Annotated in this window: 100 protein-coding genes and 1 pseudogene (2 of these 101 running past the window's edge); 41 read left to right on the forward strand and 60 right to left on the reverse strand. The window is 71.6% G+C overall.

What is annotated here, in order from left to right:
• A protein-coding gene (gene dapE, locus OG730_RS15255) for a succinyl-diaminopimelate desuccinylase (protein ID WP_327304756.1) crosses the window boundary here: on the reverse strand, positions 1-1,088 show its 5' portion. The gene continues 7 nt to the left of window position 1, outside the view; the window shows 1,088 of its 1,095 coding nt (coding positions 1-1,088); its start codon is at positions 1,086-1,088; the stop codon falls past the left edge of the window.
• Between the two features lie 87 nt (positions 1,089-1,175).
• Between dapE and OG730_RS15260 the strand changes: the two genes are divergently transcribed.
• Positions 1,176-2,150, forward strand: a complete 975-nt coding sequence (locus OG730_RS15260; protein ID WP_327304757.1) for a hypothetical protein — start codon at positions 1,176-1,178, stop codon at positions 2,148-2,150.
• A 323-nt stretch (positions 2,151-2,473) separates the two neighbouring features.
• The gene (locus tag OG730_RS15265) at positions 2,474-2,809 is read left to right on the forward strand and encodes an ATP-binding protein (protein ID WP_327304758.1); all 336 of its coding nucleotides are present in this window, start codon (positions 2,474-2,476) and stop codon (positions 2,807-2,809) included.
• A 69-nt stretch (positions 2,810-2,878) separates the two neighbouring features.
• On the opposite strand, the gene dapC is transcribed toward OG730_RS15265, so the two are convergent.
• Positions 2,879-3,979 carry a succinyldiaminopimelate transaminase gene (gene dapC, locus OG730_RS15270; RefSeq protein WP_327304759.1) on the reverse strand — a complete coding sequence of 367 codons (1,101 nt, stop codon included), beginning with the start codon at positions 3,977-3,979 and terminating at the stop codon, positions 2,879-2,881.
• Between the two features lie 131 nt (positions 3,980-4,110).
• A complete protein-coding gene (gene fdxA, locus OG730_RS15275) occupies positions 4,111-4,440 on the reverse strand; it encodes a ferredoxin (RefSeq protein WP_030011906.1) in 330 nt (109 codons plus the stop codon).
• A 117-nt stretch (positions 4,441-4,557) separates the two neighbouring features.
• On the opposite strand from fdxA, the gene OG730_RS15280 reads away from it, so the two are divergent.
• Both OG730_RS15280 and OG730_RS15285 read left to right on the forward strand, forming a co-directional pair.
• Complete coding sequence (locus tag OG730_RS15280) at positions 4,558-5,550, forward strand: GNAT family N-acetyltransferase (protein ID WP_327304760.1); 993 nt, start codon at positions 4,558-4,560, stop codon at positions 5,548-5,550.
• On the forward strand, positions 5,547-6,338 hold the full coding sequence (locus tag OG730_RS15285) for a transglutaminase family protein (RefSeq protein WP_327304761.1): 792 nt from the start codon (positions 5,547-5,549) through the stop codon (positions 6,336-6,338). The genes OG730_RS15280 and OG730_RS15285 overlap by 4 nt, the downstream gene beginning before the upstream one ends.
• A gap of 321 nt (positions 6,339-6,659) precedes the next feature.
• Here the strand turns inward: OG730_RS15285 and OG730_RS15290 are convergent, their stop codons facing one another.
• The 17 genes from OG730_RS15290 to OG730_RS15370 form a co-directional block, all read right to left on the reverse strand.
• Positions 6,660-8,717 carry a hypothetical protein gene (locus OG730_RS15290; RefSeq protein WP_442814926.1) on the reverse strand — a complete coding sequence of 686 codons (2,058 nt, stop codon included), beginning with the start codon at positions 8,715-8,717 and terminating at the stop codon, positions 6,660-6,662.
• Between the two features lie 237 nt (positions 8,718-8,954).
• A complete protein-coding gene (locus tag OG730_RS15295; RefSeq protein ID WP_327304763.1) occupies positions 8,955-9,347 on the reverse strand; it encodes a DUF6113 family protein in 393 nt (130 codons plus the stop codon).
• On the reverse strand, positions 9,344-10,252 hold the full coding sequence (gene mshB / locus OG730_RS15300; protein WP_327304764.1) for an N-acetyl-1-D-myo-inositol-2-amino-2-deoxy-alpha-D-glucopyranoside deacetylase: 909 nt from the start codon (positions 10,250-10,252) through the stop codon (positions 9,344-9,346). Before mshB ends, OG730_RS15295 begins: the two co-directional genes overlap by 4 nt.
• A gap of 51 nt (positions 10,253-10,303) precedes the next feature.
• A complete protein-coding gene (locus OG730_RS15305) occupies positions 10,304-10,498 on the reverse strand; it encodes a hypothetical protein (protein WP_250741735.1) in 195 nt (64 codons plus the stop codon).
• A 357-nt stretch (positions 10,499-10,855) separates the two neighbouring features.
• A complete protein-coding gene (locus tag OG730_RS15310) occupies positions 10,856-11,968 on the reverse strand; it encodes an ABC transporter ATP-binding protein (RefSeq protein WP_327304765.1) in 1,113 nt (370 codons plus the stop codon).
• Positions 11,961-12,935, reverse strand: coding sequence for an ABC transporter ATP-binding protein (locus OG730_RS15315; protein ID WP_327304766.1), 975 nt, complete (start codon positions 12,933-12,935; stop codon positions 11,961-11,963). The genes OG730_RS15310 and OG730_RS15315 overlap by 8 nt, the downstream gene beginning before the upstream one ends.
• A 12-nt stretch (positions 12,936-12,947) precedes the next feature.
• Positions 12,948-13,964, reverse strand: coding sequence for an ABC transporter permease (locus tag OG730_RS15320; RefSeq protein ID WP_442814927.1), 1,017 nt, complete (start codon positions 13,962-13,964; stop codon positions 12,948-12,950).
• A complete protein-coding gene (locus OG730_RS15325; RefSeq protein WP_327304767.1) occupies positions 13,957-14,880 on the reverse strand; it encodes an ABC transporter permease in 924 nt (307 codons plus the stop codon). Before OG730_RS15325 ends, OG730_RS15320 begins: the two co-directional genes overlap by 8 nt.
• Positions 14,881-14,910: 30 nt before the next feature.
• Positions 14,911-16,539: a peptide ABC transporter substrate-binding protein gene (locus OG730_RS15330; RefSeq protein ID WP_327304768.1), complete on the reverse strand. Its 1,629-nt coding sequence runs from the start codon at positions 16,537-16,539 to the stop codon at positions 14,911-14,913.
• Between the two features lie 108 nt (positions 16,540-16,647).
• On the reverse strand, positions 16,648-17,589 hold the full coding sequence (locus OG730_RS15335) for a GNAT family N-acetyltransferase (RefSeq protein WP_327304769.1): 942 nt from the start codon (positions 17,587-17,589) through the stop codon (positions 16,648-16,650).
• A gap of 147 nt (positions 17,590-17,736) precedes the next feature.
• Positions 17,737-18,786, reverse strand: coding sequence for an ABC transporter ATP-binding protein (locus tag OG730_RS15340; RefSeq protein WP_327304770.1), 1,050 nt, complete (start codon positions 18,784-18,786; stop codon positions 17,737-17,739).
• Positions 18,779-19,825, reverse strand: a complete 1,047-nt coding sequence (locus tag OG730_RS15345; RefSeq protein ID WP_442815194.1) for an ABC transporter ATP-binding protein — start codon at positions 19,823-19,825, stop codon at positions 18,779-18,781. Before OG730_RS15345 ends, OG730_RS15340 begins: the two co-directional genes overlap by 8 nt.
• A gap of 20 nt (positions 19,826-19,845) precedes the next feature.
• On the reverse strand, positions 19,846-20,793 hold the full coding sequence (locus tag OG730_RS15350; protein ID WP_327304772.1) for an ABC transporter permease: 948 nt from the start codon (positions 20,791-20,793) through the stop codon (positions 19,846-19,848).
• Positions 20,786-21,718, reverse strand: coding sequence for an ABC transporter permease (locus OG730_RS15355; RefSeq protein WP_327309274.1), 933 nt, complete (start codon positions 21,716-21,718; stop codon positions 20,786-20,788). The genes OG730_RS15350 and OG730_RS15355 overlap by 8 nt, the downstream gene beginning before the upstream one ends.
• A gap of 175 nt (positions 21,719-21,893) precedes the next feature.
• Positions 21,894-23,531, reverse strand: coding sequence for a peptide ABC transporter substrate-binding protein (locus OG730_RS15360; protein ID WP_327304773.1), 1,638 nt, complete (start codon positions 23,529-23,531; stop codon positions 21,894-21,896).
• A 440-nt stretch (positions 23,532-23,971) separates the two neighbouring features.
• Entirely contained in the window at positions 23,972-25,876 is a 1,905-nt protein-coding gene (gene typA, locus OG730_RS15365) for a translational GTPase TypA (RefSeq protein ID WP_327304774.1), read from the reverse strand.
• A 344-nt stretch (positions 25,877-26,220) separates the two neighbouring features.
• Positions 26,221-28,599, reverse strand: coding sequence for an ABC transporter family substrate-binding protein (locus OG730_RS15370; RefSeq protein WP_327304775.1), 2,379 nt, complete (start codon positions 28,597-28,599; stop codon positions 26,221-26,223).
• Positions 28,600-28,960: 361 nt separating this feature from the next.
• Between OG730_RS15370 and OG730_RS15375 the strand changes: the two genes are divergently transcribed.
• The 7 genes from OG730_RS15375 (at position 28,961) to OG730_RS15405 (ending at position 39,387) form a co-directional block, all read left to right on the forward strand.
• Positions 28,961-29,182, forward strand: coding sequence for an Rv0250c family protein (locus OG730_RS15375; protein ID WP_327304776.1), 222 nt, complete (start codon positions 28,961-28,963; stop codon positions 29,180-29,182).
• A 104-nt stretch (positions 29,183-29,286) separates the two neighbouring features.
• Positions 29,287-30,111: a succinate dehydrogenase subunit SdhC gene (locus OG730_RS15380; protein WP_327304777.1), complete on the forward strand. Its 825-nt coding sequence runs from the start codon at positions 29,287-29,289 to the stop codon at positions 30,109-30,111.
• Positions 30,111-32,063, forward strand: a complete 1,953-nt coding sequence (locus OG730_RS15385) for a fumarate reductase/succinate dehydrogenase flavoprotein subunit (protein ID WP_327304778.1) — start codon at positions 30,111-30,113, stop codon at positions 32,061-32,063. The genes OG730_RS15380 and OG730_RS15385 overlap by 1 nt, the downstream gene beginning before the upstream one ends.
• The gene (locus OG730_RS15390; protein WP_327304779.1) at positions 32,060-32,833 is read left to right on the forward strand and encodes a succinate dehydrogenase/fumarate reductase iron-sulfur subunit; all 774 of its coding nucleotides are present in this window, start codon (positions 32,060-32,062) and stop codon (positions 32,831-32,833) included. The genes OG730_RS15385 and OG730_RS15390 overlap by 4 nt, the downstream gene beginning before the upstream one ends.
• A 78-nt stretch (positions 32,834-32,911) precedes the next feature.
• Positions 32,912-36,337 (forward strand): protein kinase domain-containing protein, encoded by a 3,426-nt coding sequence (locus OG730_RS15395; protein ID WP_327304780.1) that lies wholly within the window; start codon positions 32,912-32,914, stop codon positions 36,335-36,337.
• A 69-nt stretch (positions 36,338-36,406) separates the two neighbouring features.
• A complete protein-coding gene (locus OG730_RS15400; protein WP_442814928.1) occupies positions 36,407-38,542 on the forward strand; it encodes a TPM domain-containing protein in 2,136 nt (711 codons plus the stop codon).
• Positions 38,543-38,667: 125 nt separating this feature from the next.
• Entirely contained in the window at positions 38,668-39,387 is a 720-nt protein-coding gene (locus tag OG730_RS15405) for a PspA/IM30 family protein (protein WP_327304781.1), read from the forward strand.
• 59 nt (positions 39,388-39,446) lie between these two features.
• Here the strand turns inward: OG730_RS15405 and OG730_RS15410 are convergent, their stop codons facing one another.
• The 8 genes from OG730_RS15410 to OG730_RS15445 form a co-directional block, all read right to left on the reverse strand.
• On the reverse strand, positions 39,447-42,008 hold the full coding sequence (locus OG730_RS15410) for a SpoIIE family protein phosphatase (protein ID WP_327309276.1): 2,562 nt from the start codon (positions 42,006-42,008) through the stop codon (positions 39,447-39,449).
• 224 nt (positions 42,009-42,232) lie between these two features.
• Positions 42,233-42,661 (reverse strand): ATP-binding protein, encoded by a 429-nt coding sequence (locus tag OG730_RS15415; RefSeq protein ID WP_327304782.1) that lies wholly within the window; start codon positions 42,659-42,661, stop codon positions 42,233-42,235.
• A 167-nt stretch (positions 42,662-42,828) separates the two neighbouring features.
• Complete coding sequence (locus tag OG730_RS15420) at positions 42,829-43,251, reverse strand: (deoxy)nucleoside triphosphate pyrophosphohydrolase (RefSeq protein ID WP_327304783.1); 423 nt, start codon at positions 43,249-43,251, stop codon at positions 42,829-42,831.
• Positions 43,252-43,292: 41 nt separating this feature from the next.
• The gene (locus OG730_RS15425) at positions 43,293-43,505 is read right to left on the reverse strand and encodes an SPOR domain-containing protein (protein WP_327304784.1); all 213 of its coding nucleotides are present in this window, start codon (positions 43,503-43,505) and stop codon (positions 43,293-43,295) included.
• Between the two features lie 160 nt (positions 43,506-43,665).
• Entirely contained in the window at positions 43,666-45,363 is a 1,698-nt protein-coding gene (locus tag OG730_RS15430; protein ID WP_327304785.1) for a purine-cytosine permease family protein, read from the reverse strand.
• Between the two features lie 372 nt (positions 45,364-45,735).
• Entirely contained in the window at positions 45,736-46,488 is a 753-nt protein-coding gene (locus tag OG730_RS15435; RefSeq protein WP_327304786.1) for a GntR family transcriptional regulator, read from the reverse strand.
• Positions 46,489-46,620: 132 nt separating this feature from the next.
• Positions 46,621-47,748 (reverse strand): DUF4190 domain-containing protein, encoded by a 1,128-nt coding sequence (locus OG730_RS15440; protein ID WP_327304787.1) that lies wholly within the window; start codon positions 47,746-47,748, stop codon positions 46,621-46,623.
• A gap of 118 nt (positions 47,749-47,866) precedes the next feature.
• Positions 47,867-49,441: a S8 family peptidase gene (locus OG730_RS15445; protein WP_327304788.1), complete on the reverse strand. Its 1,575-nt coding sequence runs from the start codon at positions 49,439-49,441 to the stop codon at positions 47,867-47,869.
• Positions 49,442-49,660: 219 nt separating this feature from the next.
• Here OG730_RS15445 and OG730_RS15450 point away from each other — a divergent pair, with 219 nt between their 5' ends.
• Both OG730_RS15450 and OG730_RS15455 read left to right on the forward strand, forming a co-directional pair.
• The gene (locus tag OG730_RS15450; RefSeq protein ID WP_327304789.1) at positions 49,661-50,782 is read left to right on the forward strand and encodes a threonine synthase; all 1,122 of its coding nucleotides are present in this window, start codon (positions 49,661-49,663) and stop codon (positions 50,780-50,782) included.
• A 104-nt stretch (positions 50,783-50,886) separates the two neighbouring features.
• The gene (locus OG730_RS15455) at positions 50,887-51,795 is read left to right on the forward strand and encodes an EamA family transporter (RefSeq protein WP_327304790.1); all 909 of its coding nucleotides are present in this window, start codon (positions 50,887-50,889) and stop codon (positions 51,793-51,795) included.
• A gap of 35 nt (positions 51,796-51,830) precedes the next feature.
• Here the strand turns inward: OG730_RS15455 and OG730_RS15460 are convergent, their stop codons facing one another.
• From OG730_RS15460 to OG730_RS15480, 5 genes are all read right to left on the reverse strand, one after another.
• Positions 51,831-52,235 (reverse strand): hypothetical protein, encoded by a 405-nt coding sequence (locus tag OG730_RS15460; RefSeq protein WP_327304791.1) that lies wholly within the window; start codon positions 52,233-52,235, stop codon positions 51,831-51,833.
• 39 nt (positions 52,236-52,274) lie between these two features.
• The gene (locus OG730_RS15465; protein WP_327304792.1) at positions 52,275-53,168 is read right to left on the reverse strand and encodes a trypsin-like serine peptidase; all 894 of its coding nucleotides are present in this window, start codon (positions 53,166-53,168) and stop codon (positions 52,275-52,277) included.
• Positions 53,081-54,136 carry an alpha/beta hydrolase gene (locus tag OG730_RS15470; protein WP_442815195.1) on the reverse strand — a complete coding sequence of 352 codons (1,056 nt, stop codon included), beginning with the start codon at positions 54,134-54,136 and terminating at the stop codon, positions 53,081-53,083. Before OG730_RS15470 ends, OG730_RS15465 begins: the two co-directional genes overlap by 88 nt.
• 281 nt (positions 54,137-54,417) lie before the next feature.
• Positions 54,418-55,734: an alpha/beta hydrolase gene (locus tag OG730_RS15475; protein ID WP_327304793.1), complete on the reverse strand. Its 1,317-nt coding sequence runs from the start codon at positions 55,732-55,734 to the stop codon at positions 54,418-54,420.
• Positions 55,735-55,864: 130 nt separating this feature from the next.
• Positions 55,865-56,302 carry a MarR family winged helix-turn-helix transcriptional regulator gene (locus OG730_RS15480; protein ID WP_327304794.1) on the reverse strand — a complete coding sequence of 146 codons (438 nt, stop codon included), beginning with the start codon at positions 56,300-56,302 and terminating at the stop codon, positions 55,865-55,867.
• Between the two features lie 77 nt (positions 56,303-56,379).
• On the opposite strand from OG730_RS15480, the gene OG730_RS15485 reads away from it, so the two are divergent.
• On the forward strand, positions 56,380-57,375 hold the full coding sequence (locus tag OG730_RS15485) for an SMP-30/gluconolactonase/LRE family protein (RefSeq protein WP_327304795.1): 996 nt from the start codon (positions 56,380-56,382) through the stop codon (positions 57,373-57,375).
• Positions 57,376-57,431: 56 nt separating this feature from the next.
• Here the strand turns inward: OG730_RS15485 and OG730_RS15490 are convergent.
• A pseudogene (locus OG730_RS15490) lies at positions 57,432-57,562 on the reverse strand (DNA-binding response regulator); the annotation flags it as partial.
• On the opposite strand from OG730_RS15490, the gene OG730_RS15495 reads away from it, so the two are divergent.
• From OG730_RS15495 to OG730_RS15505, 3 genes are all read left to right on the forward strand, one after another.
• Positions 57,519-58,145 (forward strand): hypothetical protein, encoded by a 627-nt coding sequence (locus OG730_RS15495; RefSeq protein ID WP_327309628.1) that lies wholly within the window; start codon positions 57,519-57,521, stop codon positions 58,143-58,145. The pseudogene OG730_RS15490 and the gene OG730_RS15495 overlap by 44 nt on opposite strands.
• Before the next feature lie 158 nt (positions 58,146-58,303).
• Complete coding sequence (locus OG730_RS15500) at positions 58,304-58,936, forward strand: PucR family transcriptional regulator (protein ID WP_327304796.1); 633 nt, start codon at positions 58,304-58,306, stop codon at positions 58,934-58,936.
• Positions 58,933-59,445: a Uma2 family endonuclease gene (locus OG730_RS15505; RefSeq protein WP_327304797.1), complete on the forward strand. Its 513-nt coding sequence runs from the start codon at positions 58,933-58,935 to the stop codon at positions 59,443-59,445. Before OG730_RS15500 ends, OG730_RS15505 begins: the two co-directional genes overlap by 4 nt.
• A 78-nt stretch (positions 59,446-59,523) precedes the next feature.
• Here the strand turns inward: OG730_RS15505 and OG730_RS15510 are convergent, their stop codons facing one another.
• From OG730_RS15510 to OG730_RS15530, 5 genes are all read right to left on the reverse strand, one after another.
• Positions 59,524-60,603, reverse strand: coding sequence for a C40 family peptidase (locus OG730_RS15510; protein ID WP_327304798.1), 1,080 nt, complete (start codon positions 60,601-60,603; stop codon positions 59,524-59,526).
• 67 nt (positions 60,604-60,670) lie between these two features.
• The gene (locus OG730_RS15515) at positions 60,671-61,153 is read right to left on the reverse strand and encodes a poly-gamma-glutamate biosynthesis protein PgsC/CapC (RefSeq protein ID WP_327304799.1); all 483 of its coding nucleotides are present in this window, start codon (positions 61,151-61,153) and stop codon (positions 60,671-60,673) included.
• The gene (gene pgsB / locus OG730_RS15520) at positions 61,150-62,826 is read right to left on the reverse strand and encodes a poly-gamma-glutamate synthase PgsB (RefSeq protein WP_327304800.1); all 1,677 of its coding nucleotides are present in this window, start codon (positions 62,824-62,826) and stop codon (positions 61,150-61,152) included. Before pgsB ends, OG730_RS15515 begins: the two co-directional genes overlap by 4 nt.
• A 3-nt stretch (positions 62,827-62,829) precedes the next feature.
• On the reverse strand, positions 62,830-65,148 hold the full coding sequence (locus OG730_RS15525) for a HAMP domain-containing protein (protein ID WP_327304801.1): 2,319 nt from the start codon (positions 65,146-65,148) through the stop codon (positions 62,830-62,832).
• 63 nt (positions 65,149-65,211) lie between these two features.
• Complete coding sequence (locus OG730_RS15530; protein ID WP_327304802.1) at positions 65,212-66,441, reverse strand: CapA family protein; 1,230 nt, start codon at positions 66,439-66,441, stop codon at positions 65,212-65,214.
• Positions 66,442-66,576: 135 nt separating this feature from the next.
• Here OG730_RS15530 and OG730_RS15535 point away from each other — a divergent pair, with 135 nt between their 5' ends.
• On the forward strand, positions 66,577-67,431 hold the full coding sequence (locus OG730_RS15535; RefSeq protein ID WP_327304803.1) for a hypothetical protein: 855 nt from the start codon (positions 66,577-66,579) through the stop codon (positions 67,429-67,431).
• Between the two features lie 98 nt (positions 67,432-67,529).
• Here the strand turns inward: OG730_RS15535 and ychF are convergent, their stop codons facing one another.
• A complete protein-coding gene (ychF, locus tag OG730_RS15540) occupies positions 67,530-68,618 on the reverse strand; it encodes a redox-regulated ATPase YchF (protein ID WP_327304804.1) in 1,089 nt (362 codons plus the stop codon).
• Positions 68,619-68,752: 134 nt separating this feature from the next.
• Here ychF and OG730_RS15545 point away from each other — a divergent pair, with 134 nt between their 5' ends.
• Positions 68,753-69,280, forward strand: a complete 528-nt coding sequence (locus OG730_RS15545) for a DUF6542 domain-containing protein (protein ID WP_442814931.1) — start codon at positions 68,753-68,755, stop codon at positions 69,278-69,280.
• A gap of 89 nt (positions 69,281-69,369) precedes the next feature.
• Here the strand turns inward: OG730_RS15545 and ppgK are convergent, their stop codons facing one another.
• Together ppgK and OG730_RS15555 are read right to left on the reverse strand one after the other, a co-directional pair.
• Entirely contained in the window at positions 69,370-70,122 is a 753-nt protein-coding gene (gene ppgK, locus OG730_RS15550) for a polyphosphate--glucose phosphotransferase (protein ID WP_327304805.1), read from the reverse strand.
• A 49-nt stretch (positions 70,123-70,171) separates the two neighbouring features.
• Positions 70,172-71,212, reverse strand: a complete 1,041-nt coding sequence (locus OG730_RS15555; protein WP_327304806.1) for a 4-hydroxy-3-methylbut-2-enyl diphosphate reductase — start codon at positions 71,210-71,212, stop codon at positions 70,172-70,174.
• Between the two features lie 87 nt (positions 71,213-71,299).
• Here OG730_RS15555 and OG730_RS15560 point away from each other — a divergent pair, with 87 nt between their 5' ends.
• The 4 genes from OG730_RS15560 (at position 71,300) to OG730_RS15575 (ending at position 75,007) form a co-directional block, all read left to right on the forward strand.
• Positions 71,300-72,748, forward strand: a complete 1,449-nt coding sequence (locus OG730_RS15560) for an APC family permease (protein WP_327304807.1) — start codon at positions 71,300-71,302, stop codon at positions 72,746-72,748.
• Positions 72,749-72,757: 9 nt separating this feature from the next.
• Positions 72,758-73,981: an exodeoxyribonuclease VII large subunit gene (gene xseA, locus OG730_RS15565; RefSeq protein WP_327304808.1), complete on the forward strand. Its 1,224-nt coding sequence runs from the start codon at positions 72,758-72,760 to the stop codon at positions 73,979-73,981.
• A 90-nt stretch (positions 73,982-74,071) separates the two neighbouring features.
• The gene (locus tag OG730_RS15570) at positions 74,072-74,317 is read left to right on the forward strand and encodes an exodeoxyribonuclease VII small subunit (RefSeq protein WP_327304809.1); all 246 of its coding nucleotides are present in this window, start codon (positions 74,072-74,074) and stop codon (positions 74,315-74,317) included.
• A 99-nt stretch (positions 74,318-74,416) separates the two neighbouring features.
• Positions 74,417-75,007 (forward strand): malonic semialdehyde reductase, encoded by a 591-nt coding sequence (locus OG730_RS15575; RefSeq protein WP_327304810.1) that lies wholly within the window; start codon positions 74,417-74,419, stop codon positions 75,005-75,007.
• Positions 75,008-75,099: 92 nt separating this feature from the next.
• Here the strand turns inward: OG730_RS15575 and OG730_RS15580 are convergent, their stop codons facing one another.
• On the reverse strand, positions 75,100-75,618 hold the full coding sequence (locus OG730_RS15580) for a DUF4245 domain-containing protein (RefSeq protein ID WP_327309279.1): 519 nt from the start codon (positions 75,616-75,618) through the stop codon (positions 75,100-75,102).
• Between the two features lie 211 nt (positions 75,619-75,829).
• Between OG730_RS15580 and glpX the strand changes: the two genes are divergently transcribed.
• The gene (gene glpX / locus OG730_RS15585) at positions 75,830-76,861 is read left to right on the forward strand and encodes a class II fructose-bisphosphatase (RefSeq protein ID WP_327304811.1); all 1,032 of its coding nucleotides are present in this window, start codon (positions 75,830-75,832) and stop codon (positions 76,859-76,861) included.
• A gap of 95 nt (positions 76,862-76,956) precedes the next feature.
• Here the strand turns inward: glpX and OG730_RS15590 are convergent, their stop codons facing one another.
• From OG730_RS15590 to OG730_RS15600, 3 genes are all read right to left on the reverse strand, one after another.
• Entirely contained in the window at positions 76,957-77,331 is a 375-nt protein-coding gene (locus OG730_RS15590) for a WhiB family transcriptional regulator (RefSeq protein WP_374213444.1), read from the reverse strand.
• A 148-nt stretch (positions 77,332-77,479) separates the two neighbouring features.
• Entirely contained in the window at positions 77,480-78,079 is a 600-nt protein-coding gene (locus OG730_RS15595) for a TIGR03086 family metal-binding protein (protein WP_327304812.1), read from the reverse strand.
• Positions 78,080-78,148: 69 nt separating this feature from the next.
• Positions 78,149-78,829: a DUF1707 SHOCT-like domain-containing protein gene (locus tag OG730_RS15600; RefSeq protein WP_327304813.1), complete on the reverse strand. Its 681-nt coding sequence runs from the start codon at positions 78,827-78,829 to the stop codon at positions 78,149-78,151.
• Between the two features lie 150 nt (positions 78,830-78,979).
• Between OG730_RS15600 and OG730_RS15605 the strand changes: the two genes are divergently transcribed.
• On the forward strand, positions 78,980-80,650 hold the full coding sequence (locus tag OG730_RS15605; RefSeq protein WP_327304814.1) for a fumarate hydratase: 1,671 nt from the start codon (positions 78,980-78,982) through the stop codon (positions 80,648-80,650).
• Between the two features lie 296 nt (positions 80,651-80,946).
• Here OG730_RS15605 and OG730_RS15610 read toward each other — a convergent pair whose 3' ends face one another.
• Positions 80,947-81,342, reverse strand: a complete 396-nt coding sequence (locus tag OG730_RS15610) for a hypothetical protein (protein WP_327304815.1) — start codon at positions 81,340-81,342, stop codon at positions 80,947-80,949.
• Positions 81,343-81,442: 100 nt separating this feature from the next.
• On the opposite strand from OG730_RS15610, the gene OG730_RS15615 reads away from it, so the two are divergent.
• On the forward strand, positions 81,443-82,213 hold the full coding sequence (locus OG730_RS15615; protein WP_327304816.1) for a glycerophosphodiester phosphodiesterase: 771 nt from the start codon (positions 81,443-81,445) through the stop codon (positions 82,211-82,213).
• A 90-nt stretch (positions 82,214-82,303) separates the two neighbouring features.
• On the opposite strand, the gene OG730_RS15620 is transcribed toward OG730_RS15615, so the two are convergent.
• On the reverse strand, positions 82,304-83,848 hold the full coding sequence (locus OG730_RS15620; RefSeq protein ID WP_327304817.1) for a ricin-type beta-trefoil lectin domain protein: 1,545 nt from the start codon (positions 83,846-83,848) through the stop codon (positions 82,304-82,306).
• A gap of 107 nt (positions 83,849-83,955) precedes the next feature.
• Between OG730_RS15620 and OG730_RS15625 the strand changes: the two genes are divergently transcribed.
• The 3 genes from OG730_RS15625 to OG730_RS15635 all read left to right on the forward strand — a co-directional run bounded on the left by OG730_RS15625 (position 83,956) and on the right by OG730_RS15635 (position 88,779).
• Positions 83,956-85,371, forward strand: a complete 1,416-nt coding sequence (locus OG730_RS15625) for a class II fumarate hydratase (protein WP_327304818.1) — start codon at positions 83,956-83,958, stop codon at positions 85,369-85,371.
• A gap of 154 nt (positions 85,372-85,525) precedes the next feature.
• On the forward strand, positions 85,526-86,269 hold the full coding sequence (fomD, locus tag OG730_RS15630; protein ID WP_327304819.1) for a cytidylyl-2-hydroxypropylphosphonate hydrolase: 744 nt from the start codon (positions 85,526-85,528) through the stop codon (positions 86,267-86,269).
• Between the two features lie 230 nt (positions 86,270-86,499).
• Complete coding sequence (locus tag OG730_RS15635; RefSeq protein WP_327304820.1) at positions 86,500-88,779, forward strand: SpoIIE family protein phosphatase; 2,280 nt, start codon at positions 86,500-86,502, stop codon at positions 88,777-88,779.
• A gap of 90 nt (positions 88,780-88,869) precedes the next feature.
• Here the strand turns inward: OG730_RS15635 and OG730_RS15640 are convergent, their stop codons facing one another.
• Positions 88,870-91,149: a transglycosylase domain-containing protein gene (locus OG730_RS15640; protein WP_327304821.1), complete on the reverse strand. Its 2,280-nt coding sequence runs from the start codon at positions 91,147-91,149 to the stop codon at positions 88,870-88,872.
• Between the two features lie 253 nt (positions 91,150-91,402).
• On the opposite strand from OG730_RS15640, the gene OG730_RS15645 reads away from it, so the two are divergent.
• The 3 genes from OG730_RS15645 to OG730_RS15655 are packed head-to-tail and all read left to right on the forward strand — an operon-like array spanning position 91,403 to position 93,582.
• A complete protein-coding gene (locus OG730_RS15645) occupies positions 91,403-92,314 on the forward strand; it encodes an SPFH domain-containing protein (protein WP_327304822.1) in 912 nt (303 codons plus the stop codon).
• A complete protein-coding gene (locus OG730_RS15650; protein ID WP_327304823.1) occupies positions 92,311-92,595 on the forward strand; it encodes a type II toxin-antitoxin system antitoxin in 285 nt (94 codons plus the stop codon). The genes OG730_RS15645 and OG730_RS15650 overlap by 4 nt, the downstream gene beginning before the upstream one ends.
• Before the next feature lie 60 nt (positions 92,596-92,655).
• Complete coding sequence (locus tag OG730_RS15655; protein WP_327304824.1) at positions 92,656-93,582, forward strand: peptidylprolyl isomerase; 927 nt, start codon at positions 92,656-92,658, stop codon at positions 93,580-93,582.
• Positions 93,583-93,677: 95 nt separating this feature from the next.
• On the opposite strand, the gene OG730_RS15660 is transcribed toward OG730_RS15655, so the two are convergent.
• Positions 93,678-95,189, reverse strand: coding sequence for a DUF2079 domain-containing protein (locus OG730_RS15660; RefSeq protein ID WP_327304825.1), 1,512 nt, complete (start codon positions 95,187-95,189; stop codon positions 93,678-93,680).
• A gap of 163 nt (positions 95,190-95,352) precedes the next feature.
• Here OG730_RS15660 and OG730_RS15665 point away from each other — a divergent pair, with 163 nt between their 5' ends.
• Genes OG730_RS15665 through OG730_RS15675 form a run of 3 tightly spaced genes read left to right on the forward strand, consistent with a single transcriptional unit; the run spans position 95,353 to position 99,010 of the window.
• The gene (locus OG730_RS15665) at positions 95,353-95,877 is read left to right on the forward strand and encodes a PadR family transcriptional regulator (RefSeq protein ID WP_327304826.1); all 525 of its coding nucleotides are present in this window, start codon (positions 95,353-95,355) and stop codon (positions 95,875-95,877) included.
• Positions 95,874-96,560 (forward strand): ABC transporter ATP-binding protein, encoded by a 687-nt coding sequence (locus tag OG730_RS15670; RefSeq protein WP_327304827.1) that lies wholly within the window; start codon positions 95,874-95,876, stop codon positions 96,558-96,560. The genes OG730_RS15665 and OG730_RS15670 overlap by 4 nt, the downstream gene beginning before the upstream one ends.
• Positions 96,557-99,010, forward strand: a complete 2,454-nt coding sequence (locus OG730_RS15675) for an ABC transporter permease (protein WP_327304828.1) — start codon at positions 96,557-96,559, stop codon at positions 99,008-99,010. The genes OG730_RS15670 and OG730_RS15675 overlap by 4 nt, the downstream gene beginning before the upstream one ends.
• Positions 99,011-99,043: 33 nt before the next feature.
• Here the strand turns inward: OG730_RS15675 and OG730_RS15680 are convergent, their stop codons facing one another.
• The gene (locus tag OG730_RS15680) at positions 99,044-100,003 is read right to left on the reverse strand and encodes a hydrogen peroxide-inducible genes activator (RefSeq protein WP_327304829.1); all 960 of its coding nucleotides are present in this window, start codon (positions 100,001-100,003) and stop codon (positions 99,044-99,046) included.
• Positions 100,004-100,137: 134 nt separating this feature from the next.
• Here OG730_RS15680 and OG730_RS15685 point away from each other — a divergent pair, with 134 nt between their 5' ends.
• Both OG730_RS15685 and OG730_RS15690 read left to right on the forward strand, forming a co-directional pair.
• The gene (locus OG730_RS15685) at positions 100,138-100,692 is read left to right on the forward strand and encodes a peroxiredoxin (protein WP_327304830.1); all 555 of its coding nucleotides are present in this window, start codon (positions 100,138-100,140) and stop codon (positions 100,690-100,692) included.
• Positions 100,693-100,696: 4 nt separating this feature from the next.
• A complete protein-coding gene (locus OG730_RS15690; protein ID WP_327304831.1) occupies positions 100,697-101,236 on the forward strand; it encodes an alkyl hydroperoxide reductase in 540 nt (179 codons plus the stop codon).
• Positions 101,237-101,327: 91 nt separating this feature from the next.
• Here the strand turns inward: OG730_RS15690 and OG730_RS15695 are convergent, their stop codons facing one another.
• The 6 genes from OG730_RS15695 to OG730_RS15720 all read right to left on the reverse strand — a co-directional run bounded on the left by OG730_RS15695 (position 101,328) and on the right by OG730_RS15720 (position 108,024).
• A complete protein-coding gene (locus OG730_RS15695) occupies positions 101,328-102,029 on the reverse strand; it encodes a hypothetical protein (protein ID WP_327304832.1) in 702 nt (233 codons plus the stop codon).
• Between the two features lie 39 nt (positions 102,030-102,068).
• The gene (locus OG730_RS15700) at positions 102,069-102,836 is read right to left on the reverse strand and encodes a hypothetical protein (protein ID WP_327304833.1); all 768 of its coding nucleotides are present in this window, start codon (positions 102,834-102,836) and stop codon (positions 102,069-102,071) included.
• A complete protein-coding gene (locus tag OG730_RS15705) occupies positions 102,820-104,238 on the reverse strand; it encodes an AI-2E family transporter (protein ID WP_327304834.1) in 1,419 nt (472 codons plus the stop codon). Before OG730_RS15705 ends, OG730_RS15700 begins: the two co-directional genes overlap by 17 nt.
• Before the next feature lie 144 nt (positions 104,239-104,382).
• Positions 104,383-105,096 (reverse strand): aggregation-promoting factor C-terminal-like domain-containing protein, encoded by a 714-nt coding sequence (locus OG730_RS15710; protein ID WP_442815196.1) that lies wholly within the window; start codon positions 105,094-105,096, stop codon positions 104,383-104,385.
• Positions 105,097-105,515: 419 nt separating this feature from the next.
• Positions 105,516-106,832, reverse strand: a complete 1,317-nt coding sequence (locus OG730_RS15715; protein ID WP_327304836.1) for an RNA 5'-3' helicase PhoH2 — start codon at positions 106,830-106,832, stop codon at positions 105,516-105,518.
• 418 nt (positions 106,833-107,250) lie between these two features.
• Positions 107,251-108,024, reverse strand: a complete 774-nt coding sequence (locus tag OG730_RS15720) for an isoprenyl transferase (RefSeq protein ID WP_327304837.1) — start codon at positions 108,022-108,024, stop codon at positions 107,251-107,253.
• Positions 108,025-108,162: 138 nt separating this feature from the next.
• Here OG730_RS15720 and mgrA point away from each other — a divergent pair, with 138 nt between their 5' ends.
• From mgrA to OG730_RS15740, 4 genes are all read left to right on the forward strand, one after another.
• Complete coding sequence (gene mgrA, locus OG730_RS15725; RefSeq protein ID WP_327304838.1) at positions 108,163-109,200, forward strand: L-glyceraldehyde 3-phosphate reductase; 1,038 nt, start codon at positions 108,163-108,165, stop codon at positions 109,198-109,200.
• A gap of 328 nt (positions 109,201-109,528) precedes the next feature.
• Positions 109,529-109,972 (forward strand): DUF192 domain-containing protein, encoded by a 444-nt coding sequence (locus tag OG730_RS15730; RefSeq protein ID WP_327304839.1) that lies wholly within the window; start codon positions 109,529-109,531, stop codon positions 109,970-109,972.
• Positions 109,973-110,031: 59 nt separating this feature from the next.
• Positions 110,032-110,649 carry an SMI1/KNR4 family protein gene (locus OG730_RS15735; protein ID WP_327304840.1) on the forward strand — a complete coding sequence of 206 codons (618 nt, stop codon included), beginning with the start codon at positions 110,032-110,034 and terminating at the stop codon, positions 110,647-110,649.
• 304 nt (positions 110,650-110,953) lie between these two features.
• Complete coding sequence (locus tag OG730_RS15740; RefSeq protein WP_327304841.1) at positions 110,954-112,267, forward strand: extracellular solute-binding protein; 1,314 nt, start codon at positions 110,954-110,956, stop codon at positions 112,265-112,267.
• A 251-nt stretch (positions 112,268-112,518) separates the two neighbouring features.
• Here OG730_RS15740 and OG730_RS15745 read toward each other — a convergent pair whose 3' ends face one another.
• The 3 genes from OG730_RS15745 to OG730_RS15755 form a co-directional block, all read right to left on the reverse strand.
• Positions 112,519-113,142, reverse strand: a complete 624-nt coding sequence (locus OG730_RS15745) for a hypothetical protein (protein WP_327304842.1) — start codon at positions 113,140-113,142, stop codon at positions 112,519-112,521.
• 92 nt (positions 113,143-113,234) lie between these two features.
• The gene (locus OG730_RS15750) at positions 113,235-114,065 is read right to left on the reverse strand and encodes a polysaccharide deacetylase family protein (protein ID WP_442815197.1); all 831 of its coding nucleotides are present in this window, start codon (positions 114,063-114,065) and stop codon (positions 113,235-113,237) included.
• 505 nt (positions 114,066-114,570) lie between these two features.
• A protein-coding gene (locus tag OG730_RS15755) for an MDR family MFS transporter (protein WP_327304843.1) crosses the window boundary here: on the reverse strand, positions 114,571-115,343 show its 3' portion. It continues 820 nt past the right edge of the window; the window shows 773 of its 1,593 coding nt (coding positions 821-1,593); its start codon lies beyond the right edge, outside the window; the stop codon is at positions 114,571-114,573.

Genomic DNA, 115,343 nt, shown 5'->3' on the forward strand with positions numbered 1-115,343 from the left:
CCGGCAGGTGACGAGGTCAGCCAGGCGCGGAGTCGTTCCTCGCAGTGGAGGATCGCCTTGGTTTCCACTCGCTCGTCGGCCTTGTGGGCCAGCAGGGCGTCGCCCGGGCCGTAGTTGACCGCCGGGACGCCCAGGGCGCTGAAGCGGGAGACGTCCGTCCAGCCGAACTTCGGCATGGCGTGTCCTCCGACGGCCTCCATGAAGGCCGCGGCCGCGGGGTGGGAGAGGCCGGGGAGGGCGCCGGGAGAGAGGTCGTCGATGACGAACTCGTCGATGTCGCAGTGCGCGAAGACCTCGCGGACGTGGGCGATCGCCTCGTCCGTGGTGCGGTCGGGGGCGAAGCGGAAGTTGACCGTCACCGTGCACTCGTGGGGGATGACGTTGTTGGCGACGCCGCCGTCGATGCGGACCGCGTTGAGGCCCTCGTGGTACTCCAGGCCGTCGATCACGGGCTTGCGGGGCTCGTACGCCGCCAGCGTGGCCAGGATCGGGCTCGCCGCGTGGATGGCGTTGGAGCCCATCCAGCTGCGCGCGGAGTGGGCGCGCTCGCCGGACGTGCGGAGCAGGACGCGCAGGGTGCCCTGGCAGCCGCCCTCGACCTCGGCGTTGGAGGGTTCGAGGAGGACGGCGAAGTCGCCGGTCAGCCAGTCGGGGTGGGCTTCGGCGACCTTGCCGAGGCCGTTGAGGTCGGCGGCGACCTCTTCCTGGTCGTAGAAGACGAAGGTGAGGTCGCGGTTGGGCTCGGGGACCGTGGCGGCGATGCGCAGCTGCACGGCCACGCCCGACTTCATGTCGGTGGTGCCGCATCCCCACAGGACGTCGTTCTCGTCGAGGCGGGAGGGCACGTTGTCGGCGATCGGCACGGTGTCGAGGTGCCCGGCGAGCACGACGCGTTCGGCGCGGCCCAGGTGGGTGCGCGCGACCACGTTGTTGCCGAAGCGGTCCACGGTCAGGTGCGGCAGGCCGCGCAAGGCGTGTTCCACGAGGTCGGCGAGTACCTTCTCGTCGCCGCTCACGGAGGGGATGTCGACGAGCCGGGCGGTCAGCTCGGCGGCGTCCAGGGTGAGGTCCAGCTCGGATTCGGACATGGAGCTGACCCTAACGCCCCGGACTGCGGCGAAGCCTTGTCCGTCCGGCCGATGGACGCGTCATATGGCTCAAGTACGGTGGGCGGCGTGCCGCAGACCGATCACGCCCGCCCTCGCCGCCGCCGTCGCCCGTTCCGCTGGGCCGCGGGGTTCCTGGTGCTGGTGGCGGTCGCCGGGTACTTCGTCGTGCAGCGCGCGTCGAACGACAACGCCGGGGTGCCCTACTGCACGGCTTCGGCCGACGGGAAGAGCGACGGGAAGAGCGGCGCGAAGGCCTCCGGCCGGTTCGACGAGATGTCCCCCGAGCAGGCGGCGAACGCGACGACGATAGCCGCCGTCGGGGTCTCCAAGGGGATGCCCGACCGGGCCGTGACCATCGCGCTGGCGACCGCGATGCAGGAGTCGGCCCTGCGCAACCTCGACCACGGCGACCGCGATTCGCTGGGCCTGTTCCAGCAGCGGCCCTCGCAGGGCTGGGGCACGCCGGACCAGATCATGGACCCGGTGTACTCGGCGGGGATCTTCTACGACCGGCTGGCCGAGATCAAGGGGTACTCGCGGCTCCCGCTGACGGTGGCGGCGCAGAAGGTCCAGCTGAGCGGCTTCCCGCAGGCCTACGCGAAGCACGAGCCGGACGCCACCGTGCTGACCGCGGCCTTCACCGGCGCCGGCCACCTGACGTGTACCGGGCCCGCGCCCGTCCGGGCCGGCGATCCGGCCAAGGTCCGGGCGGAGCTGACCCGGCTGCTCGGCAAGAACCCCCTGTACGCGCTGCCGCCCGCGGGCGGCCGGTCCGGGGAGGGCGCCGAGTCCGAGGTGACCCTGGTGGCGAAGCCCGGCGGCGGGGATCCGGCGGCGCGGATCGGCCGGGTGCTCGCGCAGTGGGCGGTGGCCGGCTCCCGCGAGCTGGGGATCACGCGGGTCTCGTACGACGGGAAGTCCTGGGTCGCGGGCAAGGACGGCGACCGCTGGCGGGAGCGGGGCGCCGCGGCGGGCACGAACGGCGCCGGGGATCCCGCCGCCGCGGGTCCGGGCCAGGTACGGATCTTCGTACGCGGCTGATTCGCCGTGCGCGGCCGATTCCCGTGCGCGGCCGACCCTCGCGCACGGCCGATCCCCCTGCGCGGCCGATCTCCGCGCGCGCCCGATGTCCGGGGTTGTCCCGGTGGACGGGCGTACGGGCCGTCGCCCGTTCGGGGGTGACCCGTACGGCGGACACGAGGGCTCCGGCGGGCACACAATCGCAGGTCGGCGCGTGTTCCGGGCGGTCGGACCGGAAGCCGATTAAACGATCCGTTACTGATCCTTTACCCACCGGCTCCGCAACTCGCGCCCCCCTGCGAGCGGTTGTCACGGCGTACTCAGCCGCTACCGCTAGGAGCAACATGTCCACCTCCCTGACCCGTCGGATCGCCCGTGCCGCGCTGCTGCTGGCAGCCGGGGCAGCGCCCGTGGTCGGTGCGGCCGGCGCGGCCAGTGCCGCGGGCCTGGAGTCCGTGCCGCAGCTGGGCGCGCTCACCTCGCCGGACGCGACGGTCGCCGCCGCGGGCGACACCGCCGCCTCCACCCTTCCGGCTCCCGCCCCCGCCCCCGCCGATGAGGTGACCGGCGCCGCGGGCAGCCTGCTGGCGGGGCTGCCGCTCGCCGGTGGCGGGCTGGCGGGCGGTCTCCCGGCCGGCGTCCCCGCGGGTCTCCCGGGCGGGCTGCCCGGCCTCGGCTAGCAGCCGCCGCCACGAACGCCGAGGGGCCCGGGAGCACGAACTCCCGGGCCCCTCGGGCTTGTCCCGCCGCTACGGCGCCAGCCGCTTGACCGCCGCCTCGACGCGTTCGTCCGTGGCCGTGAAGGCGACGCGGACGAAGTGCGCGCCCGCCTCGCCGTAGAAGTCGCCCGGTGCGACCAGGATCCCCAGGCCGGCCAGGTGGGCGACGGTGTCCCAGCAGGGCTCGTCGCGGGTCACCCACAGGTAGAGGCTGGCCTCGCTGTGCTCGACGCGGAAGCCGTGGGCCTCCAGGGCCGTGCGCAGCGCCGCGCGGCGGGCCGCGTAGCGCACCCGCTGCTCCTCGACGTGCGCGTCGTCGCCCAGGGCCGCGACCGTGGCCGCCTGCACGGGGGCCGGGGTCATCATGCCGCCGTGCTTGCGGATCTGGAGCAGCTCGCCCAGGACGTCGGCGTCACCGGCGACGAAGGCCGCCCGGTAGCCGGCCAGGTTGGACCGCTTGGAGAGCGAGTGGACGGCGACGATGCCCTCGTAGGAGCCCCCGCAGACCTCGTCGTGCAGGACGGAGACGGGCTCGGCCTCCCAGCCCAGTTCCAGGTAGCACTCGTCGCTGAAGATGAGGATCCCGTGCTCGCGCGCCCAGGCCACGATCGCTGCGAGCTCCTCCTTGGGGAGGACCCTGCCGGTGGGGTTGGACGGGGAGTTGAGCCACAGCAGCTTCACGCGGGCCGGGTCGAGATCGGTGGTGGGGTCGTCGTAGACCACCGGTTCGGCGCCGCACAGCCGCGCGCCGACCTCGTACGTCGGGTAGGCGAGCCGGGGGTACGCCACCTGGTCGCCGGCGCCGAGGCCCAGCTGGGTGGGCAGCCAGGCCACCAGTTCCTTGGAGCCGACGACCGGCAGGACGTTGCGGTGCCCGGCGTCGCTCGCGCCGAGGCGGCCGCGCACCCATCCGGTGATCGCGTCGCGCAGGGCGGGAGTGCCCCACACCGTCGGGTAGCCCGGGGAGTCCGCGGCCTCGATCAGGGCGCGCCGGATCAGTTCCGGCACCGGGTCGACGGGGGTGCCGACGGAGAGGTCGACGATGCCGTCCGGGTGGGCCGCCGCCGTCGCCTTGTACGGCTCCAGCTTGTCCCAGGGGAAGACGGGGAGACGGGCTGAGACTGCGGCCACGGTGCGCTCTCGCTTTCCGGGTGTCACGTGCTTTCCAGAAGGGCTTCGTTGTGCTGTCGGAACTGTCAAAACACCTCGGTCCCGTGCGGCTGAGAGCCGTACGGGACCGAGGGGCGCTACTGCCTGAGAGGTCAGTGCTCGCCGTTGATGCCGGCGGGCAGCGCCGCGACGAAGGGGTGGTCGCGCTCGATCAGGCCGAGCTTGGAGGCACCACCGGGCGAACCGAGCTCGTCGAAGAACTCGACGTTCGCCTTGTAGTAGTCCTTCCACTCCTCCGGAGTGTCGTCCTCGTAGAAGATGGCCTCGACCGGGCAGACCGGCTCACACGCACCACAGTCGACGCACTCGTCCGGGTGGATGTACAAGGACCGCTGGCCCTCGTAGATGCAGTCGACGGGGCACTCTTCGATGCATGCCTTGTCCTTGACGTCGACACAAGGCTCCGCGATGACGTAGGTCACGCTCTCGTTCCTCCTCATAAGGGCTTTCCATATCGCGCGGGAGCGCGGCGTCGTCGATGCCCGCCTCTAGTATCTCCGTTCCCGGGCACGATCCGAACAGGAGGGGCGGACAGAGCTGTGGAAATCACTGCCGGTGGACGGCTGGAGATCCGGATTACACCCGCTGACGTGGGTAAACGAGTCTCTGTGCGACGGGTGGAGCATGGCTCGACCGGGACCCCCCGCTTCACGGACACCGTAGGGGTTCTCACATCCTGGAACGACGGTGTGGTGACGATCACACGAAAGACCGGCGAGTCCGTCCGCATCGCGGAATCCGCGCTGGTGGCGGGCAAGGTCGTACCGGCCGCGCCGGCCCGCCGCAGGGGGCCCGCGGCCTCCTTCGAGGAGCTCTCGCGGGTCTGCGCACGGGCCTGGGTGCCGCTGGAGAGCGAGCCGCTGGGCGAGTGGACGCTGCGCGCGGCCGGCGGATTCACCCGCCGGGCCAACTCCGTACTGCCGCTCGGCGATCCCGGGGTTCCGCTGGACGATGCACTCGAGCGGGTGACGGCCTGGTACGCGCGGCGGGGTCTTCCGGCCTACCTCCAGACCTCCACGGGGGCCGCGGGGACGCAGGAGGCGCTGTGCGCGGGGCTGGAGGACCGGGGCTGGGTCCGCGAGGTGTCGGCGCAGGTCCAGGTCGGCGGGCTGGCGGCGGTGGCGGACCTGGACGTGGACGACGCCGTGGTCGCGGACGTACGGCTGACCCGTACTCCGGACGAGGACTGGCTCTCCCGCTACGGACGGGTCAAGGACCCGCAGACCGCACGCCGCGTCCTGACGGCCGGGCCCTCGGTGTGGTTCGCGACGGTACCCGGCCGGGCGATCGGGCGGCTCGTGGTGGACGGCCGGTGGGCCGGGTTCGCGGCCGTGGAGGTCGACCCCGAGCACCGGCGCCGCGGCCTCGCCTCGGCCGTGATGGCGGCGCTGGCGCGGCGCGCGCTGGAGGAGGGCGCGTCGGCCGCGTGGCTCCAGGTGGAGAGCGACAACGCCGGGGCCCAGGGGCTGTACGGGCGCATGGGCTTCGGGACGCACCACACGTACCACCACTACCGCCGGGCGGCCCTGTGACCTCGCCCTGGCGGGAGCGGTTCGCCGCCGAGGCGCGGGCGGAGCGGCCCGACCTGGCCACGCTGTGCCTGCTGCTGGCCGCGGAGGGGGATCCGGAGCTCGACGAACGGGCCATGGACTGGGCGCAGATCGAGCTGGACCGGCTGGCGGGCATGCTGCCGTACGGGCTGCGGGGCGCTCGCGCGTGGGCTTCGGCGGTGTCCGAACTGCTCGGCGGGCGGATGGGTTTCCACGGCACCCCTGCCGACTACGACCGGCTCTCGTCCTCGCTGCTGCACGAGGTGCTGCGGCGGCGCCGGGGGCTGCCGATCCTGCTGTCCGTGGTGTGGCTGGAGGTGGCCCGGCGGGCCGGGGCTCCGGTGTACGGGCTGGCCCTGCCGGGGCACTTCGTGGTGGGCTTCGGGGATCCGGAGGAGGGCGTGGTCGTCGACCCCTTCGCGGGGGGCGCCTCGCTGGGCGCGGGTCCGGCGGAGCTGGCGGCGGGGCCGCGGACCGCGGCGCGCACGATGGACATCGTCCTGCGGATCCTGAACAACATCCGGGCGTGGGCATCGACGCGGCCCGAGCACTCGGGGGTGGCGCTGTGGGCGCTGGACCTGGCGCTGCTGCTGCCCTCGCATCCGGCGGCGTTGCGGTACGAGCGGGCGAAGCTGCTGGTGGAGCGGGGGGAGTTCGCGGTGGGGGCGGCGGAGATGGAGTCCTACGCGGTGGTCGTGGACGTGATCGATCCGCCGTCCGCGGTGCGGATTCGGGCCGAGGCGATGGCTGCGCGGGCCCTGCTGAATTAGGCCGCCGGCCCGGCTTCCGCTGCGCGGGGCGGAGTCCCGCTGCGACCCTTTGCCGCTGCGCGGGGCCGAGAGTTCCTTGCCGCGGCCTTGCCGCTGGTGGGGCGGAGTTCCCCTACCCGCCCTTCCACCGTTCCCCGGGCGCTGCCCGGACCCCGGTCCTCAAACGCCGGACGGGCTGGGAGGGGAAAGGGTCCCGGGCTGCGCCCGGACCCCTCTGGGGCTCCGCCCCAGACCCCGCGCCTCAAACGCCGGCGAGGCTGGATATGCCGGAGCCCCTCCCCCAGGTTCGGGGAGGGGCTCCGGGGTGCGGGCTGCTGTGGGTCAGCTCGGGTTGGTTTCGATGACCGCGGTGCGTTCGGCGGTGGTTTTGCCGCGGAGGGCCTTGCCCAGGACTCCGACGACGTCCTGCGGGGTGACGGCGGTCTTCTGGCCGGTGCCGCGCATGATGAGGACTCCGTCGAAGGTGTTCCCGTAGGCCGTCTTGAGGGCTTCCAGGTCGTACTTCTCGACGAGGTGGCCGTCCACGGCCTGCATGCTCAGGATCTTCGGCAGGGACTTGGCGCCGAGCGGGATGGACTTGCCGCCGGCCTTGACGAGGACCGGGGCCGACATCGCGGGCTGGGCGAACTCCTTCATGGCCCGGTCCAGTTCGGCCTTGTCGACGACCGGGTCCTTGGTGGCGACCGGGAGGACGACGGGGTCGGACTTGCCGCTCTCGACCATGTCGTGGAAGGCCTTGGTCACCATGGTGACGGAGCCGTCCACATCGAGCGTGGAACCGGCCTTGCCGGGTACGGCGACGGCCTTGCCCGTGTCGAAGGTGATGGTGCCCTCGGCCACGGAACCGGCGGTGCCGGCCAGCTCCTGGAGGGCCACCCGCAGCTTCTCCTCGTCGGTGGGCATGACGGCCTCGGCCTCGCGCACGCTGCCGAACAGGGAGCCGATGACCGTGACGGGGTTGTAGTCGCTGCCCGCCGCGTTGCGGACGGTGGTCTGGCTGTCCAGGCTCAGGCCGGCCTTCTCCGGCTTCAGCTCGACCTGCTTGCCGCCGACGGTGAGCTTGAGCGGGGCCGCGGCGCGGTTGCCGAAGGACGTCTGGAGCTTGGCGACGGCCTCGTCGCGGGTGCCGCTGATCTCGACGCCGAGCACGGTGGTGCCCTTGGGGACGTCGGAGTGGTTCAGGAGCAGCCCGGCTCCGTAGGCCACGCCGATCAGCCCGAAGAGGGCTCCGCCGACGAGGACCAGCTTGTTGCGGCCCTTCTTGGCGGGCCGCGCCGGGGCGGGCGCGGGAGCCTGCGGCCTGGCCTTGTTCGCGGGCGCCGGCGCGGGCACGTGCGGAAGCTGTCCGGTGGAGTCCAGCTCGGGGCCGGGCCAGCTCGGCTCCTGCGCCCCTCCCCCGGGTACGGAGCCCAGCGCGGGCCCGCCCGTCGGCCCGTCCGGGACGCGGCCCGGGCCGGTGCCGGGCCAGGCGGGAGCCGGCGGCACGGGGGTGCCCAGGGCCTGGGCGACGGGACCGGAGCCGGGGCCGTACGCGGCTCCGGCGCCGGGCGGCGGCCCGGCGGGACCGGGACCGGGGCCGGGGCCCTGCGCACCCGTACGGGGACCACCGGGTCCGGCGGGCGGCGCGGGGTAACCGGCGCCCGGCCCTGTGCCGACGCCGGGGCCGCCGGGGCCGGGGCCCATCGGCGCGCCGGGGCGCGGACCGGCCGGGCCCTGGGCGAAGCCCTGCTGCGCGGGACCGTCGAAGCGCGGGCCGCCGGGCTGGGCCGGAGCGGGACCGGGACCGCCCGGGCGGGGGCCCATGGGCGCGCCCGGACCGGGGCCCATCGGCGCGCCGGGGCGCGGACCGGCCGGGCCCTGGGCGAAGCCCTGCTGCGCGGGACCGTCGAAGCGCGGGCCGCCGGGCTGGGCCGGAGCCGGGCCGCGCGCCGGGGCCGGAGCCTGCTGCGGGGCGGGCGCGGGGGCGGGCGCGGGGGCCGCCTTGCGCGGAGCGAACCAGTTGCTGGCCGTCTCCTCGCCCGCACTCGGTTCGGGGGCGGCCGGCGGGGCGGGTGCGGGCTCGGGCGCGGGCGCCTCGGCTTCGGGCATGGTCTGGCGTACGACCACGGGCGGAATCGGCCGCGAACCCGGGATGTTGATCCGGATCCGGGTCGTCAGCTGGGTCTCCGTCTTCGGCCCGTCGGAATCGGGTGTGGACGGCTTCGCGGGCGGTGCGGTCACTGAACTCTCCTCCGGGATGGTCGCCGTGCCCGGACCCGGACCGGGGGGCACTGTCGTGGTCGGATACTGGCCTGATCCGTACGGCGGCCCACCTGAGGGGTGGGCGGCTTCGCCGCGCCCGTTGGGCCCGGCGGGCGGACTGTCAGTTTCACGGCTCAAGGCAGGTTCTCCCGATCGGCTCCGCCGCCCGTCATAGCGTGCGCGGGCAGCTCGGCGGCCGGTCCACCATACTGGCCACCGCCCGCGTGCACCCGGCCGCCGGGAACGAAGGGTTCCCCTTGAGCTCCTGCGCGCCCCCTCCGTACCCCTCCTGAGCACCTGTCGCCCGGTTGCCGGGGGCGCGCGCACGCACCGGCCGAGCCGCTCGTCAAGGCGTCGGGCGGGGCCGACGCCGCGTCACTTGGCCTTCCCGGCGGCCGAAAGCGGCCGGTCCCCGGGGAGGTTCATCGTGGCGCACATCACAGCGAGTACGACTCCACCCAAAAGGTAGACGTACATGCCGATTCCGGACGAACCAAGCAGGAAGTCCCCCTCCGGCCGGGGCACACCGAGGAGCACGTAGGAGAGGAACCAGCCGACCGTGGCCGCTCCCACGCCGATGCCGGTGCCCAGTGCGAGCCGGGCGCCGAGGAACAGGCCGAAGAGCGCGAGGAGTGCGAGCGCCAGTCCGCCGTGGAACCACAGGTCGGCCACGAGCCAGCCGGCCACGCCGGTGAGCACCCCGGCCGCCAACAGGCCCAGCAGGACGGCGATCCGCGCCCCGTTCCCGATGGCCGCCGACCCGGTCACGCCCGCACCCCCGCGAAGAGGTCGCGCTCGCGCTCGCCCGCCGGGACGCCGGGCCGGCCGGCGGCCAACTCGTAGTACTCGTGGGTGAACAGCGGCTGCGCGAGGTCGTTGGAGAGCGCGAAGAAGGGCCCGTCCACCGCGATCTGGGTGGCGTGGGCGCGCATCGCCGCCGTCTTCGCGGCCACGAACGCCTGCTCGGCGGCCTCGTCCCCGCCGATCTCGGCGGTGATCCGCTCGTCGGCCACCACGCCCGGCACGTCGTCCGGCGCCGCGGGCGCCGGGAAGGGCACCTCGCTCCCGGCCTCGCGCAGCCGGGCGAAGCCCTCCTCGACGACCGTGCGCGGTACGCGGTTCCAGTAGAGCTTCTGGATGGCGTGCGCCGCCCCGAGGTCCCGGCGGTACGTGGGCTCCGCGGCCAGTTCGGCGGCGCGGGTGGCCACGCGGTGGGCCTGGATGTGGTCGGGGTGGCCGTACCCGCCGTCCGGGTCGTAGGTGACGAGGACCTGGGGGCGCAGTTCGCGGATCACCTCCACGAGGTACCCCGCCGCCTCGTCCACGTCGGCCGACCAGAAGGCGCCGGGACGGCGGTTCTGTTCGGCGCCCATCATCCCGGAGTCCCGGAAGCGGCCGGGGCCGCCGAGGAAGCGGTGGTCGGTGACGCCCAGTTCCTTCATGGCCTCGGCGAGTTCGCCGACGCGGTGGGCGCCGAGGGTGTCGTCGCGGTCGGCCGTCAGGTGGGCGAGGCCGGGCGGGATGACCTCACCCTCCTCGCCGAGGGTGCAGGTCACCAACGCGACATGGACGCCCTCGGCCGCGTACTTGGCCATGGTGACGCCGTTGTTGATCGACTCGTCGTCCGGGTGCGCGTGCACGAGCAGGAGCCGACGGGCGGGAAGACCGTTCATGGGGGTCACCCTACGAGAAACGGCGGCCCCGTCCCCCGAACCGGGACCCCGCTAGAACTTGAGGCCGCTGATCATGCTCGCCACGTTGTTGGTCAGCTGGGAGAGCGTCGGAGCCACGGTCGAGCTCGCCAGATAGAAGCCGAGCAGTACACAGACCACTGCGTGACCCGCCTTCAGGCCCGAACGCCGGACCAGCAGGAAGACGACGACTGCCAGCAGCACCACGGCCGAGATCGATAGTGCCACGGCGTTTCACCTCCACGTCGAGCGGACATCGGGTTCGCGTACTCGCAACTCGGTGCTCGGCAGAGTCATACCCACCGTGCGCTACGGATCATAACTATCCGTACCGCCACATCGATCGATTCCGGCAGCACGAGGGGCGCACGCCGCGCACGCCCGGGGTCACAGAAGTGCCGGCCGGGGAAGCTGTGAGCCTCCCCGGCCGGCTGTCGGCACCCGCACGGCCGCACGAATCCAGGCTGCCCGGCCCAGATCTCGGGACAGAAACGGTCAAGTTGCCTGCATGTAAACCGAGTTGCCGGAAAGCGGAGTGCCGTTCACAGCTGTGGCGAGAAATGAGCGGTCCCGGGGGCCCTTGGCTCACTCCTTGGTCAGCGGCCCCGAAGGCGGTTCCGAAGCCGGCCCCGAAGGCGGTTCCGAAGCCGGCCCCGAAGGCGGCTCCGAGGACGGCCCCGAAGGCGGCATGACGACCCGCTCGGATGCGAAATGGCACGCCGAGGGGTGGGCCGTCGGGCCGCCCGGGAGGAAGGCCGGGATCTCCAGGAGCGGGACCTCCGAAGCGCAGCGCGCCTCGGCCTTCCAGCAGCGGGTGCGGAAGCGGCAGCCCGAGGGCGGATTCGCCGGGGAGGGCACGTCGCCGGAGAGGATGATCCGCTCGCGGCCCGCGCGCGCCTCCGGGTCGGGGACCGGGACCGCGGAGAGCAGTGCCTGGGTGTACGGGTGGGTGGGGTGGTCGTAGATCTGGGTGTCGGTGCCGATCTCGACGATCCGGCCCAGGTACATGACGCCGACCCGGTCGGAGATGTGCCGGACGATCGAGAGGTCGTGCGCGATGAACACGTAGGAGAGGTTGAACTCGTCCTGGAGGCGCTCCAGGAGGTTGACCACCTGGGCCTGGACGGAGACGTCGAGGGCGGAGACGGGCTCGTCGGCGACGATGATCTCGGGCTGGAGCGCGAGGCCGCGGGCGATGCCGATGCGCTGGCGCTGGCCGCCGGAGAACTGGTGCGGGTACCGGTTGATGTACTCCGGGTTCAGGCCGACCACGTCCAGGAGTTCCTGGACCTTGCGGCGCCGGTCGCCCTTGGGGGCCACCTCGGGGTGGATCTCGTACGGCTCGCCGATGATGTCGCCGACCGTCATGCGCGGGTTCAGCGAGGTGTACGGGTCCTGGAACACCATCTGGATGTTGCGGCGCGCGGCCTTGAGGCCCTTGGCGGACAGCTTGGCGAGGTCCTCGCCCTTGTACGTGATCGAGCCAGCCGTCGGGCGTTCCAGGTTGACCAGCATCTTGGCGACGGTGGACTTGCCGCAGCCCGACTCCCCGACGATGCCGAGGGTTTCGCCGGCCCGCAGGTCGAAGGAGACCCCGTCGACGGCCTTGACGGCGCCGACCTGCTTCTTGAAGAGGATGCCCTGGGTCAGCGGGTAGTGCTTGACCAGGTCCTCCACCACGAGGATGGACTCAGCCACCGAGGCACTCCTTCCAGAAGAAGCACGCACTGGCGCGGTCGGGTCCGACCTCGGCCAGCGGCGGTACGTCGGTGCGGCAGACGGCCCGGGCCATCGGGCAGCGCGGGTTGAAGGCGCAACCGGGCGGGATGGCGAGCAGGTTGGGCGGCAGGCCCTTGATGGCGTACAGCTCCTGGCCCTTCTGGTCCAGGCGCGGGATGGAGTCCAGCAGGCCCCGGGTGTAGGGGTGGGCGGGATTCCGGTAGATCTCGTGGACCGGCGCGGCCTCGACGATCCGGCCGGCGTACATGACGGCGATCTTGTCGGCCACGTCGGCGACCACGCCGAGGTCGTGGGTGATCAGGATCAGGCCCATGTTGAGCTCGCGCTGGAGCTCGGCGAGCAGGTCCATGACCTGGGCCTGGACGGTGACGTCCAGGGCGGTGGTCGGCTCGTCCGCGATGATGAGCGAGGGTTCCAGGGCCATCGCCATCGCGATCATGATGCGCTGGCGCATGCCGCCGGAGAACTGGTGCGGGTAGTCCCCCACCCGCTCCCGGGCCGCCGGGATCTTCACCCGGTCCATCAGCTCGACGGCCTTGTTCCGGGCGTCCTTGCGGGACATCCCGCGGTGGACCTCGTACATCTCGCCGAGCTGCGCGCCGACGCTCAGGACCGGGTTGAGGGAGGACAGGGCGTCCTGGAAGATCATGGCCATCTCGTTGCCGCGGACCTTCCTGCGCTCCTCCTCCTTCATCTTCAGCAGGTCTTTGCCCTTGAAGAGGATCTCGCCGCCCGCGATGCGGCCCGGCGGCATGTCGAGGATGCCCATGACGGCCTGGGCGGTGACCGACTTGCCGGAGCCGGACTCGCCGAGAACGGCGAGGGTCTCGCCCTCGGCCACGGAGTAGTTGACCCCGTTGACGGCCTTGGCGACGCCGTCCCGCGTCTTGAATTCCACGTGCAGATCGCGCACTTCGAGCAGCATGTGCGGGGCTCCTCAGCGCAGCTTGGGGTCGAGGGCGTCGCGCACCGCGTCGCCGAGCATGATGAACGCGAGCACGGTGATGCTGAGCGCGCCCGCCGGGTAGAGCAGCATGTGCGGGGCGTTGCGGATCTGGGAGGCGGCGTTGGAGATGTCGATGCCCCAGGAGACCGTGGGCGGCCGCAGGCCGACGCCGAGGAAGGACAGGGTGGCTTCCAGGGCGATGTAGGTGCCGAGCGCGATGGTGGCGACGACGATGACGGGCGCGATGGCGTTGGGCGCCACGTGCCGCAGCAGCATCCGGCCGTTGCCGGCGCCGAGCGCCCGAGCGGCCTGGACGTAGTCGTTCTGTTTGGCGGTGATGACCGAGCCGCGGGCGATGCGGGCCAGCTGGGGCCAGCCGAGCAGCACGATGAAGCCGACGACGGGCCAGACGGTGGTGCTGGTGACCACGGACAGGAAGACCAGGCCGCCGAGGACCACCGGGATGCCGAAGAAGATGTCGGCGACCCGGGAGAGCAGCGCGTCGCCCCAGCCCCCGAAGAATCCGGCGAGCCCGCCGAGCGCGGAGCCGAGGAGGGCCGCGCCGAGGGTGGCGCAGATGCCGACGGTGATGGAGGCGCGGGCCCCGTAGACGGTACGGGTGTACACGTCGCAGCCCTGGGTGTCGTACCCGAAGGGGTGGCCCGGCGAGGAGCCCTGCTGCGATTTGGACAGGTCGCACTGGAGCGGGTCGCCGCTCGCGATGAGCTGGGGCCAGATGGAGATGACCACGAGGAAGAGGATCAGCAGCGTGGAGACGAGGAAGACGGGGTTGCGGCGCAGCTGGTGCCAGGCGTCGGACCACAGGGAGCGGGGCTTCTCCTGGGGTCCCGTGGGGCCCGCGGGGCCTCCCCCGAGCTCCTTCTCCAGGGACTCCCCCTCCTCCAGGGCGAGATCCATGGCGCCCCCCTGGCCGGTGGGGGCGATGGACTCGTGGGGGCCGGGTCCCAGCGGATCGTAGGCGGCGCGCTCGGGATCGGGCTCAGGCATAACGGATCCTCGGGTCCAGGACCGCGTAGAGCAGGTCGACGAGCAGGTTCGCCAGCAGGAAGACGATCACGAGGATGGTCACGAAGCCGACCACCGTCGGGGAGTTGTTGCGCAGGATGCCCTGGTAGAGCTGGTAGCCGACCCCGTGGATGTTGAAGATCCGCTCGGTGACGATCGCTCCGCCCATCAGGGCGCCGATGTCGGTGCCGATGAAGGTGACCACGGGGATCAGCGAGTTGCGCAGCAGGTGACGGGTGATGACCCGGCGGCGGGGCAGGCCCTTGGCCACGGCGGTGCGGACGTAGTCGGCCTTGACGTTCTCGGCGATGGAGGTCCGGGTCAGCCGGGTGACGTAGGCGAGGGAGACCAGCGCGAGCACGATGCCGGGCAGGATCAGTTCGCTGAAGGGGGCGTCCGGGGAGACGGTGGGGCGCACCCAGCCCCATTTGACGCCGAAGACGAACTGGAGGAGGTAGCCGGTCACGAAGGTGGGCACCGAGATGACGACGAGGGTGAGCACCAGCACGCCGCTGTCGATGGACTTGCCGCGCTTGAGGCCGCTGATCACGCCGAGGGTGATGCCGACGACGATCTCGATGGCGATCGCGACGATGGTCAGGCGCAGGGTCACCGGGAAGGCCGAGGCCATGAGTTCGGTGACCTTCTGGCCGTTGAAGGCGGTGCCGAAGTCGCCCTGGAAGATCTGCCCCATGTAGTGCAGGTACTGCTTCCACAGGGGCTGGTCGAGGTAGAGGTCCTTGCGGATGCGCGCGGCGGTGGCGGGGTCGGGGGCCTTGTCGCCGAAGAGGGCGGCGACCGGGTCACCGAGCGCGTACACCATGAAGAAGATCAGGAACGTGCTGCCGATGAACACGGGGATCATCTGGAGCAGTCGCCGGATCACATAACGTCCCATGGACTGCTCCAGGTTCGATCCGTTGGCGGGTCAGCTGACCTTGATCTGGTCGTACACCGGGACGCTGAACTGGTTGAGCTTCACGTCCGAGACGCGCTCCCCGTAGCCCGCGCTGCCGTTCTGGTACCAGAGCGGGATCGACGGCATCTGCTCGGCGAGGATCTTCTCGGCGTCCTTGAAGAGGCCGGTCGCCTTGGCGGCGTCGCTCTCGCGGTTCGCCGCGTCGACGAGCTTGTCGAATTCCGGGTTGCTGAACTTCCCGTAGTTGGAGGACGCGCCGGTGTAGTAGAGCGGCTCCAGGAAGTTCTGGATCAGGGGGTAGTCGGCCTGCCAGCCGGAGCGGAACGGGCCGGTCAGCTTGAAGCTGCTCTGCTGGTTGCGGAAGTCGGCGAAGGTGCCGATCGGGTTGACCGTGCAGACCGGGCCCTCGCCGAGGGCGTTGTTGATGCTGTTGCAGACGGCGTCCATCCACTCGCGGTGCGAGCCGGTGTCCACGTTGGAGGTCAGCGAGACCTTGCCGCCGGGCAGGCCGCCGGCCTCCTGGATGAGCTTCTTGGCCTCGGTGGGGTTGAAGGAGCAGGCCTCGCCGCAGGCGGTGGCGGAGAAACCGCCCTTGTCGCCGAGGGCCGGGGAGGTCCAGTCCTTGGCCGGGGTGCGGGTCTCGCGGAAGATCTGCTTGGTGATCTCGTCGCGGTTGATCGCCATCGAGATGCCCCGGCGGACCTTGTCCATGCCCTCCTTGCTCCACTGCGGGTCGTATAGCGGGAAGGTGAGGGTCTGGATGATGAGGGCCGGCTGGTTGATGTAGCGGTCGCCGAGGTCGTTCGCGACGTTCTTCAGCTGCTGCGCCGGGACGTCGTCGACCAGGTCGAGGTTGCCCGAGATCAGGTCGGTGTAGGCGGTGTTGTTGTCGGTGTAGACCTTCAGGTCCACTCCGCCGTTGACCGCCTTGTCCTCACCCGTGTAGGCGTCCCACTTGCGCAGCTTCATGCCGGTGCCCTTGGTGTACGAGTCCACCGTGTACGGGCCGTTGCCGACGGGCTTCTTCAGCCAGGCGTCGTGGTCCGTGAAGAAGGCCTTGGGCAGGGGCGAGAACGCCTGGTAGCCGAGGGTCTCGGGCCAGGTGGAGAACTTCTCCTTGAGGGCGACCGTGAAGGTCTTGGGGTCCTTGACGACCAGGCCTGACATGGTCTTGGACTTGGGGTCGCCCTTCTCGGGGTGGACGTCCGCGTAGCCGACGATGTCGGAGAAGAAGGGCGAGTTGTTCTGCTTCTTGGTGACGTCCGCGCCGTAGTTCCAGGCGTCCACGAAGGACTGCGCGGTGACGGGCTCGTCGTTGCTGAACTTCCAGCCGTCCTTCAGCGTGATCGTGAAGTTCTGGCTGTCGGTGGTCTCGATCTTCTCGGCGAGGAAGTTCTTCGCCTCACCGGTCTCGGGGTCGTACCGCTTGAGCCCCCGGAAGATCATGTCGAGGACCTTGCCGCCCTGGACCTCGTTGGTGTTGGCGGGCTCCAGCGGGTTCTGCGGGTCTCCCCACGAGGAGCTGACGATGCCGTCCGCGCCGCCCCCGCCGCTGTCGCTTCCGCCGCCGCAGGCGGTCGCCGCGAGGGCGACGGCCGCCGCACATGCGGCCCACTTGGCGTGGGTGGCTCCGCGCATGGAGTGCCTCCTCATGGATCCCAAGACTCACTTAGGGCCCAATGTCACCCTATGTGGGGTCTCGCACACTCCTGGTTGGACCGATTGCACCCTCGCGCCGCCCGCCTGTCACCCCTGCGAGTGCAAAGCGGACCGTCGAAGCGTCAGCTCCCAGGTGTCCACCGTGTGGTGCGTGCTCATGCCGTGCGCCTCGTACAGCCGCAGCGCTCCGCTCGCGTTGGCCGAGTCCACCTCCAGGCCCAGTGTCGCGCGGCCGCGAGCGGCGTAGGCGGCGAAGCAGTGGCGCAGCAGGAAGGCTCCGACGCCCCGGCCGCGGGCCTGCGCCCGTACGCCGAGGTGGCTGAGCCAGCCCATGCTGGTGCGGTCGTCGCGGGTGAGCAGTACCCCTACGTCGCCCAGTACGGGCAGGCTCGCGATCCACACCAGCGACCAGTCCAGGCCGCGGCCGTCGATCTGGTCCAGCCAGGGCTCGTACGGGCGCTCCACGTGCCCGAAGTGCTCCGCGAAGGTCTCCTCGATCAGTGCGTGGGCGCGCCGGCGCTCGCTCTCGTCGCCGTCGCAGGGGCGAAGGACGAGCCCTGCGGGCGGCTCCGGGGGCGTGTCGGCGGAGCCGAGCGCGCGGGTCAGCACCCGGAAGCTGCGCACCGTGCGGTAGCCGCGGCCGGGCAGCAGGTCGGGGTCGAGGGTGCGACCCCCGCTGGGCGCGAGCCACAGGTAGGCGTGCGGGGCTCCGGCGGTGAGTTCGCGGGCCCTGGCCTCCACCCGCTCCAGCAGCCGGACGGCGGCCGCGCTGCGCCCCGGCAGGACCCTGAAGTGGCAGTCGGCCCGGCCGGGGCCGGAGTCGGCCCACACCAGGGCGTAGCCGAGGAGACGGCCGCTCTCGAAGGCGAGGAAGGAGTCCGCCTCCAGGTCCACGTCGGGGTGGTGCAGATCGGCCTCCACCGCGCCCAGGTCGGTTTCCGGGCGGCCGATCTCGATGCGGTCGATGGTGTTGAGGAGCCCGCAGATGTCCCCGGCGTCGGAGGGCCCGGCGGGCCGTACGGTGAGCATGCGGGCCATCAGACCATGCGGGCCGTCGGGGCTCCGTCAGCGGGCCGGGGGCGCACGGCGCGCGAACGCCGGGGTGCGCCGACGCGGAGGCGCCCGCCGCCGGAAAGGATCCGGTGACGGGCGCCCGTGGGTACCCCTGTCGGGAGGTCAGACGGCCAGGACGGCCTTCTCCTCCGCGAAGTGGCAGGCCGACTCGTGCGCGGCCAGCGACTTGGAGCCCTTGAAGCGCTCCGGGATGGCGAGCAGCGGCTCCTCGACGGAGCACTTCTCCTCGGCCTTCCAGCAGCGGGTGCGGAAGCGGCAGCCCGACGGCGGGTTGGCCGGCGAGGGGACGTCACCGGTGAGGATGATCCGCTCGCGGCCCTCGCGGGCGGCCGGGTCCGGCACCGGCACCGCGGAGAGCAGCGCCTGGGTGTACGGGTGGGTCGGGTGCTCGTAGATCTGCTCGTCGGTGCCGATCTCGGCCATCTTGCCGAGGTACATGACACCGACGCGGTCCGAGATGTGCCGGACGATCGACAGGTCGTGCGCGATGAAGATGTAGGAGAGGTTGAACTCCTCCTGCAGCTTCTCCATCAGGTTGATGACCTGGGCCTGCACCGATACGTCGAGCGCGGAGACCGGCTCGTCGCAGATGATGATCTCCGGGTTGAGCGCGAGGCCGCGGGCGATGCCGATGCGCTGGCGCTGGCCGCCGGAGAACTGGTGCGGGTACCGGTTGATGTACTCCGGGTTGAGGCCGACGACGTCGAGGAGTTCCTGCACCTTGCGGCGCCGGTCGCCCTTGGGGGCCACCTCGGGGTGGATGTCGTAGGTCTCGCCGATGATGTCGCCGACCGTCATGCGCGGGTTCAGCGAGGTGTACGGGTCCTGGAACACCATCTGGATGTTGCGGCGGACGGCCTTCAGGGCGCGGCCGGACAGCTTGGTGATGTCCTGGCCCTTGTAGAAGACCTCGCCGGCGGTGGCGCGTTCCAGGTTCATCAGCAGCTTGGCGACGGTGGACTTGCCACAGCCGGACTCGCCGACGATGCCCAGGGTCTCACCCTGGTACAGGTCGAAGGAGATCCCGTCGACCGCCTTGACCGCGCCGACCTGCTTCTTGAACAGGATTCCCTGGGTCAGCGGGAAGTGCTTGACCAGGTTGCGGACCTGGAGGATCGGCTCCCGTGCGGGGGCGTTGGTGAGCTCAGCCATGGAGCTGCTCCTTCCAGAAGTGGCAGGCGCTCTGACGGCCGGCCAGCTCGCTGCCGTCCTGCTCGCTGACGGGCTGCAGGGCGGGGATCTCGGACCGGCAGATGTCCTGCGCCGCGGGGCAGCGCGGGCTGAACGAGCAGCCGGTGGGCAGGCGCAGCAGGTTCGGCGGCAGGCCCTTGATCGCGAAGAGCTCCTGGCCCTTCTGGTCCAGGCGCGGGATCGAGTCCAGCAGGCCCCGGGTGTACGGGTGCGCCGGGCGCTTGTAGATCTCGTGGACCGGAGCGGTCTCGACGATCCGGCCGGCGTACATGACGGCGATCTTGTCCGCGACGTCGGCGACCACGCCGAGGTCGTGGGTGATCAGGATCAGGCCCATGTTCAGCTCGCGCTGGAGCTCGGCGAGCAGGTCCATGACCTGGGCCTGGACGGTGACGTCCAGAGCGGTGGTCGGCTCGTCCGCGATGATCAGGTCGGGCTCCAGCGCGATCGCCATGGCGATCATGATGCGCTGGCGCATACCGCCGGAGAAGTGGTGCGGGTAGTCGTCGACCCGCTGCTTCGCCGCCGGGATCTTGACCTTCTCCATCAGCTCGATGGCCTTGAGCCGGGCGTCCTTCTTCGACATGCCCTCGTGGACGCGGAACATCTCGCCCAGCTGGTAGCCGACGGTGAGCACCGGGTTCAGGGAGGACAGGGCGTCCTGGAAGATCATGGCGATCTTCCGGCCGCGCAGCTGACGCCGCTCCTCGAAGCTCATCTTGAGCATGTCCTGGCCGCGGAAGAGGATCTCGCCCTGCGGGATCTTGCCGGGGGGCATGTCGAGGATGCCCATGATGGCCTGGGCCGTCACGGACTTGCCGGAGCCGGACTCGCCGAGGACGGCGAGGGTCTCGCCGGCGCTCACGGAGTAGTTGACGCCGTTGACTGCCTTGGCCACACCGTCGCGGGTGTGGAACTCGACGTGCAGGTCGCGCACTTCGAGGAGCGGCGTCTGCGGGGCCCCGTCACGCGGGGAGGGGAGGCTGGAGGTGTTGTCCATGGTGATCACTTACGCCCTCCTCAGCGCAGCTTGGGGTCGAGGGCGTTGCGGACCGCTTCGCCGAGCATGATGAAGGCGAGGACGGTGATGCTGAGCATGATCGACGGATAGATCAGGATGTGCTGGGCGACGCGGATCTGATCGGAACCGGCGGAGATGTCCACGCCCCACGAGATGGCCGGCGACGCGAGGCCCAGACCCAGGTAGGACAGGGTCGCCTCAGTGGCGATGTACCCGCCCAGCGCGATCGTGGCTACGACGATCACCGGTGCCATGGCGTTCGGCAGGATGTGCCGGAGCATGATCCGGGGGGTACCGGCGCCCAGGGCCTTGGCGGCGTGGACGTAGTCGGCCTGCTTGACGGTGATGACCGCGCCGCGCATGACGCGGGTGATCTGCGTCCAGCCCAGGAAGGCCAGGGCGAAGACGACGGTCCACACGGTGCGTTCGGTGAACGCCTGGAGGACGACCATCGAGCCGAGCAGGAAGGGGACGCCGAAGAAGACGTCGGTGAGCCGCGAGATGATCGCGTCCGTCAGACCGCCGAAGTAGCCGGAGATCATGCCCGTCAGACCGCCGACGAGGGTGACGAGCGCGGTGACGCAGACGGCGACGATCAGCGAGGCGCGGGTGCCGTAGATCAGACGCGCGTAGACGCTGCGGCCCTGGCCGTCCCAGCCGAGCCAGTCGGGCGAGCCGACCTTGCTGAGCTGGGGCTTCTGGAGGAAGTGGTTCACCAGGTCGCCCTTGGTGGGGTCGGCACTGGTGAACAGGCTCGGGAAGACGGCGATCAGCAGCAGGAAGAAGATCAGCACCGAGGAGACGAGGAAGTAGGGGTTACGCCGCAGGTCGGACCATGCGTCCCCCCACAGGCTGCGGGCCTTCTCGGGCTTCTGCGCTTCCACGGGGGCGACGGGCGCCGAAGCCTGCTCGGTCGTCGCGGTTTCGGTCTTGGTCATATCAGGCATACCGGATCCTCGGGTCCAGGACCGCGTAGAGGAGGTCGACGAGCAGGCTGGCGATCAGATAGACCACGACCAGGATGGTGACGACACCGACGAGGGTCGCGCCTTCACGCCGGGCGAGGGAGTCGTAGATCAGACCACCGACACCCTTGACGTTGAAGATCCGCTCGGTGACGACGGCGCCGCCCATGAGGGCGCCGATGTCGGTACCGAGGTAGGTCGCCACGGGGATCAGCGAGTTGCGCATCAGGTGAACACCGATGACGCGACGCTTCGGGAGACCCTTGGCCACGGCCGTACGCACGTAGTCGGCGCGCAGGTTCTCCGCGATCGACGTGCGGGTCAGGCGGGCCACGTAGGCGAGGGACAGCGAGCCCAGCACGACGGCCGGCGCCATCAGTTCGCCCCACGTCGGGTAGTTGCTGACGTTGGGCTTGATCCAGTTGAGCTCGAAGGCGAACACCGTCTTGATGACGTAGCCGAGGACGAACACCGGGACCGAGATGACCAGCAGCGTCAGGATCAGCACGAGGTTGTCCACGAACTTGCCGGCCTTGAGGCCGGCGGCGATGCCGAGGCTGAGGCCGAGCACGATCTCGATGGTGAACGCGAGCAGGGCGATCCGGCCGGTGACCGGGAACGCGTCGCCGAGTACTTCGGTGATCTCACGGCCACTTCGGATCTGCGTACCGAAGTCGAAGTGGAACAGGATGTTCGATATGTAGTTCCAGTACTGCTGGTACATCGGCAGGTCCAGGCCGTGTTCGTGCCTGAGCTTCGCCAGCGTGGCGGGGTCTACACCCTTGTCTCCGAAGAGTCCGGCCACGGGGTCGCCGGGCAGGCTGTAGACCATCAAAAAGATGAGCAGGGTCGTCCCGAAGAAGACCGGGATCATCTGGAGCAGTCGTCGTGCGACATAGCGCCCCATCATGCCTCCGTAGAAGATGCGGCAGGCGCAGCCGGATGGGCCCTTTCGCCACGCACGCGCGTGACGTTTCCGTCACTGCGTCGCGAAAGGGCCCCCCGGGCGCTGCATGTTAGGCCCGGATGTGGGCCGGCTCCCCGCCGGCCCACATCCGTCGAAAGGAATTACGCGGTAGGACTTACTTCTTGACCTCGACCTGGTCGAGGATCGGGTCGCCGTCCTGGGCGTACTTCACGTTCTGGACCTTCTCGGAGTAGCCCGCGTTGACCTTGTAGTACCAGAGCGGGATGGAAGGCATGTAGTTGACGAGTTCCTTCTCGATGGCCTGGTAGGCCTTCACGGACTCGTCGAGCGTCGCGGCGCTGTCGGCCGCGGCGATCTTGGCGTCGAGCTCGGGGCTGCTGAAGCCACCCTGGTTGCCGCCGGCGCCCGTACGGAACAGGTCGCTGATGAAGTTGGCGTTCACCGGGTAGTCGAGGACCCAGCCGGAGCGGTAGATCGACTTGACCTGCTTGGACTTGCGGGCCTGGAGGTCGGCCTGGAAGTCCGGCTTGGCGTCACCGGTGCACTTGACGCCGGTGGCCTGGGTGATGCTGCCGCAGACGGCCTCGACCCATTCCTTGTGACCGCCATCCGAGTTGAACTGGATGAAGATCTCGTTGTTCGGGACGCCGCCGCCCTCGGCGATGAGGGCCTTGGCCTTCGCCGGGTCGAACTTGGTGACGTCACCGGAGCCGGTCGGCGTGTAGCCGAGGACGCCCTTGGCGACCCAGCCGGTCGCCGGCTCGCGGGTGCCCTGGAGCACGGTCTTGGTGATGGTGTCGCGGTCGATCGCCATCGACAGGCCCTGGATGACCTTCGGGTCGACCTTCTTCGGGGTCTTCCACTGGTCGGCGTAGTACGCGATGGCCAGCGTCTGGACGGCGGAGTACGCCTGGTCCACGGCGCGGTCACCGAGGTCGGCACGGTAGACCGGGAGGTCCTTCGGGCTGATCTGACGCAGGACGTCGACGTTGCCCGACTTCAGGTCCTCGTAGGCGGTTTCGAGGGTGGTGTAGTTCTTGAGAATCACACCGCCGTTCTTCGCCTTGTCCGCGCCCTTGTAGTCGTCGAAGCGCGTGAGCTCGATCTGCTTCTTGTGCTCCCACGACTTGAACTTGTACGGGCCGTTGCCGACCGGCTTCTCACCGGCGGCCGCGGGGTCCGCGTAGAACGAGGCGGGCAGCGGGGAGAAGACCTCGTAGCCGAGCTTGTACGCGAAGTACGGCACCGCGTTGGCGAGCTCGATGGTGAAGGTGTTCTCGTCGACGATCTTCAGACCCTCGAGGGCGTCACCGGTGGGCTTGGCGCCCTCCGCCTCGGGGTGCAGGGCTTCGAAGCCCTTGATGTCGGCGAACCAGGACGCGTTGCCCTGCTTGTTGTTGATGTTCGCGGCCCAGTTCCACGCCTTGACGTAGGACTCGGCGGTCACCTTGGTGCCGTCGTGGAAGGTCCAGCCCGGCTTCAGCTTGACGGTCCACAGCTTGCTGTCCGTGCTCGTGACCGACTCGGCGTTGACGTTGACGATCTTGCCGTCAGCGTCGTAGTCGACGAGCTGGGCGAACAGGCCCGACATCGCGATCGAGCCGTTGGACTCCATCGTGTCGGCCGGCTGGAGAAGCTTCTCCGGCTCGCCGACCTCGATCGAGTAGATGCCGTTCGGGTCAACCTCACCCTTGGCGCCGGCGTTGTCGCCATCTCCGCCGCCACAGGCAGTCGCTGCCAGGGCGACGACAATCGCGCCCGCTACCCACTTGGCGCTCTTGGCACCGCGCATGGGTTTCCTCCTCATGAGTCCACTGTCTGATGTGAAGGACACAGGTGTGTTTCGCCGACACCCCTGACGGCGATAGGACCGGTGTCCCGAGTGTGCTCGTGAGTCGACGCTCCCCACAGCGTGTGACCCATTGACCCGAGCTCAATGGAGCCATCCTCGAGGACGTCCTGACCGTAAACCACACTTAAGTGGTCTCGTTTTCACAACATCGCACTACGGCTAAAACCCGAAATCCGGACAAACGGATAGGAGACAGACATGAACGAAACGGACTGTTAGCTCTTCTTCCGGAGTGTCACGGTCGGTATGCGGACACCGGACCGAAATAATCCGCTTGACAAAAGCGAACAGCCCCCTCCGTCACGGTGAACGTGACGGAGGGGGCTGTTCACTTGAGTCGACGCCGGGCAGGACCCAAGTGTGACCTAGGTCCCAGGCGACTACTTGCCGGACTTGGCGCGCGAAGCGGTGCGCGAGCGGTCCTTCTGGTCCAGGACGACCTTGCGGATGCGGACGGCCTCCGGGGTCACCTCGACGCATTCGTCGTCGCGGCAGAACTCCAGGGACTGCTCCAGGGAGAGCCTGCGCGGGGGCACCACGTTCTCGGTGTTGTCCGCCGAAGCCGCACGCATGTTGGTGAGCTTCTTCTCCTTGGTGATGTTCACGTCCATGTCGTCGGCGCGGGAGTTCTCGCCGACGATCATGCCCTCGTACACCTCGGTGCCGGGCTCGGTGAACAGGACGCCGCGCTCCTGCAGGTTGATCATCGCGAACGGCGTGACCGAACCGGAGCGGTCGGCGACCAGCGAACCGTTGTTACGGGTCACCAGCGGGCCGAACCACGGCTCGAGGCCCTCGTGGATCGAGTGGGCGATGCCCGTGCCGCGCGTACCGGTCAGGAACTCGGTACGGAAGCCGATGAGGCCGCGGGACGGGACGACGAACTCCATGCGGACCCAGCCGGAGCCGTGGTTCGACATGTTGTCCATGCGGCCCTTGCGGACGCCCATGAGCTGCGTGACCGCGCCCATGTGCTCCTCGGGGACGTCGACGGTCATGCGCTCGACCGGCTCGTGCACCTTGCCGTCGATGACCTGGGTGACCACCTGCGGCTTGCCGATGGTCAGCTCGAAGCCCTCGCGGCGCATCTGCTCGACCAGGATGGCGAGCGCGAGCTCACCACGGCCCTGGACCTCCCAGGCGTCGGGACGCTCGGTGTCGAGGACGCGGAGCGAGACGTTACCGACCAGCTCGCGGTCCAGACGGTCCTTGACCTGACGGGCGGTGACCTTGCGGTCCTTGACCGCGGACTTGGCGTCCGCGCCCTTGCCGCTGCCGCCGCGGCCGACCATCGGGGAGGTGTTCGTACCGATGGTCATGGAGATCGCCGGCTCGTCGACCGAGATCAGCGGGAGCGCGATCGGGTTCTCCGGGTCGGCCAGGGTCTCGCCGATCATGATGTCGGGGAAACCGGCGACCGCGCAGATGTCACCCGGGCCCGCCACCTCGGCCGGCTTGCGGGTGAGCGCCTCGGTCATCATCAGCTCGGTGATGCGGACGTTGGAGATGGTGCCGTCACGCTTGATCCACGCGACGGTCTGACCCTTGCGGAGCTCGCCCTGCTCGACGCGCACCAGCGCGATGCGGCCGAGGAAGTTGTCCGCGTCCAGGTTGGTGACGTGGGCCTGGAGGGGCGCCTCGTCGTCGTACACCGGGGCCGGGACGTGGGCCAGGATGGTGGAGAAGAAGGGCTCCAGGCTGTCGCTGTCCGCGGGGACGGTGCCGTCCTCCGGCTTGGTCAGCGAGGCCACGCCGTCACGGCCACAGGCGTAGACGATCGGGAATTCGATCTGGTCCTCGTCGGCGTCCAGGTCGAGGAAGAGGTCGTACGTCTCGTTGACGACCTCGTCGATCCGGGAGTCCGGGCGGTCCGTCTTGTTGATGCAGAGGATGACCGGCATCTTCGCCTGCAGGGCCTTGCGCAGGACGAAGCGGGTCTGGGGCAGGGGACCCTCGGAGGCGTCCACCAGCAGGACGACCGCGTCCACCATGGACAGACCGCGCTCGACCTCACCACCGAAGTCGGCGTGGCCGGGGGTGTCGATGATGTTGATCGTGATGGGCGCCCCGCCGTCCTTGGGGTGGTACTTCACCGCCGTGTTCTTGGCGAGGATCGTGATGCCCTTCTCACGCTCCAGGTCGTTCGAGTCCATCATGCGGTCGTCGAGGTGCTGGTGGGCGGCGAAGGCACCGGCCTGCTTGAGCATGGCATCGACGATGGTCGTCTTGCCATGGTCGACGTGGGCGACGATGGCGACGTTACGGATGTCGTGGCGCGTGGGCACTTCGGCGCTTCTCCCGGGATCGTGGATGGCGACGCGTACGGTCCGGCACGCGCGCCTCGACCGGGCGGAAAACCTGCCACGGCCTTACCCCATCGTACGTCGGCTGGCGGGAACCGCCTGCCGGGGGGTCTGTCAAGAGGCCGGACGACTGAGCACGGCCGGGTCCTGGGTGGGGGGACTCGGCAGTAGGTGGAACCTGTAAACACGCGGGTCAACGGGTACGTACGACCTTGCCCGCCGGGTGATCCGGCGGGCAAGGGACTTGAGTCACATCTGAGCTTGAGACCTTCGAATCAACCCCGGATGCACCCGTTCGTCATCACTTCTTCGCGTTGCTTCCCGCCCTAGTTCTTCGCGTTTTTGTCCTTGGCCGCCTGCGCCGGCTTCTTCCAGCCGATGTCCTGGTAGCGCGGAGCTCCGAGGCCGAAGGCGCCCGCGTTGGTGAGACCCGGCTTCACGGCCACCAGCTCGGGGCGCTGGTAGAGCGGGATGGACCCGGCCGTGGCCCAGATCCGGGCGTCGGCCTTGCGCATCAGGTCGCGGGAGGCCGCCTCGTCCAGCTCGCCGAGCGCCTGGTCGAAGAGCTGGTCGATGTGGTCGGTGCCGACCCGGGTGTAGTTCTGTTCGACCAGGAGCGAGCCGTCGGCGGCCGGCTCCGGCTTGGCGAAGATGGGCCGGGCGTCGGTCGCCGGGTAGGCGGTCGCGGGCCACGAGTAGAGCGCCAGGTCGTACTGGCCCGAGGCGATGTGGTCCTTGAAGAAGCTCTCGTCGGCCACCTTGACCAGCTCGGTCTGCACGCCGACCTTCTGGAGCACCTGCGCGATCCGCTCGCCGACCGTGCGCAGCGCCTCCGAGCCGGGGCCGGCCGGCAGGACGAAGCGCAGGGCGAGGGGCTTGCCGTCCTTGGCGAGCGTGTTCCCGGAGGTGCGCACGGCCTGCTTGGCGGGGGCCGGGGCGGGGCTGGCCTTGGCCGGGTCCGCCGGTTCGGCCGCGGTCTCGGCGTCGAGGGCCGGGCTGCGCTTGCCGTCGTCCACGGCGTTGGCGGCGTTGGCCTGGGCCTGGGCCTCGGCCTGGGCGCGCAGGTGCTGCTCCTGGAGGTCGGCGAAGGGGGCCGGGGCGAGCACCGGGGAGGGGTGGTTCTGTCCGCTCTGCCCGTCCGCCGCGAAGGCGTCGGCGTCGACGATCTCCCCGTCGGGCTGCCCGTCGGGCTGCCCCTCGGGCAGCCCGTCCGGCTGCCCGTCGCCGTTGCGTCCGTCGTCCTGGCCGACGATGTAGAGGCCGTCGTTCCCGGTGCCCGGGCCCGCGGCCGGGACGGAGGGGGTCTTGGAGTCGTCCGTCTCCTTGGAGGCCTCCGAACCCGCCTTCGCGCCGGCCGGCTCGGTGATCTTGCCGCCGCGGCGCCAGCCGGCGTCCGCGAGCAGGGCCTGCGAGGCCTGGGGGTCCTGGCCGCCGAGGGCGTCGCTGTTGTCGGCGTACGCCTGCTGCCCGGCCAGGGCGAGGTGGCTGCCCACCGGCTTCGCGGGCAGGCCGAGCGGCTTGAGCACGATGTCGGCGAGCGCCTGGCGGTCCAGGGCACGGGCCACGGCGCGGCGCACCCGCTCGTCCGCGAGGGGGCCGCTCGCCCCGTTCATGGCGAGCTGCGTGTAGGCGGGCTCCAGGGACTTGCGGACGGTGAAGCCGCGCAGGGCGCCCTGCTCCTCGGCGTACCGCTTCACCGACTCCGCGTGCTTCTGGCGGGTGGCCTGGGCCTCCTTGGCCTTGTCCTCGTCCAGGCCGAAGGCCAGCGCCCACGAGAGGGTGGCCTGCGCGGCCGTCACGGAGGCGGCCGGGCCGTGGGCCCCGTCGGCCTTGGCGGCGTCGCGGCGGGCCAGGGCGATCCGGTCGGCCCCGGTGCGGTCGATCTCCGCGAGGTCGAGCTTGCCGGCGGCCAGCGCGGCGGGGCGTTCGGAGCGGGGCACCGCGGTGAGGACGAGGGTGTCGAGCTTGGCGGGGCTGCCCCACCAGCGCGGGTTGCGGGTCAGCGAGGCCGTGCCCGTCTTCTTGTCGATGGCGCCCAGCCCGAAGGGCCCCGCGGTGACCTTCAGGGCGCCCCGGGCCCCCTCGTTGAAGCTCTCCGGGGTGCCGGTGACCTGCTTGGGGTAAAGGGGGCTGAAGAGGGAGCGCCAGTCGGCGTACGGCCGGACGAAGGTGACCTTGACCTCCAGATCCGTCTTGCCGCGCTCGATCTTCTCGATCCGGTCGTACCCGGCGTTGCGCGCCGTCCAGTACGCGGAGTCCTTGCCGTTCAGCGCCCGCCACTGGGAGACGAAGTCGGCGGCGCCGATCTCGCGGCCGTCGCTCCAGACCGCCTGCTGGTTGAGCTTGTACAGGACGACCTGCTTGGGCTCCCGCTCGACGACCTCGGCCTTCTCCAGGTAGTCGGGGTTGGCCACCGGCCGCCCCTTGCCGTCCAGCACGAACAGCTGGGGCAGGACCGCCCCGGCGATCCGGTTGGTGGTGGTGTCCGCGTCGGCCTGGAAGGCGTTGAGGGTGCCCGGCATGGAGTCCACCGCCCACCGCAGCACCCCGCCGTCCTTGACCTTGTCGCGGGTGGTGGCCGCGATGTCCTGCCCGGCGGCGGCCGGGCCGCCCTCGTCTTCACCCGCGCCGCAGCCCGCGAGCAGCGGCAGTGCAAGAACTCCCGAGGTCAGGAGCGCCAAGGACCTGCGCCTTCTCTGGGACATGGGTGGTACCTCCGGGACGGGGCGTGGGGGGAGCCGTGAAAGGGGATGTTTTGATCACGTTCGGCGGTATATGGAGCTGATCACACTGGTTGCCGAAACCCACTGAAATCGACACCCCGCCGCACCCACCGCAGCCGACCCTCGCCACGCCGCGAACCCCACCCGTGCGGACCAATCCGGCTTGCTTTCCGGGTCGGCGTTCGCCCGTAAGAGGGACGAGAACGGGGGCGGGAGGGGCGCACGGTTCGCGACCGCGCGCCCGCAATCGCTGCACGTCCCTTCACAACGGGGGATGTGAGGCGCGACACTCGCAGGCGCACATGAGCGTTGCCACCGCACCCAGCGGAAGTGAGGGCAAGTCATGTCCCTGCAAGATGATTTGACCGCCGTACGGCGCAACCTGAACGAGCTGGTCCGCTCCGTGGAACAGCTGGAACGGGATGTCGCCCGGCAGGCACCGGCCGCCTCCCGGCCTCCCGGGGAGGGCGCGATGATCAGCGTCCCGGACACCCCGTACGACAGCACGCTGTGGACGGACGCCGACGACGAAGGTCTCGGAGCCCGCGACCGCCGCGCCCCCTGACGCGCGCCTCCCGCACACCCCACCGCCCCACCGGACCCGGTCACCCGCAGCGACGGCGGCCGGGTCCCCCGGGGCACCCCTCATCACTCCACCCGGAGTCCCTCTTGGCCACAGGCACCCAACCATCGCCACAGCGGCCCGGCGGCGTCCACGACGCCTCGCGGGCCGCGATACCGGCCCGGCACCTGCGGACCGACCGGTGGTGGCTCTCGCCCGCCGGCACCGCGGCCGGGCTGCTCGCCTTCATCGTCTACTCGACCTGGCGGGCCTTCGCCAACGCCGACTACTACGCGGCGCCGTACGTCTCCCCGTTCTACTCCCCGTGCCTCGCGGAGAACTGCGCGGACATGCGCGGCGGCCCGAACCTCGACCTCTTCGGCAGCTGGTGGGGCCTGTCCCCCGCGCTGCTGATCCTGGTCTTCCCGCTCGGCTTCCGGCTGACCTGCTACTACTATCGCAAGGCCTACTACCGGGGCTTCTGGGCCTCGCCGCCCGCCTGCGCCGTCGCCGAGCCGCACGCCTCGTACAGCGGTGAGACGCGCTTCCCGCTGATCTTCCAGAACATGCACCGGTACTTCTTCTACGCGGCCCTGCCGGTGGCGGGCATCCTCACCTACGACACCGTGCTGACCTTCCGAAACGAGCAGTACGAGTGGGGCCACATGGGCCTCGGGACGCTGCTGTTCGTCGTCAACATCGGGCTGATCTGGGCGTACACCCTGTCCTGCCACTCCTGCCGGCACATCATGGGCGGCCGCCTGAAGCACTTCTCCAAGCACCCGGTGCGCTACCGCCTGTGGGGCTGGATCAGCCGTCTCAACACCCGTCACATGCAGCTGGCGTGGGCCTCGCTGATCAGCGTCGCCCTGTGCGACTTCTACGTGTACCTGCTGGCCAGCGGCGCCTTCACCGACCCGAGGATCTTCTAGTGACCCAAGTGGAACGGCAGCAGTGGGACGTGGTCGTCGTCGGGGCCGGCGGTGCCGGGCTGCGGGCCGCGATCGAGGCGCGCGAGCGGGGCGCCCGTACGGCCGTGATCTGCAAATCCCTCTTCGGCAAGGCCCACACCGTGATGGCGGAGGGCGGGATCGCCGCCTCCATGGGCAACGTCAACGAGGGCGACAACTGGCAGGTGCACTTCCGCGACACGATGCGCGGAGGCAAGTTCCTGAACCAGTGGCGGATGGCGGAGCTGCACGCCAAGGAGGCGCCGGACCGGGTCTGGGAGCTGGAGACCTGGGGCGCGCTCTTCGACCGCACGCCCGACGGGAAGATATCGCAGCGCAACTTCGGCGGGCACGAGTACCCGCGGCTCGCGCACGTCGGCGACCGGACCGGGCTGGAGCTGATCCGCACCCTCCAGCAGAAGATCGTCCAGCTCCAGCAGGAGGACTTCAAGGAGTACGGGGACTACGAGGCCCGGCTCAAGGTCTTCCAGGAGTGCACGGTCACGAGGATCTTGAAGACCGAGCCCGATAGCGGCTCCGCCGCGGACTCGAGGGTCTCCGGGACCTTCTGCTACGAGCGCGAGACCGGGCGGTTCTTCGTCCTGGAGGCCCCGGCGGTGGTGCTGGCCACGGGCGGGATCGGGAAGTCCTTCAAGACCACGTCCAACTCGTGGGAGTACACGGGCGACGGCCACGCGCTGGCGCTGCTCGCCGGAGCCCCGCTGCTGAACATGGAGTTCGTGCAGTTCCACCCGACCGGTATGGTCTGGCCGCCCTCGGTCAAGGGCATCCTCGTCACCGAGTCGGTGCGCGGCGACGGCGGGGTGCTGCGCAACAGCGAGGGCAAGCGGTTCATGTTCGATTACATCCCGGACGTGTTCAAGGAGAAGTACGCCCAGTCCGAGGAGGAGGGCGACCGCTGGTACGAGGACCCGGACCACAACCGGCGCCCGCCCGAGCTGCTCCCCCGCGACGAGGTGGCCCGGGCCATCAACTCCGAGGTCAAGGCCGGGCGCGGGTCCCCGCACGGCGGGGTGTTCCTGGACGTGTCCACCCGGATGCCGGCCGAGAAGATCAAGCGGCGGCTCCCGTCGATGTACCACCAGTTCAAGGAGCTGGCGGACGTGGACATCACCGCCGAGCCGATGGAGGTCGGCCCGACCTGCCACTACGTGATGGGCGGCATCGCGGTCGAGTCCGACACGGCCGCCACCCTCGGGGTACCGGGCCTGTTCGCCGCCGGTGAGGTCGCGGGCGGGATGCACGGCTCGAACCGGCTGGGCGGGAACTCCCTGTCCGACCTGCTGGTCTTCGGCCGCCGGGCCGGGCTGCACGCCGCCGAGTACGCGGCGCGGGACGCCCCGGCCGTCGGCGGGCGGCCCGAGGTGTCCCAGGCGCAGATCGACGCGGCGGCCTCGGAGGCGCTGGCCCCCTTCCACGCCGCCGAGGGCGCGGAGAACCCGTACACCCTCCACCAGGAGCTCCAGACGGCGATGAACGACCTCGTCGGGATCATCCGCCGGGAGGGCGAGATGGCCCAGGCGCTGGAGAAGCTCGCGGCCCTGCGCGTACGGGCCTCCCGGGCCGGGGTCGAGGGGCACCGGCAGTTCAACCCCGGCTGGCACCTGGCCCTGGACCTGCGCAACATGCTGCTCGTCAGCGAGTGCGTGGCCCGCGCCGCCCTGGAGCGCACCGAGAGCCGGGGCGGGCACACCCGCGAGGACTGCCCGGCGATGGAGCGGTCCTGGCGGCCGGTGAACCTGCTGTGCCGGCCGGTGACCGTGCCCGATGGAGACCTCGCTCCCGCCGACCCGGCCGCGGACCGGATCGAGCTGACCCGGGTGCGCACCGACCCCATCCGACCGGACCTGCTCGCGCTCTTCGAGAAGGAAGAGCTGGTCAAGTACCTCGCCGAAGAGGAGCTGTACGAGTGAGTAGCTACGATGCCGCGTTCCGGATCTGGCGGGGCGACGCGGAGGGCGGTGAGCTGCGCGACTTCACCGTGGAGGTGAACGACGGGGAAGTGGTCCTGGACATCGTCCACCGGCTCCAGGCCACCCAGGCGTCCGACCTCGCGGTGCGGTGGAACTGCAAGGCGGGCAAGTGCGGTTCGTGCAGCGCGGAGGTCAACGGGCGGCCGCGGCTGATGTGCATGACGCGGATGTCGACCTTCTCCCGCGAGGAGACGATCACCGTGACCCCGCTGCGGGCCTTTCCGGTCGTCCGCGACCTGGTGACGGACGTGTCCTTCAACTACCAGAAGGCGCGCGAGGTGCCCGCGTTCGTGCCGCCCGCCGGGGTGGCTCCCGGCGAGTACCGGATGCAGCAGATCGACGTGGAGCGCTCGCAGGAGTTCAGGAAGTGCATCGAGTGCTTCCTGTGCCAGGACACCTGTCACGTGGTGCGCGACCACGAGGAGAACAAGCCCGCCTTCGCCGGTCCGCGCTTCCTGATGCGGGTGGCGGAGCTGGACATGCACCCGCTGGACGCGGCGGCCGAAGCGGGCCTGGACCGCAAGCGCACGGCGCAGGAGGAGCACGGGCTCGGCCTCTGCAACATCACCAAGTGCTGCACGGAGGTCTGCCCCGAGGGGATCAAGATCACCGACAACGCCCTGATCCCGCTGAAGGAGCGGGCCGTGGACCGCAAGTACGACCCGCTCGTGTGGCTGGGGAGCAAGATCGGGCGTCGCTCCGGTCGATAGCCGCCCCCAATCGTTCACTTGGCACGACAGAATGCCCCCTGAGCAACGTCGTTGACGTGAAGTCAGGGGGCATTCGCGGTGCGGGTGGGGGATCAGCTGGCGGGCCGGTACCGCCTCGAACAGCGGCTCGGCAAGGGCGGCTTCGGCGAGGTGTGGCGGGCGTTCGACACGGCACTGGACCGGGCCGTGGCGGTGAAGGTGCTCCTGGAGACGGCCATGTCCGACGAGGCGGTCGCCCGCTTCCGGCGCGAGGCCACCATCGGGGCGCGGCTCCAGCATCCCGGCATCACCGTGGTGCACGACGTGGGGCAGGAGGACGAGCGGCTCTTCATCGTCATGGAGCTGCTCGCCGGTGAGGATCTGCGCGCGGCGCTGGTCCGGGCTCCGGGCGGGATGCCGGTGGCGGTCGCGCTGGATCTCGCCGCCCAGACCGCCGAGGCGCTGGCCGCCGCGCACGAACGCTCGGTGATCCACCGGGACTTGAAGCCGGCCAACCTCTTCCTGCTGCCCGGGGGCCGGCTGAAGATCTGCGATTTCGGCATCGCGCACTCCTCGGACGCCACGGCCGGCTGGACGGTCACCGGCCGGATCTTCGGCAGCCCGCCGTACATGGCCCCCGAGCAGTGGCGGGGCGAGCGGGTGGACGCCCGGTGCGATCTGTACGCGCTGGGGGGCGTGCTGTACGCGCTGCTGAGCGGGGAGCCGCCCTTCGGGGAGGCGGAGGTCCCCTACGTCCTGATGCGCCGGCACATCGAGGACCGGCCGCGCCCGCTGCGGGAGGCCGGCCTGCCGGTTCCGCCGGAGGTGGAGCGGCTGGTGGGGCAGCTGCTGGAGAAGAGCCCGGCGGACCGGCCGGAGTCGGCGGACGCGGTGGCCGCGGGGCTGCGGGCGCTGCTGCGGGCGGGGGCGGGCGCGGGTCCCGGGACGGGGTCGGTGGTGGGGTCCGCGGTGCCCGTCGGGCGTGCGGCCTCGGCGGCGCCGGGCGGTCCGGAGACCCCGGGCGGTACGGCTGCTCCGGGGGCCGTACCGGACGGGGCCGTACCGGACGGGGCTGCTCCGGACGGGGCTGCCGGGGGCGGGTTCGGGCCGGCCTCCCTGTACGCGCCGGACACTGGGGGCGGGTTCGGGCCCGTGTCCATCCCCGCGCCGGACACCTGGGGCCGGTTCGGGCCCGCATCCGCGTCCGCCCCCGGTGCCGGGGGTACGCCCGGTGCCGCCTCCGCGCCCGGTGCCGTGTCCGCTCCCGGTGCCGTGTCCGCTCCCGGCACCGGGGGCGGGCCCGCGGCGGCCGCCGTGCCGGACACCGGGGCCGTTCCCGTTCCCGTACGGGACTTCGTACGGGAGCTGCTGCTGGAAGCCGAGGAGTCGCTCCGGGCACTGCCCGCCGGCGCCCCGGCGCGGATCGAGGTGCTGGCCCTCGCCGCCGATGCCGCGGCCCGCTTCGACGGCGGGCTCGCCGGCCGGCTGCTGGCCGACGCCGAGGCCGCCGCGTGGGCCGGCGACGGGGGCGACGGGGCTCGGGCGGCCCGACTGCTGACCGGGCTGGCCAAGGACGTCTCCGCGCACGCCCCGGCCCGGGCCCGGCGGCTGCTGACCGACGCGCAGCAGGCGCTGTTCACCGTGTTCGGCTCCAACCGGTCGGGCCCGCTGCGCGCGGTGGCGGAGGAGCTGGCCCGGGTGGCGCCGGAGCAGGCCGCGCGGATCGCGGCGGACCACTTCGCCGACAGCCCGGCCGAGAAGCGGCTCGGCGCCCGCATCGCCACGGCCGTCGCGGCGGCCGACCCCGCCGAGGCCGAACTGCGCCTCGCGCTGATCCAGGACGCCGGGCTGCGCGGGGCCGCCACCTACGACACGGTGCTGGCCGTCGCCCCGAACGATCTGGCGGCGGCCCTGCGGCTGAGCGAGCGGATCGGCTCCGCCGGGGGCCGGCTGCTGGCGCTGTGCCAGGTGGCCCGAGACCGCGCGGCGGCCGGGGACGCGGCGGGCGGGTCCCGGGCGCTGGAGCAGGCCGAGGAGGAACTGCCCCGGTTCCTGGAGGAGCGGGCGGCCTGGCTGCGCGAGGAGGCCGCGCACCACACCGAGCAGGGACGGCTCGTACAGGCGGAGCGGCTGCGGAACCAGGCCTCCGGCCTGCTGCGCCGCCACCCGCAGGAGGCCGCCGACGAAAAGGCCCGCCACGCCCTGGACTCGCTGGCCTCGGCGCGGGCCGCCGTCGAGCGGGAGGGGCGGCCGCCGCTGGACCCGGCCGTGGCGCGGGAGCGCGCGGGCCGGGCCCGGAATCTGCCCGATGCGGCGGAACGGGCACGCTCGCTGGCCCGGATCGCCCGGGAGTGCGTGGCGACGGCCGGGGTGCCCTGGTTGCGGGAGGCCGCCGCCGATGCCGGGAGCCCCCTGCCGGCGGGTACGACGGTCACCGGTCGCGACGGGACGGTGCCGCGCGGCCGCGCGGCGGCCCCCGGCGCTCGGGCGTGGCACACGAGCGCCCGGCCGGCCGGCCTGTACGCGGCCGGTGCGCGCGTGGTGTGGCGCAAGGGGACCGAGGTGGGCTGCGTACGGGTGGACGCGGGCGCGACGCTCTGGACGGCGTACGCCGACGAGGGCGCGGCCGCTCCGCCGCTGCCGGGGACCGGGCCGCTGCTGGTGTCCTGCGAGGCGGACGCGGCCACGGTGTACGTCCAGGTCCGGCGGGACGACGCGGCGGGGGTGCGGCTGCTGGCGCGCGATCCGCGCGACGGGCGGGTGCGGTGGTGGCGGGACCTGCCCGTGGAGCGGCCGCTGCACAGCGCCGGGCCGGTGCTGGTGCTCGGTGCGCCCGGTGATCTGACGGCGCTGCGGGCCGAGACGGGCGAGGTCCTGTGGCAGCGGACGCTCCCGGACTCCGCCACCCGCTCCCCCGCGGCGGTGGGCGACTGCCTGGTGCTGGCGGACGACCGGCTGGTCCAGGCCCTGCACCTGCCGACCGGCCGCCCGGTGTGGTCCTTCCCCCGGGCCCGCCCGGAGGAGCGCGCGCTGCACGGGCAGCAGCTGTCCGGCGGCCCGGTGCACCTGCTGGACGGGGGCGCGCTCCTGGCCCTGGACCGGGCCACCGGCCGGGAGCTGTGGCGGTTCGCGCTGGGCACCCCGGCGGAGCGGCTGCTCATCGAACGGGGCACGGTGTACGCGGCGGCGCACCGCCCGGACCAGGGCGCGGACCTGGTCTTCGCGCTCGACGCCGGGACCGGTGCGCTGCGCTGGCAGCGGGCGCTGACCCGGCGCGAGGGCCGGGTGTGCACCCTCGACCTGCTGGGGCTGCGCCCGGGCGGCCTGTACGTCAAGGTTCCGCGGGGCGGCCGGCGCGGCCTCCTGAGCCGCTCCGCGGACCCCTTCGTCAGCGTCCTGGACCCGGCGACCGGCAAATCCCGCCGCCAGTGGGAAGAGCCGGCGCTCGCCCAGGGGGACACCCTCCTGGTCGGCGACCGCCTCGTCCTGTCCCGTCCCGAACTCACGGCGTACGCCCTGCCGTGAGTCCGCGGGCGGCGGCCGTGCGGCGATCTCCGGGTGCGGGTGTATGAAACGGCCCATACGCTCCCAAATGTGACGCCGCCAAAGAGACGCACCACCACCGCGATATCCCTCCGGGCCGCCCTCGCCCTGGCCGCCGCCGGCCTCGCGCTGGGCGGCTGGGCGACGGCCGCCGCTCCGGCCGCCCGGGCCGACGATCCGGTCACGCTGTCCCAGCAGGGGCAGATCACCGACCGCGTGGGCGCCCTGGGCGACCGCAAGCCCGAGGTCACCGCCGCGCTGGACAAGCTCTACGCCGACCGGAAGGTCCAGCTGTTCGTCACGTACGTGCGCGACTTCTCCGGCCGGTCCGCGCAGAGCTGGGCCGACGCCACCGCCCAGAAGAACGGCCTCGGCCAGAACGACGTGCTGCTGGCGATCGCCACCGGGGCCCGGCAGTACGCCTATTCGGCCGATGTCGACTCGGGATTCACCGAGGCGCAGCTCGCGGCGGTCGCGCAGACCGCCATCGAGCCGGCCCTCAAGCAGAACGACTGGGCGGGCGCCGCGATCGGCGCCGCCAACGGCTACGACGCGGTCCTGGGCGGGCTGCCCGTGCCGGCGCCGGCCATCGTCCCCGGCGAGGCGGATCCCGGAGGCGCCGCGGCGAGCGGCGAGAGCGGCGCCGGGGACTTCGTCCTCCCGGTGGTCGCGGTCGGCGCGGCCGGCGCTCTCGGGGCGTACGCGTACACCCGCCGCAAGCGCAAGCAGGCGGGCGGCGGCAGCGGCGGCGGCTCGAAGACCACCGGCTGGCCTGGGCAGGGGCCCGCCCCCGTTCCGCTGCCCGAGCTGGACGCCAAGGCCAAGGCCATGCTGGTGGAGACGGACGACGCGATCCGCACCAGCACCGAGGAACTCGGTTTCGCCACCGCCCAGTTCGGCGAGGATGCGGTGGCGGCCTTCACGCAGGCGGTGGAGTTCGGGAAGGGCGAGCTGACGGCCGCCTTCCGGCTGCGCCAGCAGCTCGACGACGCGTACCCGGAGGACGACGCCACCCGCCGCCGGATGCTCGACGAGATCGTGGCCCGCTGTACGGAGGCGAGCCGGCGGCTCGACGCCGAGACCGCGGACTTCGACCGGCTGCGGGACCTGGAGAAGAACGCCCCGCAGGCGCTGGCGACCGTGGAGGCCCACTTCCGGGCGCTGACGGGCCGTACGACCACGGCGGAGGCCACCCTGACGGCGCTCGGCCGCCAGTACGCGGACTCCGCGGCGGCGCCGGTGGCCGCCAACCCCGAACAGGCCAAGGACCGGCTGCTGTTCGCGACGACCAGCCTCGGCGAGGCCCGCGCCGCGATCGACTCCGGCGACAACGGCAAGGCCGCCGTGCACGTCCGGGCGGCCGAGGGCGCCGTGGACCAGGCGGCCACCCTGGTCGACGCGGTGGAGCGGCGCGCGCAGGAGCTGGCGGAGGCGGCCGGGAAGCTGCCGGGCGCACTGGGCGAGACGGACACGGACCTCGCCGACGCGCGCGGGCTGCTGACCGGCACCACCGAGGGCCCGACCGGCGATCTGCGCGGCCGGATCAGCCGGGCGGAGGCCGTGCTGGCCGACGTACGGCAGGAGCAGAGCGCCGGCCGGTACGACCCGATGGACGCGCTGCGCCGCGTGGAGGAGGCCGACGCGGCCCTCGACGAGGCGCTGGCCGGGGCCCGTGAGCGGGAGTCGGGCCGCCAGCGCGCCGCGGCCCTGCTCGACCAGGCCCTGCTGACGGCCCGCAGCGCGATCGGCGCGGCCACGGACTACATCACCACCAGCCGGGGCGCGATCGGCAGCCAGGCCCGCACCCGGCTGGCGGAGGCCCAGCGCCACCTGGAGCGGTCCACGTCCCTGGCGGACTCGGACCCGGCGGGCGCGCTCGCCGAGGCCCAGCAGGCGGACTCGCTGGCGCGCCAGGCGCAGCAGCTGGCCGAGCAGGACGTACGGGGCTACCAGAACCCGTACGGCGGTGGCGGCCGGCAGCAGGGCGGCGGCATGGGCGGCGCGGTGCTCGGCGGGATCATCCTCGGCGAGATCCTGGGCGGCGGCCGGGGCGGAGGCGGCTTCGGCGGCGGCGGGGGCGGAGGCGGAGGCTTCGGCGGCGGCTTCGGCGGGGGCGGCGGACGCGGCCCCGGCTCCTTCGGCGGCGGCGGCACCCGCGGCCGCATGGGCGGCGGCGGCCGCTTCTGACGCACACACCGCTTCCCGGGCCCTCGCGGGCACCCCCTTCCCAGGGAGCTTCCCCTCGTTCCCCCCGACACCTGTCCCCCGCTTCCCCGCTTCCCCGCTTCCCCGTCCGCAAGGAGACACCGCACATGAGCAAGCAGAGCATCCTCGGCCGCGTCACCCAGCTCGCCAAGGCCAACATCAACTCGCTGCTGGACCAGGCGGAGGACCCGCAGAAGATGCTGGACCAGCTCATCCGCGACTACACGAACAACATCTCCGAGGCGGAGCAGGCCGTCGCCACCACCATCGGCAATCTGCGGATGCTGGAGGCCGACCACAAGGAGGACGTGGACGCGGCCGCGGAATGGGGCGGCAAGGCCCTCGCGGCGAGCAAGAAGGCCGACGAGCTGCGGACGTCCGGGTCGGCGGCCGACGCCGACAAGTTCGACAACCTCGCGAAGGTCGCGCTCGGCCGCCAGATGCAGTCGGAGAAGGAGGCGAACACGGCCGCGCCGACGATCGCCGCGCAGACCGAGGTGGTCGACAAGCTGAAGTCGGGCCTGGACTCGATGAAGACCAAGCTGACGGAGCTGACGGCGAAGCGCGACGAGCTGGTCTCGCGGGCCAAGACCGCGCAGGCCCAGAACACGATGATGGACGCGGTCAAGAACATCGACGTGCTCGACCCGACCAGCGACATCGGCCGCTTCGAGGAGAAGGTCCGGCGCGAGGAGGCCATGGCCCTGGGCAAGCAGGAGCTGGCCGCCTCCTCCCTGGACGCGCAGTTCGAGTCCCTGGACGACCTCGGCAAGACCTCGGAGATCGAGGCCCGGCTGGCCGCCCTGAAGGCCGGCAGGGCCGCCTGACCGTCACCCCGTGCGGGCCGCTCCCACCGGGGCGGCCCGCACCCGTGTCCGGCCGGGCCTCACCCGTACATGCTCAGCAGTTGCTCCGCCGACAGTTCCGCCACCGATTCCGCCACCGCGCCCGGGAGCGGGAGTTCGAACCAGACCGTCTTGCCCCGGTGGGTGCGGCGGGTCCCCCACCCCGCGGACAGCAGCCCGACCAGCTGGAGGCCACGGCCGCCCTCGTCGGTGTCCCGCGCCCGGCGCCGGCGGGGCTGGACCAGGTTGGCGTCCCAGACCTCGCAAACCAGGGTCCGGTCCAGCAGGAGGCGCAGCCGGATCTCGCCCTCGCCGTACCGCAGGGCGTTCGTGACGAGCTCGCTCACCAGGAGTTCCGTGGTGTCGAGCAGTCCCTCCAGGCCCCACGCGGGCAGCTTCGCCCGGGCCAGCTCGCGGGCCCGGCCCACCGAGCGGGCCTCGCGCGGGAGCTGCCAGTCGCCGACCGCGTCCACGGGAAGGCCCTGGACCCGGGCCATCAGCAGCGCGATGTCGTCCTCGCCGTGCCGGGTGTGCAGGGTGTTCAGGACGTGGTCGCAGACCTCCTCCAGCGGGCGCGAGGGGTCGGCCAGCGCGTCGCGCAGGCCGCGCAGTCCCTCCTCCAGCGGGTGGGTCCGGGATTCGACCAGGCCGTCGGTGTAGAGCGCGAGCAGTGCGCCCTCCGGGAGTTCGACCTCGACCTCCTCGAAGGGTTCGCCGCCCACGCCCAGCGGCATCCCGGTCGGGATCTCCAGCAGCAGTCCGGGGCGGGGCGCGGTGCCCTCCTCGACCGGTTCCACCAGCACCGGCGGCATGTGGCCGGCGTTGGCGATGGTGCAGCGGCGGGTGACCGGGTCGTAGACGGCGTAGACGCAGGTCGCGAGGTACACCTCGGAGCGGTCGGCGTCGCGCGAGTGCAGTGCGGCCCGGGAGGCCTGCTGGGAGCCGCCGGGCGCGCCGAGGCCACGGGCGATCTCGTCGAGCGCGGTCAGCACCTCCGCCGGCTCCAGGTCCAGCAGCGCGAGGGTCCGTACGGCGGTGCGCAGTTCGCCCATGGCGACGGCGGCCCGCAGTCCGCGGCCCATGACGTCGCCGACGACCAGTGCCGTACGGTGCCCGGGCAGTTCGATGACGTCGAACCAGTCGCCGCCGACCTCGGTGGCGGCGTTGCCCGGCAGGTAGCGGCAGGCGATGTCGAGGCCGGCGGCCTCCGGGTCGCCGGGGGGCAGCAGGCTGCGCTGGAGTATCAGCGCGCGCTCGTGTTCGCGCCGGTAGAGCCGGGCGTTGTCGATGCACACGGCGGCGCGCGCGGCGAGCTCCACGGCGACCGCCCGGTCGCGTTCGCCGAAGGGCTCGCTGCCCTTGGTGCGGGAGAACTGCGCGAGCCCGACCACCGTGTCGTGCGCGACCAGCGGGACGACGAGCGTGGACTGTACGAGGTCCCCGGACTCGGGTCCGCCGCCCTCCACCAGCCGGGGCCGCGCCGTCCGCAGGGCGAAGGCCCCCGGCGAGCCGGCCGGGTAGCGGTGCACCTCCCCTACGGAGACCAGCGCGCCCGGACCCGACAGCGGCGCGTCCGACACGGCCGAGGAGAAGGCCACCCGGCGCAGCGGCGCCGAGGGGGCGCGTCCGGGGCCGTAGCCGGGCAGGCTGGGGACGCCCGGGCCCTGGGGGCGGGCCGGGCGGTCGTCGTCGCCGAGCAGCAGCCCCTGGTAGAGGTCTACCGCGGCCAGGTCGCAGAAGCCCGGGACGGTGACGTCGAGGAGTTCGCGGGCGGTGGTCTCCAGGTCGAGGGAGTTGCCGATGCGGTGTCCGGCCTCGTTCAGCAGGGCCAGGTTGCGCCGGACCCCGGCGGCCTCGCGGGCGGCGAGGTGGCGGCGGGTCACGTCGATGCCGATGCCGGCGACTCCGATGGGGCGGCCGGTACCGCCGTGGACCCGGTAGAGGTTGATGGACCAGTGGCGGTTGTCCCGGCTGCCGGGGGCGGCGCCGGTGATCTGGAGGTCGTTGACCGAGTCGCCGGTTTCCAGGACCCGGCGCAGCGCCTCGGCCATCCGGTCGGCCTCGTGCGCGGGCAGGTAGTCGTGGACGGTGCGGCCGCGGTGCTCCTCGGCGGCGCCGCCGAAGACGGTCGCGAAGCGGCGGTTGGCCCGCTGCACGGTGAGGTCCGTACCGAAGAGCAGGAACCCGAAGGGAGATTGACCGAAAATCGCCTGCGAGGCGGCCAGATCGGATTCGATCCGGCGCAGCGCGCGGACGTCGACCACGACGCAGAGCGCGGCCCGCTCGGCGGTTTCGGTCTGGGTCGGCATCACATAGATCTCGGCCACCCCGTGCGCACCATCGCCGCCGGGGATCCGGAAGGGGATCAGGCCGGTCCATTCCTTGCCGTCGAGGATCTCGGCCACCCGGCGGTGCGCGCCGGCGCGCAGCTCCGGGGGCATGAAGGCGTCGACGGGGTCACGGCCGACGGCCTCGGCCGCGGTCAGCCCGAAGAGTTCCTCGGCGCGCAGACTCCACTGGTCGATCAGCCCGTCGGGCCCGATCGAGAAGGAAGCGACCTTTATGTAGTCATATATCGAGCCAGGCGGGCTGCTGTGCCACAGGGAGTCGCGCCAGGTCTCCCCCGACGCTTCCCCGGGCACACGGGCCTGATGTGCCTGTACAGGTATCTCGCTCACGCGACCGTCCCCTCCAGCTCACCGCAACCGGACCGGCCATGAGCGAAGTATTCAGCACCACGGCGCTCTACGACACGGCCTTCGCGATCACAAAAGGATCCCGTTGTTTTCCGGCCAACCCTTGTGATCGTCGACGGGCCCTCACCTTGTTACTCACCAGGAAGAGCCAATTCGAACCACACGGTCTTGCCCGACTTCCCGTGACGGGTGCCCCAGCGCTGCGCGGAGACGGCCACGAGGTGGAGCCCGCGACCCCCCTCGTCGTCGGGCTCGGCCACGCGTTCGCGGGGTGGATCCGGAAGCGGATCCGAAACCTCCACGAGAAGTGCCGGACCCGAAGGAGCGTCGGCGACGGCCGGATTGCGCCGTACGAGGCGGACTCCGATGGGGCCGGAGGCGTACCGCAGGGAGTTGGTGACCAGCTCGCTGACCAGCAGTACGGTGACGTCGCCGACGGAGTCGAGACCCCAGTCGCGCAGCGTGCCGCGCACCGCGTGGCGGGCGGTGCGGACGGCACCCGGTTCGGCGGGAAAGGCCCATTCGGCGCATTCACCGTCTGTGTCGATCACGCCGATCACTTCCCGGGCCGGCTGGCGACCCCAGTCCGGTTCGACAGGGAGAACAGAGCCTCGCGTACACGTTCAAGATAGGGATTAATAGCGACATACCCGGTATTCGGGGCGTCGTACCACTCGGTCCCCCACGGACCGGCGCACTGTGGCGCAGACGGCCTAGCGCGTGCGCGTCACGCGCCCCCTCGGACGCGGTCCCGGGATTCGGCGCTCAGCCGGCGGCCCGCCTCGGCGACGGCCGGGCGGTCCTGGTCCAGCCAGTCCACCGAGTCCAGCTCCTCGGGCCCCAGCCAGCGCAGCTCGTCGTGGTCCTCCAGCGGGAGCGGATCGCCCGAGAGCAGCCGGGCCGTCCACACGTGCAGGACGAGGCCGGGCTTCAGCGGCCACTCCCCCGGGATCCGCTCCAGCGCCTCGGTCTCCACGCCGAGCTCCTCGCGCAGCTCGCGCACGAGCGCCTCGGGTACGGACTCACCCGGCTCGGCCTTGCCGCCGGGAAGCTCCCAGCGGCCGGCGAGCTCGGGGGGCGCGCTCCGGCGGGCGGCCAGCAGGCGCCCCTCATGACAAAGGGCTCCGCCCACGACCACTCGTACAGTCATGGGACGGAGCCTATGGCAGCGGCGACGGTGCGCCGCACCGCTCAGTTCCTCGTGCCGGTCCGGCCGGCGGTGGTGTCCTGACCGACCTGGCCGAGCCGCTCGATCCAGTAGAGCTGCTTGTGCCCTCTGCTTTCGAGGCTGTCGGCGACCTTCTGGGCCTCGGCCCGGGTGGCGTACCGGCCCACCCGGTAGCGGTTGCCGTTGTCGTCCTCACGTATGACCAGCCACGGGAGCAGGGCACCGCTGTCGTTCATCGCGTTTCACCCTCCGCCGACGTACCTGCCCGGGAAACCGCATTGCGCATATGCCCGAGCCTACGCCCGACCTTTACTCAGCGGATACGGTTTTTCACGAAGAGGTACCTCGCAGGCGTACGCATCCGGCCATGCGTACGAGTGGGCCGTGCGCGCCGGTTCAGACCCCGCGCACGGTCGGCGGCGGGAGGATCACGGCGCCGCCCGGGTTCCCCTTGCGGCAGACGTCCCCGCAGGTGGCGTCGAGAGAACAGCAAAGCGAGCAGATCGCGCCGGAGACGACGGGGCAGTCGGCGATGTCCGGGAGCTCGTACGCGGACTCGCAGACGGAACAGACGTGCGTGGCGGTGACGTCCTCGACGACCACGTCCGGGCCGTTGACCGTGTTCGGCCTGGCCAGGTAGTACTTCCCCTTCGTCGCCCAGGCGATCAACGGGCAGAGGACGAGCGCGAGTCCGGCCGCGATGAAGGTGGAGAAGGCCTCCGCGTATGTCCCGAAAAGGCCGAAGAAGGCGAGGATCGAAACGGTGGAGGCGATCACCATCGAGCCGAATCCGGCCGGATTGACCGAGTAGAGGTAGGCCCGCTTGAACTCGATGTACGGCGGGCTGAGCCCGAGCCGCTTGTTGATCACGAGGTCGGCGGCGACGGCGACGATCCAGGCGATGCCGACGTTGGAGTAGAAGCCCAGCAGCTTGCCGAGCATCGCGAACATGTTCAGCTCCATCAGCGTCAGCGCGATGCCGAGGTTGAGGAAGATGTACCAGACGCGGCCGGGGTGGCGGTGGGTGACGCGGGAGAAGAAGTTCGACCAGGACAGCGAGCCGCTGTAGGCGTTCGTGACGTTGATCTTGATCTGGGACACGATGACGAACAGCGCGGCGACGGGCAGTGCGAGGCCGCCGAGCCAGGGGCGCAGCGCCTCCAGCTGCGGGGCGATCGGCTCCAGCGCGTGGGTCTTGCCGACGGCTTCCAGGGCGACGAAGGCGAGGAAGGCCCCGCCGAGCTGCTTGGCGGCGCCGATGATCACCCAGCCGGGGCCGGCGGCGAGCACGGCGAGGTTCCAGCGGCGGCTGTTGGCCGGGGTCTTGGCGGGCATGAACCGCAGGTAGTCGGCCTGCTCGCCGATCTGCGCGATGAGCGAGAGCGCGATGCCGGTGCCGAATCCGAAGCCGATCCACGAGAACCCGGAGCCGGCTCCCTCCGTCCCGCCGAAGTGCGCGAAGGCGCCCCAGGCGTCGGGGGCCTCGAAGGCGAGCACGAGGAAGGGCAGGACCAGCCCGATCAGCCAGATCGGCTGGGTCCAGGCCTGCACCTTGGCGAGGGCGCCCATGCCCTTGAAGACGATCGGGATGACGATCAGCGTGGTGAGCAGGTACCCGATCTCCACCGGCAGTCCGACGGCCTGGTGCATGGCCTGGGCCATGATCGAGCCTTCGAGCGCGAAGAAGATGAAGGTGAAGGAGGCGTAGATGAGGGACGTGAGGGTGGAGCCGAAGTACCCGAAGCCCGCGCCCCGGGTCACCAGGTCCATGTCCAGGCCGTACTTGGCGCACGCGCGGGCGATGGGGATGCCGGTCAGGAAGATGACGACGGCCGCGGCCAGGATCGCGGCGGCCCCGCTGGTGAAGCCGTAGGCGAAGACGATGGAGGCGCCGATGGCGAAGTCGGCGAGGTAGGCGATGCCGCCGAGGGCGGTGCCGGCGACGGTGCCGGGGCCCCAGCGGCGGAAGGAGTGGGGCGCGTATCTGAGCGAGTAGTCCTCGCGGCTCTCGTCGGCGGCGAGCTTGGCGTAGCTCCGGCGGGGTGGCGCGGGCGCCGGGGCCGGGGCCGGGGCCGGGGTGACGGTATCGGTCATACCGCCGGAAGGTAGGGCCCGCGCGTGACGGCCCCTCACCCTCCGGCGTTGCCCGGGGGTTACACCCCCGGCCTCCGCGTCACGGCGGGGTTACACCCTGCGGACCCCCTGTCCGCTGTCCGGTGCGGCGGGCTCCGCCGATGCGTTCCGGCTCGCCGCCGTTGCGGGGGCCGGCCCCCGCGCCCCCGCTCCTCAAACGCCGGAGGGGCTGGGTTTGCCCTGCGGGCAACTCAACGCGGCCACGCGGAGCCCACTCCGCGAAGCGAGGGCCTGCCCCTGCGGGCGGCATCAGCCAAAATCCAGCCCCTCCGGCGTTTGAGGAGCGGGGGTCCGGGGGCTGGTCCCCGGCAACGGCGCCGCGCCGCCCTCGGTTCACCTCACCGGTAGGTGGTACGCCAGGCGGTAGCGGTCGGCCGGGACGATGACGTCCGCGGTTTCGACGGCGCGGCCGGACGCGAAGTACGTGCGGCCGATCACCAGGACCACGTGCCCCGGCACCCCGCCGAGCTGCATGCTCTCCTCCGCCAGGCCCGGTCGCGCCCCGACCTCCTCGACCACGTTGTCGACGACCACGTCGATCGCCGCCATCCGGTCCACGACCCCCGCGCCGCCGAGCGGTCCCTCCTCCGGCAGCATCACCGGCGTCCGCCCGGTCACGGTCAGCGGCTCCCAGGAGGTCGACAGCATCATCGCCTCGCCCGCGTCGCGGTACACGTACCGCGTCCGCATCACCCGCTCGCCCGGCTCGATGCCGAGCCGTTTCGCGATGTCCGCCGGGGCGGCGGCCTGTTCGCTGCTGGAGTCCCAGGTGCCGCGCGCGCCGGCCTCCGCCTGCTCCTGCCGGAAGGGGGTCGAGACCCCGCCGGTGCGGTAGCCGGAGCGGGCGACGCGCCGCGGGACGGGTTGTTCGCGTACGTACGTGCCGGATCCGGACCGGCCCTCGACCAGGCCCTCCGCCATGAGGACCTTGCGCGCCTCCAGTGCCACCGTGTCGGAGACCCCGTACTCCTCGCGGATCCGGGCCTGCGAAGGGAGCCGGGCGTGCGGAGGCAGGGACCCATCGACGATCTTCCGTCGCAGATCACCGGCGACGCGCAGATAGGCCGGCTGCTCGCCGAAAGTCACAGGCCACTCCCATCAGGTTGACAGACAGCTACACCCTGGCAACCGACGGTTGTCTCCCGCAAGCAAGGGCCAGAGTTTCACCCGAAGTGATGAAGCCTGGTCACTCAAACCCACGCGTCACAGCAGCACCATTCACGCCGACACCCGCTCCACGGACGGACCGCCCGAGGCGTCGCCCTGCGGCTCCTCCAGCCACTCCGGCACCGTCGTCGACAGACCGTACGCCCCGCGCAGCGCCTTCTCCGGCGCCACCGGCAGCTCCGCGAGCGCCCGGTCCCAGGCCTTCATGAAGCCGTCCCCGGTCTTCGCCTCCGCGGCCCGCCGCCACTCCTGCCGCGCCGCCTCCACGCGCTCGCGCTGCACTCCCGCCGGCCCGGCCACCTGCGGCCGCGCCGCCGTCGCCCCGTCGAGCATCCGCGACTCCGCGGCCAGTACCCCGTCCATCTCCCGCGCCCAGGCCCGGTACTCCTCCAGCGCCTCGTCCACCTCCGCGTCGGGCGCGTGGCCCAGGGCCAGATCGGCGGCGTTCATCGCGCGCAGGAAGGCCACCTGGTCCGGTGCCAGCACTCCGGCATCCTTGCGCAGACTGCCCCGATGCTCCTGCTCCGCCGTGCCGATCACGCATACGAGCAGCCGGTCCCCGCCCTCCCACCGCTCGCGCGAGGGCGCGAAGTAGAACATCTCCGCGTACGGGGGCAGCGCCCAGGTGTCCATCGCGTACGCGTCCTGCGCGCGCCAGCAGTCCTCGGCCGACGACTCCTTCAGCTCCTCCTCGCCCGGGAACCGCGTCCCGTCCAGCGCCCGCGCGAAGGTGACCTCGGCGTCGTGGACCCGCGAGCAGGCGATCCGGTACACGAAGGGGTTCTCGTCGAGCAGGTCCCCGCCGGGGACGTTGAAACAGGAGCCGACGGCAAGTTCGCCGAGGTCGGCCAGCTCACCCTCGACGTCCTCGTAGGGCTCGGCCGCGCCCATCGCGCCGGCCCGCGCGAAGAAGGTGTCCGCGGCCCGCGCCGCGCCCAGGACCAGCACGCCGGACATCAGGACCGACACCACCAGACCGAGGACGGCGAGCACCTTGCCCCGCTCGCCCTTCTTCCCGATCTGCACGAGGGCCACGATCCCGAAGACGATCCCGAGGGGCGGGAAGCAGAGCAGCCCCACGAGCAGGGAGGCGAGCGCGAAGCCGTTGAGCGGCGGCGGCCCGTACGCGTACCCCTGCGGGGGCGGGGCGGGCCACTGGTAGGGGGGCTGGGTGCTCACGGGGCTCCAGGAACGGGGCGAACGAATGCGCGAATGGTACGCAGCGGGGACGACCGCCGAAACGGTCGCCCCCGAGGTTCTTCGCGTCACGTCACGTCATGTCACTGCCGCCCGGGCGTCAGAACTGGAGCGCCCAGGAGTCGATCTTTCCGGTGTCGACGTTCGCCAGGTCCGCGACCCGGAGCTTCCACACGCCGTTGGCGACCTCGGCCGAGGCGTTCACGGTGAAGGTCTGGATGATGTTGTCCGCGCTGCCGCCGGTGCGGTTGCGCAGGGTGTAGACGGTGCCGTCGGGGGCGACCAGGTCGACCTTCAGGTCACCGACGTAGGTGTGCTTGATGTCGACCGGCACGCTCAGCGTGGCCGGGGCGTTGCCGGAGATCCCGCTGACGGTGATCGGCGACTCGACGGTGGCGTTGTCGGCGATCGCGTAGTCGGCGAGGTTCTCGAAGCGGGTGCCCGGGTTCGGCGGGGTGGTGGAGGTGCCGATGTTGAGCAGCCGGTTCGGGGAGCCCGTGCCGGGGCTGGTCACCACGTTCGGCGTGGCCGCGTTCACCAGGGCCGTGGAGACCTGGGCCGGGGTGGCGGCGGGGTTGGCCGCGAGGTAGAGGGCGGCGGCGCCGACCACGTGCGGGGTGGCCATCGAGGTGCCGGAGATGGTGTTCGTGGCGGTGTCGCCGGTGCCCCACGAGGAGGTGATGTTGGAGCCCGGGGCGAAGAGGTCCAGGATCGTGCCGTAGTTGGAGTAGCTGGCCTTGGCGTCGGTGTTGGTGGTGGCACCGACGGTGATCGCCTCGGCCACGCGGGCCGGTGACTTGGTGTTGGCGTTGGTGGACTCGTTGCCCGCCGCGACCCCGTAGGTGATGCCGCTGGCTATGGAGTTGCGGACCGCGGTGTCGAGGGCGGAGTCCGCGCCGCCGCCGAGGGACATGTTCGCGACGGCCGGCTTGACGGCGTGCGCCGTCACCCAGTCGATGCCGGCGACGACCTGGGCGGTCGTGCCGGATCCGTTGTTGTCGAGCACGCGCACGCCGACGATCTTCGCCTTCTTGGCCACGCCGTACGTGGTGCCCGCGACGGTGCCGGCGACGTGCGTGCCGTGGCCGTGGCCGTCCTGGGCGGTGTTGTCGTTGTCGATGGCGTCGAAGCCGTCGGAGGCGCGGCCGCCGAGGTCCTGGTGGGTCTTGCGGACGCCCGTGTCGATGATGTACGCCGTCACGCCCTCCCCGGCCTTGTCCGGGTAGGTGTAGCTCTGGTTCAGCGGGAGGGCCGTCTGGTCGATCCGGTCCAGGCCCCAGGACGGCGGGTTCGGCTGGGTGGTGTCGACGGTGAACACCCGGTTCTGCACGACGGACTTGACGGCGGGGTCGGCGGCGAGCTTCCTGGCCTGCGCCTCGGAGACCTCGACGGAGTAGCCGTTGAGGGCGGCGCTGTAGGTCCGGTCGATCCGCGCGCCGTAGCGCTGGGCCACGGCCTTCCCGCTGGCGGCGGTGGAGCGCGCCGCGGAGTCGTTCAGGGTCACGATGTAGCTGCCGGAGACGGTGCCTTCGGCGCCGGCGTTCTCGATGACGCCCTGCGGGGCGCTCGGGGCCGCCGAGGCGGGTAAGGCGAGGGTGGCTCCGAGGGCGAGGGCCAGTGTGGCGGTCGCTCCGATGCCGGCGATCCTCCGGCGGGTGTGACGCGTCGCGGACATGTGAGGGTCCTCCTCATAGGTGGTGCGCTGCGGGGGGTGCGCGGCCGGTGGGCGCTGCCGTCAGGGCATGTTTTTAGGCATGCCCATGTCAACCAATTCGGCCCAACGATGCGCCGCTGACGAAAGGTTGACCCACGGAGTCGCTCCACCACAAGAGGACAACGAACGCGTAACATCCGTGCCATACCTCAGCCATGAACGAGCAAAGGCTCACCGCACATGACGCACGCACTACCCGGCTACGTCTGCGCCGAAGACGCCACCCGCGCCGACGCGCGGACGGCCCCCTGGTGCTGCCCGGTGTGCGGCGGACCGTGGGACCTCGACTTCGTCCCCGACCCGGACGCCGTGCTGGATCCCGCGGCCGGACCCCACTCGCTCTGGCGCTACGGCCCCGCGCTGCCGCTCACCGGGGCGTTCGCGGTCACGCTGGCGGAGGGGAACACCCCGCTGGTGCCGCTGTCGGAGCGGGTGCACGCCAAGCTCGACTTCCTGATGCCCACGCTGTCCTTCAAGGACCGCGGCGCGGTGATGCTCGCGGAGGTCGCGCGCCGGCTGGGACCGGAGCGGGTGGTGGCCGACAGCAGCGGCAACGCCGGGACCGCCTTCGCCGCCTACTGCGCACGCGCCGGGCTGAGCTGCGAGGTCTTCGTGCCGGAGGGCACCTCGGCGAAGAAGACGGAGCAGATGCGCGCGCACGGCGCGACGGTGACGGTGGTGCCGGGCGGACGCGAGGCGGCGGCGGTGGCGGCCCGCGAGGCGGCGGACCTGCCGGGGGTGTTCTACGCCAGCCACGTCTTCAACCCGTACTTCCTGCACGGCACCAAGACGTACGTCTACGAGATCTGGGAGGCGCTGGGCGGCCATCTCCCGGAGGTGGTCGTCGTCCCGGTCGGCAACGGCACGCTGCTGCTCGGGGCAGCGCTGGCGGTGGAGGAGCTGGCCCGCCGCGGGGTCCGCCCGCCGACGCTGATCGCCGTCCAGTCGGCGGCCGTCGCCCCGCTGGCCTCCGCCTTCCGCGCGGGCGCCGAGGACGCCGAGGCCGTACCCCAACTCCCCACCCTGGCCGAGGGGATCGCGATCCCGGCTCCGCCGCGGGCCCGCCAGATCCTGGCGGCCGTCCGGAAGTCGGGCGGCACCTTCCTGACCGTCACCGACGACCGCGTCCGTGCGGCCCAGCTCGACCTGGCCCGGCGCGGGCTCTTCGTGGAACCCACGGCCGCCGCCTGCTGGGCCGCGGTCGGGCCCACCGCCCCCGAGGACCCCCTCCAGGGCCGCACCGCCGTGGTCCCGCTCTGCGGGGCGGGCGCCAAGACGGGCCTGGCGGCGCCGGCGGGCTGACGGGGCCGGCGTCCGGCTGACCGCCCGACGGCCTCCCGGCCGGAGCGCCCCGCTCCGGGGGACCCCATGATGGGTGCAGGGGCCAACGACATAGGCTCCGCGTCATGCGCACCCCATCGGCCCGTGTCTGGTTCGCCCTCACCCTCGTCTACGTCGTCTGGGGCTCGACCTACCTCGGCATCCGCATCGTCGTCGAGACCATGCCCCCGTTCCTCTCCGCCGGGGCCCGCTTCATCACCGCCGGCCTCCTCCTGGCCGGCCTCGTCGCCTGGCGCGACGGACCGGCCGCCCTCAAGGCCACCGGCGCGCAGGTGCGTTCCGCCGTGCTGGTCGGGCTGCTGCTGGTGCTCGGCGGCAACGGCCTCGTCGTCCTCGCCGAGACCTCGATCCCCTCCGGGCTGGCCGCCCTCCTGGTGGCCGCCGTCCCGATGTGGCTGGTCGTCCTGCGCGCCGGCTCCGGAGACCGCCCCTCGCCCCGCACCGTGGCCGGGGTGCTGCTGGGGCTCGGCGGGCTCGCCGTCCTGACCAGCCCGGGGCTCGGCGGGCAGATCGCGCTCGGCGGGGTGCTCCTGGTGCTGGCCGGCTCGGTGTGCTGGTCGCTCGGCTCCTTCTCCGGCTCGAAGCTGACCCTGCCGGCGAACCCCTTCACCGGCAGCGCGTACCAGATGCTCGCGGGCGGGACCGGCGGGATCCTCGTCGGCCTGTGCCGCGGCGAACAGCATGGGCTGGACCTCACCTCGTACTCCACCAGGTCCTGGCTGGCCCTCGGCTACCTCGTGCTGTTCGGCTCGCTCGTCGGCTTCACCGCGTACGTGTGGCTGCTGCGCGCGGCTCCGCTCTCGCTGGTGGCCACGTACGCCTACGTGAATCCGGTCGTGGCCGTCGCGCTCGGCTGGCTCATCCTCGACGAGGCCCTGACCTGGCCGCTCCTGCTCGGCGGCGTGATCGTCGTGGCGGCGGTGTGCGTGATCGTGAGCACCGAGCGCCGCCCCGACCCGAAGGACACGCCTTAGGGCGTGTCCATGGTCCGCCGTCGGGGCGCGGACGCTCATCGCGCGTCGAACGCCGCCCGCAACCCGTCCGCCGTGGGAGCGATGACCAGCGCGGTCTCCTGGAGGTCCGCGGAAAGATGGCCGCGATCCTCCTCGTGGAAAATCAGCGCGCCACCGCTCTGGGGGACGATCGAGGCTCCGAGAGCCGCCGCCAGCCGGGCGAGCACACCGAGCATCGCGCCACAGGCGAAGTGCGTCGCCGTCACGCACACCATCCCGGCCTCGTTCTGGGACTCGTGGTAGAGGTCCGCCTCGCCCCCGTCCTCCGCGCGGACCTGGGAGAAGCCCTCCTCCGGACCGCCCGCCACCACATACGGTTCCGTCACCTGTCGGAACCGTTCGGCGTCCAGGGCGACGACCTCGCCGTCCACGAACCGGACCAGGAAGATGCTGTAACTCACGGGCCCACTCTGCCATCGCCGTGATCCGCCGGACACGCCCTAGCGGGCGGGCTTCGCCGCCCGCTCGTAGAGGGCCTTGGCCCGGTCGTCGAACAGGGCGGCCGTGGAGTCCACGTCGGTGTCCCCGCCGCTCAGCACCCCGATGAGCTGCCCCGGCCGTCCCGGTCCGCCCCGGTCGGCGATCCACGGGCTGCCGCTCGTCCCCGTCCAGAACCCGGAGCAGTTGATGTAGAGCATGGCGGGGTCGTCCTCGTCGTGCCGGCTCTGCGTCGTACAGGCGACGGGCTTGTTCTCGGGGTTGTGCTCGGACTCCGGATAGCCGACGACGGTCACCTCGCGTTCGTAGCCGGAGGTCCAGACGGGCTTGGGGGCCTCCCCGCGTCCGACGACCTCTTGCAGGCTGCGCCCGTCCGCGTCCGGTTCGACGCTGAGGAAGGCGAAGTCGGCGGTGTCCTCGCCCCACTTCGTCCAGCGCTCGTCGACCTGGACGGAGCGCACCTTCCACACGCCGAGCGGCTGCTTCCCGGAGCCCTCCCCGGTGAAGGCGGGGGCGAAGGCGAGCTCGCCGATGGCGAGCCCGTCGTGCGCGGCCTCGCCCGGCCGCCCGTCCTCGCCGGCGGGGGCCACGCAGTGCGCGGCGGTGGCGACGACGTTGCCCCGCGGGCTGTCGACGACGCTGGCCGTGCACCAGTGCTCGCCGCCCGCCATGAGGACGCCGACGGTGGGGAAGGCGAGGGCGCCGTGGTCCTCGTAGCCGCCGGGGTTCCTGAGGAACACCGCGGCGAGCAGCCCGGCGGCCCCCACGAGGGCGGCCGAGCCGATCCCGATCCCCTTGAGGCGGTGGCTCACCGCGGGGCGGCGGCGCCGCTCGCGCCGCCGCTCGGGGCCGGCCGGGGCTTCGGGGTGGGTGCGGACATCACCTTGCTGATCCACTCCAGTGCGCCCTCCCTCATCCCGCGGACGTAGGACTTCCCGTTGTGCTGACCATCCTGGATCACCTGCAGGGTGGTGTGCACGGGACCCTTGCCGTACTCCTTGATGAACTGCTCGGCCTTCTCACGGCCGGATTCCGCGGTGCCGATCTGGAAGTTGATGTAGACGTCCGGGCCGCCCGCGGCGATCAGCTTCGCGGCGAGCTTCTCGGGGTTGTCCGCGTCCATGGCCTGCTTGTTCCCCTTCCACAGCGGGGAATCGGGGACGATGTCGACCCCGCTCGCGATGGCCGCCTTGAAGCGGTCGGGGTGCTTCAGGACGTGCTTGAAGGCACCGAATCCGCCCGCCGAGGAGCCCATGAAGGCCCAGCCGTCGCGGGAGGTGAAGGTACGGAAATTGGCCTTCGTGAAATCCGGGACGTCTTCGACCATCCAGGTACCCATCTTGGGCTCTCCGGGGATGTCCGAGGCGTCGAAGTGGTGCTTGGTGTCGGCGTTGTGCACCGGCATGACCAGGATGAAGGGCAGGCTCTTGCCGGACTTCGCCCCGTCGCTCACGGCCTGCTGGAGGCCGAGGCCGGGGCCCGTGCCCCAGTAGTTCGTGGGGTAGCCGCGGCCGCCGGGCAGGGAGATCAGGACCGGGAAGGCGCTGTCGGCGTACGCCGGGTCGTCGTACTCCTTCGGCACCCACACCCATACGTCACCGGTGAACCCGGACTTCTTGCCCCTCAGGGTGGTCTTGGCGATCTGGGTGCCGTCGGGCAGCCGGGAGGTCCGGACGAACGAGGCCTTCGGCCCGGTCGGCATCCGCACCCCCGGCGCGGCCCCGGTGTCGGAGGCGGCGGAGGCGGCGGAGTCCGCGGAAGGGGGCTTCCCGAAGGAGACGGGATCGCCTATGTCGGAGAAGAGCCCGAACTGGTACGCGCCCCCGCCGCCCGCCAGCAGGGCGAGCCCGAGGCCCCCGCCGATCAGGATCCGGCGGAGCCGGCGCCGGGGGCGTCGGGCCGCGGTCGCGGGGACGCCATCGGTCGCGGAGGTCGCGGGGGCGCCTTCGGTCGTGACAGGGGCGTCCCCGGTGGTGGCGGCCCTGTCACCCTGCAGGTCTTGGTGCACGGATCGTTCCCGTTCCTTCTCCGGCGCCCCCTGGGAGCGCGGGCTGGACCGATTGGTCCCCCCTTACATCCTTAACAGAGGTATGAACGACCGGATGGGTTGCCCGGGACGGGTGGACGTGGCGAGGGCCACGCCGGTCAGCCCGTTTCGGGCTTCGGACCCTTGAGGACCTTGCTGACCCATTCCAGTGAGCCTTCCTTCATGCCGCGCACGTAGTGCCAGCCGTTGTGCTCGCCGTTCTGGATGTCCCGGATGGTCACCTTGACCGGACCCTTGCCGTACTTCTGCCGGAACCGCGCCATGCCCTCCTTGCCGGTCTCCCGGGTCCCGACCTGGAAGTTGATGTAGACCTCGGGACCGCCCGTGTCGATCAGCTTCTGGGCGAGCTTCTCGGGGTTGTTCGCGTCCATCTCCGCCTGGTGGCCCTTCCAGAACGGGGAGTCGGGGAGGATCTCGCCGCCGCTGGCGATCACGGCCTTGAACCGGTCCGGGTGCTGGAGCACCTGCTTCATGCCGACGAAGGCGCCGGAGGAGGAACCCATGAAGGCCCAGCCGTCGCGGGACTTGTACGTACGGAAGTTGGCGCGGGTGAAGTCCGGGACGTCCTCGGCGATCCAGGTGCCCATCTTGGGCTTCCCGGGGATGTCGGAGCCGTCGTAGTAGTACTTCGCGTCCGGGTTGAGCACCGGCATGATCACGATGAACGGCAGGCTGGTGCCGGCCTTGACGCCCTCGCCGATGGCCTTCTGGAGGCCGAGGCTGCGGTCGGCCCAGTAGTTGTCCGGGAAGCCGTTGCCGCCGGGGAGGGCGATGAGCACCGGGAAGCCGCTCTTGGCGTACTTCGGGTCGCCGTACTCCTTCGGCGTCCACACCCAGACGTCGCCCTCGAAACCGGACTTGGCGCCCTTGAGGCGGGTCTTGGCGATGACCGTGCCGTCGTCCAGCTTGGCGGTCTGCTTGAAGGCGGCGACCGGGCCGGTCGCCGGCTGTACGTCCGGATCGCCGGTCGGGGCGGACGGGCTCGCGGGGGTCTGCCCCGGGGTCCCGCGCTCCGCGCCCGGGCCGGCGGGGGGTGAGGGCTGCCCGAAGCTCACCGAGGAGCCGTTGCCGGAGAACCAGTCCAGCTTCCAGGCGGCGAAGCCACCGCCGCCGACGAGGAGCACGAGGGCGAGGCCCGCGCTCGTCCACAGCACGCGGCGGGAGCGGGGGCGGCCGCCGGCGCGGCGCGAGCGTCGCGGGGGCTCCTGGGAAACGGGGCCGCCGGGGGGCCCGGGTATGTGCGGGGGGACGTACGCGTCGTCGCGGTGTGCCGGGTCGCCCTCGGATTGGCGCGGCGGGTACGGCGGGTGCGACTGGTACGGCGGGTGCGACTGGTCAGGCAGGTGCGACTGGTCAGGCAGGTGCGACTGGTCAGGCTGGTCATCGGGCCGCGGGCGCTGCGGGTCCTGGTGCACGAACTTCGCTCCGAACGGTCATGACTGCCCCCCGGTGGGACAGAAGGGACTGGGCTCCCCTAGTCCTGATGTGTGAATCCCCCGGAAAGTTCCAAATCAGCGCAAAATCATGATCCGCATCCGGGACACATCACCGCAGCCCGTCGAGGACCGCCGCGCACCGCCCGAGCAGGCCGATCAGCAGCTCCCGCTCCTCGCCGCTGAACTCGGCGGCGAGCGCCCGCTCCACCGCCACCGCCCCGGCGTCGGCCACCTCCATCACGGAGCGCCCCTCGTCGGTGAGCCGGGTCTCCAGGACGTTGCGGTGCAGCTCGTGCGGGGTCCGCTCGACGAGGCCGCGCTCCGAGAGGTTCTTCAGCACGGTGTTCATCGTCGGCGGCGTCACCCCGCACAGGCGCGCGAGCGAGGCGGCGGAGATCCCGGGCTTCTCGGCGAGCCAGAGCAGGGCGGCGTACTGCGGAACCGTTACTGCGGCCGGCTTCAGCGCCGCGTGCTTGGCCCCGACGAGCGCCTGCTCGGCGCGCTTGATGTGGGAGCCGAGGCGCTGCTCGACGGGCATCGAAGTCATCCCCGCATCATAAAGCCCTTGCATGCATTAGAGCTCTAACTTACATTCGTGCTCATCCAGAGAGAAGAGGACGTCTGATGATGATGCCTGCGAAGAAGTTCCTGCCCGCCGCGCTGCTGACCCTGACCGCCGCCCTGACCCTCGGCGCGGCCCCGGCCGAGGGAGCCCGTACGGACGCTTCCCCGGCCATCTCCACCGCCTTCGCCCTGCCCGGCGAGAAGGTCTTCCCGGAGGGCATAGCCGCCGACCCCCGCACCGGCACGGTCTACGTCGGCTCCTATACGAGCGGCACCATCTACCGGGCCCGCTCCGGCGAGCGCGCGGCGCGGGTCTTCCTGCCCGCGGGCACCGACGGCCGCCACACCGCGAACGGACTGCGGGTGGACGGGCACGGCCGGCTCTGGGTGACCGACTCCACCGCGGGCGTCTCGGTCTACGACACCCGCTCGGGGGCCCGGCTGGCCCACTTCGAGATACCCGGGAGCGCGCCGCGCTTCCTCAACGACCTCGCCGTCACCCCGGACGGCACCGCCTACCTCACCGACAGCGTCCGCGCGGTGGTCTACCGGGTCGCCCCGGAGCAGCTCGCCGCCGGATCCGGCCCGCTGCTGCCCGCGTACGACCTGAGCGGGCGGCTCACCCCGTCCCCGGCGGGCAGCTTCAGCCTCAACGGCATCACGGCCGACCCGGCCGGGCGGTTCCTGCTCACCGTCGATATGACCGCAGGGGACCTGTACCGCATCGACCCGGCCTCCGGCGCGGTGTCCCGCGTGGCCCTGACCGGCGGGGATCTGAAGACCGCCGACGGGCTCGACCTCGCCCCCGGCGGGGTCCTGCGCGCGGCCCAGAACACCCGCAACACCCTGAGCCGCTGGCAGGTGTCGGCCGACGGCACCCGGGCCCGCCTGGTCCGCACCGTCACGGACCCCTCGCTCCAGATCCCGACCACGCTGGCCCGGGTCCCGGGGCGGACGCTGGTGGTGCGGTCCCAGTTCGACAGGGACGGCGGGGTGCTGCTGCCCTCCACCGGCGCGCCGACCGTCTTCACGGTCGCCTCGGTCCGCGGCTTCTGATCCGCGGCCGGGGGGCGGGGTCCGCGGGTCCGCGGTCCGTGGACCCGCGGGATCCGTCAGCCCCGCAGGTAGGCCAGGACGGCGAGGACGCGGCGGTGGGACTCCTGCGCCGGGGCAGGTCGAGCTTCATCAGGATGTTCCCGATGTGCTGGCCCACCGCCGCCTCCGAGACGGTGAGGCGGCGGGAGGCGACGGGACGGCCGTCGGGTATCTGCTCAAGGACCGCGTCGGGCGCGTTCGCCGTGCTGACCCTGCTCGCCGTGTCCGGGGCGCTGCTCGCCGTCGTCCTCGACCTCGTGCGTGCCTGCCGGCGCCACGGGCTCCCGCTGATCGCCGTACGTCCGGAGACCTCCTTCGCCGCGGTCACCGAGCACGTCCTGCGCCGGCTGCACCGCCGGGACCCCGGCAGCCTCGCCGGCCTGACCGCCCTGGTCGAACGCCACCGGCGGCTGCTCGCCGACCGGGCCGCACCGGACTCCGTACTGGAGCTCCTGCGCCGCACGCTCGGCCTCGACGTGCGCGTCCTGTCCGCGACGGACGCCAGATCGCCGGAGCCAGGCCGCCGCTGCGCGCCACGACCGCTTCCGCACTGGCCGCCCGCTACCTCGCCGCCCGCCGGGCGCGCGAGAGGGCCCCCCATCACGTCACGGTCGGCGGCCGCCCCTACTCCCTCGTCCCGGGAGCGGCGCCCCGGGCCGCCGAACTGGGCGACTGGCTGCTCGTCGTCGAGGCCGACACCTCGCTGTGGCCGGCCCCCGACCGGGAGCTGATCGACCGCACCGTCGAGCTGGTCGCCGACGCCCGCGCCGCCCACGAGCGGACGAAGACGGCGCGCAACGACCTGGCCGACCGCTCCCTGGCCCTGCTGCACGACAGCGGCGTCCCGGCCGAGGAGATCCCCGTCCGGCTGCGCAGCACCGCGCAGGCCGTGCTCAGCGGGGTCGGCTACTGGCCGCGCTGCCAGTTCGTGGTCGCCTCGGGCGAGTGGCGCGGGACCGGTCCCGTCCCCGCCGCGGCCCTGCGCGTCCTCCTGGAGGAGGCCCTGGTCCAGGAGGACGGCCCGGTGCCGGTCTCCTCGGAGGACATCGCCGCCACCGTCGACGGCGACCGGGCGGTCCTGCTCGTCCTGGTCCCCGAGCCCTCGGACGCCCACCCCGACCCCGCCCTCGACCACGCCGCGCTCCAGCGCAGGTTCGCCGCGGCGCTCGCCCGCTGGCTCGGGCCCGAGGACGGCGTCTCCATCGGCGTCAGCTCACCGGTGGCCGAGCCGGGCAACGCCCGCCGCTCGCTGGAACAGGCCCACCACGCGATGCGGATCGCCCGCGCGGACCCCGAGCCGGTGACGGTACGCGGCCCGGAGGACCTCACCTCGCCCATCCTGACCCTGCTCCCCCTCATCCCCGCCGAAGCCCGCCGGGCCTTCGCCGCCCGTCTCCTGGGCCCCCTGCGCGATCACGACGCCCGCCACCGGACCGACCTCCTGGCCACCCTGGAGGCCTTCCTCGACTGCGACCCTCCTGGACCGCCTGCGCCGCCCGCCTCCACCTCCACCTCCACGTGAACTCGCTGCGCCGGCGCGTCGCCCGGATCGAACACCTCACGCAGTGCGACCTGTCCCGCCTGGAAACCCGGCTGGACTTCCTGGCGGCCCTGAAGACCACCACGCTGATGGCGCAGGTGCCCGCCGGCTTCGAGGTCGAGCGGGAGATGACGATCCGCCTCGATGCCCGCAACCGACCCGAGCCGGACCTCCTGCTGACGGACCTGTCCTATGACCCCGACCGCACCTGGTACGCCCCGGAAGCCGTGAAGCTCGTCGTCGAGGTCGTGTCGCCCGAATCCGCCCACCGCGACCGCATCGTCAAGCTGCGCAAGTACGCGGAGGCCGGCATCCCGCACTACTGGCGCGTCGAGGACGAGGACGGGGCCCCCGTCGTGCACGTCTTCGAGCTCGAAGAACCGGCAGGCGCCTACGCGCCCGCCGGCATCTTCCGCGGCACCCTCCGGCGCCCGGTGCCCTTCGAGATCAGCCTCGACCTCGACAAGCTCACGCCGCCCCGGAGCAGCTGAGGATTCGGCGGGGCACGCGAAAGGGGCCGGACTCTCGGAGTCCGGCCCCTTTCGCCATGCGCCGCTACGAACCCGTGGTCAGATCCGCTTCGCGCTCCGCAGGGTCGCCGCGTAGTAGCCGTTGCCGTCCAGGCGGGAGGTACCGCCCTTGTCGCCGATGGTCGGGCCGTTGGCCTCTTCGCGGCTGGAGATGAAGATCTGGTGTCCGTCGGTGTCGGTGCCGAGGAACATGCCCGTGTGGTCCAGCCGCTCTCCGGTGCGCCCGTCCAGCTTGAAGAACAGCAGGTCGCCCGGCTGCAGGACGTCGATGGACGAGGGACGGCCGTCGGCGCCGACCCCCTTGAGCGGGATGACGTTCACGCCGACCTTGGAGCGGGCCATGCCGTTCGCGGTGCGCGGCAGGCCGTCGCCGGTGGCGGTGTCCGTGGCCATCAGTGGGAAGCGGGCCCGGTAGCCGAAGACGGTCCGGATGAAGCCGGAGCAGTCCATCGAGCGGGCGCGCATCGCTTCGGGCTTCATCGTGGTCCCGTTGCGGAAGGTGTACGGGATGCCGAGGTAGTCGAAGAAGTCCGACTCCTCCAGCCGGTAGTCGTTGCCGACCGAGCCGTTCGGGTTGATCGGGCCGAAGCTCGCGTCACCGGCGTACGGGACGCCCTCCGCGTCCTTCTTGACCGGGGCCTGGTCACCGTACTGGAAGGCGATCGCGAAGAGGTCGTCCTCCTCGCTGCCGTGGTACTTCTTGTACCACTCCTGGAACCACTGCTCCTTCTCGGCACCGCTGCGCCAGGTCTCCGGCATCAGCCGCACCCAGTTCTCGGTGACCACCCGGGTCTTGGTGGTGGCCGGCTCGGTGAAGGTGCGGCTGGGGCCGGTGAGGGTGGCGGTGCGGGCGCCGTCCGTGAAGGTCGCGAGGATCCCGCCCTTGCCGTCACGCAGCACGGAACGCTCCGGGTTCTTCAGCCGCTCCCACTTCTGGGCGGTGTCCTCGGCGCCCCCCTTGCCGGCGACGGGGGCGTCGACGATCGTCTGGATGGCCGGCGCCTTGGCCTGCTCCTCCTTGCGCAGCTCGATGGTGAAGTAGGCGCTGCCGGCCAGCAGCGCGATCACGGTGGCCGCGTGCAGGACGGGACGTGTGCGGCGCTTGGACGTGGCGGTCATCGGTTACTCCGGGCGAGGTCGGTCGAGCGGGCGAAAGGACGGACGGGGGCGGGCGGCCGGGCCGGGGTCACGCGTGCTGCAAGAAGCCGAGCAGGATGCCGGCGGTCAGCACGACGTACGTCATGAGCGTCGCGGAGCCGGTGGCCAGCAGCGTGGCCCCCTTGGGCTGACGGACCAGCTGGTAGGCGATCAGGCCGGGCACGATGAAGCCGAGGGTCTGGTTCGCGTACAGCAGCGGGAACTTCAGCTGCAGCAGGAGCACCACACCGCCCTGGAGCAGCACGCCGATGAGCACGACGGTCGCGAACAGCCGCTTGCCGTAGAGGATCACGTAGCGCTGGGCGACGAGGGTGAGCGAGTACGTCAGGACGGTGACGCCGAGGACGATCGCGGCGCGCTGGAGGTCCTCGATGAGGGTGAGGGCCAGCCAGCCCGGGGTGATCATGCCGCCGGGGGACAGGTTGGTCGTCAGGTAGCAGACGAGGGAGAACAGCAGACCCAGGGCGATGCCGATCGCGGCGATCTCGGGGGTGAGGACGGCGGGGATCAACGGGGTTCTCCTGGGTTAGACCACTGCGGGGGCTGCGGGTTCTCGGGCTGGGGTCGCCGGGGCGGCGGCGGGAGCTGCGGCTGCTGCTGCGGCTGCTGAAGGGGCAGCGGCTGGGGCTGCTGGAGTTGTGGCCAGGCCGCCGACGTCAGCTCCGGACGCCGCGGCTGCTGCTGCGCCGCCGGCTGGTACTGCTCGTACGACGGGTCGTACCCCTGGTGCTGCGGCTGCTGCTGGTGCGGGAACTGCTGCTGCTGGAACTGCTGGTGCGGGTACTGCTGCTGCTGGAACTGCTGGTTCGCGTAGCCCTGGTTCGCGTAGTGGTGCTGTCCCTCGCCGCGCGGCGTCGGGATGTGGGGGTTGCGCATGCGGCGCTCTTCCTCGGCCGCGGGCAGGTTCGCGTACGGGTCGAGGTGCTTGACGTACAGCGCCATGGTCTGGTCGTGCCGCACGTGCTGGGCGGGCGTGCCGGGCGCGGCCGGGATCTCGCCGTCCTCCTCGAAGGAGGGCAGTTCGGCGAGGTGCTCCAGCAGGATCTCGCCCTGGCCGTGGATGTTGCCGATGGCCACGAGCGAGGACTCCTGGCCGAGGTGGCCGAGGAGCTCGTGCATGAACTCCTCGCCGTCGCGGTCGCCGCCGAGGTCCACGGCGCGGTCGCGCCAGTCGGCGGGGATCGCGTCGATGGCGCTCTTCGCCGGGTGGCCGATGACGAACACCTTGTCGGGCTGGAGGTCGGGCACGATCTGGCCCATCTGGCCGTTGCGCTCGACGCGGTCGGGGCGGCAGTTGATGACCACGTTGAGCGGGCGGCTGATCGCGCCGAGGTCCAGGAGCTGGTTGATGTTCATCAGCGTGGATTCGGGGTCGTTGGCCGCGAACACGTTCGCGAACCGCAGCCGCTTGTCGCCGGGGCCGATGTACCGCTCGACGGAGAGCACGCCCGGGTCCGGCGGGGCGTCGTACATGCCCTGCAGCGCGGTCTCCCGGTCGATGCCGAGCAGCTCGGCCACGACGAGCGCGATGGCCACGTTCTCCTTGAAGGTGAACCAGCTGAAGCCGCGCAGCTCCTCGTCGCTGACGATCTCGGGGTCGGCGTAGATGAGCCGGCAGTTCCGCGCGTCCGCTTCCTCCTGGAGGACGTGGAAGCGGTCCTTCTCGGCGGTGACGCAGATGCCGTCGTGCGGCATGGAGCGGGACAGCGAGCGGCCGATGTCGTCCAGGGTCGGGCCCATCTCGGCCACGTGGTCCTCACGGACGTTGCACAGCACGCCGATGGTGGACTGGATCAGCTTTTCCTGGTTGAGCTCCTGGAGCGGGGGCATGACGGCCATGCACTCCATGACCAGCGCGTCGGGCTTGTAGGCCGCGGCGCGGCGCACGATGCCGATCTGCTCGACGACGTTGGCGATGCCGAACTTGCGGTAGACCGGCTCCTCGGTGGCGTCCGGGTGGATGAAGCGGGCCGCGGTGCCGGTGGTCTTGGCGACCGTGACCAGTCCGCCGCCGCGCAGTGCGCCCGCGACGAGCCGGGTGATGGAGCTCTTGCCGCGGATGCCGTTGACCAGCACCCGGGTGGGTATTTCTTCCAGGTTGGCGAAGTGCCGCCGCTGCTCGACGACGCCGGCGATCAGCATCACCACGCAGCAGACGACCAGCACGACGAAGAGAAAGATCACGGGTCAGTTCCTTCCGGCCTTGGCAGCCGGAACGGTCCGGCCTGCGGCGGCGCTCGCGTCCCGCTTGCGCAGCTCCTGGACCTGCTGCCTGATGACTTCCAGGCTGCGGGTGACGGCGCCGACCTCGTCGTGGTGGCGCGGGTAGAGGACGGTACGGCGGTCGCCGTCCGCCAGGGCTTCGGCCCGCTGCGCCAGTTCGCGCAGCGCCTGGATCACCACGATGTACAGCCAGCCGAGACAGACCAGGGCGGCCGTGAGGCCGAGCAGGCCGGCGAGGACCGTGCGGTTCTGCAGGTTGTACTCGGGGATGGCGAGCCCCTTGGCCGGCTGCCAGCTGACCACGGTCCAGGCCAGCGGCTTCGCGGCGCCGCCGCCCACCATCGGGACCGCGGCGGCGATGGTGATGTCTTCGTTGCCGCCGCGCAGCAGGGCGCTGCTGGGGCGCGGGCCCTTGCCGACCTTCTGGTTGGCTCCGGCCGCCAGTGCCCGGATGCTCTCGTTCGGCAGCTGCTGGAAGGCCAGGTAGCCGTGGTTGCCGCCGATCACGCGCTGCTTCTCGTCGATCACCCGGATCTCGCCCAGGCCGGGTCGCTTGAGCAGCGAGTTGAGGAAGTCGATGCGCAGCTCTCCGACCACGGACGCGCCCTTGAGGCCGGGGGCCGGGGCGAACTCGACGATGACCGGCGCGTTGCCGGATTCGAGCAGCACGACGGGCTCTTCGCCCTCGGCGGGGGCCTTGCCGCTCGGGCGCCGGGGCGGGGCCCCGGCCTTGGCGGTGACGGTGCCGTCCGCCTGGAGCACGTACAGGGACTCGTAGCGCTGGTGCTGGGTGAGGGTGCGCTGCAGGATGCCGCCGATCTCGGCGGGGGTGGTCTCCGGGCCGATCAGCGTGCCCACGGAGGTGAGGTCCGCGTGGCCCTCGTTGAGGGCGCGGCGGACCCGGTCGGCCATGGTGTCGGTGCGTTCGCGCTGGTCGTGGACGAGCGTCTGCGGTACGGGGACGGAGTCACCGGCTCGGTTGAGCAGCAGCACCAGGGGCGCGGACCACAGCAGCAGCAGCGCGCCGCAGGCGGCGAGCAGGGCGCGGGCGCCGATCCGGCCGCGGCCGCGGCCGGGGTTATGGGCCTTCTGGGCCTCGGCGGTCTCGCCGAGCAGCTGGCGGCGCAGCCGTTCCAGGGCGGTGCCGATGCGGGCGGCCTCGCCGTACTTGGGCCGGTTGACCGGACGGTTCAGGTCGCCGCGGCTGAGCCGGCGGCTCTCCAGGAAGAGCTGGAGCAGCGGCTTCTGCACGGTGCCGATGAGGAGGGAGACCGCGAGGAGGCCGATGATGAGCAGGACGGCCGCGGCGATGATCCCGAAGAGGGGGTCGACGACCGCGGTGCGGTCCTCGGTGACGCTGACGAGGGAGACGACGGTCAGACCGAGGGCGGTGGCGGCGGTGCCCTTGCCGGCCTCGGGGCCGGTCAGGCTCGCGTAGCCGACGACGGTCCGCTCACCGCTGTTGGAGGGGCCGAGGAGGCTGCCGCTGACGCCGCGGAAGCCGCCGGCGCCGGGCTCCTTGGTCGTCAGCGGGTTGACCTTCGTCTTCCGCGCGGCGATCTTGGCGTACTTCTTGAGCTGCTTGCGGGCCTGCTCGGTGTCTTCCTTGACGTCCTCGGACTGGATCTGCTCGTCGTTGGCGATTCCGTCACTGCTGAGGATCTGTCCGGTGGAGTCGGTGACCGCGATGGCCCGGAACTTGCCGAGGCTGACGCCGGGGAACCGCAGGCTGCTGGAGGCGACGAGCAGTTTCTGGGGCTGACCGGGCCAGGACAGGACGGCGAAGGTGAGCAAGCGGGTCTCGCCGTTCTCCAGGCGCACCATGCGCGGGACGAGGCCGTTGGCCCCGGAGAGCGTGGCGTGGTCGATGGCGGTCAGCGGGACGTTCTCTCCGCGCTGGGCCTCCAGCCGTCCCGACTTGACCTCGATGACGGCCGTACCGCGCCACTTCTGGTAGACGTTGCCGAGCTTGTCGAGCACCGTGTCGGCGGAGACCGGGCTGCCCGCGTTGAAGAGGGTGGCGGTGCGGGAGATGTCGGTGATCGACTCGTCCAGCGAGGCCCGCATCGCGATGGCGCCGTCCTCCGCGAAGTACTGCTGGGAGGTGCGGACCGCCTCGGGGACGGACTCGTTCGCCACCTTGCCGAGGTGGAAGGCGGTGAGCGCGGACAGTGCGAGCAGCAGCGCGGACAGCGCGGCGATGGGCGGCCGGATGCCGCCCAGCAGCGACATGTCCGCTCTACGGCGGGCCTTCTGCCGCCGCTTCGTGCGCGACGCGGACAACGGGACTCCTGAGAATGTGGGTAAGGGTGCGGGTGCGGGTGCGGTGGTTCGCCGGGAGGATCGTCAGCGGTTCGTCAGGGGCGCCAGTCCGTACTTGCCGCCACCCCGGTTGAGCAGGGTGCCCTGCGTGCGCTCGTAGGCGAGTTCGTAGCGGGCGCGCCGTTCGGGCGACACCGCGCCGCCGTTCTTCAGCGCCGTGGTGAGCTCGATCAGCCGGTGGTCCTTGACCTGTCCGGTGTCGGGCACCTTGACCGCGGGGTCGGTGACCTCCGCCTCCGGCGGGAGCTCCACGAAGGTGGGGACGTACCGGGCCTGGACGTTCCACCGGCCGTTCTTCTCGGCGAACTCGAACCAGCCGATGACACCCTCCTCGGACAGTCCGCTGGGCACCTCGTGCCGGGCCAGCTGGTTGCCGAGTCCGTACGCGACCCAGATGTCGCCGACCTTCTCCATGGGCTGCACGACGTGGGCGTGGTGGCCGATGACCAGGTTGATCCCGGTCCTCTCGGAGATCTTCTTGGCGAGGCTCAGCTGGACGGCGTTCGGGGCGGGCTGGTGTTCCGTGCCCCAGTGGATGCTGAGGATGACCACCTCGGCGCCGGCGGCCCGGGCGGCCTTCTCGGCGGCCGAGATGGCGTCGATCGAGGTCTTGTTCGCCAGCCAGGGCTTGTCCGCGGGAACCTCTCGGCCGTTGAACCCGCCGGCGAAGGAGATCTGCGCGACCTTGACGCCCTTGACGTCCATGATCAGCGGCGTGGCGCCCTCTTTCGCGTTGCGGGCGGAGCCGGTGTGCTTGAGGCCCGCCTTGTCCAGGGCGTCGAGGGTGTTCTTGACGCCGCCCGCGCCGTGGTCGAGCGCGTGGTTCGACGCGGTCGAGCAGGTGTCGTACCCGATGTCCTTGAGGGTCGTGGTGACCTGCGGCGGCGCGATGAAGTCGGGGAAGCTCTGGAACGGCCCCTGCGGCTTGCCCAGCACCGGCTCCATGTGGCAGATCGCCAGGTCGGCCTTGCTGATGACCGGCTTCACCGAGGCCATCATCGGGCCGAAGTCCATGCCGCCCTTGCCCCCGGCCTTGCCGTCCTGCTCGGCCTGGGCGGTCAGCTCGGGGTGGATCAGTACGTCACCGGCCGCGGCCACGGTGAACGAACGGCCCTTGGCTCCCACCGCCAGTCGACCTGTGGCGTCACCACCGGATCCCCCGCCTCCGAGAAGTCCACAACCGGCTAGGGCGGTGGAGAGGAGCAGGGTGAGCGCTCCGGTGCGGAGCGTGACGAGAGAGGCGGATATCTTCACTCGGTCTATCTTTATCCGATCATGACTCCGATCCTCCCGAAACGTATAACGATTAAGGCAACTCTCTGCGCGATGGCAGTCGTGGCCGCGATTGTGGCGTATTTCACGCTGTCATCTGGGCAACCATCAGCCGAAATGCAGGTGAATTCCCGCCCCTCGGCGGGACCCGAGGTCGATCTGGAAAAGCGGATTACGGGATTCACCCAGTCATTCGGCGAGCGAGGGGGGTACCGGATCCCCACCTCGGACGAGCGCCGGACGCTCACCCAGGGTGTCGCCCTGCTGCTGGACGGCGACCAGGAGGGGGCGCACAGACGGCTGGCCGAGGTCGACTTCACCGTGCAGTCGTTCACGGACTCGGCGAGCGGCCGCCACTTCGCCGAAGTCGCCGACGCGGCGGGCGGTTCGGGCCCCGCGAGCCGGGGTTGGGGGCGGGTCTACGTGGACCTGGACGCCAAGCCGAGCTGGAGCGTGCAGGTCCCGCACCCGATCGCCGACCAGGAGACCGAGCGGCTCGGCGCCCGGGTGCTGCGCGGGTCTCCCGGCGGGGTGATGGTGGTGGCCGGCGCCCACCGGACGGCCGGCGAGGGGGACTCCGCGGATGTGGCGCACCGCACGGATTCGGTGTTCCACCAGGTCATCGAGGAGCTGATGAAGCGCCGCCTGCCGGGGGTGCAGCTGCACGGGTTCGCCAACGAGTCCTTCCCCGAATTCGACGCCGTGGTGTCGACGGGGGCCGGGGACCGCGCGATGGCCGAAGCCAGGACCCTGTCGACGGCGCTGAGCGGTGAGGGCCTGGAGGTCTGCCGGGCCTTCGTCCGTAAATGCAAACTGTCCGGCACCTCGAACGAGCAGGGCCAGGTGGCGGCCGAGGAAAAGCTCCGTTTCCTCCATATTGAACTCGCTCGGGCGATAAGGACCGACAACGACCGGGTCGACGATGTCGCCAAGGCGATCACCGTCCTCACCAAGCGCTGGTCCCGGTCCTGACGGGACACGGGTACCAGCCGGCGGGCTGAGAGGCGCGCAGACGGCAAAGGCCGCCCAGCCTGCTCCGCAGCAGGTCGGGCGGCCTTTCGCCAGACGGATCAGACGTTGAAGCGGAACTCCACGACGTCGCCGTCCTGCATGATGTAGTCCTTGCCCTCCATGCGGGCCTTGCCCTTGGAGCGGGCCTCGGCGACCGAGCCGCAGGCGACGAGGTCCTCGAAGGAGATGATCTCCGCCTTGATGAAGCCGCGCTGGAAGTCCGTGTGGATCACGCCGGCGGCCTCGGGGGCGGTGGCGCCCTTCTTGATGGTCCAGGCGCGGGTTTCCTTCGGGCCGGCCGTCAGGTAGGTCTGCAGGCCCAGGGTGGCGAAGCCGACGCGGCCGAGGGTGGCCATGCCGGGCTCTTCCTGGCCGACCGACTGGAGGAGCTCCAGTGCCTCGTCGTCCTCGAGCTCGATGAGCTCGGCCTCCAGCTTGGCGTTCAGGAAGATCGCCTCGGCCGGGGCGACCAGCGCGCTCTGCTCCGCCTTGAAGGCGTCGTCCGTCAGCTCGTCCTCGTCGACGTTGAAGACGTAGAGGAACGGCTTGACCGTGAGGAGGTGCAGCTCGTGGAGGAGGTCGCCCTGCTCCGTGCCCTTCGTGATCCCGTGCGAGAAGAGGGTGTCGCCCGCTTCGAGGATCTTCACGGCCTTCTCGACGGCCGCGAGGACCGCGACCTTCTCCTTCTGGAGGCGGGACTCCTTCGTCAGGCGCGGCACCGCCTTCTCGATGGACTGGAGGTCCGCGAGGATCAGCTCGGTGTTGATGGTCTCGATGTCGTCCTTCGGCGAGACCTTGCCGTCGACGTGGACGACGTTCTCGTCCTTGAAGGCGCGGATGACCTGGCAGATCGCGTCCGACTCGCGGATGTTCGCGAGGAACTTGTTGCCGAGGCCCTCACCCTCCGACGCACCGCGCACGATGCCGGCGATGTCGACGAAGTCGACGGTGGCCGGGAGGAGCTTGGCGGAACCGAAGATGCCGGCCAGAACGCCGAGGCGGACGTCCGGAACGCCGACGACGCCGACGTTCGGCTCGATCGTGGCGAACGGGTAGTTGGCCGCCAGCACGTCGTTCTTGGTCAGGGCGTTGAACAGGGTCGACTTGCCGACATTCGGCAGGCCGACGATTCCGATCGTGAGCGACACGTTGGCGACTTCCCGTAGCTGGAGGGGGCGGCGGCCCGGAGTGGGCCAAGGAGCAGTTTACTTTCCGATGAGGGGGCCCCGATGTACGCGTGTCCGGGCACGCGATCGGCCGCCTCCCCGCCTAGTTTTGGGGGGTGGAGCGATACAAGGCGCGTACGGTACGTCACCCGGCGGAGCGGGCCCCGGCCCAGCGGGCCGCCCCGACCCCCGCGCAGCGGGCCTCCTCGGCCCCCGGACCCGCCGCCGGGCAGGCGCCGGTACGGGTACGCCGGCTGCCGCGGCCCCGGCTGACCGGGATCGGCGGCGGGCTCTTCGCCTGCGCCGCGATGTTCCTGATCGGCGGCCTCGACTGGCTGCTGTTCGACGCCTCGCTGTTCGTCTACGGCCTGCTCTTCCTGCCCGTGGCGGCCGCCACCGCCCTGTGGGTGCGGCCCGCGGACCTGATCACCGCGCCCATCACCGCGCCGATCGCCTTCGCCGCCGGAGTGTGGCCCGTGTCGGGCGGCTCCGGCGGCTTCGCCGGCGAGGTGATGGGTCTGGTGTCCGCGCTGTCCCTGCACGCGGGCTGGCTGTACGCGGGGACGCTCGTCGCGGCGCTGATCGCACTCGTCCGCAAGGCCGTGCTCATCGGCCGGCGCCGCATGCCCCGCCGCGCCGCCTAGCGAGCCCCGCCGCCCCGCGCCCGGGTCCGCCCGGCCGGCCCCGCCGCCCCGTCGGCAGACCGGCCCCTCCCGCTACCCGGACCCTCCCGCTACCCGGCCCCGGAAGCCGTCCGCGCCGCCATCGCCGCGCCCACGATGCCCGCGTTGTTCTGCAGCTCCGCCGGCACGATCCGCGCCCGGACGCCCTCGATCAGCGGCAGGAACTTCTCCGGCTTGCGGCTCACGCCCCCGCCGATGATGAACAGGTCCGGGGAGAACAGCATCTCCACGTGCGCCAGGTACTTCCCGACCCGGTGCGCCCAGCGCTCCCAGGTCAGGTCCCCGTCTTCCTTCGCCTTCACCGAGGCCCGCGTCTCCGCGTCGTGGCCCTTCAGCTCCAGGTGCCCCAGCTCGGTGTTGGGCACCAGGTGCCCGTCCGTGAACAGCGCGCTGCCGATCCCGGTGCCCAGCGTGAGCAGGATGACGGTGCCGTCGACCCCGCGCCCCGCCCCGTAGGCCATTTCCGCGACCCCGGCCGCGTCCGCGTCGTTCAGGACCGTCACCGGACGGCCGTCGAGCTTCGAGGAGAGCAGCGCCGCCGTGTCCACGCCGACCCAGGCCTTGTCCATGTTGGCCGCCGACCGGGTCACCCCGCCCGTGACCACCCCGGGGAAGGTCACCCCCACCGGGCCGTCCCAGTCGAAGTGGCGCACCACCTCGACGACGCAGCCGGCCACCCCGTCGGGGGTGGCCGGCTGCGGTGTCAGTACCTTGTGGCGCTCCTGCGCCAGGTCGCCACGGTTCAGGTCCACGGGAGCGCCCTTGATCCCGGAACCGCCGATGTCCACGCCGAAGATCTCCATGGACTCACCGTACGAAAAGACCTGCCGGAGCGCCCTGCCGGGGAGAGGCCTACTTCTCTACGCCCGACCCCGCGCCCGACCCCGCGCCCGGCGCCGCCACGAGCTCCGCCGCCTCCGCGCGCAGGTCGCGGCGCAGCTCCTTGGGCAGGGAGAACACGATGGACTCCTCGGCCGTCTTGACGATCTCCACGTCCCCGTACCCGCGCGCGGCCAGCCATTCCAGCACCTCGTCCACCAGCACCTCCGGCACCGAGGCGCCCGAGGTCAGACCGACGGTGGTGACGCCTTCGAGCCAGGCCTCGTCGATCTCGCTCGCGAAGTCCACGAGGTACGAGGCCTTCGCGCCGGCGTCGAGGGCGACCTCGACCAGGCGGATGGAGTTCGAGGAGTTCTTGGAGCCGACGACGATGACCAGGTCGCAGTCCTTGCCCATCACCTTGACCGCCTCCTGGCGGTTGGAGGTGGCGTAGCAGATGTCGTCGCTGGGCGGCGAGACGAGCAGCGGGAACCTGGTCTTCAGGGCGTCGACCGTCTCCATCGTCTCGTCGACGGAGAGGGTGGTCTGCGACAGCCAGACGACCTTCGACTCGTCGCGGACGGTGACCTTCTCCACGTCGTGCGGGCCGTCCACGATGGTGATGTGGTCCGGGGCCTCGCCGGAGGTGCCGATGACCTCCTCGTGGCCCTCGTGGCCGATGAGGAGGATGTCGAAGTCCTCGTTCGCGTAGCGGATCGCTTCCTTGTGCACCTTGGTGACCAGGGGGCAGGTGGCGTCGATCGTCGCGAGCTTGCCGCGGGCCGCCTCCTCGTGCACCACCGGGGCCACGCCGTGCGCGGAGAACATCACGATGGAGCCCTCGGGGACCTCCTCCGTCCGCTCGACGAAGATCGCGCCCTTGTTCTCCAGGGTCTTCACGACGTACTTGTTGTGCACGATCTCGTGCCGCACGTAGACCGGTGCGCCGTACTGTTCGAGGGCCTTCTCGACGGCGATCACGGCTCGGTCCACGCCCGCGCAGTAGCCGCGCGGGGCGGCGAGGAGAACGCGGCGGGATGCGGGAGCGGGGGCGTCAGCAGTCATGGGCTCCATCGTACGGGGGTGTCCAGCAGGCCGGGGATCGCCCGTTCGGCACAAACTGGGTCGAACATCCGCACCTGCCTTACTCCCGGAGGAAAGATGGCGTCCGCGACGGATCCCAGTAGGCCGCCCGGCGCGTCCGGTCCGGCCGGTCCGCCCGGCGGCCCGTCCGCCGCGCCCGGCACCTCGCTCAACCGCAGTCTCGGATTCCGGGACCTGGTGGTCTACGGGCTGCTCTTCATCGCCCCCATGGCCCCGGTCGGGGTCTTCGGCACCCTCGACGCCAAGTCGCACGGGGCCGTCGCCCTCGTCTACCTCGTCGCGACCATCGCGATGGCCTTCACCGCCTTCTCCTACGCGCAGATGGTGCGCGTGGCCCCGCAGGCCGGCTCCGTCTTCACGTACGCCCGCAAGGGCCTCGGCGAGGGTCCCGGGCTGATCGCCGGCTGGATGGCGATGCTCGACTACCTGCTGATCCCGGCGGTCGCGTACCTGTTCTCCGGGATCGCCATGAACGCCCTGGTCCCGGAGGTGTCCCGGTGGGTGTGGACGGCCCTGGCGGTGGTCGTGACCACCCTGCTGAACCTGTGGGGCGTACGGGCCGCCGCGCGCGTGGGCTTCGCCGTGCTGGCCATGGAGATCGCGGTCCTGCTGGTGTTCCTGGTCTCGGCGGTGACCGTGCTGATCCAGGGCGCGGAGCACCGCGACTGGCTCTCCCCCTTCACGGGCGACGGCTCGCTCGGCGGCTTCTCCATGGCCGCCGTGCTCGGCGCGGTGTCGGTCGCGGTCCTGTCCTACCTGGGCTTCGACGCCATCGCCTCCTTCGCCGAGGAGGTGACGGGGGGCAGCGCGAAGGTGGCCCGGGCGGTGCTGTTCTGCCTGGCGCTGACCGGGGTGCTCTTCATCGCCCAGACCTACCTGGCGGCCCTCCTCAGCCCCCTGACGGCGGCGGAGCTGGCCGCGGAGCCCGGGAAGCAGGGCTCGGCCTTCTACACGACCGTCGAGGCCTCCGTAGGCATGTGGCTGCACGACCTGGTCGCCGTCAGCAAGGCCATCGGGGCCGCCTTCGCCGCGCTGGCCGGGCAGGCCGCGGCGGGCCGGCTGCTCTTCGCGATGGCCCGCGAGGGGCGGCTGCCCCGCGCCCTCTCCCGCACCTCCCACGGGACCCCGCGCCCGGCCCTGCTGGTGGCGGCGACGGTCACGCTGATCGCGGCCGTGTGGGCGGCCCGGCGCGACGACGGGCTGGACCACCTGGTGTCGGTGGTCGACATCGGGGCGCTCGTGGCGTTCACACTGCTGCACGCCTCGGTGGTCGGCTGGTTCGTGGTCAAGCGCCGCGAGGGGGCCCCGAACTGGTTCAAGCACCTGGTGATCCCGGTCCTCGGCGCCGCCGTGACCATCACCGTGATCGTCGAGGCCTCGTGGACGGCGCAACTGGTGGGGGCAGTGTGGCTGCTGGTGGGCCTGTGCATCCTGGTGGCCCAGCGCGGGCGACGCGGGCGGGACGAGGGGTCCCTGCCCGACGCCGGTGTCAGTTCTGGCGGTTAGCCTGCGTGCATGGGTCTGAATTCGTCGGCTGACGCGCCGCTGCCGGTCGGTCAGGTGTCCCGGCTCATCGGGGGCTGGATCGACAAGCTCGGCCAGGTGTGGGTGGAAGGGCAGATCACGCAGCTCTCGCGGCGGCCGGGAGCGGGGGTGGTCTTCCTGACGCTGCGCGATCCCTCGCACGACATCTCCCTGAGCGTGACCTGCTTCCGGCAGGTCTTCGACGAGGTCGCGGACTCGGTGACGGAGGGCGCGCGCGTCGTCGTGCTCGCCAAGCCCGAGTGGTACGCCCCGCGCGGGCAGCTGTCCCTGCGGGCCACCGAGATACGGCCCGTCGGCATCGGCGAGCTCCTGGCCCGGCTGGAGCGGCTCAAGCGCTCGCTGGCCTCCGAGGGGCTCTTCGCGCTGGACCGCAAGAAGCCGCTGCCGTTCCTGCCGCAGCTGATCGGGCTGGTGGTGGGGCGGGCCTCGGCGGCCGAGCGCGATGTGCTGGAGAACGCGCGGCGCAGGTGGCCGGCGGTCCGCTTCGAGGTCCGCAACGTCGCCGTCCAGGGGGTGCACGCGGTGCCCCAGGTGATCCAGGCGGTCAAGGAGCTGGACGCCATGCCCGAGGTCGACGTGATCATCGTGGCCCGCGGCGGCGGCAGCGTGGAGGACCTGCTGCCCTTCTCCGACGAGGAGGTCGTACGGACCGTCGCGGCGGCCCGTACGCCCGTGGTCTCGGCGATCGGGCACGAGCCGGACTCCCCGCTGCTGGACCTGGTCGCGGACCTGCGGGCCTCCACGCCCACGGACGCGGCGAAGAAGGTGGTCCCGGACGTCGGCGAGGAGCTGGAGCGGGTGAGCCAGTTGCAGGGCCGGGGGCTGCGCGCCGTGCGCGGGCTGCTCGACCGGGAGGAGCGGGGGCTCGCCCACGCGCTCGCGCGGCCGGTCTTCGTCCATCCCCAGCGGATGGTGGAGACCCGGGAGGCGGAGGTGGACGCGCTGCTGGCGCGCGGCCGCCGGACCCTGGGGCACCTGCTGGACCGGGCCGATTCGGAGCTGGCGCACACCCTCGCCCGGGTGGTGGCGCTGTCCCCGGCGGCCACCCTGGAGCGCGGGTACGCGGTGCTCCAGCGGGCCGACGGGCACGTGGTGCGCTCGCCCGGGGACGTGATGGAGGGCGACGTGCTGCGGGCGCGGGTGGCGGAGGGGGAGTTCCCGGTGCGGGTCACCGCCGCCGAGGAGCCCTCGTAGGCGGTGCCGCGGCCGCGGGCAGGACCGGCGGAACGCTTCACTCTGCCGCAACACATTTCGTTGTACTACACAGTTAAGGTGGGAGCGGGAATGGCCGAAACCGATACGGCGCTGGGGTACGAGCAGGCCCGGGACGAGCTGATCGAGGTCGTCCGCAAGCTGGAGGCGGGCGGGACCTCGCTGGAGGACTCCCTCGCGCTCTGGGAGCGCGGCGAGGAACTCGCGAAGGTGTGCCGCCACTGGCTGGAGGGGGCCCGCGCCCGGCTGGACTCGGCGCTGGCGGCGCGCGAGGCGGCGGAGGGCGCCGGCGGGTCCGGCGGGTCCGGACCGGAGTGATCCCCCTCACCCGCGGGCAGATTTAGTTGAAATTTCACCTATCTCCGCCGTAGTCTTTCGGACATCGCTTCAGCAGCCCGCACAGAAGAAGGCTTTCCGATGTCTCTCGTTCTCGACGCCGCCGCTCAGGACCTCCTCTTCCGTGAGGCCCGCACCGCCAACACGTTCTCCGACGAGCCGGTGACCGAGGAGCAGGTCCAGGCGATCTACGACCTGGTGAAGTTCGGCCCGACCGCCTTCAACCAGACGCCGCTGCGCATCACCCTGGTCCGCTCCCCCGAGGCCCGCGAGCGCCTCGTGAAGCACATGGCCCAGGGCAACCAGGCCAAGACCGCCACCGCCCCGCTGGTCGCGATCCTGTCCGCGGACAACGAGTTCCACGAGGAGCTCCCGCAGCTGCTCCCCCACTTCCCGCAGGCCAAGGACGCCTTCTTCTCCGAGCGCCCGGTCCGCGAGCAGTCCGCGCTGGTCAACGCCTCGCTGCAGGCCGCGTACTTCATCATCGGCGTCCGCGCCGCCGGCCTGGCCGCCGGCCCGATGACCGGCCTGGACTTCGCCGGCCTCCAGAAGGAGTTCCTGGACGGCGACCACACCCCGCTGATGGTCGTCAACATCGGCAAGCCGGGCGAGGACGCCTGGTTCCCGCGCTCCCCGCGCCTGGAGTTCGACCAGGTCATCAAGACCGTCTGAGCCCAGCCCCGCAGGCAGGACACGGATGAGGCCGCGCTCCCCGGGATTCCGGGGAGCGCGGCCTCATCCGTGTCCTGCCGTGCTCGGAAGCCCTACGAACCCTGCTTGAACTCCAGCGCCGCGGCCATCGCGCCGAGCTGCTCGAAGGAGGCCGTCCCGGTCACCACCGTGACGTAGCCCTGCTCGTGCCGGACGAGGGCGTCGTACTTCTCGCCGTCCCAGCGCTCCCAGACCCGGTCGCCGACCTGCTGGGTCTCCCCGGTGGCCTCGGCCTTGCGGGTGACCTTCGCGATGTACTTGTCCGTGGCGTCCGCGGACTGCTCCACCGCCACGTACTGCTGCGCCGGGTCCAGGAAGCCCAGGTGCCAGGCGGCGGCGTCCTTGCGCGTGTAGCTCACCGAGGTCGCCCGCCACTCCGGCGGCAGCCCGACGGGCACCGCCACGGGGTACGGAGCCGCGCGCCGGGCCGTGAGGCTCTCGACGCGGTAGTCGACCACCTTCGTCGGGTCGGCCTTCTCGTCATGTGGGATGACCAAATAGATCCCTCCGACCACGAGGCCGATCACCGCCAGCGACCGGACCATGTCCACGACCGTCTGCTTGCCCTTCATACCTGCCACACCCCCATGGTCCCGCATGGCTCCGGGCGATCGCCGCCGGGGTCCGCAAGGCACGCCGCGCGCGGCGCAAGATGTCCGCTCAGGACAATCCGCTGACCGATATGGCGCTCATACGTGACCCGGTCTGCTCAATATGTCGACGTACCGATAGAGTCCAGGGACCCTCACTCCCGGCCGTCGCCGTACAGAAAGGTGCGCTCCGATGACCGAGCACAACCTGCCGCCCCAGCTCGAAGTCTCTCCGGAGGCACCCGACCGCAACCTGGCCCTGGAACTCGTACGGGTCACCGAGGCCGCCGCCATGGCCGCGGGCCGCTGGGTCGGACGCGGTGACAAGCTCGGCGCCGACGGCGCTGCCGTCAACGCGATGCGGACCCTGATCTCCACCGTCTCGATGAACGGCGTCGTCGTCATCGGCGAGGGCGAGAAGGACGAAGCCCCGATGCTCTTCAACGGCGAGCGGGTCGGCGACGGCACCGGTGCCGAGGTGGACATCGCCGTGGACCCCATCGACGGCACCACCCTGAACGCCAAGGGCATGCCGAACGCGATCGCCGTCCTGGCCGCCGCCGACCGCGGCACCATGTTCGACCCGTCCGCGGTGTTCTACATGGAGAAGCTGGTCACCGGTCCCGAGGCCGCCGACTTTGTCGACATCAACGCCCCGGTCTCCGTCAACATCCGCCGCGTCGCCAAGGCCAAGAACATGGCCGTGGAGGACGTCACGGTGATCATCCTCGACCGTCCCCGTCACGAGGGCATCGTCAAGGAGATCCGCGAGACCGGCGCGCGCATCAAGTTCATCTCCGACGGCGACGTCGCCGGCTCGGTCCTGGCGGTCACCGAGGACAGCGGCATCGACCTGCTGCTCGGCATCGGCGGCACCCCCGAGGGCATCATCTCGGCCTGCGCGATCAAGTGCATGGGCGGCACCATCCAGGGCAAGCTGTGGCCCAAGGACGATGCCGAGCGCCAGAAGGCGATCGACGCCGGCCACGACCTGGACCGCGTCCTGTTCACGGACGACCTGGTCTCCGGCGACAACGTGTTCTTCGTCGCCACCGGCATCACGGACGGCGAGCTGCTGCGCGGCGTCCACTACCGCTCGGAGACCGCGACGACCTCCTCGCTGGTCATGCGCTCGAAGTCGGGCACGATCCGGCAGATCGACTCGACGCACCGCCTCTCGAAGCTCCGCGCGTACAGCGCGATCGACTTCGACCGCGCCAAGTAGGACGACGGCCGCACGGCTCCGCCGGGCATACGGAAGGGGCGCTCCCGCGTGCGGCGGGGGCGCCCCTTGCGCATGTCCCCTGACGGGACGGCACGCTACGAGGCTTCGCGCAGCTCCCCCGCCCGGCGCCGCCGGCGGGCCAGCACCACCCGGCGCTCGGCGGCCGTCAGCCCGCCCCAGACTCCGTAGGGCTCGGGCTGGATCAGCGCGTGCTCCCGGCAGGCGACCATGACGGGGCAGCGGGCGCAGACCCGCTTGGCGGCGTCCTCACGGGACAGCCGGGCGGCGGTCGGCTCCTTGGAGGGGGCGAAGAACAGCCCGGCCTCGTCGCGCCGGCACACCGCGTCCGCGTGCCAGGGGCCGTCCTCTTCCCTGGCCGGCACCCGAGGCTTCGGAACGACCGCCGCCGGGCGCCCCTGAAGACTCTGGACGGCGGCTACCTGCAGGGACTGGCGCGGCGGATGCGGCACGGTCTACTCCTGACGACGTATACGCGAGCGAGAGAGGCGACGCACCTGTCCCTACCCGCTGTGCGCGCCCCTATGCACCGTGTGCCGCCGATCCGGCCGGTTCGACCGAAAGGTGATCCCGCCCGGCCCCGCTCCCGTCACCCGGATGTCATGCGGCGGACGGCGTCCAGTCGGGCCGCCGGCCCAGGAAGGCGAGCAGCGCACCGGCCGGATCGGTGTCCGGATCGGGCGCGGGGAGGAGCGCCGGGGCGTACGCGAACCCGCGCAGCGGCTCGGCGAGCGCCCGGGCGGCCGGGCTCAGGGCCGCCGCGAGGGCGGGGGTCAGCGGGGAGGCCTGGCCGGTGGCGACCGCGAGGTCCCAGGCGTGGACGGCTGCGTCGAGGGCGGCCGCCGCGACCGCGGTCTCGGCGGGGAGGGTGAACGGGGGCAGCGGCACGGCCACCTCGGCGGTGCCCGGCAGCACCCCGGCGAAGGCCTCCGCGGCGGCGGCGAGGGCGGGTTCCAGCAGCTCCGCGGGACTGCCCGTCAGGGCGCCGGTGGGCGCGAAGGGGTCCTCGTCCGGTCCCGGCCCGCCGGTGACGCGGCCCGCGTAGGCGAGTTGGTCGCCGGCCGCGTGCTGGAGCACTTGGCCGACATTCCACTGGTCGCAGGGCGTCGGTGCGCCGAGGGCATCGGCCGGTACGGCGGCCGCGACGGAGCGCAGCGCCCCGTACGCCTGGTCGAGCAGGTCCCACTTGGATGCGGTCATGAGCGCGACCCTACGATCACCTACCGGCCAAAGAGGCTCATTTCAGAGGCAGTTGCCGGCGTGTCGGGCTCACCGGGTGCCCTCCCAGCCCTTGCGGAGCCGGTTCGCCAGGTCCACCAGGCGGGCGCCGAGCTTGGGGCGGGCCTCGATGTTGCCCAGCAGCGCGAAGCCGCGGACGATCACGACCGGGGCCTGCGGGTCGGTCTCGCCGCGGCCCTCGCCCCGCACCTCGAAGTTGCCGAGGACCCCGCTGCCGTAGCCGCGCAGCGTGACGTTCTCCGGGACCAGGATCTCGACGTTGCCGAGGATGCTGGTCACGCTGATCTCGGTGACCTGCTGCTCGAAGACCGCCTGGGTCAGGTCGATGCTGATGTCGCCCATGACGGAGACCGCGCGGGTGTGCGCGCCCGGCCGCCAGCGGCCCTTGCGGGAGGAGCTGCTGCACACGGCGACGACCGTCTCGACGGGCGCGCCCGCCGGCACCCCCGCGTACGCGGGCTCCTGCCGGCCGCCGGCGCCGGGCGCGGGCAGGTCCCGTACGAGCACGTCCAGCTCCGCGACCGTCTTCACCGCGTACAGCGAGTCGAGCCGCTCGGAGTGCTCCTCGGCGGTCAGCCGCCCTTCGGCGACGGCGTCGGCGAGGATCTGCGCGATCCGGTCCCGGTCCGCGTCGGAGGCGCGCAGCCCGGGGGCGTGCGCGGGGGCCGGCGCGGGGGCCGGCGCGGATGAGGGCTGCTTTTCCAGGTCCACGGGCCCCAGCATAGCGAGACACGATAGATCGCGATACTGGCCAGTGAGCCTTACCTCACAACAAAAGCCACCGGAAGAGGTCCTACGCTGGATACCGCGCTGCCAAACGGTCGTCAGCGCCGTCTGCCGAGTGAGGGAATGACTGCCGTCATGCCAGAGTTTGCGTACACCGACCTGCTGCCCCTGGGCGAGGACTCCACCCCGTACCGGCTGGTGACCGCCGAAGGCGTCTCGACCTTCGAGGCCGACGGCCGTACGTTCCTCAAGGTCGAGCCGGAGGCGCTGCGCAAGCTCGCCGAAGAGGCCATCCACGACATCCAGCACTTCCTGCGCCCCGCGCACCTCGCGCAGCTGCGCCGCATCATCGACGACCCCGAGGCCTCCGCGAACGACAAGTTCGTCGCCCTCGACCTCCTGAAGAACGCCAACATCGCGGCGGCCGGCGTCCTGCCGATGTGCCAGGACACGGGCACGGCGATCGTGATGGGCAAGCGCGGTCAGAACGTCCTGACGGAGGGCGCCGACGAGGCGGCCCTGTCCCGCGGCATCTACGACGCATACACCCGCCTGAACCTGCGCTACTCGCAGATGGCCCCGGTCACCATGTGGGAGGAGAAGAACACCGGCTCGAACCTGCCCGCGCAGATCGAGCTGTACGCGACCGACGGCGGCGCGTACAAGTTCCTCTTCATGGCCAAGGGCGGCGGCTCCGCCAACAAGTCCTTCCTCTACCAGGAGACCAAGGCGGTCCTCAACGAGGCCTCCATGATGAAGTTCCTGGAAGAGAAGATCCGCTCGCTCGGTACGGCGGCCTGCCCGCCGTACCACCTGGCGATCGTGGTCGGCGGCACCTCTGCGGAGCACGCCCTGAAGACCGCCAAGTACGCCTCCGCGCACTACCTGGACGAGCTGCCCACGGAGGGCTCTCCGCTGGGCCACGGCTTCCGCGACGAGGCCCTGGAGCAGCAGGTCTTCGAACTCACCCAGAAGATCGGCATCGGCGCGCAGTTCGGCGGCAAGTACTTCTGCCACGACGTCCGCGTCGTCCGCCTCCCCCGCCACGGCGCGTCCCTCCCGATCGCGATCGCCGTCTCCTGCTCCGCGGACCGCCAGGCCACCGCGAAGATCACCCCCGAGGGCGTCTTCCTGGAGCAGCTGGAGCGCGACCCGGCACGCTTCCTCCCGGAGACGACGGACGAGCACCTGGACGACGCCTCCGCGGACGTGGTCTCCATCGACCTGAACCAGCCGATGGACGACATCCTCGCCACGCTCACCCGGCACCCGGTGAAGACCCGCCTCTCCCTCACCGGCCCGCTGGTCGTGGCGCGCGACATCGCGCACGCCAAGATCAAGGAACTCCTCGACTCGGGCGCGGAGATGCCGCAGTACCTGAAGGACCACCCGGTCTACTACGCGGGCCCCGCGAAGACGCCCGAGGGCTACGCGTCGGGCTCCTTCGGCCCGACCACGGCCGGCCGCATGGACTCCTACGTCGAGCAGTTCCAGGCGGCGGGCGGCTCCAAGGTCATGCTGGCCAAGGGCAACCGCTCCCAGCAGGTCACCGACGCCTGCGGCAAGCACGGCGGCTTCTACCTCGGCTCCATCGGCGGCCCCGCGGCGCGCCTCGCGCAGGACTGCATCAAGAAGGTCGAGGTCCTGGAGTACGAGGAGCTCGGCATGGAGGCCGTCTGGAAGATCGAGGTCGAGGACTTCCCGGCCTTCATCGTGGTCGACGACAAGGGCAACGACTTCTTCCAGAACCCGGCCCCGGAACCCACCTTCACCCACATCCCGGTCCGCGGCCCGGGCCTGGCGTAACGCCTCCCCCTGCCGGGGCGGGCGGACGTCCCGCCCCGGCAGGGCACGTATGACGCACCGTCAATTCGGAGAACTGCGTACGAGTTGACGGAACGACCCTTGACGCGCCCGCGCCGGTCCGCACAAGGTGGCTGCGTGATCATGACTCGTTCCGCCCCCTGGCCGGTCGCGGCCGTCCTCGCGGTCCTGACCGCCACCGCCTGCACGTCGGGCGGCGGGGGCGCGGTAGCACCCGGTCCGCCGAGGCCGCGTCCGCGCCGACTGCTCGCGTCCCCCCGCCCGGCGCGAGGTCCCGCCTATCCCGGATGGACCGTGAAGCCGGACTCCTGGAGGAGGGCCGTCAGGTGGCGGGCCTCCACCGGGGTGGCGCGGTAGCCGTCGCGGATCGCGGCCAGGAGTTCCCGCATCGTCAGGCCGAGCTCATCGCGGAAGACCTTCAGGGCCGGGGCGGGGGCGCCGCGCAGCGGCAGCAGGACCGTTCCCTCGGCCGCCACCACGGCCGCGCGGACCTCCGCCGGGGGCAGGCCCCGCCCTCCGTCGAGGTGGCACGTCTCCGCGGCTCCGAAACCGCAGGTGTCGCACTCCCACTCGGACCTCCACAGCAGCCGGCCCCGTTCGATCAGCTGCCACGCGTGGAAGACGCAGCGCGGGCAGGGCTCGCAGTACAAGGTCGGCGTCATCGGCTCCGGCATGGCGACACCCTGCCCTGCCCGGCAGGGGCACCGCATGCGGTTAACGTCGGGGACACGAGCCCGCGTCTGGGTGTTCACCCCGGTTTGCAAGGATTTCCGCATGGCAGCGACGACCGACCCCGCCCAGGCCCGCGCCACGCGGGTCATCGCCCATCGCGGGGCCTCCCACGAGTATCCCGAGCACACCATGGCCGCGTACCGGCAGGCCATCGCCGACGGGGCCGACGCGCTCGAATGCGACGTACGGCTCACCGCCGACCACCGGCTGGTCTGCGTGCACGACCGGCGGGTCGAGCGGACCTCCGACGGGCGCGGGGTCGTCTCCGAGATGACGTACGAGGAGCTGCGCGCCCTCGACTTCGGCGCGTGGAAGGGGCCCGGCCACGCCGGGGCCGGGGTGCTGCTCTTCGAGGACCTGCTCAAGGAGGCGCTGGCCGCCCCCCACCCCGTCGGGCTGGCCGTGGAGACCAAGCACCCCACCCGCGCGGGCGGCCGCCTGGAGGCCGAGCTGGTGCGGCTGCTCGGGGAGTACGGGCTCGCCGACGGCGGGGCCGGCCGCGTCGAGGTGATGAGCTTCTCCCGGTCCGCGCTGACCCGCATGCACCGCCTCGCCCCGGGACTGCCCGCCGTGTACCTGATCGAGCGCGGGATCCGGCCGCCGCGGCCCCCGTACGCCACGCACGCGGGCCCGGGCATCGAGCTCGTACGGCGGGACCCGGCTCTGGTGGGCCGGCTGAAGGCGAAGGGGCTCCGGGTGCGCGTGTGGACCGTGGACGAGCCCGAGGACGTGGAGCTCTGCGTCCGCCTGGGCGTGGACACGCTCATCACCAACCGGCCCCGGGACGTGCGCAAACTGCTGCTGGACATGTAGGCACCCGGCCGGGGTGCGCCGACCGGGTGTGGGGGGGGTCGTACGGGGCGTCGGACCCACGGGGGTACGGGTCCGGGCGGCCGGGGCCGGTTACACGAAGCGCTGGCTGGCCGAGCCGTCGCAGGTCTGGAGGCGCAGCGGCTCGTGGGCCGCGGCCACCGTCAGGCACATGCCCGGGGCGGCGGCGGGCCGGAGGGTGGCTCCGTCACGGACGAACTGCTGGTTGGCGCCGCCGTGGCAGTTCCAGATGATGAGGCCGGTGCCGTTGCCGTAGTTGGCGCCGGGGGCGTCCAGGCAGCGGTCGTGGGTGAGTTCGACGTGGAGGGACTTCTTCGCGGAGTCGTACCACCAGCCCTGGTTGCGGCCGCCGTGGCAGTCCCAGCCGAGGACCTTGGTGTTGTTGGCGCTGGAGCCCCCGCTGGAGTCGAGGCAGTTGCCCGTCACCTCGTTCTTCAGCGGCTTGTACAGGTCGTCCCAGGCCCCGGCCTGCAAGACGGGGGTGCCGGTGCTCGCCGGGTCGGCGCAGGAGGCCTCGCGCAGGCCGGAGGCGTAGAGCTGGGTCAGACAGGACGCGAAGGCGCCGTGGCCGCGATAGTTGGGGTGGAAGGACTGGCGGGCGGTGTTCTCGTCCCACGGGAAGTGGTCCCCGAGGTCGAGGTAGAGGCCGCGGGCCCAGGTGTCCTCCATGCAGACCTCATGGCCGTTGAAGAGCCGCGAGTTGTCGAGGTAGGTCGCGCCCGCGGCGAGGGCGGCCGCGCGCATGCCCTTCTCGAAGGTGGGCACCGCGTAGTTGCGGCCCCAGGAGGCGTCGGAGTCGTAGCCGGCGCAGCCGCCGGGGAGCTTGCCGGGGAAGTCGGGGTTGTCGTTGAAGTCGGGGCCGATGGGGCTGGGGTAGCCCATCACGACCAGCTTGTAGTCGGAGTCGGCGTACCCGGCGTCGCGCATGACAGACTTCAGGTCGCCGATCGTCGACTGCACCTTGGGCTTCAGCCCGTCGACGCGCGCCTGCCAGCCCGGACCGTACTTCGGCTCGCAGGTGCCCTGGCTGAGCACCCAGCGGGTGACGCAGTCGGTCATGACCGGGCCGAACTGCAGGTCGTCGTTGGCCCCGGCGACCAGCAGCACCATCTTGATCCTGGTGTTGCGGGCCTTGATGGCCAGGCTGTCGCTCTGCACCAGCTCGTCGGCGTACTGCTTGCTGCCGCCGATCTTGATGTTGCCGGTGTAGCCGCCGGAGCAGGCCGCGTTGAAGGTGTAGTCCGCCGCGATGCCGGTGCGGTGGATCGCCGAGTCCGGCGAGCGGTGGCACTGGTTGGACGGGGTGTTGGTCGCGGGGTCGTAGGTGCCGACGCCCTCGCCGGAGATCTCGCTGTCGCCGAGCGAGATCAGACCGGTCTTGCGGTCGGCGAGGGGGCGGATCGCGGAGTCGCCGTAGATCTTGACGGCCTCGGCGGCCCGGATGGCCTCCAGTTCGGGCGTGAGAGGGGCCACCACGGCCCCGGCCGACTCCGCGGTGGTCGCCGCGTGGGCCATGGGGGTGATGGCGGTGACGCCCCCGAGGGCGGCCGCCGCCGCCACGACGGCGGCGAAGGTAGATCTGAGCCTGATCCTTGATTGTGTACGGGCACGTGCCATGAACGCCTCCCCGATCTCGGTGTTACCCCCGGTATTTACTGGCCGGTAGGCGAGTTGGGAACAGTCCGAACAAGACAATTGCTCAACTTTTTGAGGAGGCACCACAGATGACCAGTGATCAGCAGAACGGCGGGGCTCCCGAGGAGTACCGCACCGAGCACGACTCCATGGGGGACGTACGCGTCCCCGCGCACGCCAAATGGCGAGCTCAGACCCAGCGCGCCGTGGAGAACTTCCCCATCTCCGGACAGCGTCTGGAGCGCGCCCACATCGAGGCCCTGGCGCGGATCAAGGCCGCGGCCGCCACCGTCAACGGCCGGCTCGGCGTGATCGACGCGGACATCGCCGCCGCCATCGTCTCGGCGGCCGACGAGGTCGCCGGGGGCCGCTGGGGCGAGCACTTCCCCGTCGACGTGTTTCAGACGGGTTCCGGCACCTCGTCCAACATGAACGCCAACGAGGTGATCGCCACCCTGGCCACCGAGCGCCTGGGCCGTCCGGTCCACCCCAATGACCACGTCAACGCCTCGCAGAGCTCCAACGACGTCTTCCCCTCCTCCATCCACATCGCCGCCACCGCCGCCGTCACCGGCGAGCTCATCCCCGCCCTGGAGCACCTGGCCGGCGCGATGGAGCGCAAGTCCGCCGAGTTCGCCGCGGTGGTCAAGGCCGGCCGGACGCACCTGATGGACGCCACCCCGGTGACCCTGGGCCAGGAGTTCGGCGGGTACGCGGTCCAGCTCCGCTACGGCGTCGAGCGGCTGCGCGCGGCGCTGCCCCGGCTGGCGGAGCTGCCGCTCGGCGGGACCGCCGTGGGCACCGGGATCAACACCCCGCCCGGGTTCTCGGCGGCCGTGATCGCCGAGGTGGCGGCGACGACGGGACTGCCACTGACCGAGGCGCGGGACCACTTCGAGGCCCAGGGGGCCCGGGACGCCCTCGTCGAGACGTCCGGAATGCTCCGTACGGTCGCCGTCTCGCTCACCAAGATCTGCAACGACCTGCGCTGGATGGCCTCGGGCCCGCGCACCGGATTGGCCGAAATCAATCTCCCGGATCTCCAGCCGGGGTCCTCGATCATGCCCGGGAAGGTCAATCCGGTCGTCCCCGAGGCCGCCCTGATGGTGGCCGCCCAGGTGATGGGAAACGACGCCGCCGTCGCGGTGGCGGGCGCCGCGGGCAACTTCGAGCTCAACGTGATGCTCCCCGTGATGGCCCGCAACATCCTGGAATCCATCCGGCTGCTCGGCTCCGTGAGCCGCCTGCTGGCCGACCGCACCGTCGACGGAATCACCGCCAACACGGCCCGGGCCAGGGAGTACGCCGAGTCCTCGCCCTCCGTGGTGACCCCGCTGAACCGGTACATCGGCTACGAGGAGGCCGCCAAGGTCGCCAAGAAGTCCCTCGCCGAGCGCAAGACGATCCGGGAGGTGGTCCTGGAGTCGGGCTACGTGGACCGCGGCGACCTCACCCTGGAGCAGCTCGACGAAGCCCTGGACGTGCTGCGGATGACCCGCCCCTGACCCCGGCGCGGCCGCCCCCGCCCCAGCTCCGCCCGGCCCCGGGGTGTCACCCCCCGCCCCGTCGGGGGGTCTGGATCCGGTCGTTTCCCGCCCTCGGACACCTCGGTGACCTGCAGCGCGGCGATCCCCGGGACCCCAGCCCTAAGATCTGCCCATGACAGGTACCGGAGGCCGCGGGGGCGGCAGTGCGCGCGGCTCGGCACGGGGTTCGGCGCGGCGTGCGGAGCGGGACGGTGCTCAGGACGTCCGCTGGGCGCCCGGGGAGCAGATCCTCTGGCGCTACCGCGATCACGCGCCCGACGCGAAGGGCGCCGTCCACATCTGCCGGCCCGTGACCGTGGTGACCGACACCGACGAGCTGCTCGCGGTGTGGATGGCCCCCGGGACCGAGTGCGTCAAGCCGGTGCTCGCCGACGGGACCCCGGTCCACGAGGAGCCGCTCGCCACCCGGTACACCGCGCCGCGGACCACCGTACGGTCGCGCTGGTTCGGGGCGGGCGTGCTGAAGCTGGCCCGGCCCGGGGACCCCTGGTCGGTGTGGCTGTTCTGGGACCACGGCTGGGAATTCAAGAGCTGGTACGTGAACCTGGAGGAGCCGCGGGCCCGGTGGTCCGGCGGCATCGACTCCGAGGACCACTTCCTGGACATCTCCGTCTACCCTGACCGCACGTGGAAATGGCGGGACGAGGACGAGTTCGCGCAGGCTCAGCGGTCGGGTCTGATGGATCCGGAACAGGCCCGGCGCGTCCGCGAGGCCGGACGCGCGGCGGTGGCCGTGATCAGGGCCTGGGGTCCGCCGTTCTCGGAGGGCTGGCAGGATTGGCGGCCGGACCCGGCCTGGGGCGTACCGGCCCTGCCGGAGGACTGGGACCGCACTCCGGCTCATATGACCTCATGAGACCCTTGATGCGCCCCCGGGGGGCAATCGTAGGATCGTCCCCCGCCGGGGCGTCGGCGGTCAATTGTCGCCAGCAGAAACACATTTGACCTAGGCCGACGCGATGACGAGAGGTAACGAGCGGGACGCGGAAACGCGGGGTGATGGTGTCCCCGCCGCTGAGCGGGTATACCGCGACTGACCGAGTTGAGTGCAGCGCACATCGAGCGCAAACGGACGGAATGCCACGCGTGACGGAGTACCCCACCTCTCAGGAGGGCCCCCAGCCGGTTGCCTCCGGCGGTCGGACCGACGAGCCCGGCCACGGCACGGAGGAACTGGGCCACGGCAAGGCCCCGCTTCCGGCGGCCGAGGCCGTGCGCACGCATGCTCAGCCCCAGGCGGCGGACCTGCCCCGCCCCCGCGCCACCGAGGGGGCACCGTCCGCCTCCGAGGGGGCCGGGGACCCCGGCGACCCCGCCTCCGCGCCCGGCCAGGGCTCCGCCCCCGGCCAGGGCTCCGTGCCCGGCCAGGGCTCGGCTCCCGGCCAGGGCGCCGCCCGGGTCCGGGCCGGCCGTGACGAGGCCGCCGCCGCGGAGGCCGGCAGCGCGCGCACCCGCGACGGCGAAGCCGCCCGCGAGGCGGCGGGGCGGCCCGGCGCGACCGGGCAGGCCCCCGCCTTCGGGCAGGCCGCCGCTTCCGGACTGCCCAGCGGCATCGGGTCCGAAGCGACCATCGCGCGGCGGGAGGGCGACCGGCTGCGGTTCGTCGGAGCCGCCACCCGGCGGATCGCGCGCGGCATCGACCTCGACGAGATCGTGCTCGGCCTGTGCCGGGCCACCGTGCCCACCTTCTCCGACGCCATCCTCGTCTACCTGCGCGATCCCCTGCCGGTCGGCGACGAGCGGCCCGTCGGACCGGTCGTTTTAAGGCTCCGCCGAACCGACCGGCTCCGGCCGATCGACGAGTTCACGGGAGCGGGAGCCGCGGCGGCCGCGGGAGCGGGAGCCGGCCTCGCCGGAGCGATGACCCCCGACGGCGAGCTCGACTTCAGCCAGCTGGCCCTGGTCGGCCCGCAGGGTGACCTGCCCGCGGCCGAGCTCTGCGAGATCCGCCCCGGCGGGGCGCTCGCCGAGGTGCTGCGCGGCGTACGGCCCGTCTTCGGGTCCTCCGCCGCCGCCCGCGCCGCGCTGCCGGAGCTGCTGGGCGCCGACCACCCGGTCCCGCGCGGCCAGCGGGCCATCCTCGCGCCGCTGCGGGGCCGCCGCCGCGTCATCGGCGCGGCGGTGTTCCTGCGCACCCCGGAGCGCCCGGCCTTCGAGACGAACGACCTGCTCGTCGCCGCGCAGCTGGCCACGCACACGGCGCTGGGCATCGACAAGGCCGTGCTCTACGGCCGCGAGGCCTACATCGCCGACGAGCTCCAGCGCACGATGCTGCCCGACAGCCTCCCCCAGCCCACCGGGGTCCGGCTCGCCAGCCGCTACCTGCCCGCCGCCGAGACGGCCCGGGTGGGCGGTGACTGGTACGACGCCATACCCCTGCCCGGCAGCCGGGTCGCACTCGTCGTCGGCGACGTCATGGGCCACTCCATGACCTCCGCCGCCATCATGGGACAGCTCCGTACGACGGCCCAGACGCTGGCGCAGCTCGACCTGCCGCCCGCCGAGGTCCTGCACCACCTGGACGAACAGGCCCAGCGCCTGGGCTCCGACCGGATGGCCACGTGCCTCTACGCCGTCTACGACCCGGTGTCGCACCGGATCACCATCGCCAACGCCGGCCACCCGCCGCCGGTCCTGCTGCACCTGGGCGGCCGCGCCGAGGTGCTGCGGGTGCCCCCCGGCGCCCCGATCGGCGTCGGGGGCGTGGACTTCGAGGCGGTGGAGCTGGACGCCCCCGCCGGGGCCACCCTCGTGCTGTACACCGACGGGCTCGTCGAGTCCCGGCTGCGGGACGTCTGGACCGGCATCGAGCAGCTCCGCGAGCGCCTCGCCACCACCGCGCAGCTGACGGGCCTGGACCACCCGCCGCCGCTGGAGGCCCTGTGCGACGACATCCTGGACATGCTCGGCCCCGGTGACCGGGACGACGACATCGCGCTGCTCGCGGCCCGGTTCGACGGGATCGCGCCCAGCGACGTGGCGTACTGGTTCCTGGACCCGGAGGAGACCGCTCCGGGCCGGGCCCGCCGGTTCGCCCGCCGCGCGCTGGCGCGCTGGGGGCTGGAGGAGCTGGAGGACTCCCTGGAGCTCCTGGTCAGCGAGGTCGTGACGAATGCCGTGCGGTACGCCGAGCGGCCCGTGACCCTGCGCCTCCTGCGGACGGACGTACTGCGCTGCGAGGTCGGCGACGACTCCCCGCAGCTGCCGCGCCAGCGCCGGGCCAGGGACGACGACGAGGGCGGCCGCGGCCTGTTCCTGGTCAACCGGATGGCCCGCCGCTGGGGTGCCACCCGGCTGAGCAGCGGCAAGGTCGTCTGGTTCGAGCTCGCGCTGCCGGCCGCGCCGGGGGCGCCGGAGCGCCACTGACCGGAGCGCGGTCCGTACCCGCGCACGCCACTGCCCCGCGGCTTCGCGCCTGCGGGGCAGTGGTGCGTACGGGTACCGATCGTGCGGTGCCTACCGTTCGGGTTCCTCTTCCGGCGGCGGGGGCTTCGGCGTGTTCGACTTCGAGGAGGACGCGGTCGGCTTCGGCGTCTTGCTCGGCGTCCCGCTGGGAGTCCCGCTCGGCGTTCCGCTGGGCGTACCGCTCGGCGTCTTGCTCGGCGTCTTGCTCGGCGTTCCGCTGGGCGTGCCGCTCGGCGACTGCGAGCTCCCGGACCCGCTCGGCGTGCCCGAGGGGGTGGTGCTGGCGGTCGGCGACTGGACCTTGCCCATGTCGGCCTCGTCCAGGTCGAAGGAGCCCGTCTCCACGCCGCCCAGCGCGGCGAGGGTGTATTCCTTCCAGATCGCCGCCGGGAAGGAGGAGCCGCCCGCACGACCGCCGCCGGCGGTACCGGTCAGGGTGGTCTGCTTGTGGGTGACGGGTTCCTCGCCGAACATCGCGACGACGGTGACGAGTTCGGGCGTGAACCCGGTGAACCAGGCGGCGTAGTTGCTCTCGGAGGTGCCGGTCTTGCCCGCGGCCTCGTAGGCCGAGCTCCGCACGGCCTTGCCGGAGCCGTCCTTGACGACGCCGGTGAGCACCTTGGTGACGGTGTCGGCGGTCTTGCGGCTGATGGCCGTGTCGCCGACGGCGCGGACCGGCTTGAACTCGCGGGACGCGTGCTTGGCGGACTTGATGATGCTCGGCGTGATCTTCTTGCCGTGGCTGTCGAAGGTGGCGTAGACGCCGGCCATCTCGACGGTGTCGGCGCTCATGGTGCCGAGCGACATGGCCGGCTTGTCCTCGGGCCAGCCGTCGCGGTCGACCATGCCGAGCTGCAGCGCGGTCTTCTTGACCTTCTTCGGCCCGACGTCCACGATCATCTGGGCGTACACGGAGTTCACCGAGGAGTTGGTGGCGTCCTGCACCGTCATCATCGGGTCGCCGTAGTCCTTGTCGTCCTGGTTCTGCGGACTGAACGGGACGTCACTGCCGACCACGGGGCGCTTGCTCGTGCCGTCGTAGAGGCTGCTGGGCGTGATCGGCTTCCCGTCCCGCGTGCTCGCCTTGGTCTCCAGGGCGGAGGCGAGCACGACCGGCTTGAAGGTGGAGCCCGGCTGGAAGTCCTTGCGCAGGGCGTTGCTGGCCCACTGCTCGCTCTGCCCGGTGCCGCCGTACATCGCGACGATCGCACCGGTCTTCGGGTCCACGGAGGTGGCGCCCGCCTGCACGGCGGAGTCGACGGCGCGGCCCTTGCGGTCGAGCTTGGATTCCAGCTCGTCCTGGACGGCCTTCTCCAGCGCCGCCTGCTTCTTCGGGTCGACGGTGAGGGTGATGTCCCAGCCGCCGGCCTTGAGCTGGGCCTCGGTCATGCCGGTCTGCCGCTTGAGCTCCTCGTCGGCGGCCTGGATCAGGTAGCCCTTCTGGCCCTCCATGCCGGGGAGCGCCTTGGGCTTGATCGGCTCCTGGAACTTCATGTCCTTGCGCTTGGCCGCGTCCAGCTTGCCCATCTCGACCATGTTGTCGAGGACGGCGTTGAAGCGGATCATGACGAGGCGCTTGCCGTTCGGACCGGCGGTGGCCCAGTCGTACTGGCTGGGGGCCTGGAGGACGGCGGCGAGGTACGCGCCCTGTTCCAGGGTCAGCTTGTTGGCGTCGACCCCGTAGTAGGCCTGGGCCGCGGCCTGGATGCCGTAGGCGTTGCGGCCGTAGAAGTTGGTGTTCAGGTAGCCCGCGAGGATCTCGGGCTTCTCCTTCGACTGGTCGACCTTGAGGGAGATGATCAGCTCCTTCAGCTTGCGGGTCGCCGTCTGGTCCTGCGTCAGGTAGAAGTTCTTGACGTACTGCTGGGTGATCGTCGAGCCGCCGGCCTTGCCCTTGCCGGTGACGGTGTTGAACAGGCCGCGGCCGATGCCCTTGAGGTCGATGCCCCGGTCCTCGTAGAAGGACTTGTTCTCGATCGCGATGAAGGCCGTCTGCACGTCCGCCGGGATCTTGTCGATCGGCACGATCTGGCGGTTCGTCTTGCCGACGCGGGCGATGACGGTGCCGTCGGCCAGCTTGTAGACGTTGTTCTGGGTCAGCGCGTCGGCGTTGGGGTCCGGCTCGTCCACGTAGAAGTAGAGGCCGACCAGGGCGGCCATGCCGAGCAGGACGGCCCCGAAGAAGGCTCCGAGGATCTTCTTCCAGGTGAAGAAGCGGCGTATGCCGGCCGGCTTGCCGCCCTGCTGCCCGCCCCTGCCCTTGGCGCGCCCGCGCGGCGCTCGCCGTGCACCGCGCTGCTGCTGCGCCCTACGCGCTTCTGCTCGGCCCATCGCTCCCGCTCCGCTCGATTACCCCCCGACGTCAGCTCAGAAAGCTAACACCGGAGCCTGTGACAAAAACCGGCCAACGGGTGCGCATAGCGGGCAATTCGGACGTGACAATGAGCACCCACCCCACCGGAACCGACGCGAACGGAGCCCGGAAGGTTGCCGGGCCCCGGGTCGCACTCCTGCCCGAGCCAAAAAAGTGATATCACTTTGCTAAGCGGCTCGACCGGCCGCCACTGACGAAACGGGGCAGACGATGACCAACACCACGGGTGGAACCGCGAGCGGCGTACGGGAGTTCCCCGCGCGGAGCGTGGGCGGCGGACTGGCGCTGCTGCTCGGCCTGGCGGGCGTGGTCGCCGGGGCGGGCCTGATCGCGCTCGGCGCGGTGTCCGGAAGCGACGCGGCCAAGGCGGGCCTGAGCGCGGCGGGCGTCGTCCTGACCATCGCCGCCGTCATCGCCATGGGCGGGCTGAACACGGTCGCGCCGGGAGAGGCGCGCGTGGTCCAGCTGTTCGGCCGCTACCGCGGCACCGTCCGCACCGACGGACTGCGCTGGGTCAACCCGCTGACCTCCCGCCGGCGGCTGTCCACCAGGGTCCGCAATCACGAGACCCCCGTCATGAAGGTCAACGACGCCTACGGCAACCCGATCGAGCTGGCGGCCGTGGTGGTGTGGCGGGTCGAGGACACCGCGCGCGCCGTGTTCGAGGTCGACGACTTCACCGAGTTCGTCGAGACCCAGACCGAGACGGCCGTCCGGCACATCGCGATCGAGTACCCCTACGACGCCCACGAGGTCGGCGGCCTCTCGCTGCGCGGCAACGCCGAGGAGATCACCGAGAAGCTGACCGCCGAACTGGCCGCCCGCGTCGAGGCGGCCGGCGTCCAGATCATCGAGTCCCGCTTCACCCACCTCGCGTACGCCCCGGAGATCGCCTCCGCGATGCTCCAGCGCCAGCAGGCCGGGGCGATCGTCGCGGCGCGCAAGCAGATCGTCGAGGGCGCGGTCGGTATGGTCGAACTCGCCCTGACCCGCCTCGCGGAGCAGGAGATCGTGGACCTCGACCCGGAACGGAAGGCGGCGATGGTGTCCAACCTGATGGTGGTCCTGTGCGGTGACCGCGCGGCCCAGCCGGTCATCAACACGGGCACCCTCTACCAGTGAGCCCCGACGGCGGTACGGAGCCCCCCGGCCCCGGCGCGGCCGGGGAGCCGGCGCCCGCGCCGGCTCCCAAGGCCGGGCGCCAGGCCCGCAAGCAGGTGCTGCTGCGGCTCGACCCGCAGGTGCACGACGCGCTCGCGCGGTGGGCGGGGGAGGAACTGCGCAGCGCCAACGCGCAGATCGAGTTCCTGCTCCGCCGCGCCCTGTCCGAAGCCGGCCGCCTCCCCGGCGGGGCGGGCCCGATCCCGCCCCGGGGCCGCCCCCGCGCCTCTCCGGATTCCTGAAGCCGCCTCGGTACGCTCGGCGCGTCACCCCGGGGGGTCTCACCGAATTCGAGGACTCGGATGAACTGGACCGGCGGAGAAGCCGACGCGAAGACCGGTACGGGACCCGGCGACGCACCCGGTACGGGACCCGGTGCGGGACCCGGCGACGCACCCCGCACGGGAAGCGGCGCGGAACCGGACGCGGGGAGCGGCGCAGAACCGGACGCGGAAGCCGAGTCGCGAACGGCCGCCGGACCCGAGTCGCGAGCGGCGACGGGAACGCCGGACACGGTGGCGGACATCGCGAAGGGCGCCCGCCACCGCGGCGCCGCGAGAAGAGCGGCCGGCGCCCTGGCGGTGGCCGCGGTGTGTGCCGGGCTGACCTGGACGGCGCTCGCCCTGACGGGCACCCCCACCGACTCCAAGGCGCCCGCGGCGGCCGCCGCCTGTTCCTACACGGCGACCGGCGGCGGCGCCAAGGGCCTCGGCCTGCCCGTGCACGATCCCGCGCGGGCCCGCCCGTACCGGGCCGAGCTGGTCACGGAGCAGGGCAAGGTGGTCGTCGAGGCGCTCACCGAGGCCGCGCCCTGCTCCACCACCTCCTTCGCCTTCCTCGCCGGGAAGAAGTACTTCGACGGCAGCACCTGCCACCGGGTCACCACGCGCGGGATCTTCGTACTGGAATGCGGCGACCCGGCCGGGCTGGGCACGGCCGACCCCGGGTACTTCTTCCCGGACGAGAACCTGGACGGCGCCACCTATCCGGCGGGCACGGTCGCGATGTCGAAGGCTGTCCCGGGCCGCAACGGCAGCCAGTTCTTCGTCAGCTACGCCGATCCGGACTTCCGCATGCAGCCCGACTGGACGCCTTTCGCGCGGGTGGTCAGCGGGCTGGACGTGCTGCGGAAGATCGCCGCGAAGGGCACCGAGGACGGAGCCACCGACGGCCGGCCCAAGGAGCCCGTCGTCATCAAGGCGGTCACGGTGCGGCGCCCGGCCGGGTGACCAGGGGCGGCTGACCCCGCGGCGCCCCGTACCGACAGCCGTACGGGGCGCCGGCCGCGGCCCGCGCCCCACTCCGGCGCCCGGGGCGCCGGCGGCTATCCGGTGCGGCTCAGCAGGACGAAGCCGTCCCTCAGGTCCACCGTGCGGTACCCACGGGACCGGGCCTCGTCCAGGGCGATCTGCTCGTGGACGACCGACATCGGCCACCGCAGCGCCGGCCGCACCTGGGTATCGACCATGATCCATTCGGGATTGGGGCGGCTGTCCCCCCAGCCGTAGAGGCTGACACTGGTGCGGTCCGCGAGGTGGGGCACGAGATAGCTGGACGCCTGGACCGTCGCGTCGTCCGGGATCCGGTCCATCACGCTGTGCGCCGTCGCGATGCGGGGATCCTTCACCCAGGTCTCCGGCTGGGTCAGCTGCCAGAGCGGATAGTGCGGCAGCAGCAGCAAGGCCATCGCCGCGGAGCCCGCCAGATACCGGTACAGGCTGCGCCCGCTCGTACCCCGCCGCCGCAGGGCGTCCGCGAAGGCCACGAAGACGATCGGCATGACCAGGAGCGAGTAGTGGTAGCCGGTGCCCCAGTGGGGCGGGTAGTTCGAGGCGAGGCGCCACAGGACCGACGGCACCGCGACCAGTACGAGCGGCGAGCGCAGGGCCAGGAACAGGGTCGGGGCCAGGATGAGGACGAGGGTCGTGACCTTCTCCTGCGGGGTGATCAGACCGAGCGTCAGCTGGTGGAGCAGTTCCAGCGCGCCGCCCTGCGCCTCGCCCACCAAGGCGCCGCCGGAACCGGCGCCCGCGCTGCCTCCGGGGTTGTGGGAGACGAGATAGCCCTTGAACCCTCCCGGATGGAAGGCGCCCAGCACCAGCAGGGCCAGCCCGGTCCCGACCAGACCGGCCGCGGCCGTGAGCAGCCCCGGCCGGCGACCGCCCCGGCCGCCGCGCCAGGCGATGACCAGGCCGATCGCGGCCACCGTGAGACCGAGGTCCTCCTTCACGAGCAGGAGCGGCAGCGCCCAGTACGCGGCGGCGCGCAGCCGGCCGCTGCCGAGGGCCGTCAGGGAGAGCGTGAGCAGCGGAAGGGCGAAGGCCCATTCGTGGAAGTCGGAGGAGACCCCGCTCGCGATGCCCCACGAGAGCCCGTAACAGGCGCCGATGACCGCGGCGGCCGCGGTGCCCAGTGTCCGGCGGGCCCAGAAGGCCAGCGGCAGCACGCTCCCGGCGACCAGCGCGGCCTGCGCCACGAGCAGCACCTTCACCGAGGGCCACAGCCAGTACAGGGGCGCCAACAGGGCCAGGACGGGCGAGAAGTGGTCTCCGAGGACCGGGAAGTCCGGCCCCTTGACCTCGGAGACGGGCAGGTGGCCGGACGCGTAGGAACGCACGACCTGGACGAAGATCCCCAGATCGAAGCTGCGGGAGAGCAGGCGCTCGTGGATCCGCAGGGACAGCGCCATGTAGGCGAAGAACAGGGCTCCCGCCATGGCCCAGATCCACCAGTCGGATGCGGGGCGGCCGTGCGCGGACGGTTTCGGCGCCGTCCGCGCCTCGATGCCGGTCTGCTGCGGTGGGAGTGCGGTGGCGTTGCCGGTGGGTGCTCGCATGAACCTTCAAGATGCCAGCGCCGTCACGGGCCGGGCCCGGGGCCGTCTCCCGCGCGGTCAGGTTCCTTCGAATGGCAGACACTCCGGGGACCGGCGACCGCCTCCCGCCCCTATGCACTGCGCGTATACATCGAGCGTATACACCGCGTGTATAGTCCTCCGCATGTCCATCAGTCACGCACTCCTCGGCCTCCTCGAAGCCGGCCCCCGGCACGGCTACGACCTCAAGCGGACCTTCGACGAGAGATTCGGCCACGACAAGCCCCTCGCGTACGGGCAGGTCTACTCGACCATGTCCCGGCTGCTGAAGAACGGCCTGGTCGAGGTCGACGGCGTGGAGAGCGGCGGCGGCCCCGAGCGCAAGCGGTACGCGATCACCGACGCCGGGATCACCGACGTCGAGGGCTGGCTCGCCCAGCCCGAGAAGCCCGAGCCGTACCTGCAGTCGACCCTCTACACGAAGGTCGTGCTCGCCCTCCTCACCGGCCGCAGCGCCCAGGAGCTGCTGGACACCCAGCGCGCCGAACACCTGCGCCTGATGCGCATCCTCACCCAGCGCAAGCGCAAGGGTGACCTCGCCGACCAGCTGGTCTGCGACCACGCCCTGTTCCACCTCGAGGCGGACCTGCGGTGGCTCGAACTCACCGCCGCCCGCCTCGACCAGCTCGCCCAGGAGATAGGCCGATGACCCCCGCCGGCACGCTGCTCAGCGCCACGAACCTCCGCAAGACCTACGGATCCACCCACGCCCTCGACGGAGCCGAGTTCTCCATCCACGCGGGCGAGGTCGTCGCGATCATGGGCCCCTCCGGGTCCGGCAAGTCGACCCTGCTGCACTGCCTCGCCGGGATCGTGACCCCCGACTCCGGCACCATCACCTACGCCGGACGCGAGCTCTCCGCCATGAACGACGCCGAGCGCAGCGCCCTGCGCCGCGGCGAGTTCGGCTTCGTCTTCCAGTTCGGCCAGCTCGTCCCCGAGCTCACCTGCGTGGAGAACGTCGCCCTGCCGCTCCGCCTCACCGGCGTGAAGCGCAAGCAGGCCGAACGCACCGCCCTGGAATGGATGGAGCGGCTCCAGGTAGACGACCTCGGCGGCAAGCGCCCCGGCGAGGTCTCCGGCGGCCAGGGACAGCGCGTCGCCGTCGCCCGCGCCCTGGTCACCAACCCCCGGCTGATCTTCGCCGACGAGCCCACCGGCGCCCTCGACTCCCTCAACGGCGAGCTCGTCATGCAGCTGCTCACCGAGGCCGCCCGGTCCACGAACGCCGCGGTCGTCCTCGTCACGCACGAGACCCGCGTGGCCGCGTACTCCGACCGCGAGATCGTCGTGCGCGACGGCAAGTCCCGCGACATGGAGCGCGCGGTATGAGTCACGAGACCCTCAACACGCAGGACACGCACGGCAAACACGGCAAGCACGGCGGCCCCGCCGGACCCGGACCCGGCACCGGTGGCCCCGGCAGGCAGGGCGCACTCGCCGTCTGGCTCCGCGACCTGCGCCTCGGTGTCCGCTTCGCCTTCGGCGGCGGCCGCCAGGGCTGGACCCGTACCCTCCTCACCGGCCTGGGCGTCGGCCTCGGCGTCGCCCTGCTGCTCGTCACCAGCGCGGTCCCCAGCGCCCTGGCCGCCCGTGACGCGCGCGCCGCCGCCCGCCAGACCTTCACCTCGCCCACCGCCGAGCAGCCCGGCCGCGACACGCTGCTGATCACCGACGTGAACCAGACCTACCGCGCCTACGGGGTCGACGGCCGGCTCGTGCAGCCCGAGGGCCCGGACGCCCCACTGCCCCCGGGCGTGAAGAAGTTCCCCGGCGCCGGCGAACTGGTCGTCTCCCCCGCCCTCGACAAGCTGATGAAGACGGACGAGGGGAAGCTGCTGCGCGACCGCCTCGACGGGAAGATCGTCGGGACCATCGGCGAAGCGGGCCTGGTGGGCCCCGGCGACCTCTACTTCTACGCGGGCAGCGACCGGCTCCCCGCGCTCCAGAAGGAGGCGCCGAACTACATCCAGCGGGTCACGACCTTCGAGAACACCCAGGAGAAGGAGGCCCTCGACCCGGTCCTCACCCTCCTCGTGGTGCTCACCTTCGTGGCCCTGCTCATGCCGGTCGCCGTGTTCATCGGCGCCGCCGTCCGCTTCGGCGGCGACCGCCGCGACCGCCGGCTCGCCGCCCTGCGCCTGGTCGGCGCCGACGGCCGGATGGTCCGCCGGATCGCCGCGGGCGAGGCCGCCGCCGGATCGCTGATCGGCCTGGCGCTGGGCGCCGGCTTCTTCCTCGCCGCCCGCCAACTGGCCCCGGCCATGGACCTCTACCAGCGCAGCGTCTTCCCCTCCGACCTCAATCCGGCGCCCTGGCTGGCCGCGCTCATCGCGCTGGCCGTGCCCGCCGCGGCCGTCGCCGTGACCCTGTTCGCCCTGCGCGGCGTCGTCATCGAGCCGCTCGGCGTGGTCCGTACGACGACCCCGGCCAAGCGCCGGATCTGGTGGCGGCTGCTGCTCCCGCTGGCCGGACTCGGCCTGCTGGCCCCCCTGATCGGCAAGGGCAACGACAGCGGACAGTTCAACCAGTGGCAGGTCTCGGGCGGCGTGGTCCTGCTCCTCGTTGGCATCACCGTCCTGCTCCCCTGGGTGCTGGAACGGGTCGTCGGCCGGATCGGCGGCGCGGGCCCCGTCTCCTGGCAGCTGGCCGCCCGCCGGCTCCAGCTCACCAGTGGAAGCTCCGCCCGGCTGGTCAACGGCATCGCCGTCGCGGTCGCCGGAGCCATCGCCCTGCAGATGCTCTTCGCCACCACCGAGGACTCGTACACCCGCGAGACCGGCCACGACCCCTCCCGGGCTTCGATCTCCGTCCTGCAGCGCACCCGCGGCGGCGGCGAGGCCGTCGCCCAGGTGCTGGCCGGGACCAAGGGCGTCACCCAGGCCATCGCGCAGTCCTCGACCAATGCCGGGCGCAGCCCGGACATGAGCTACTCGGACACGGCGATCTCGGTGACGACCGGCACCTGCGCGGCCCTCAAGGAGTTCGCGGTGCTGCCCTCCTGCAAGGAGGGCGACGCCTTCGTCATCGGCGGCCCCACCCAGTCCGAGGGCATGACCGGCGACAGCGCCAAGCCGGGCGAGAAGCTGTTCGCCGGAAACATCTTCCAAGACAATGAGGACGACCACACCAAGCCGGTCGCCTGGACCGTGCCCGCCGACGCCCGGACCGTGCAGCCCCGCAAGGGCCCCATGGGCGAGACGTTGACCGGACTGCTGGTCACCCCGGCCGCCGCCCCGCAGGGCATGGGGGGCTACCAGTCCTCCCAGGTCTACGTGAAGCTGGACCCGAAGGTGCCCGACGCGCTGGAGCTGGCCCGCACCGCCGCCTTCAAGGCCGACCCGATGTCCGTCCCCATGACGATCCAGGCCACCGCGGTCAACGACCGCTTCGCCTCCATCCGGACCGGCCTGTTCGTGGGCGCCGCCCTGCTGCTGATGCTGATCGGCGCCAGCCTGCTGGTCTCCCAGCTGGAGCAGCTGCGCGAGCGCAAGCAACTGCTGTCGGCGCTGGTCGCCTTCGGCACCAAGCGCTCCACGCTCAGCTTCTCCGTGCTGTGGCAGACCGCCATCCCGATCGGTCTGGGCCTGGCCCTGGCCACGGTGGTCGGGCTCGCGCTCGGCATCGTGCTGCTGCAGATGACGGGCTCCACCATCACGATCAACTGGACCGCGGTCCTGGGGATGGTCGGCATCGGCGGCGGCGTGGCCGTCCTGGTGACCCTGCTCAGCCTGCCGCCGCTGCTCCGCCTGATGCGCCCGGACGGGCTGCGCACGGAGTAACCCGCCGGATCCGCGATGCCGTACGTCCGCTCCTCAGTCCGTCAGCCAGACGGGGAGCGGGCGTACGGCTTCGCGCAGGGCGTCGGCCACGGCGCGGAACTCCTCCGCGCGGGCCGTTCCCGTCCGCATGGCCAGCGCGATCCGCCGCGAGGGCGCCGGTTCGGCGAAGTAGCCCGTGGCCAGGTGCTCGTTGCGGGCGGTCTCCAGGCGCAGCGCGGTGCGCGGCAGCAGCGTGACGCCGAGTCCCCCGGCGACCAGTTGTACGAGGGTGGACAGCCCGGCGGCGGTCGTGGTGACGTCCGCCCCGGCGACGCGTCCCGCGTCGTGGCAGATGTCGAGGGCCTGGTCGCGCAGGCAGTGCCCTTCGTCGAGCAGGAGCAGCCGCAGACCGCGCAGTTCCTCGCGCGGGATGTCCCTGCGGCCGGCGAGCGGATGGTCGCGCGGCGCGAGCAGGACGAAGTCCTCGTCGAAGAGCGGCAGTTCGGTGACCCCCGGCACCCCGAGCGGTACGGCGAGCAGCAGCAGGTCGAGCCGTCCGCCGGCCAGCCCTTCGAGCAGCGAGGCCGTCTGCTCCTCGTGTACCTGGAGGTCGAGGCGGGGGTAGCGGCGGTGGAAGAGCCCGAGCACGGTCGGCAGCAGGTACGGGGCCACGGTGGGGATCACCCCGAACCGCAGCGCCCCGGTGAAGGGGGCCCGTACCGCCTCGGCCTCCTCGAGCAGCCCGCCCATCGCGTCGAGCACGGCCCGCGCGCGGGCCGCGATCCGCTCCCCGGCGGGCGTGAGCAGCACCTTGCGGGTGGTCCGCTCCAGCAGCCGCACCCCGAGCGCCTCCTCCAGCGCGGACACGGCCCCGGAGAGCGCGGGCTGACTCATCCCGATGGCGGCGGCCGCGTCCCGGAAGTGCAGGTGCTCGGCCACGGCGGCGAAGGCCCTCAGCTGGGCGAGCGTCGCCTGCTTCGTTCCTCTACGGCCCAGGCCATGTCCCACAGCCACTGATAGGTACCTCCGATCACTTGGCACCAGAGTAGCTATTTCTGCAATCAATGCCGCTGTGTCAGCATGTGAGACACGTCCAACCCCCCGGAAAGCCCTCAAAAAGGTCACTTTCCTCTGCGCAAGGAGAGCACGTGCTCACTGTCGGCGACCAGTTCCCCACCTACGACCTGACCGCCTGCGTCTCGCTGGAGGCCGGAGCCGAGTTCGCGCAGATCGACCACAAGACCTACGAGGGCAAGTGGAAGATCATGTTCTCCTGGCCGCTCGACTTCACCTTCGTGTGCCCGACCGAGATCGCCGCCTTCGGGAAGCTGAACGAGGAGTTCGCCGACCGTGACGCCCAGATCCTCGGCTTCTCGCTCGACTCCGAGTACGTCCACCACGCCTGGCGCAAGGACCACGCCGACCTGCGCGACCTGCCCTTCCCGATGATGTCCGACATCAAGCGCGAGCTCTGCGCCGACCTCGGCATCCTCGGTTCGGACGGTCTGCCGATGCGCGCCGTCTTCATCGTGGACCCGAACAACGAGATCCAGTTCTCCATGGTGACCGCCGGTTCCGTCGGCCGGAACCCCAAGGAGGTCCTGCGGGTCCTCGACGCCCTGCAGACCGACGAGCTGTGCCCCTGCAACTGGACCAAGGGCGACAGCACCATCGACGCCGGCGCGCTGCTGGCCGGTGAGTGAGCGCATGTCCCTCGACTCCCTCAAGTCCGCCCTGCCGGACTTCGCCAAGGACCTGAAGCTCAACCTCGGCTCGGTCATCGGCAACCAGGACACCCTGACGCGGCAGCAGCTGTGGGGCACCGTCCTGTCCTGCGCCATCGCGGCCCGTTCCCCGCGCGTCCTGGGTGAGCTGGAGCCGGAGGCCAAGGCGGCCCTGTCTCCCGAGGCGTACACGGCCGCGAAGTCCGCCGCCGCGATCATGGCGATGAACAACGTCTTCTACCGCACCCGCCACCTGCTCTCCGACCCGGAGTACGGCACCCTGCGCGCGGGCCTGCGGATGAACGTCATCGGCAACCCCGGTGTGGAGAAGGTCGACTTCGAGCTCTGGTGCCTCGCCGTCTCCGCGATCAACGGCTGCGGCCAGTGCCTCGACTCGCACGAGCAGGTCCTGCGCAAGGCCGGCGTGGACCGCGAGTCGGTCCAGGAGGCCTTCAAGATCGCCTCGGTGATCCAGGCCGTGGCCGTCACCCTCGACTCCGAGGCCGTGCTCGCGGGCGTGTGACACCCCGAGCACGATGAAGGGCCCCCGCAGCCGCGCCGGCAGCGGGGGCCCTTTTGCCGACGGCGGCTCAGGCAGGACCCCAAGGGGCGTCCTAGCGCCGCAGCGAAGCCATCAGGCTCCGCATGTCCTCGACCATCGCCGCCTCGATCGCGTCCACGTCGACTTCCAAGCCCTCCCCTTCGCCGCGGTACCACTCCACGGTCAGGGTGAAGACCGCCCCGCCGTCCAGCACCGTCAGCCGGTCCCCGTCGGCCCCGTAGCTCCGGTCGAGCACCGCGCGGTCGCCCAGGCCCGGTACCTGCCGCCGCTCCCCGGGGTCCATCCGCAGATAGGCACTGACCCCGGGGCCGGTGGCGAACTCGGGCCCGGGGTCGGTCTTCTTGTGCAGCTCGACGAGCAAGTGGGCCCCGTACGAGACGGACGCCTTCTCGTAATCGATGCCGAACCGGCATGACGCCCAGTCCTGCGCGGGGCTCGTGCCGCGGCCGTTCTCGTAGTCCTCGAAGCTCCCGTCCGCGACCTGGCCGAGCATCTTGAGCGGGGCATCCCGGCACAAGGTCTCGGTGTGCCTGTAGTCGATGCGCGGTGCGTCGGCGAAGCGTTCCTGCACGGCCAGCGTGCCCGCCCAGACCGCCGAGGACAGCACCACCCCGCCCAGCGCCCACAGCCACGGCCCGCGCGTGCCCCGTACGCGCTCCCGCTCCTGCTCGCCCGCGCCCGGGAGGCCCTCGGCGGCCCCCTCCGACCCGGTCGCCGTACGCCAGTCACCGTCGATCTCGGGCTCGCCGATCATCCCCGTGTCCCCCGCCCCCGCGCTCCCGCGCCCCCGGAACTACTGGTGCAGCGCCTTCATCAGGCCGTGCATGTCGTCGATCATCGCAGCCTGGACCGCGTCCGAGTCGGGCTTCGGCGGATCTTGCGGGGGCCCGGAGTCGGGGATCGGATCGCCGTCGCCGTCGAACGTGTCCGGGCCGTACGACCACACCGTCACATCCATGGTGAACACCGCGCCCCCGTCGAGGACGGCGAGCCGCCACGACTGCTCGTACTCCGTCTCCCAGATCAGCGCCCGCTCCCCGAGCCCCGGCACCGAACGCGGCTCCGCGCTGCTCAGGCCGCTCCAGCCCGCGGGCGCGGGATTCGCGCCGAACTCCGGCGCGGGGTCGGTCCGTTTGTGCAGGGACATCGAGGTCTGGATCTGGTACTCCAGCCGGGACCCGCTCTCGGAGGGCTCCCTCGGGATGCTCAGCTGGCAGTACGCCTGGTCCACTCCCGGGTGCTCGAACAGTTTCGGGGTGGGGTTCCACTGGATCACCTCGGCCAGCCGGGCCAGCGTGGGCAGCTTCGCCGAGTCACACAGACTCGCGGGCAGCCCGTACCGCAGGGGCGGCCGGTCGTCCTGCGGGGCCGCGGCCCACCAGGCGCCCGCCCACAGCAGGGAGGCCGTCAGGGCCCCGCCCAGCGCCCAGCGCCAGGGGCGGCGGGCCGGTGCCGGGGCACCCCCGTAGTACTCGTGCCCCTCCGGCCCCTCCGGCCCCCCAGGCCTTTCCGGCCCCGGTATGCCGGACGAGCCGCCGTCGAACTCAGGCTCCGTTATCACCCGTACGTGTCTCCTCCGCCTCGAATGCCGTCTGGCCCAGGGCCGTCGCCCCGTGCGGCCCGGGGCCGACCGGGGAGTGCCCGTGGTGGAGCTGTTCCCGCGAGTAGGCCCTCAGGTAGCCGACCACGGTGTTGGTGACGGCGACCAGCGGGACGGCGACCACCGCGCCTCCGATGCCGGCGATCATTCCGCCGGCCGCCACCGAGAGGACCACCGCGAGCGGGTGGACCCGTACCGCCCGGCCCAGGATGAAGGGCTGGAGCACGTGGCCCTCGATCTGCTGCACGGCCAGCACCACCAGCAGCACCATCAGCGCGGTGAACGGCCCCTGGGTCACCAGGGCCACGACCACCGCGAGGGCGCCGCTTATCACCGCGCCGACGAGCGGGATGAAGGCGAACAGGAAGATGAAGACGGCGAGCGGCACGGCCATCGTCACGTCGAGGAAGTAGAGCCCCAGGCCGATGAACACGGCGTCGATGAGGGCCACCAGGACCGTGCCGCGCACGTACGCCGTCAGAGTGCGCCAGGCGCGCGGACCGGCGCCGGCGACTCCGGGGCGGGCGGCGGCGGGGAGCAGGCCCATGGACCAGGTCCAGATGCGCTTGCCGTCGTAGAGCAGGAAGAGCGTGGAGAACATCGCGAGCAGCATGCCCGTCAGGACCTCGACGAGGACCGTGACGCCTTGCAGGCCGGCGGAGGTGATCTGCTCGGTGTTGGTGCCGATGGTCTCGCTGAGGTTCTTGGCGATCTCGTTGATCTGCTTCTCGGTCACGTGGAACGGACTGTCCAGCGCGGCGAGTTTGAGGTCGTTGATGCCCTCGCGCAGCCGGGCGGAGAGGTCGTCGAGGTTGTCCATGACCTGCCAGACCACGAACCAGCCGACCAGCCCGATGACCACGAACCCGAGGATCGCGGTGACGGCCGTGGCCAGCCCCCGGGGCATCCCGAGCCGGCGCAGCCGGACCACGAAGGGCTGGAGCAGCGCGGTCACCAGGAGGGCGGCGGCGAAGGCGAGGACGACCAGGCGGACTTCGCTGATGACCCGCATCAGGACCCAGAGCATCCCGGCGAGCAGCAGCAGCCGCCAGCTCGCCTCGGCGGCGACGCGCACGCCCCACGGGATGACGGACACGGGGTCGGGGCGCACGGGTCCGGTGTGGCCGGCGTGGCCGGCGTGTTCGGCGCCCGGGGCCGCGGGTGGCGGGACGGAGGGCGCCGGGGAGGCGGCGGGCGGGGAGGCCGGGGAACCGGGGGCGGCCGGGGGCGAGGCCGGGCCCCGCCCGGGGGCCGGCAGGTCGCCGGAGGTCTCGGCCTCGACCTCGGCACGCCGCTCCGCGAGCCGGGTCTCCACGTCGCTCAGCCTCTTGCCGAGCCGGCCGAGCCAGCCTGTCTTCGCCATGTCGTTCCCTTCCCCCCGCCCTGGACCGCGCGTCCGCGCGCCGGGGCACGCCTCGAAAGACCGTACACGCGAGGAGCCCCGCACCGTAGGACGGTGCGGGGCTCTTCGAGGTTGAGGCGCGCGGGGCGCTCTCGCACCCGCGGCTTAGTAGAAGTTGTTGGCCTGGTGGAAGCTCCAGGCCGCACACGGGCTGCCGTACCGCTTGTTCATGTAGTTCAGGCCCCACTCGATCTGCGTGGCGGGGTTGGTGCGCCAGTCCGCGCCGGCCGAGGCCATCTTCGAACCGGGGAGGGCCTGGACGAGGCCGTAGGCACCCGAGGAGGCGTTCACGGCACGGTAGTTCCAGGTGGATTCCTGGTTGATGATCTTGGAGAAGCACGACCACTGCCCCGCCGGGACCATCTGCTGGGCGATCGCCTTGACCTGGGCCACCGTGTACGAGGCCTGCGGCGCGAAGGAGGAACCGTCGCGGGAGGTGGAACGGCTGGCGGCCTGCTCCTTCTCCTCGCGCTCCTTCTTCGCCTTCTCGTCCGCGGCCTTCTGCGCCTCGGCCTTCTTCGACTTGGCGTCGGAGGCGGCCTGGATGCGGGCCGCTTCCTCCGCCGAGCGCTTGGCGTCGGAGTCGGCGGCGTGCGCGATGGAGTCGGCCTGCTGCGTCAGGGACGCGTTCTGGACCTGCGCCTGCTCGCCGACCGGGATGTCAGTGAGGAGCGTCCCGGACGCGGTCGTCTCGAGATCGTTCGAGGCGGGGTCGCCAGTGGCAACACCCACGACGGCGCCGACGGTGGTGACGGCAGTGGCCGAAGCCACCGCGAATCCCCGAACCGAGATCCGGCTCACACGGTTTCCTTCCAGCAGCGTCCGCAGTGACTGCGCGGGCGCAATAGTGCCCTTGACGCTGGCCTCCATGATGGTGCGGTCACTGGAGGCGCGGGCCCGTGGGCAACTCCCTTGCGGGAGTGCCGCGTGATGCTCCGGGCGGCATACGGCGAACGATTGTGGAGTTAGCGGTGGTGCGCGCATCTCACGGGAGATACAGGTGTGCCGTATGCGGGGCCTGACGGAAAACAGACTCTGCCGGACCCCGACGCCGGAGGGCAATTCATCGTTGCGTGGGAAAGGTCACACCTGGCATGTCGCCGCTGGTTCCGGCAAACCCCTGTGCACGGAGGCGCCGCCCGGCTAGGCTCTCTGGCCTTTGCCGGGCGGCGCCAACTCACCTTCCCGCTATGGGTGTTTTACCTGGTTTGCGGCCCGTGCGGCCGGCGCGCCGGGCCCTACAGGTTCTCCAGCATCTCGGTGACCAGCGCGGCGATCGGGGAGCGCTCGGACCGCGTCAGCGTGATGTGCGCGAAGAGCGGATGCCCCTTCAGCTTCTCGACCACGGCGACGACTCCGTCGTACCGGCCGACCCGCAGGTTGTCCCGCTGGGCCACGTCGTGGGTGAGAACCACCCGCGAATTGGCCCCGATCCGGGACAGAACGGTCAGCAGGACATTGCGCTCCAGGGACTGCGCCTCGTCCACGATCACGAACGCGTCGTGCAGCGAGCGGCCGCGGATGTGCGTGAGCGGCAGGACCTCCAGCATCCCCCGGTTCAGCACCTCCTCGATGACCGCGCGCCCGGCGACCGCCGAGAGGGTGTCGAACACCGCCTGGGCCCAAGGGCTCATCTTCTCGCCGGCGTCCCCGGGGAGGTAGCCGAGGTCCTGCCCGCCGACCGCGTACAGCGGCCGGAAGACCATCACCTTCTGATGCTGCCTCCGCTCGAGTACGGCCTCCAGCCCCGCGCACAGCGCCAGCGCCGACTTTCCGGTGCCGGCCCGGCCGCCCATCGAGATGATCCCGATCTCGGGGTCGAGCAGGAGGTCGAGGGCGATCCGCTGCTCGGCGCTGCGGCCGTGCAGCCCGAAGGCCTCGCGGTCGCCCCGTACGAGCTTCACGTTGCCGTCGGCCGTGACCCGGCCGAGCGCCTTGCCGCGCTCGGACTGGAGGACCAGACCGGTGTGCACGGGAAGTTCCGCGGCCTCCGGCACGTAGAGCCGCTCCTCGGAGAAGAGCAGGTCCACCTGTTCCCCGGAGAGCGCCAGCTCGGTCATGCCGGTCCAGCCGGCATCGGTGATCGCGAGCTCCGCGCGGTACTCCTCGGCCATCAGCCCCACGGAGGAGGCCTTGATGCGCAGGGGAAGATCCTTCGAGACGACCGTGACGTCGTAGCCCTCGGCCTGGAGGTTGCGCGCGACCGCGAGGATCCGCGAATCGTTGTCCCCCAGCCTGAAGCCCGCGGGCAGGACGCTCTGGTCGGAGTGGTTGAGCTCGACGCGCAGGGTGCCGCCCAGATCGCCCAGCGGGATGGGTGCGTCGAGGCGACCATGGAGGACCCGGAACTCGTCGAGCAGCCGCAGGGCCTGACGGGCGAAGTAACCGAGTTCGGGATGGTGCCTCTTTGCCTCCAGCTCGGTGATCACCACGATCGGGAGCACGACCTCGTGCTCGTCGAATCGGGAGATCGCGTTGGGGTCTGCCAGCAGGACGCTGGTGTCGAGGACGTAGGTCCGCCTGTCGGGCAGGCGGCTCTTAGTGCTGGTCACCACGGAAGGACGTACCCCCTCGGAAGAGGTCGGGCCATGAAGACCGGACCGGTCATCGGCACCCCTGCGCGGGCCGACTTCCGGCCCTCCACTCCGTCCGTGCGAGCCGCACGTGCGTCCTGGTGCAAAGGGCCTCCCGGGCGGACGACCCCATGCCGTCCGCTGAGACTCGACACCCGTGGATCGGGCGTCGACCTGCAAGGGATATTCCCCGAATGGGTCCAGCCATGCCATGGCATATGACGGACGCTCGGTGAATCCCTGGTGAAGGCCCCGCGCGGAGGGTCCCAGGGGGCGGGCGCTGCCGTACGGGAACACGCGTACGGCGCGCCACGGAGGAGTCCGGGCGCGCCGTGAGGTGCCGAGGGAGTATCAGAGACCCGCAGGTCAGGTGCCGTAAGGGGTGGCCCTGGCGGACGGGTCAGCTGCCGTAGCGCCGGTGGCGGGCGGCGTAGTCGCGCAGGGCGCGCAGGAAGTCGACCTTGCGGAAGGCCGGCCAGAAGACCTCGCAGAAGTAGTACTCGGAGTGCGCGCTCTGCCACAGCATGAATCCGGACAGCCGCTGCTCCCCGCTGGTGCGGATCACCAGGTCCGGGTCGGGCTGGCCGCGCGTGTAGAGGTGCTCCGCGATGTGCTCGATGTCGAGGATCTCGGCGAGCTCCTCGAAGGAGGTGCCCTTCGAAGCGTGCTCCAGCAGGAGCGAGCGGACCGCGTCGGCGATCTCCTGGCGGCCGCCGTAGCCGACCGCGACGTTGACGAGTATCCCGTCGACGTCGCGCGTGGCCTCCATGGCCTCTTTCAGGACGCTCTGGGTCCCGGCGGGCAGGATGTCGAGGTTGCCGACGTGGTGGACGCGCCAGCGGCCGTCGGAGGCGAGGCCCCGGACGGTGTTCTCGATGATGTTGAGCAGCGGGCGGAGTTCGACCTCGGGCCGGTCCAGGTTGTCCGTGGAGAGCATCCACAGGGTGACGACCTCGACGTCCGTCTCGGAGCACCAGCCCAGCATCTCGGAGATCTTGTCGGCGCCGGCCTGGTGGCCCTGGACCGTGGTGCCTCCGGCGGCCTTGGCCCAGCGGCGGTTGCCGTCCAGGATCACACCGATGTGCTTGGGCGTCTCGTCATGGTCGATGCGGCCTTCCACCCGGCGTGCGTAGAGCCTGTACACAGGACGGCGTACCAGGTCGCGCAGCTTCACGATCTTCCAGCCCCTCCGAGCGATACCCCCATGCGGAATGCGGTGGTCCCCCCCAAGTCCGCAGACCGCCACATTACTGCGCGACGGGATCCGGCATCCAACTCGGTCCTGTCACAAGTCCGTGATAGGGAGGACAACGTGACTGAAAACAATCCCTATCGGGCAGAGCCCTCGCGCTACGACTCCATGGAGTACCGGCGCACCGGCCGCAGTGGCCTCAAGCTCCCCGCGATCTCCCTCGGCCTCTGGCACAACTTCGGCGACGACAAGTCCCTCGGGTCCCAGCGGACGATCCTGCGCCGGGCCTTCGACCTCGGCGTCACCCACTTCGACCTGGCCAACAACTACGGCCCGCCCCCCGGCTCGGCCGAGCTGAACTTCGGCAAGATCTTCGCGCAGGACTTCGCGTCCCACCGCGAGGAGCTGGTCCTGTCCACCAAGGCCGGCTACCTCATGCACGAGGGGCCGTACGGCGAGTGGGGCAGCCGCAAGTACCTGCTCGGGTCCCTGGACTCCTCGCTGAAGCGGATGGGCGTCGACTACGTCGACATCTTCTACTCGCACCGCTTCGACCCGGAGACCCCGCTGGAGGAGACCATGGGCGCGCTGGCGTCCGCGGTCCAGCAGGGCAAGGCGCTCTACGTGGGCGTGTCCTCGTACACCGCCGAGCAGACGGCCGAGGCGGCCCGGCTGCTGAAGGAGATGGGGATCCGTCCCCTCATCCACCAGCCCTCGTACTCCATGATCAACCGCTGGACGGAGGACGACGGCCTGCTGGACACCCTGGAGGAGGCCGGCATGGGCTGCATCTCCTTCGTGCCGCTCGCGCAGGGCCTGCTGACCGGCAAGTACCTCAAGGGCATCCCGGAGGGCTCGCGGGCCACGCAGGGCAAGTCCCTCAACCCGGACCTGCTGTCGGACGAGGTCGTGCGCCGGCTCAACGGGCTGAACGAGATCGCGGCGCGGCGCGGACAGACGCTGGCCCAGCTCGCGCTCAACTGGGTGCTGCGGGACGAGCGGATGACCTCGGCTCTGATCGGCGCGTCGAGCGTGAAGCAGCTCGAGGAGAACGTGGCTTCCCTGGCCGGCGCACCGCTGTCGGACGCGGAGCTGAAGGAGATCGACTCCTTCGCGGTATCCACCCCCGGCGCCAACATCTGGGCCCAGCGGGGCTGACCTGCGCGTTCGCCCGGCCCTGTCCCGAGACTGCGCGGGAACGAAAAACGGGCCGGTCCGTGGGGGGGATACGGACCGGCCCGAGGGGGGGGTTCCACCATAACCCTTCGTAAAGCCTGCTGCGCGCATCACCGCGACACGATTACGCTCCGCAGCCACCCGGGAGCACTCCGCAGAGCCGGGAGGGCCCCACAGGCCTTGCGGGGGCCCGGCACACGCCCGTACGGACCAACCTGCGGCCGTCCCTCCCCCGGGGGACCCGGTCGGGTGCACCGGCTTGACGCCGAAGGCCGGATCCGGGGGCGGGGCGCACCCTAGGGTGGCCCGCATGGGGAACAGGGAGCGGTGGCACGACGGCCCGGGGACGCTCTACGTCGACCGGGGGCGGGCGGGGCGCCCGGAGGCGCCGGGGCTGCCCGCGGAGGTGCCGGAGGCGCCCGTGGAGGTGCCGGAGGCGCCCGTGGAGGTGCCGGTGGAGGTGGCCGCCTCCTACCGGGCCCGCACGCGCGGTCTGCTCGGACGGGACGGGATCGAAGGGGCCATGCTCCTCACCCCGGCGTCGAGCGTGCACACCTTCCGGATGCGCTTCGCCATCGACGTGGCCCACCTCGACCGCCGGCTCACCGTCATCGCGCTGACCACCATGCCCCCCGGCCGGCTCGGTCTCCCCCGGCTGCGCGCCCGCCACGTCCTGGAGGCCGAGGCCGGAGCCATGGCCGGCTGGGGGCTGCGCGTCGGGTCCACCCTGCGGGTCCGTCTCACCGCCCGCTAGGCGCCACCCCGCGCCGGCGGTAGGTTGGGGCGGTTGAGCTGGGGTGGCAGGGGAGCGGCATGACCGAGAACGCGCGCGTCAAAGCGCTGGAGCAGATCATGCCGGCGACCCACGGGGCCGACGAGGACATCGACTGGCAGGCGGCCGAGGCCGTCTGGGGCAGCCGGTTCCCCTCCGATTACGTGGCCTTCATGGGCCGCTTCGGCGCGGGCTCGATCAACGGCGAGGCCAGCGTGCTGCTTCCGCTGCCCAAGCCCGGACTCCAGTGGGATCCGGCACAGATGACGGAGGAGACGGGCAACGCCCGCCAGGTCTGGGAGGCGGAGGGCGGCCGGGCCGCCTTCGACGTGGACCCGGAGTCGATCCTCGCCTGGGGCGTCACCGGCGGCTCCGACATCCTGTGCTGGCTGACGACCGACCCCGACCCCGACCGCTGGCCCGTTCTGGTGGTCGGCCGGCACACCGCCGACTCCTTCGCGGTGTACCCGTACGGCATGGCCGAGTTCCTCTACCTGCTGTGCAACGACGAGTTCGACGTGAGCCCGGTCAGCATCACCTTCTGGGACGGCGGCCACCTCAGCTTCGTGCACTGGCAGAAGGCCCAGCGCCGCTGGCAGGAGGGGCGCAACCCCGAAACGGGCGAGCCCGATCCGTACGCGGGCGACTTCGCGGACTGAGTCCCGCCCGCCCGCACCTCCCCCGCCCGCACCTCCGCTCGCCCCTCCACGCCCGTTCCGCCGCGCTCCCTGGCCGGGAACGGGCGTTTCGGCATGTCTACGCGCGTCCGAATTGTTGATCACATATCGGAAAACACCATTCTGAAATGCCGCAGTTGGAGCATTGACCACAAGTGCCGACCCAATGGAACCAACCGCCCTTCCGCAGGAGAGAATTCCGGCCAACGGGCCATGGAGGGACACCGAGCCCGGAGTAACTCATAAGTAATAACGCGACTCAAAAGAAAATCAGGGGAACCCCACCGTGCGACGAAGAATCTTCAGCGCGGCCGCCACCACGGTCGTGCTCGGTCTGCTGATACCGCTGGCCGGCTGCGGCGGCCCCGGCGGAAGCGCTGATGACGACGGCACCCTCCGCCTCGTCGCCGCCGAATACGGCGACACCTCGACCAACAGTTCCAAGGATTTCTGGGACAAGGTGACGGACGATTTCACCGCCTCGAACCCCGGCATCAAGGTCCAGGTCGAGCTCCTGCCGTGGGCCGACATCGACCGTGAAGTCTCGCGCATGGTCAAGGCCGGCAACGCCCCGGACATGGCCCTCATGGGCGGCTACTCGGACTTCGCGGCGCAGGGGAAGCTCTATTCCGCGCCCGAGCTCCTCTCGGTCAGCGCCGAGGCGAACTTCCTCCAGCCCCTCGCCGACGCCGGCTCCGTCCGCAACACCCTCTACGGCCTGCCCTTCGTGGCGAGCAGCCGTCTCCTCTTCTACAACGAGAAGCTGTTCACCGACGCCGGGATCATCCCGAAGGACTCCAAGAACGGCTGGCAGCCCAAGACCTGGCTGGACCTGAAGGCCGCGGCCGTGGCGCTCAAGGCCGAGGGCGTGAAGACGCCGTTCGCCCTGCCCCTGGGCCCGGAAGAGGCGCACGCCGAGGCGATGATCTGGGAGCTCAGCAACGGCGGCGGCTACGCCGACAACAGCGGCAACTACAGCCTGGCCTCCGAGCAGAACATCATGACCTTCAAGTGGATCAAGCAGCACCTGGTCGCCCCCGGGCTGCTCGGTCCCACTCCCCCGTCCCAGCTCAACCGCGCCGACGCCTTCGCCGCCTTCGTGAACGGCGAGGTCGGCATGCTCAACGGCTACCCCCAGCTCGCCCACGAGGCGCGCAACAAGGGGATCAAGGTCGGCGCCGTCGCCATGCCCGTCTCGGACACGCTGAACACCGGACAGGTCCCGCCGAACGTGGGCGTGGCCGACTGGATGATGGCCTTCAAGCAGAACGGCCACCGCGCCGAGATCGGCAAGTTCCTGGACTTCGTCTACCGGGACAAGAACCTGTCGGACTTCGCCGGCCGCTACCACCTGCTGCCGTCCACCGTCTCGGCCTCCCGCACCATGGCCGGCTCCTCGGGCATGGACGAGAACGACCAGCAGTTCCTGAACGCCCTGCGCGGTGCGCAGCTCTACCCGGTCAACGACCCGTCCTGGGTGATCATCAGCGACACCATCAAGCGCAACATCGGCCGCGCCGTGGACCCCTCCGGCGACCCGAAGGCCGTCCTGGAGGAGATCGCCGCCAAGGCGAACGAGGCCAAGAAGGCGGCGCGCTGACCCGGCGCCGCCGACGCCACCTGGCGCCCCGCCGACGCGACCCGGCTCCCCCGCCGGCGCGGAAGTACCCCCGAAGGCCCCTGCCGAAAGGGACCTTCGCCCCCTGCCGCACCCCACCCCGGGCGGCATCATGGCTGGTACGGCTTTGATCCAAGGCCGAGGCCCAGTCGCCCGCAAGCGCCCACAAGGCGCGCGGGGCGGCCGGCCCACCTCCTCCGCGCGCCGCTTCCGGCGAACGCGATGCGACTCGATCAGCTCGCGCCCTGATTCTTCGGCGTGAACGCCACGCGGTACTGCTCGCAGCTGGAGTCCCACGGCAGGGACCCGGTGAGAGTGCCGTAGCCGGTGCGGGTGACCGACCACTCCACCGTGTAAGTCCCGGTGTCGCACTTGATGCGCTTGCCGCCCGGGACCTTCGTACGGCCCGTCGCGGGCCGGTTCTTGAGCTCCTGGTGCACCTGGGCCACCTCGGCGCGCCGGGCGTCGCGCAGGACCGCGTGCAGGACGAGCACCTGCTTGCCGTCCTTCGTCGTCAGCACCTTCTTGACCCCCTGCGAATCCGCCACCGACCACGCGAACTCGTAGCCGGGCTCCCAGGCCAGGGTCTTGGGATCGCCGATCTTGCGCTCGTACTCCTCGGCGCCCTTGGGGCCGGGGCGGGTGATCGTCTTGTACTGGACCGACGGGTGGAAGCGGAACTGCGCCTCCACCTTGTGCATGTCGTCCTTGGTCCACATCGACTTCATCGACTTCTCCCCGCCGCTCGGATCCTGGAGGTACGTGCCCTCCGCGGCGGTGGCCGCGCCCGAGAGGGCCGGGGCGAGGGCCGCCGCGGCGGCGGCGAGGACGAGGGCGGCGGTGCGGGTGCGGTTCATGCCCGGACCAACGGGACCCTCCGGCGGGCCGGAACGACGCCGGGCGCCCTTTCACCCGTACGGGATCCGGCCGGACGGTGGTGGACCGCGCGTCAGGCGCTGGGGCCGGTGACCACCGGGAAGCCGGTGGGCCGGCCCTGCTCCTTCAGCCAGGCGAGGACCTGGTCGAGGGCCGCGACGCTCTGGGTGCGGTCGCCGCCGCCGTCGTGGAAGAGGATGGTCGGGCCGTTGCCGATCTCGGCCTTGACGGTGCCCACGATCGCGGCGACGCCGGGCTTGCTGAAGTCCTTGGTGTCGATGTTCCAGCCGAGCGGGCGCATGCCGTTGGCTGCCGCCAGGGCCCGGCTCTCGGGGGTGAACGCGCCGCCGGGGGCCCGGTAGTACTCCACCTTGGCCCCGCCCGCGGCTTCCTCGATCTGCTTCTTCGCGACGAGGATCTGCTGCCGCTGATAGGCGAGGGGCTTCCTGTCCATCCCCGTGTCGTGGTCCGTGGTGTGGTCGCAGAGCCGGTGCCCGTCGGCGACGACCTTCTTGACCAGGTCGGGGTGGTCCTTGGCCTGCGGTCCGATCATGCAGAAGACCGCCTTCACGTCGTACTTCTTCAGCACATCCAGCACCTTCGGGGTCCACTTGGGGTCGGGCCCGTCGTCGATGGTGATGTTGACCGCGTCGCCGCCGCTCTCCGACGCGTGCGCTATGCCGTCCGGGACCCGCCCGCCCGGCTCCCCGGGGGCCTGGGGCTCGCCGTCGCCGCCCTTGGCGGGGTCGTCGGTCTGCCGGGAAACGTGTCGGTGGTTGATCTCGTGCCCCGGGTCGACGACCGCCGTCACTCCCCAGGCGGTCGCGGCCACCGCCGCCACCGCCGCGGCGACGGCGATCCGTGCCTTCGTCCCCTGCATCCGCCGCATCCGCGTGCGCGCCATGAACCCCATGTGCTGTCTCAACTCCCCGAATCGACGTCCCCGTGTGAGCTCGCACTGGTCAGGACGTCGGCCGTGGATGCGGGGTTCCAGCCGAATGGCCCATAAATTCCGGGTTGTAGGACTTTGGTCCTCCCTCGTCCCGAATTCCGTCCCGGCTGAAACCGAGGAGGCGCGGACCGGCCTCATACCGGACATCCCGGTCCCAAGACCCGGGCTCTAGGCGGAGGTTCACCTACCCCTGCGCAAGGCAGCGACAACCCACCCGTACGCACTGCCGGCCCCGCACTAGCCCGTACGAGCCCCTCCGGCGTCTGAGGAGCGGGGGTCCGGGCGGAGCCCGGTTTCGGGAAGGGGCGGGGTGGGGGAAGGCCCCGCGCAGCGGCCCCGCCCCCCGGCCGCAGCCGAACACCCCGCGACACGACACCCGGCGCACGCGGACGGGCCCGGCCCGGAGGATCCGCAGATCCACCGGGCCGGGCCCGCCACAACCAGCCGCGCGAGCGGCTCAGTGCACGACGACCGCCTCCGGCGCCGCCTCGGACTTCGCCGAGTCGCCACCACCGGACGCGCCGGCCGGACCGGCGCCCCGCAGCGGGACCTCCTTGACGAACCAGGCGGCCGCGAAGCCCAGTACGGCGATCCCCGCACCCAGCAGGAACGCCGAGTGCGTACCGGCGGCCACCGCGTGCTGGTAGGCGTCCCGGACGACCTCCGGGAGCTTCGCCAGGCTCGCCGCGTCCAGCTGGGCGGAGCCCGCCTTGACCGCCGCCTCGGGACCGAGCCGGTCGGTCATGGTGCTGGTGACCTGGCTGGTGAACAGGGAGCCCATCAGGGCCACGCCGAAGGAGCCGCCGAGGGTACGGAACAGGGTCGCCGAGGAGGACGCGACGCCCATGTCCTTCATGTCGACGCTGTTCTGCGCGACCAGCATGGTGATCTGCATCAGGAAGCCGAGACCCGCGCCGAGCACCGCCATGTACACACCGGACATCAGGCGGCTGGTGCCGGTGTCCATGGTGGCGAGCAGGAAGAGCCCGACGACCATGAGCCCGCCGCCGATGATCGGGAAGATCTTGTACTTGCCGCTGCTGGTGGTGATGCGGCCCGCGACCAGCGAGACGACCATCATCGACAGCAGCATCGGCAGGAGCAGCAGGCCGGAGTTGGTGGCCGAGGCGCCCTGGACCGACTGCTGGAAGAGCGGCAGGTACAGCACGCCGCCGAACATCGCGAAGCCGACCAGGAAGCCGATCACGGACATGAGGGTGAAGTTGCGGC

Origin of the sequence: Streptomyces sp. NBC_01298 (assembly GCF_035978755.1) — a bacterium.
Classification (GTDB): domain Bacteria; phylum Actinomycetota; class Actinomycetes; order Streptomycetales; family Streptomycetaceae; genus Streptomyces.

What these genes read in the sequence shown, in the direction of transcription:
- OG730_RS15360 (WP_327304773.1), bottom strand. Translation starts at nt 23,531, where the DNA reads ATGCGCGGTGCCAAGAGCGCCAAGTGGGTAGCGGGCGCGATTGTCGTC.
- OG730_RS15560 (WP_327304807.1), top strand. Translation starts at nt 71,300, where the DNA reads ATGGCGTCCGCGACGGATCCCAGTAGGCCGCCCGGCGCGTCCGGTCCG.
- OG730_RS15405 (WP_327304781.1), top strand. Translation starts at nt 38,668, where the DNA reads ATGAGCAAGCAGAGCATCCTCGGCCGCGTCACCCAGCTCGCCAAGGCC.
- OG730_RS15675 (WP_327304828.1), top strand. Translation starts at nt 96,557, where the DNA reads ATGAGTCACGAGACCCTCAACACGCAGGACACGCACGGCAAACACGGC.
- OG730_RS15345 (WP_442815194.1), bottom strand. Translation starts at nt 19,825, where the DNA reads ATGGACAACACCTCCAGCCTCCCCTCCCCGCGTGACGGGGCCCCGCAG.
- xseA (WP_327304808.1), top strand. Translation starts at nt 72,758, where the DNA reads ATGGGTCTGAATTCGTCGGCTGACGCGCCGCTGCCGGTCGGTCAGGTG.
- mshB (WP_327304764.1), bottom strand. Translation starts at nt 10,252, where the DNA reads ATGAACGGTCTTCCCGCCCGTCGGCTCCTGCTCGTGCACGCGCACCCG.
- fomD (WP_327304819.1), top strand. Translation starts at nt 85,526, where the DNA reads ATGACAGGTACCGGAGGCCGCGGGGGCGGCAGTGCGCGCGGCTCGGCA.
- OG730_RS15425 (WP_327304784.1), bottom strand. Translation starts at nt 43,505, where the DNA reads ATGAACGACAGCGGTGCCCTGCTCCCGTGGCTGGTCATACGTGAGGAC.
- OG730_RS15735 (WP_327304840.1), top strand. Translation starts at nt 110,032, where the DNA reads ATGACCGAGAACGCGCGCGTCAAAGCGCTGGAGCAGATCATGCCGGCG.
- OG730_RS15665 (WP_327304826.1), top strand. Translation starts at nt 95,353, where the DNA reads ATGTCCATCAGTCACGCACTCCTCGGCCTCCTCGAAGCCGGCCCCCGG.
- OG730_RS15315 (WP_327304766.1), bottom strand. Translation starts at nt 12,935, where the DNA reads ATGCTGCTCGAAGTGCGCGATCTGCACGTGGAATTCAAGACGCGGGAC.
- OG730_RS15265 (WP_327304758.1), top strand. Translation starts at nt 2,474, where the DNA reads ATGTCCACCTCCCTGACCCGTCGGATCGCCCGTGCCGCGCTGCTGCTG.
- OG730_RS15605 (WP_327304814.1), top strand. Translation starts at nt 78,980, where the DNA reads ATGCCAGAGTTTGCGTACACCGACCTGCTGCCCCTGGGCGAGGACTCC.
- OG730_RS15355 (WP_327309274.1), bottom strand. Translation starts at nt 21,718, where the DNA reads ATGGGGCGCTATGTCGCACGACGACTGCTCCAGATGATCCCGGTCTTC.
- OG730_RS15535 (WP_327304803.1), top strand. Translation starts at nt 66,577, where the DNA reads ATGCAGGTGAATTCCCGCCCCTCGGCGGGACCCGAGGTCGATCTGGAA.
- OG730_RS15320 (WP_442814927.1), bottom strand. Translation starts at nt 13,964, where the DNA reads ATGCCTGAGCCCGATCCCGAGCGCGCCGCCTACGATCCGCTGGGACCC.
- OG730_RS15485 (WP_327304795.1), top strand. Translation starts at nt 56,380, where the DNA reads ATGATGATGCCTGCGAAGAAGTTCCTGCCCGCCGCGCTGCTGACCCTG.
- OG730_RS15450 (WP_327304789.1), top strand. Translation starts at nt 49,661, where the DNA reads ATGACGCACGCACTACCCGGCTACGTCTGCGCCGAAGACGCCACCCGC.
- OG730_RS15695 (WP_327304832.1), bottom strand. Translation starts at nt 102,029, where the DNA reads ATGATCGGCGAGCCCGAGATCGACGGTGACTGGCGTACGGCGACCGGG.
- OG730_RS15610 (WP_327304815.1), bottom strand. Translation starts at nt 81,342, where the DNA reads ATGCCGGAGCCGATGACGCCGACCTTGTACTGCGAGCCCTGCCCGCGC.
- OG730_RS15445 (WP_327304788.1), bottom strand. Translation starts at nt 49,441, where the DNA reads ATGTCCGCGACGCGTCACACCCGCCGGAGGATCGCCGGCATCGGAGCG.
- OG730_RS15330 (WP_327304768.1), bottom strand. Translation starts at nt 16,539, where the DNA reads ATGCGCGGAGCCACCCACGCCAAGTGGGCCGCATGTGCGGCGGCCGTC.
- OG730_RS15625 (WP_327304818.1), top strand. Translation starts at nt 83,956, where the DNA reads ATGACCAGTGATCAGCAGAACGGCGGGGCTCCCGAGGAGTACCGCACC.
- OG730_RS15645 (WP_327304822.1), top strand. Translation starts at nt 91,403, where the DNA reads ATGACCAACACCACGGGTGGAACCGCGAGCGGCGTACGGGAGTTCCCC.
- OG730_RS15510 (WP_327304798.1), bottom strand. Translation starts at nt 60,603, where the DNA reads ATGACCGCCACGTCCAAGCGCCGCACACGTCCCGTCCTGCACGCGGCC.
- OG730_RS15325 (WP_327304767.1), bottom strand. Translation starts at nt 14,880, where the DNA reads ATGGGACGTTATGTGATCCGGCGACTGCTCCAGATGATCCCCGTGTTC.
- OG730_RS15745 (WP_327304842.1), bottom strand. Translation starts at nt 113,142, where the DNA reads ATGAACCGCACCCGCACCGCCGCCCTCGTCCTCGCCGCCGCCGCGGCG.
- OG730_RS15375 (WP_327304776.1), top strand. Translation starts at nt 28,961, where the DNA reads ATGTCCCTGCAAGATGATTTGACCGCCGTACGGCGCAACCTGAACGAG.
- OG730_RS15555 (WP_327304806.1), bottom strand. Translation starts at nt 71,212, where the DNA reads ATGGAGCCCATGACTGCTGACGCCCCCGCTCCCGCATCCCGCCGCGTT.
- OG730_RS15340 (WP_327304770.1), bottom strand. Translation starts at nt 18,786, where the DNA reads ATGGCTGAGCTCACCAACGCCCCCGCACGGGAGCCGATCCTCCAGGTC.
- OG730_RS15370 (WP_327304775.1), bottom strand. Translation starts at nt 28,599, where the DNA reads ATGTCCCAGAGAAGGCGCAGGTCCTTGGCGCTCCTGACCTCGGGAGTT.
- OG730_RS15615 (WP_327304816.1), top strand. Translation starts at nt 81,443, where the DNA reads ATGGCAGCGACGACCGACCCCGCCCAGGCCCGCGCCACGCGGGTCATC.
- OG730_RS15455 (WP_327304790.1), top strand. Translation starts at nt 50,887, where the DNA reads ATGCGCACCCCATCGGCCCGTGTCTGGTTCGCCCTCACCCTCGTCTAC.
- OG730_RS15430 (WP_327304785.1), bottom strand. Translation starts at nt 45,363, where the DNA reads ATGACCGATACCGTCACCCCGGCCCCGGCCCCGGCCCCGGCGCCCGCG.
- OG730_RS15335 (WP_327304769.1), bottom strand. Translation starts at nt 17,589, where the DNA reads ATGCTCACCGTACGGCCCGCCGGGCCCTCCGACGCCGGGGACATCTGC.
- OG730_RS15670 (WP_327304827.1), top strand. Translation starts at nt 95,874, where the DNA reads ATGACCCCCGCCGGCACGCTGCTCAGCGCCACGAACCTCCGCAAGACC.
- OG730_RS15750 (WP_442815197.1), bottom strand. Translation starts at nt 114,065, where the DNA reads ATGGCGCGCACGCGGATGCGGCGGATGCAGGGGACGAAGGCACGGATC.
- OG730_RS15495 (WP_327309628.1), top strand. Translation starts at nt 57,519, where the DNA reads ATGTGCTGGCCCACCGCCGCCTCCGAGACGGTGAGGCGGCGGGAGGCG.
- OG730_RS15705 (WP_327304834.1), bottom strand. Translation starts at nt 104,238, where the DNA reads ATGGCGAAGACAGGCTGGCTCGGCCGGCTCGGCAAGAGGCTGAGCGAC.
- OG730_RS15420 (WP_327304783.1), bottom strand. Translation starts at nt 43,251, where the DNA reads ATGACTGTACGAGTGGTCGTGGGCGGAGCCCTTTGTCATGAGGGGCGC.
- OG730_RS15640 (WP_327304821.1), bottom strand. Translation starts at nt 91,149, where the DNA reads ATGGGCCGAGCAGAAGCGCGTAGGGCGCAGCAGCAGCGCGGTGCACGG.
- OG730_RS15690 (WP_327304831.1), top strand. Translation starts at nt 100,697, where the DNA reads ATGTCCCTCGACTCCCTCAAGTCCGCCCTGCCGGACTTCGCCAAGGAC.
- OG730_RS15660 (WP_327304825.1), bottom strand. Translation starts at nt 95,189, where the DNA reads ATGCGAGCACCCACCGGCAACGCCACCGCACTCCCACCGCAGCAGACC.
- ppgK (WP_327304805.1), bottom strand. Translation starts at nt 70,122, where the DNA reads ATGGAGATCTTCGGCGTGGACATCGGCGGTTCCGGGATCAAGGGCGCT.
- OG730_RS15655 (WP_327304824.1), top strand. Translation starts at nt 92,656, where the DNA reads ATGAACTGGACCGGCGGAGAAGCCGACGCGAAGACCGGTACGGGACCC.
- OG730_RS15575 (WP_327304810.1), top strand. Translation starts at nt 74,417, where the DNA reads ATGTCTCTCGTTCTCGACGCCGCCGCTCAGGACCTCCTCTTCCGTGAG.
- OG730_RS15580 (WP_327309279.1), bottom strand. Translation starts at nt 75,618, where the DNA reads ATGAAGGGCAAGCAGACGGTCGTGGACATGGTCCGGTCGCTGGCGGTG.
- OG730_RS15350 (WP_327304772.1), bottom strand. Translation starts at nt 20,793, where the DNA reads ATGCCTGATATGACCAAGACCGAAACCGCGACGACCGAGCAGGCTTCG.
- OG730_RS15480 (WP_327304794.1), bottom strand. Translation starts at nt 56,302, where the DNA reads ATGACTTCGATGCCCGTCGAGCAGCGCCTCGGCTCCCACATCAAGCGC.
- OG730_RS15730 (WP_327304839.1), top strand. Translation starts at nt 109,529, where the DNA reads ATGGGGAACAGGGAGCGGTGGCACGACGGCCCGGGGACGCTCTACGTC.
- glpX (WP_327304811.1), top strand. Translation starts at nt 75,830, where the DNA reads ATGACCGAGCACAACCTGCCGCCCCAGCTCGAAGTCTCTCCGGAGGCA.
- OG730_RS15595 (WP_327304812.1), bottom strand. Translation starts at nt 78,079, where the DNA reads ATGACCGCATCCAAGTGGGACCTGCTCGACCAGGCGTACGGGGCGCTG.
- OG730_RS15570 (WP_327304809.1), top strand. Translation starts at nt 74,072, where the DNA reads ATGGCCGAAACCGATACGGCGCTGGGGTACGAGCAGGCCCGGGACGAG.
- OG730_RS15620 (WP_327304817.1), bottom strand. Translation starts at nt 83,848, where the DNA reads ATGGCACGTGCCCGTACACAATCAAGGATCAGGCTCAGATCTACCTTC.